The organism is Brachybacterium sp. SW0106-09 (assembly GCF_001293905.1).
Taxonomy (GTDB): Bacteria; Actinomycetota; Actinomycetes; order Actinomycetales; family Dermabacteraceae; genus Brachybacterium; species Brachybacterium conglomeratum.
Genome location: NZ_BCAK01000013.1, coordinates 1 through 92467, shown reverse-complemented (window position 1 = coordinate 92467; position 92467 = coordinate 1). Strand labels below are relative to the sequence as shown.

Below are 92467 nucleotides of genomic sequence, written 5' to 3'. Positions count from 1 at the left end.
GGCGCAGGCCCGGCCTACGGCGCAGGCCCGGCCTACGGCGCGGCTCCGGTCCAGGGCGCTTCGTCGGCCGAGGCGACCGAGCAGCTCCCGGCCACCGCCTCCCCGTTCGATCACGCCGTCCACGGGCCCGCCGCTGCCGGCTCCGGCGCCCCCGCGCCGGTCGCCACCGGGGCCGCCGGGACGGCCGCGCCCCGCCTCGGGCCGGGCTGGGGCGGGACCAGCGCCCTCGTGCTCGCCGGGATGCTGCTCTCCAGCGGGCTCACCCTCGGCGGCGTCGTCGCCTACGACCAGCTGCAGGGGGACGAGCCGGTCGCCGCGGCGCAGGGCTCGCAGACCTCCGAAGCGCGACCTGCCGCGACGACCACCGCGGAGGACCCGGACTGGCCCGCGATCTCCGAGCAGGTCTCCCCGAGCGCCGTCTCGATCCTCTCCTCCACCGTCTCCGGCACCAGCCAGGGGACCGGCGTGGTCCTCGACGAGGACGGCACGATCCTCACCAACGACCACGTCGCCGGCGACGCCGAGTCCCTGCAGGTCACCACCAGCGACGGACGCAGCTTCGCCGCGAGCGTCGTGGGCACCGACCCCTCGACCGACCTCGCCGTGATCCGCCTGGAGGACCCGCCCGAGGACCTGCAGCCCGCGACCTTCGCGGACTCCTCCACCGTGGCCGTGGGCCAGCCCGTGATGGCGCTGGGCACCCCCCTCGGCCTCGAGAACACGGTCACCACCGGCATCGTCTCGGCGCTGGACCGGCCGGTCAGCGCCACCGGCGAGGAGACCGACGGCTCCGACACCACGTTCACCTCCGCGATCCAGACCGACGCCGCGATCAACCCCGGCAACTCCGGCGGACCGCTCGTGGACGCCGCCGGGCAGGTGATCGGCATCAACACCGCGATCGCCTCGATCCCCAACGAGTCCGGGCAGGCCGGCAGCATCGGGCTCGGCTTCGCGATCCCCGCGAACACGGCGATGCTGGTCGCCGAGCAGCTCCAGGACGGCGGCACCGTCCAGCACGCCTTCGTCGGCGTGACCACCACCGACGGCACGGCCGACGACGGCAGCGCCGGCTACCGCGGCGCGGAGGTCGTCGCCGTGGAGCCGGGCAGCCCCGCGGCGGAGGCGGGACTGGCAGAGGGGGACCTCATCACCGGGATCGACGACACCCCCGTCGGCGGGGCGGGCGCCCTGACCGGCATCGTGCGCGGCCTCGAGGTCGGCTCCACCCACACGCTCGAGCTGGTGCGCGACGGGAAGGTGCAGACGCTCGAGATCACCCTCGCGGCCCGGGAGGGCTGAGCAGGGGAGACCTCGTGCCCGTCCGGCCGTCGCTCGGGCGGCGACGTGGCGGGCGGCGCAGTACGACGCAGGGCCTCGTCCCGTGCCCTCGGGCGCCGCGCCCCGGACCTCAGGCCTCGGCGTCGCCGCGCAGGGACCGCAGCATCGGACGGCACTTCGCGAGCGCCTCGGCATGCTCGGAGACCGGGTCGGAGGCCGCGACCAGCCCGCCCCCGGCCTGCAGCACCGCGGAGCGCTCCCCGGTCAGGTGCGCCATCCGCAGCGCGATCGCCCACTGGCCGTCGCCGCTCGCGTCCATCCAGCCCACCGGGGCGGCGTAGCCGCCGCGGTCGTGCGGCTCGAGGCGGGCGATGATCTCGTCGGCCCGCTCGCGCGGGGTGCCGGAGACCGCCGCCGAGGGGTGCAGGCGCGCGGCGACGTCCAGGCTCGTCACCCCCTCGTGCAGGCGGGCCGAGACGTCCGAGGCGAGGTGCTCGAGCCCCGGCAGGCGCAGCACGAACGGCTCCGCGGAGACCTCGATCTCCGCGGCGAGGTCCTCGAGCCGCTCGACCACGGAGTCCACCGCGTAGGCGTGCTCGGAGCGCTCCTTGCGATCGGCGCGGAACGCCCGACGGTCCGCCTCGTCGAGCTCGCCGTCGTCGGCCGCCGGCCGGGACCCTGCCAGCACGCGCGAGAAGACCCGCCCGTCCTCCGTCTGGGCGAGCATCTCCGGGCTCGCGCCGATCACGTCCTCGAGGTGGTACACCCAGGTGCTCGGGTAGGCGCGGGCGAGCCGCGTGAGCAGCAGGGCGGGGGAGAGCGGCTCCGGGGTGCGCACCGAGGTGCGCTCGGAGAGCACGACCTTCTCGGCGGCGCCGGAGCGGATCTCGCCCACGGCCTGCTGGACCAGCGCCTGGTACTCGTCGGGCGTGTGGTCCGCCTCGAGCTCGAGCGGCGAGGCCGCGGGCACGTCGACGGGGGAGGAGGGGAACAGGTCGCGCCACGAGGCCGGCAGCTCCGGCTCCTCGTCGATCCCGACGACCGTGAGGAAGGCCTCCCCGTCGTGGACGCCGAGCAGCGCGCGCGGCACCAGCAGCGTCGAGGGGCGCTCCGAGGTGCCCGCGTAGGAGAAGGAGCCCAGCGCGATCAGGCCGCTGGTGCGCACCCGCACCTCGTCGTCGACCCGGGCGCGGGAGGCGAGCTCGCGGAAGGCGGCGCTCGCGGCCGCGAAGCGGTCCGGGCCGGTGGTGCGCACCGACCAGGCCCGGCCCACGGCCACCAGACCCTGGCCGTGCCGCAGCCAGGCGCCGGAGACCCCCGCGGGGACATGGCCCAGCAGGTCCATCGGCTCCTCGATCCGCACGGTGCGCACGAGCGGCGTCGCGGAGGCGGGTGCGGAGAGGTCGGGACGCGTGAGAGGAGCGGACATCCGTGTCATTATGCGACACCCCCGCGCCGCCGCGCCGTGACCCGCGTCCCGTCCCCGGATGCGTCCTGCGGAGGGGGCGAGGTGCGACCATGGTCCGGCGAGAGACCGCGGGCCCGGCACCGACCGGGCGCCTTCCCCCACCTCCCGAGGAGCATCGCGTGAGCACAGACGGCGACAGCATCACGACGCCCCTGGTGCGCGGGCTCCTCGCGGCGCTGTCCGTGCTCGGGATCGGCCTGGCCGTGGTGGTCGTGCCGGCGCTGGCGGCTCAGGTCGCCGGCACCGCCTCGAGCGCCACCGCGCTGGACGCCGTGCTGATCGCGCTGAACGTCCTGGTGCTCGGGCACGGCGGCGGGGTCGTGCTGAGCACCGGCGTGATCGGCGGGGCGGTGACGCTCACCCCCGTCGGCCTGCAGATCCTGCTCGTGCTCCTGGCCGCGCTGTCGCTGCGCCGGGTCGGCCACCGCCTCGAGCTCGTGCGCGGCGACGGCGTGCTGCGCGTCGGGGCGCTGCGGGATGCGGGCGTCTCCCTCGCCGCCTTCGGCGGGACCTACGCGATCGGCCTCGCCGTGCTCGCCGCGATCGGCCGCAGCGCCGATGCCGCGCCGATGGTGACCTCCGCCGTCGTCTCCGGGGCGCTGGTCGCCGTCAGCGGCGGACTGATCGGCCTGCTGTGGTCGCTGCGGCGCGAGCCCATCACCGCGGTGCCGGGCGTGCGGGTGCTCGAGCTGCTGCCCGCCCCCTACGGCGCGGTCGCCCGCTCCGCCCTGCTGGCGGTGCTGGGTCTGTTCGGCGCCGGGATGCTGCTGGTGCTGGTCCTGATGCTCACGCACGTGCCGGCCCAGTCCGCGCTCTTCGACCAGCTCGCCCCCGGGATCGTCGGCGGCCTGGTGCTCACCCTCGTCCAGCTCGCCCTACTGCCGCTGCTGGCGGTGTGGGCGCTGGTGGTGCTGCTGGGCGGCACGGTCGTGGTGGGCACCTCCACCGGGATCTCCCTCGCCGAGGTCCAGACCGGCGTGCTGCCGGCCCTCCCGATCCTCGGCGCGCTGCCCGAGCCGGGCGACCTGCCGGGAGCGACCTGGGCGCTGATGCTGGTGCCCGCGCTCGCCGTCGGCCTCGGCGCCGTCTCCCTGGTGCGGGACGTGGCCGAGCTCGAGCGGCGCGAGCAGATCACGGCCTGGATCGCCTACCCGGTCGTGGTGGTCGTCGCGGTGCTGCTGCTCGCCGGGCTCACCACCGGCGGGATCGGCGACGGCCGCCTGGTGCACCTCGGCCCCGCCATGGGCACCCTCGTGCTGCCGCTGCTCGGCGTGGTCGTGCTCGCGACCGGGCTCGTGCTCGCCGTCCTCGCCACGGACCTCGTGCCGTGGACGCGGCGCACCATCGCGTCCCTGCGCGAGCGCGTGGACGCCGCCGAGTCCGAGGAGCGCGGCGAGGACGCCGGCCGGCGGGGGAGCACTGGCACGCGGGGGAGCTTCGGCTGGCGTTGGAGGACCGAGGGGACGGACTCCGACGGGACGGACGCCGACGGGCAGGACGCCGACGGCGCGACGGACGACGATGCGGACACGGCCGACGACGCCCGGGACGAGGACGCCCGGAGCGCGGACGCCAAGGACGATGCCGCTGCCGACGATGCCGACGAGGGCCCGACCGAGCCGCCCGCGGACGAGGATCCGCTCAGCCCCCGAGCAGGCCGCTGAGCCAGTCGACCATCGACCCCTGCGCCTCGGAGTCGCAGGTGGTGCGCGACTGCTCCGTGATCGCCGAGGAGCGGCACTCCTCGAGCTCGGCGAGCGGGCCGTAGAACAGGGTGCTCAGCAGCGCCCCGGAGATGATCATCAGCGTCGCCGGGACGCCGAGCAGACCCCCGATCACCACCATCGACCAGCGCCGGTCCTTCACCGACTGGACGATCACCGGTACCAGCAGCACGAGCGCGACCAGCCCGGTCACCCCCGCCAGCAGCGAGAGCGGCAGCGGCAGCATCATCAGCAGCCACGAGGCGAGCAGCGCGATCGCGAGCGCGCCCACCCGGCGGCGATGGCGCCTCTCCGGAGCGACGTCGGAGCGCGGGGACGAGTCGGAATCGCTGTTCACCCCACCCATTGTGCCGTGCCCGCGGCTGACGTCGTCGACCGGCCGGCGGGGCGGCGTCCCGCCCCGCCGCCGCGGCGGGCCCCTGGCCCCACCGCCGCCGCGGGCCCCCACCCCCGGCCCCGCCGCCTCGGCGGGCCCCCGGCTGCGCCGCGCACTACCCTGGGACGGTGACCCGCACCCCTGTCGTCGTCCTGATCTCCGGCACTGGCTCGAACCTCGCCGCCCTCCTCGCCGCCGCGGCGGAGGAGCAGTGCCCCTACGAGGTGGTCGCCGTCCTCGCCGACCGCGAGGCCTCCGGCCTCGAGCACGCCCGCGCCGCCGGCATCCCCACCGAGGTGGTGGCCCTGCGCGACCACCCCGACCGCGCCGCCTGGGACCGCGCCCTCACCGCCGCCGTCGCCGCCCACGATCCGCAGCTCGTGGTGCTCGCCGGATTCATGAAGCTCGTCGGCCCCCCGCTGCTCGAGTCCTTCGGCGGCCGGATCATCAACACCCACCCCGCTCTGCTGCCCGCCTTCCCCGGCGCCCACGGCGTGCGCGACGCCCTCGCCCACGGCGTGAAGGTCACCGGCTGCAGCGTGATCGAGGTCGACGCGGGCGTGGACACCGGGCGGATCCTCGCCCAGCGCGCCGTGGACGTGCTCGAGGAGGACACCGAGGAGGCCCTCCACGAACGGATCAAGGCCGTCGAGCAGCCGCTGCTGGTCGAGGTCGTGCGCGGACTCGCCGGCGCCCGCTGAGTCCCGCGGCCCGTCCCGCCGTCCATCGGGGCCGGTGGCGCCGCCCCGTCGCGGCCCCCGGGACCCGCGACGGGGTCTCAGCGCCGCTCGCCGGGGTCGGAGACGTCCGCGCCGCCCGCTAGGCTGGGCCCCACACGACTGGCGCAGGTGGGGGACCACCGGGGAGTGTTGTGACGTCGGGGGCATCGACCGCCTGGGTGCCCTCCGCAAGCAGATCCGAACAGGAGCACGCCACGTGAGCACCGCAGAACGCCGCCCGATCCGCCGAGCCCTCCTCTCCGTCTTCGACAAGACCGGCATCGTCGACCTCGCCCGCACCCTCGCCGAGCAGGGCGCGGAGATCGTCTCGACCGGCTCCACCGCCTCCACGATCCGCGACGCCGGCATCGCCGTGACCGAGGTGGAGTCCGTCACCGGCTTCCCCGAGATGCTCGACGGCCGCGTCAAGACCCTCCACCCGCGCGTGCACGGCGGGATCCTCGCCGACCAGCGACTGGAGTCCCACCGCGACCAGCTCGCCGAGCACGACATCGCCCCCTTCGACCTCGTGGTCGTGAACCTCTACCCCTTCGCCGAGACCGTCGCCGCCGGCGGCAGCTTCGCGGAGATCATCGAGAAGATCGACGTGGGCGGCCCGACCATGGTGCGCGGCGCCGCGAAGAACTTCGCCTCCGTCGCCGTGGTGGTGGACCCCGAGGGCTACCCGATCGCGGCCGAGGCCGCGGCGGAGGGCGGCTTCACCCTCGCCGAGCGCCAGGAGCTCGCCACCATCGCCTTCACCCGCACCGCCGAGTACGACGAGGCGATCAGCGACTGGATGCTCGGCCAGCTCGCCGAGGACGACGCGGACGCCGAGGCCGAGGTCGAGGCCGACGAGGAGGAGATCCCCTCGATCCTCGACCTCTCCGACGCCGACGCGGCCGAGCTCGGCATCACCGCGACCCTCCGCTACGGCGAGAACCCCCACCAGAGGGCCCGGCTCGCCGTCACCGACGAGACCGTCCCGGGCATCGCGGGCGCCGAGCAGCTCGGCGGCAAGGCCATGAGCTACAACAACTACGTCGACGCCGACGCCGCGGTGCGCGCCGCCCACGACCACGCCCGCCCCGCCGTCGCCGTGGTCAAGCACAACAACCCCTGCGGCGTCGCCGTGGTCGACGAGGGCCAGGACATCGCCCTCGCCCACGCTCGCGCCCACGGCACCGACCCCGTCTCCGCGTACGGAGGCGTGATCGCGGCGAACCGCACGGTCACCCTCGCCATGGCCCAGCAGGTCAAGCCGATCTTCACCGAGGTGATCCTCGCCCCCGGCTATGAGGACGAGGCCCTCGAGCTGCTGCGCACCAAGAAGAACCTCCGCATCCTGAAGCTCGAGGGGGAGTACTCCCGCGGCGTCGAGATGCGCGAGATCTGGGGCGGCATGCTGATCCAGGACGCGGACCGCATCGACGCAGGCGGCGACGCCCCCGCCGGCTGGACGCTCGCCGCGGGCGAGGCGGCCGACGAGGCGACCCTCGCCGACCTCGAGTTCGCCTGGCGCTCGGTGCGCGCCGTGAAGTCCAACGCGATCCTGCTGGCCGCGGATGGCGCCGCCGTCGGCATCGGGATGGGCCAGGTCAACCGCCTGGACTCCTGCCGCCTGGCCGTCTCCCGCGCCAACACCCTCGGCGAGCACGCCGAGGGAGAGGCCGCGCCGGAGCGGGCCCGCGGCGCGGTCGCCGCGTCGGACGCCTTCTTCCCCTTCGCCGACGGGGTGCAGATCCTGCTGGACGCCGGGGTGCGGGCGATCGTCCAGCCCGGCGGCTCGATCCGCGACGACGAGGTGATCGAGGCGTGCCGTGCCGCGGGCGTCACGCTCTACCTCACCGGCACCCGCCACTTCGCCCACTGACCGTCCGGCACCGCCCGTCCGCGCCGCCCGGCCCGGACGGGCGGCGCCGCCCCGCCCTGCCCGCGTCGGCCTGCGCCGATCCCGGGCAGGGATCCCCGATGGCGGAGGACCTCTGTTCACCTCCGGTCCATCCGTGACCTCTAAGCTTGGGCGCATCCACCAGCGAGCGCCGAAGGAGTGACCGTGAAGATCCCCGACAACCAGAGCCTGCGCGAGTACATCGAGCACCTGCGCGAGGAGGGGTACTCGGTCCAGGACGGCCACACCCCGGACCCGGACCTGATCGACCCTCAGGGGAACCCGGTCTACACCTGGCAGGAGGGGTACCCGTACGAGACCCGGATGGACCGGGAGGAGTACGAGCTGCAGAAGTACCAGCTCCAGGTCGAGCTGCTGAAGTTCCAGTACTGGCTCGAGGACAACGACCAGAAGGCCGTCATCATCTTCGAGGGGCGCGACGCGGCCGGCAAGGGCGGCACGATCAAGCGCTTCACCGAGCACCTCAACCCCCGCACCGCCCGCGTCGTCGCGCTGAACAAGCCCAGCGACCGCGAGCGCGGCCAGTGGTACTTCCAGCGCTACGTCCAGCACCTGCCCACCGAGGGCGAGATGGTGCTCTTCGACCGCTCCTGGTACAACCGCGCCGGCGTCGAGCGGGTGATGGGCTTCGCGACCCCCGAGCAGTACGAGACCTTCATGAACCAGGTCCCCTACTTCGAGCGGATGCTGGTGGACTCCGGCATTCACCTCACCAAGTTCTGGTTCTCCGTCTCGCAGAAGGAGCAGCGCACCCGCTTCGCGATCCGGCAGCTGGACCCGGTGCGGCGCTGGAAGCTCTCCCCGATGGACCTCGAGTCGCTGGACCGCTGGGAGGCGTACACCGAGGCCAAGGAGGAGATGTTCCGCCGCACGGACAAGAAGTACGCGCCGTGGACGATCATCCGCTCCAATGACAAGAAGCGCGCCCGCCTGAACGCGATGCGCTACTTCCTCTCCCAGTTCGAGTACGAGGACAAGGACCACGAGATCGTGGGGAGCCCGGACCCGAAGCTGGTCATGCGCGGCAAGATGGAGGAGGCCGACGAGTGAGCCGCTGACGGCGCCGCTCGCGCGACGGGCCGGTCACCCCTGGGGGTGACCGGCCCGTCGGCCGTCCGATGCGGCTCAGAAGTCCAGGCGCTCCGTGGGCGGCAGCGCCATCTCGCCCGAGTCGGGCTGCTCCGGCGCGGCGACCGGCTCCGGCTCCTCGTCCAGCGCCGGGATGGTGCCGGTGGCCGTCGCTCGGCGCGGCGAGGTCATCGAGGCGGGGGAGAGCAGCCCGGCCAGACGGGCCTCGTCCAGCAGGCCGCGCTCGAGCACCAGGTCCCGGACCGGACGGCCCGTCGCCAGCGCCTCCTCCGCGACCTCCGTCGCGGCCGCGTACCCGATCACCGGCACCAGCGCCGTGACCACCCCGATCGAGCGGTGCAGATAGTCCGCCAGCACCTCCTCGTTCAGGGTGATCCCGGCGACGCAGCGGTCGGCGAGAGTGTTCATCGCGCGGGTCATGATCTGCGTGGACTCGAGGATGTTGAAGGCGATCACCGGCTCGAACACGTTCAGCTGCAGCTGACCGCCCTCGGCCGCGAAGGTCACCGAGAGATCGTTGCCGATCACCTCGTAGGCGACCTGGTTGACGACCTCCGGGATCACGGGGTTCACCTTGCCGGGCATGATCGAGCTGCCCGGCTGCACGGCCGGCAGGTTGATCTCGTGCAGGCCGGCCCGCGGCCCGGAGCTCAGCAGGCGCAGGTCGTTGCAGATCTTCGAGATCTTCACCGCGATGCGCTTGAGGATCCCGGAGAAGGTCACGAAGGCGCCGGTGTCGCTGGTGGCCTCGACCAGGTCGGCGGAGACCACGAAGGGCACCCCGGTCAGCTCCGCGAGCTCGGCCGTGGCCATCGCCGCATAGCGCGGATCGGACGTGATGCCGGTGCCGATCGCCGTCGCGCCGAGGTTGATCTCCTGGAACAGCGTCGCGGTGCGGGTGAGGCGCTGGACGTCCTCCTCGATCGTGGTGGCCCAGGCGTGGAACTCCTGGCCCACCGTCATCGGGACCGCGTCCTGCAGCTGGGTGCGCCCCATCTTCAGGACCGAGGAGAACTCCTCGCCCTTCGCGCGCAGGGTGGAGATCAGGTGGTCCATCGCCTCGGCCAGCGCCGGGAAGGACAGCATGATCGTCAGCCGGATCGCGGTGGGGTAGACGTCGTTGGTGGACTGGCCGAGGTTGACGTGGTTGTTGGGGTGCAGCCGGTCGTACTGCCCCTTCTCGTGCCCGAGGATCTCCAGCGCGCGGTTGGCGATCACCTCGTTGGCGTTCATGTTCGTGCTCGTGCCGGCCCCGCCCTGGATCATGTCCACGATGAAGTGCTCGTGGAGGGCGCCGCCGATGATCTCCTCGCAGGCGCGGTCGATCGCCGCGAAGCGCTCGTCGTCGAGCGCCCCCAGGCGATGGTTGGCGCGGGCGGCGGCACGCTTGACCTGGGTGAGGGCCTCGATCATCCGGGGGAAGTGCTGCAGCTGCACCCCCGTGATGTGGAAGTTCTCGTTCGCCCGCAGGGTCTGGACGCCGTAGTAGGCATCGGCGGGGACGTCGCGGTCTCCGAGCAGATCGTGCTCACGGCGGGTGCCGGTCGACGTCGCACCGGGGCTGGTCATCGTGGGATCCTCCAGATGTCGCTGTGGCCGACGGCTCTGCCGGCCCCTGCCAGGGTAGCGGGGCGTGGCCCGTACGATGGCCGGGTGCGCGCGCCCCGATCCCCCCACACGCTCCGCGCCGCCTTGCGGCGGCAGGCGGTGCTCACTCTCGCCCTGCCCGCGCTCGCGCTGATCGTCCTGGTCGGGGCGACGCTGTCGGCGCCGCTGGCCGGCGTGCTCCTGGCGGCCCTGCTGCTGGTCCTCGCGCTGATGCGGGCCCTGCTGCCGGTGCGGGCGGTCGGCGCGCTCGCCGTCCGCTCCCGCGGCCTCGACGTCGCGGTGCTGCTCGCCCTCGCGCTCGGCATCGCGGTGCTGAGCACCTCGCCGAACCTCTGACCCGAAGCGCTCCGGGAGGGCCCGTCGGGGTGTGAGCTTCGTCGGCCCGCCGGCGGGAGCGGGGCCCGCCCGCGGTGTGGGACGATCTGTGCGTGCCCACCGACTCCGCCCGGCTCCATGCCGTGTTCGACCTCGCGATGAGGATCGGGGAGGGCCTGCTCACCAACGGTGCCGCCGCCTCGGAGGTCACCGCGACGGTGCTGCGGGTGACCAGCTCGTCCGGCCTGCGCAACGTCTCCGTGCAGGTCACCTTCAACGAGGTCACGATCTCCTATCTCGCCGACGAGTCCGCGACCCCGTTCACGAGGGTCCGCTCGGCAGGGGAGCAGACCCAGGACTTCGCGCGCCTGGCCGCCTTCGAGGACATCTCCCACCAGTACCTCTCCGGGGAGCTGCCGCTGGACGAGGCCCGGCACCGGGCCGCCGCGGTCCCGCAGCGCCAGCCGCTGTACCGGCTGGTGCTCGTGGTCGCGGGCTTCGCGGTGATGGGCGGCGCGGCCGCGCTCAGCTTCGGCGCCGGCAGCCTCGTCGTGGTCGCCGCGACCCTCGCCGCCGGGCTGCTGATCGCGGCGGCGGAGCTGCTGGCCCGGTGGAGCATCCCGCCGTTCTACAGCCAGGCGCTCGGCGGGCTCGTCGCCGTCGCCGCGGCGATCGGGGTCAGCGCGATCGACCCCACCGAGAACTCCTCGATCGTCGTGGTCTCGTGCCTGATCGTGCAGCTCGCGGGGCTCTCCTCGATCAGCGCCGTGCAGGACGCGGTGACGGGCTGGTACATCACCGCCGCGGGACGCATGCTCGAGACGCTCATGCTCACCGTCGGCATCGTGGTGGGCGTGCGCGCCGGGCTGCTCGCGGCCGACGCGATCGGCGCGGACATCTCCGTGACCGCGTCGATGCCGCTGTCGATCACGACGGCGCTGGTGGTGCTGATCTCGGGGCTCGGCATGGGGCTCGGCTACGGTGTCGGCACCCAGACCCCGCCCCGGCTGCTGCTGATGGCCGCGCTGGTCGCCGCCGGCTCGGGCCTCGTCTCGCACCTGATCACCGGGACGCTGAACGACCGCACCGTCGCCGTCGGCGTCGCCGCCTTCCTCACCGGCCTGGTCGCGACCGCGCTCGCCGACCGGGTGCGTGCCCCCTCCCTCGCCTTCGTCATGGCCGGGGTGATCCCGCTGGTGCCCGGCAGCCGGATCTACCGCGGCCTGCTCGGGCTGCAGGACGACCTCTCGGTGGGCATCTCCGAGCTGCTCGAGGCGGCGCAGGTCGCGATCGCGATCGCCGCGGGCGTCGTGCTCGGCCAGCTCATCTCCTCGCGGATCATGCCCTACTTCCGCCGCAGCGGCATCGCCTACACCCCGGCGATCTCGTCGCCCTTCACCACCATGCGCCGTCGCCGTCTCTCGCTTGGCACGCGGTCGATGCGGCGTCGTCGCGGCACTCCGGTGATCGAGCCGTCTACGATGACCGGAGAGATGACGGCGCTGTCACCGGCTCTGTTCGAGGACGCGGACCTGCTCGACGACCTCGAGCCCCCCGCGGATCTCGTGGACCGCGACCGCGGGGAGCGCCGCGACGAGGACGAGGAGGTCCCATGACCGAGAACGCACTGCTGGCCGTCGCCGGCTACTCCACCAGCGGCACCGGCCGCGGCCGCGGCATCGAGCTGCTGGCCCTGCGGTCCGACGGGCAGGGCCTCGCCGTCGAGCGTCGTGCCGCCGTCGACCTGCCCGACCCCTCCTTCGTGCTGTGGAGCGAGGACGGCACCCTGCTGCACGCGGTGCTCGAGACCGAGCCGACGCGGGTGGTCACCGTGCGCGTGGGCGAGGACGGGGCGCGGGCGGAGGTCGTCGCGGACCTCGCGCTGGACGGGGCGGGCGGCTGCCACCTCGCCCACGGCAGCGACGGCCGCTCCCTCGTGATCGCCCAGTACGGCTCCGGCTCCGTGGCGACGGTGGGCCTGGACGAGGAGGGCCTGCCCACCGCGCAGATCGACGTCGACGACCACCACGAGCTGACCGACGGCATCGCGGAGACGGCGCCGCACCCGCACCAGGTCGTGGCGCTGCCCGGCACCGAGGCCCTCGCCGTCCCCGACCTCGGCCTGGACCGCGTGCTGCTGTACCGCCAGGGCGCCGGCGGCATGATCGACATCGCCGGCGAGATCTCGCTGAGCCGGGGGAACGGGCCGCGCCACCTCGTGGCCGACCACGAGTCCGAGCAGATCCACATCGCCTGCGAGCGCTCCGGCATGGTCGCCACCGCCGTGCGCGCCCACGAGACCTCGCCCCGCTCCGTCCCCGCCGTCATGCCGCAGGCGCCGCGCCGCTGGGCCGTGCGCTCGATGATGCCGGCCAGCGGCAGTGAGTCCGCCGCCGCGCTCTCCCACATCGAGCTCGTCGCCGACGAGTCCGCGCTTCTGGTCGCCAACCGCGGCCCCGACACCCTCTCCCTGCTCTCCCTCGACGCGATGCGGCCGCAGCGCGTGGCCGAGGTCGAGGTGGGCGCGCACCCGCGTCACTTCACCCAGTGGGGCGACCTGGTGCTGGTCGCCGCGCAGGAGGGCGACCGGATCGACGTGCTGCGCCGTCGCGGCGAGGAGCTCTCGCGGGTCGGGGAGCCGATCCCCGCCCCGTCGGTCGCGTGCCTCGCGGTGCGTCCGGTGGCCTGAGGACCGCGTCCCGGGAGCGGTCTCCCCGGACGCGGGTGAGCGGCTCCGCAGCGGACCTGTTGCCGACGGTGGCCGCGAGACGGATAGACTCACCGGCGCCCTACCGGTCGGCCGGTGGGTTCCGTCGTGCCCTCGCCCCGTCCTGGAAGGACCCTTCCCGATGACCGCTGCCGCTGACTCCCGCACCGCTCCCGCTCGGCAGGGAGCGGTGCTCTCGGCCGCACCGGAGCGCTCCGCGGCCGCCGATCGCGCCGCCGAGAGGTTCGAGCGGTCCTTCGGCTACGCGCCCGACGGGGTCTGGTCCGCGCCGGGCCGCGTCAACATCATCGGCGAGCACGTCGACTACCAGGACGGCCTCTGCCTGCCGATGGCGATCTCGCACCGCTGCTTCGCCGCCGCCGCCCGCACCCCCACCTCGCGGGTGCGTCTGCGCTCCGCCCAGGACGACCTCGAGCTCGACCTCGACGCGGCCGAGCTCGAGCCCGGCGCGGTCGAGGGCTGGCCCGCCTATGTCGCCGGCGTGCTCTGGGCGCTGCGCCCCTTCATCTCCGGCGCCGTCACCCAGGGCATGGACATCCTCATCGACGGGCAGGTCCCGCTCGGGGCGGGCCTGTCCAGCTCGGCCGCGCTCGAGTGCGCCGCCGCCGAGGCGATCGAGGCGCTGCTGACCCTGGGCACCACGCCGCTGGATCGGGTGCGCGCCGCGATCACCGCCGAGACCGACTTCGCCGGCGCCTCCACGGGCGGGCTCGACCAGTCCGCCTCGGTCCTCTCCCGTGAGGGCCACGCCCTGTTCCTGGACTGCCGGGACTTCTCCACCCGCGCGGTGCCCTGGGACCTCGCCTCACAGGGCCTCGCCCTGCTCATCACCGACACCCGCGCCGAGCACTCCCACGTCGACGGGGAGTACACGGCGCGCCGTGCGGACAGCGAGCGCGCCGCTGAGGCGCTCGGCGTGCCGACCCTGCGCGATGCGGATCAGGCCCGGCTCGAGGAGCTCCTGGCGAGCATCGACGACGAGGTCGTGCGCCGCCGCGCCCGCCACGTGATCACAGAGATCCAGCGCGTGCAGGAGTTCGATGCGCTGCTCGCCGCCGGGACGGTGCGCGCGCACGTCGCGGAGCTCGGCGCGCTGCTGAACGCCTCCCACGACTCGCTGCGCGAGGACTACGAGGTGACCGTCCCGCAGCTCGACCTCGCCGTGGACACCGCCCGCACGGCCGGCGCGCACGGTGCCCGCATGACCGGCGGCGGATTCGGCGGCTCGACCATCGCGCTGGTCGAGGCGGAGCAGGCGCAGCAGGTCGCCGAGGCGATCGCCGCCGCCTTCGAGGCCGCCGGCTTCACCGCGCCGGAGTTCTTCCTGGCCCTGCCTTCGGAGGGCGCCGGACAGGACCGCTGAGCCGCGACGCCGGAAGCACCGCCTGACGACGTCCCGCCGTCGTCGGTGCTTCCCCGCCGCCCGTGCGGCACCGTCGTCAGCGCGTCGCGTCCCCGGGCGCGGGCGCCGCGAGCCAGTCCCGCACCCCCGCGAGGAGCCGGGAGCGGACCGGCTCGGGAGCGGCCGAGAGACGGACCGAGGAGGCGGCGAGGTCGGCGAGCTCGGCGTCGTCCAGCCCGATCCGCCGCGCGGTCTCGTACTGGTCCAGCAGCCGGGAGCCGAACAGCAGCGGGTCGTCCGCGCCGAGCGCGATCTGCGCCCCGGCCTCCATCAGACGGCGCAGCGGCACGTCCTCGGCGTGCTCGAGCACGCCGAGGGAGGCGTTCGAGGCCGGGCAGAGCTCGAACCCGATCCCGGCCCCCACCACGTGCTCCAGCAGCTGCGGGTCCTCGGCGGCGCGCACCCCGTGACCCAGACGGTCCGGTCGCAGGTGCTCGACGACCTCCCGCACGTGCGAGGGCCCCAGCAGCTCCCCGCCGTGCGGCACCGACAGCAGCCCGGCCTCCCGCGCGATGCGGAAGGCGGGGGCGAAGTCCTCGGTGTCACCGCGTCGCTCGTCGTTGGAGAGCCCGAAGCCGATCACCCGACCGGCGCTGCGCGCCGCGAGCCGGGCCAGGGCGCGGGCGTCCAGCGGATGCCGGGTGCGGGAGGCGGCCACCACGATCCCGACGCTGACCCCGGTCTCCGCCTCGGAGCGCTCGGCCTGGTCCAGCACGATCTCGACCGCGGGGGTGATCCCGCCGACGAAGGGCGCATAGCTGGTCGGGTCCACCTGCAGCTCGAGCCGGCCCGAGCCCTCGGCGGCGTCGTCCTCCACCGCCTCGTGGAGCAGGCGCCGCATCGCCGAGGCCGAGTCGACGACCGCGCGGGCGGTGTCGTACTGGCGCTGGAAGCGGAACCATCCGCGCCGGTCGGGCTCGACCTGCAGGGCCACGTCGTCGGTGAGCGAGCGGGGCAGTCGCATGCCCCGCTCCGCGGCCAGCTCCCACAGCGTCGTCGGACGCATCGAGCCCGTGAAGTGCAGGTGCAGATGCGCCTTGGGCAGGGTCCGCAGGTCGCGGCCCGATCCGGCGGGGGAGGGGCTCATCCCGCCAGGAGCGCGGCCACCCGGTCGATGCCCTCGACGATGTCCTCGTCCCCGAGGGCGTAGGAGAAGCGCAGGTGGCCGGGGGCGCCGAAGGCCTCGCCCGGCACGGCGGCGACCTCCGCCTCCTCGAGGATCACGGTCGCGAGCTCGGTCGAGCTGGTCACCTTCCGGCCGCGGATCTCCCGGCCCAGCAGCGCCGACACGTCGGGGAAGACGTAGAACGCGCCGGTGGGCGTCGGCACGGTGAAGCCGTCGATCGCGGAGAGCTTCTCGACGATCAGCTGCCGACGCCGGTCGAAGGCGAGGCGCATCTCCTCGACGGGCTCCGTCGGCCCCGTCAGCGCCGCGAGCGCCGCCCGCTGGGCGATGTTGTTGACGTGGGAGGTGAGATGGGACTGCAGGTTCGAGGCCGCCTTGATGACGTCGAGGGGCCCCACCATCCAGCCCACCCGCCAGCCGGTCATCGCGAAGGACTTCGCCACGCCGCCGAGCAGGATCGTGGTGTCGGCGAGCTCGGGGACGGCCTTCAGCACCGAGGTGAAGGGCATGTCGCCGTAGGTGAGGGACTGGTAGATCTCGTCGGTGATCACCCACAGCCCGTGCTCGAGCGCCCAGCGGCCGATCTCCTCGACCTGCTCGGGGGAGAGCACCGCGCCGGTCGGGTTCGAGGGGGAGCACAGCACCAGGGCGCGGGTGCGGTCGGTGAGGGCGGCTTCGAGCTGCGCGACGGTGGGGACGTAGCCCTGGTCGGCGCCGGCGAGGACGGGGACCTCGGCCGCGCCCGACTGGCGGATCGCCTCGGGGTAGGTGGTCCAGTACGGGGCGGGCAGCAGCACCTCATCGCCCGGGTCCAGCACGGTCGCGAAGGCCTGGAACACGGCCTGCTTGCCTCCGTTGGTCACCAGCACCTGGGCCGGGTCGATCTCGAGCGCCGTCGTGGCCGAGACCGATGCGGCGAGGGCCTCGCGCAGCTCGGGCAGCCCCGCGGTCGCGGAGTAACGGTGGTTGCGCGGATCGCGCGCGGCCTCCACGGCGGCGTCGACGATGTGCGCGGGGGTCGGGAAGTCGGGCTCTCCGGCGCCGAAGCCGATGACGGGCCGACCGGCGGCCTTGAGCGCCTTGGCGGTCGCGTCGACCGCGAGGGTCGCGGAGGGCTCGATCGCGCCGATGCGCTGCGAGATGCGGGAACGGGAGGCGGGAGTGCGTGCGTCGTCGGTGGTCACCCGACTATCGTGGCAGAGCCCGCCCCGCGCCGCCAGGATGGACGCCCCTCGGGAACGGGGCGCGCCGGGACTCCCTGGGGCGCCGGAATGTGACGTGATGCGGGCCGATTCGCACGAGCCCCCATCGGCTTGTATGCTGGTCGCTGGTCAGAATCGCTCAGGCCACTCGGGGCACGTCCCGGGACCGGGCGAGGCGACCGCACGGGGCTCGTCCCCGTGAAGGGCAGTGGCGCAATTGGTAGCGCAGCGGTCTCCAAAACCGCAGGTTGCAGGTTCGAGCCCTGTCTGCCCTGCCGGTCCGGCCGGGGTCACCCGGCCGGATGCGGATGACCTCGACGAGATCGGATAGCTCCCTGTGAACTCCAGCCAGAACGCCCCGTCGGCACCGCGCACCGGTGACGCCCAGGGCTCCGGGTCGAAGAACCCGTTCCTGGCCATCGGGCTGTTCATCCGTCAGGTGATCGCCGAGCTGCGCAAGGTGGTCGTCCCCAGCAGGCGCGAGCTGATCCTGTACTCGATCACGGTGCTGCTTTTCGTCGCCTTCATGATCCTGCTGATCTTCGGGCTCGACGCCGCCTTCAGCTGGATCTCGCGGATCGCCTTCACGGTCCCCGACGTGTGAGCGGGCGCCTGATCCGCACCTCGCACAGCCCTGTGACCGACCAGTCCACCGCAGCCAGGAAGGCAGGTTCCCGCCGATGAGCGAGACGACCTCTACCCCCGACGAGTCCTTCGACGACGTCGACGACACCCTCTCCTTCTCCGCCTCGGCCCCGACCGGCCAGGCCGCGGGCGAGGACGTCGCCGCCGAGGAGACCGCGGCCGAGGACGCCGAGCTCGACGCGGAGCTCCCCGACGACGACGCACCGGCCGACGACGAGAGCGCCGAGGCGCCCGTCGAGACCGACGAATCCGACGAGCCGGCTGACGCCGACGAGGCCCCGGTCGCTGAGGAGGCCGACGACGCCCCCGCGGCCGAGGAGCCCGAGGAGGACCCGGTCCAGCAGCTGCGCATGCACCTGCGCTCCGCGCTCGGCGAGTGGTACGTCATCCACTCCTACTCCGGGCACGAGAACCGCGTGAAGACCCAGCTCGCCACGCGCACCGAGACCATGGACATGGAGGAGTTCATCTTCGAGGTCCAGGTCCCGATGGAGGACGCGACCGAGGTCAAGAACGGCCAGAAGAAGATCGTCCGCCGCGTGCGCATCCCCGGCTACGTGCTGGTGCGCATGGACCTGACCACCGAGTCCTGGCGCGTCGTGCGCGACACCCCCGGCGTGACCGGCTTCGTCGGCAACGCGACCGAGCCCACCCCGCTCACCTTCGACGAGATCTTCTCGATGCTCGCGCCGTCCGTCGGCCTGCCCGAGAAGAAGCGCTCCTCCGGCTCGTCCGGCTCCTCCTCGAAGCCCGCGGCCGCGCAGAAGGTCCCCGACTTCCAGGTCGGCGAGTCCGTCACCGTCATGGACGGCCCCTTCGAGACCATGCCGGCCACGATCTCCGAGATCCACGCCGAGGCCCAGAAGCTCCAGGTGCTCGTGTCGATCTTCGGCCGCGAGACCCCGGTCGAGCTCGGCTTCGACCAGGTCGCCAAGATCTGAGCAGCCCGGTCCGCCTCGTGCGGACCCTCGGGCGCGCGGCCCCTCGCCCGCGTCCGCCCCGAATCCCCGCGGCGCGCCCGGCTCCGGCCGGACGGGCTCCCCGGTGGGGGAGTACGACCGAGATCACGCCTGATCGAGGTCGACGCCGCCGCGACGTGCAGGTAACGTCGCATCCCGGATCCGAGCCCCTCGGGGCGCGGCTCCTGCAGTGGGAGGAGCGCGTGATGAGCTCCGCCCGGACCACACCACAGTAAGGAAGAGCAATGGCTCCCAAGAAGAAGATCGCGAGCATCATCAAGCTCCAGATCCAGGCCGGCCAGGCCACCCCTGCGCCGCCCGTGGGTCCCGCGCTCGGCGCTGCCGGCGTGAACATGATGGAGTTCGTGAAGGCCTACAACGATCGCACCGCCGATCAGCGTGGCAACATCATCCCCGTCGAGATCACGGTCTACGAGGACCGCTCGTTCACCTTCATCACGAAGACCCCGCCGGCGGCGGAGCTCATCAAGAAGGCCGCCGGCCTCCAGAAGGGCTCGGCCGTCCCGCACACCGACAAGGTCGGCAAGATCACCCAGGCTCAGGTCCGCGAGATCGCGGAGACCAAGATGCCTGATCTGAACGCGAACGACATCGAGGCCGCGGCGAAGATCGTCGAGGGCACCGCTCGTTCCATGGGCATCACGGTGGAGGGCTGAGAACGATGGCATTCCGTAGCAAGGCTTACAAGAACGGCGCCGCTCTGATCGAAGAGGGCCGCGCGTACTCCCCGCTGGACGCCCTGCGCCTCGCGCAGAAGTCCAGCCCGGCGAAGTTCGACGCCTCCGTCGAGGTCGCGATGCGTCTCGGCGTCGACCCCCGCAAGGCGGACCAGATGGTGCGCGGCACCGTCAACCTGCCCAACGGCACCGGCAAGACCGCCCGCGTCATCGTCTTCGCGTCCGGCGCGCAGGCCGAGGCCGCTCTCGCGGCGGGCGCCGACGAGGTCGGCGACGACGACCTGATCGAGAAGGTCGCCGGCGGCTGGACCGACTTCGACGCGGCCGTCGCCACCCCGAACCTGATGGGCAAGGTCGGCAAGCTGGGCCGCGTGCTCGGCCCCCGCGGCCTCATGCCGAACCCCAAGACCGGCACCGTGACCATGGACGTCACCAAGGCCGTGGGCGACATCAAGGGCGGCAAGATCGAGTTCCGCACCGACCGTGCGGCGAACCTGCACTACATCGTCGGCAAGGTCTCCTTCACCGACAAGCAGCTCGTCGAGAACTACGTCGCGGCGCTGGACGAGATCCTCCGTCTCAAGCCGTCCGCGTCCAAGGGGCGCTACATCACGAAGATCACCGTGTCCACCACCATGGGCCCCGGCATCCCGGTCGACGTGAACCGTACCCGCAACCTCCTCGAGGACACCGACGAGGCCTGAGCCTCCTCGACTCCTCGAATCTCGGCGCCCCGCCCACCGCTCAGGTGGGCGGGGCGCCGTACTGTGCGGGGCGCATCGCCACTGGCAGGGAGTTGTTCGACGCCCGGTACCGCTTTGCTGGTACGTCCCGTCGAACTAATGCGCGGGGCCGCCCCGGTTGTCGGGTTGTTCGACGTCCGGTACCGCTTCACCGGTACCTCCCGTCGATCAAGTCAGTCACTGGCCGCGTCGCGGGGTGCATCGCCGCCGGCAAGGGAGTTGTTCGACGTCCGGTACCGCTCTGCTGGTACTTCCCGTCGAACAGGTGCGCCGAGCGCTGCGCGGTACGGAGATCCGGTGCCGGTGGGGGAGGGGGCGCAGAGGGCTGAGCGTCGGCTGATCGCCGTCCCGCGGTGGGCAGGACCCCGGCCTCCCGCCGCCGGGCGCCTCGAGCGGCCCATCTCGCGGCGCACGCCGCCCACCACCCGGCGCCCGCCGCCCACCACCCGGCGCACGCCGCCCACCACCCGGCGCACGCCGCCCACCGCCCGCCGCCCGCCGCCCACCTCCCACCGCCCACCTCCCGCCGCTCGTCGTCGGACTGTGACGGAGACCGCCGCCCGTACCGTGGCGCGCGCCCCCGTCCCTGCACTACTCTGGACCTACCGAAGACCGCCGGTCGTCGCCCTCCACCCGGAGAGCGACCGAAGAAGTCCCCACGGGACGGCCTGCGCAGGTGAACGAACGCGACCCGCACGGTCGCGCCCTCTGAGGAGCAGCTGCTCCCGGGGAGCCGGATCGTGCGTGCTGGCCTCGACACCTGCGTGTCGAGGCCTTTTCCTGTTCAAGGGCCCTTCACCCGGTGGCGAGAGACCTCTGGAAGGAGGGCCATGGCGAATCCCGAGAAGGTGGACGCCGTCGCGGAGATCGCGGACATGTTCCGCGAGTCCGACGCCGCCGTCATCACCGAGTATCGCGGGCTCAGCGTGGGGGAGCTCAAGGAGCTCCGTCGTGCGCTGGGTTCCGAGACGACCTACGCCGTGGTGAAGAACACGCTCACGGAGATCGCCGCCCGCGAGGCCGGCATCGACGTGTTCGACGGCACGCTCAGCGGGCCGACCGCGATCGCCTTCATCAAGGGCGAGCCGGTGGAGCCTGCGAAGGCTCTGCGTGACTTCGCCAAGACCCACGACAAGCTCGTGGTCAAGTCCGGCTACTTCGAGGGCAAGCTGCTCTCGCAGGAGGACGTCCAGAAGCTCGCGGACCTCGAGTCCCGCGAGGTCCTGCTGGCCAAGGCCGCCGGCGCCATGAAGGCGTCGATGTCCAAGGCCGCCGCAGTGTTCGCTGCACCGCTGTCCAAGACGGCGCGCACCGTGGACGCGCTGCGGGCCAAGCAGGAAGCCGCCTGAGCCTCCCGGCTCACCGGCTTCCGCACCACAGCCACAGCGCTGTCCCCCGGCTGCCCCGTCGGAGCATCCGGATCGCAAGACCCGGCGCGTGAGCGCCGCTCAACACCGCAGGGACGCAGGTCCCGCCTACAGGAAGGAACGCCCTCATGGCGAAGCTCAGCAACGACGAGCTCATCGAAGCTTTCAAGGAGATGTCCCTCATCGAGCTCTCCGAGTTCGTGAAGCAGTTCGAGGACGTCTTCGACGTCACCGCCGCCGCCCCCGTGGCCGTCGCCGGTGCCGCTCCCGCCGCCGGTGGTGGCGAGGCCGCCGCCGAGGAGGAGAAGACCGAGTTCGACGTCATCCTCGAGTCGGCCGGCTCCGCGAAGATCGCCGTCATCAAGGAGGTGCGCGGCCTGACCTCCCTCGGTCTGAAGGAGGCCAAGGCGCTCGTCGACGAGGCCCCCAAGCCCGTCCTCGAGGGTGTCAAGCAGGAGGACGCCGAGGCCGCCAAGGCGAAGCTCGAGGAGGCCGGCGCGACCGTCACCGTCAAGTGATCTCCGGCGCACGCCCCGGCGTGCGCCTCATCTGACGGCAGTCGCACTGCCCCTGGAAGGGCCGTTCCGCATCGCGCGGGGCGGCCCTTCCGCATGTCCGCAGCGGGGGAGCGGCGCGCACGGGCACGATCCAGGCCCGCGCCCGGCCGGCTCTCGGGCCCCAGGCATCGGGGCGCAGCGCCGGCACGATCTCTGCGCGAGGCTCCGAGGAATCGCCTCTGACATGGCCCGACACCCCGTCACAGGCCCCGCCTGCTTGACTGCGGGACGATTTCCGTCCACACTTTTTCCCGTACGGGGCTGATCCTGCCGCATGCGCCCGGTGTGATGACACCGCCGGGCCGGTCGAGACAGACGGGCAGGACGCGCCGACGAGAACCCCGCGCCAGGCATATAGCGGCCGACGCGGATGGAGGAGCCCTTTCGGGGGCCTTGTCTCCATCCGCGATTTTGTGTATGCTCAGTCCTTGCGCTGCGCGTCTCCCGTGGGTTCCGTCGCCTGACCTCGACATCGTCTGCTCCATCGCCCGACGGGTGTTCGCCGCGCCTGGGATTCCGTCATCGGCCTGTGGAAGGACCCCCCTTTGGCTGCCTCGAGCACCGATCGCACCACCGACATCGCACTTCGCACCGCCTCCCCTCGCGTCACCTTCGCGAAGCTCGGCGACCCTCTCGAGGTCCCGGATCTGCTGAGTCTGCAGACCACCTCGTTCGACTGGTTGCTGGGCAACGAGCGCTGGCAGGAGCGTGCGGCCGAGGCCGCCGCTGCCGGCCGTGAGGACGTGCCGCAGACCTCCGGTCTCGCGGACATCCTCGAGGAGATCTCCCCGATCGAGGACTTCGCCGGCAACATGTCGCTGTCGTTCCGCGACCACACCTTCGACGACCCGAAGTACACGGTCGAGGAGTGCAAGGAGAAGGACCTCACCTACGCGGCTCCGCTGTACGTCATCGCGGAGTTCATGAACAACGAGACCGGTGAGATCAAGACCCAGACGGTCTTCATGGGCGAGTTCCCGCTCATGACCGACAAGGGCACCTTCATCATCAACGGCACCGAGCGCGTCGTCGTCTCGCAGCTCGTCCGCTCCCCGGGCGTGTACTTCGAGGAGTCGATCGACAAGACCTCGGACAAGCACATCTTCTCCGCCAAGGTCATCCCCTCGCGCGGTGCCTGGCTCGAGTTCGAGGTCGACAAGCGCGACCAGGTCGGCGTGCGCATCGACCGCAAGCGCAAGCAGTCCGTCACGACCCTGCTGCAGGCCCTCGGCATGTCCCACAGCGACATCCTCGAGGAGTTCGGCGAGTTCGAGTCGATGCGCTCCACCCTCGAGAAGGACCGCATCGCCTCCCAGGACGAGGCCCTCATCGACATCTACCGCAAGCAGCGCCCGGGCGAGCCGCCCACGCGCGATGCGGGCGAGGCGATGCTGAACAACCTCTACTTCAACGCCAAGCGCTACGACCTCGCGAAGGTCGGCCGCTACAAGATCGACAAGAAGCTCGGCCTCGAGGGCAGCCTCTCCGAGTCGACCCTGCGCCTGCAGGACATCGTCGCGACCATCAAGTACATCGTGGCCCTGCACGACGGCGTCTCCGAGTACACGAGCGTCGACGACCGTCCGGTGCGCGTCGAGACCGACGACATCGACCACTTCGGCAACCGTCGCATCCGCGCCGTCGGCGAGCTGATCCAGAACCAGGTCCGCACGGGCCTGTCCCGCATGGAGCGCGTCGTCCGCGAGCGCATGACCACGCAGGACGTCGAGGCGATCACCCCGCTGACGCTGATCAACATCCGTCCGGTCACCGCGGCGATCAAGGAGTTCTTCGGAACCTCCCAGCTCTCGCAGTTCATGGACCAGAACAACCCGCTCTCGGGCCTGACCCACAAGCGTCGCCTCTCGGCGCTGGGCCCCGGCGGCCTCTCCCGCGACCGCGCGGGCATGGAGGTCCGTGACGTCCACCCGAGCCACTACGGCCGCATGTGCCCGATCGAGACCCCCGAGGGTCCGAACATCGGCCTGATCGGTTCGCTGGCGACCTTCGCCCGCATCAACCCCTTCGGCTTCGTGGAGACCCCGTACCGCAAGGTCGTCGACTCCGTCGTGACCGACGAGATCGTCTACCTCACCGCGGATGACGAGGATCGCCACATCATCGCCCAGGCGAACGCGAAGATCGACGAGGACGGCCACTTCCTCGCCGACGAGGTGCTCGTGCGCCTCCCCGGCGGCGAGCCCGACCTCGTGCCGATCTCGGACGTGGACTACATGGACGTCTCCGCACGTCAGATGGTCTCCGTCGCGACCGCGATGATCCCCTTCCTCGAGCACGACGACGCCAACCGTGCGCTCATGGGCTCGAACATGCAGCGCCAGGCCGTGCCGCTGCTCCGCTCCGAGATGCCGCTGGTCGGCACGGGCATGGAGCGTCGCGCCGCGGTCGACGCGGGTGACGTGGTCGTCGCGCAGAAGGGAGGCGTCATCGAGGAGCTCTCGGCGGACCTCATCATGGTGATGGCCGACGACGGCACCCGTCAGACCTACCCGATCGGGAAGTTCCAGCGCTCCAACGCCGGCAACTCCTACAACCAGCGCGTCCTCTTCGACGAGGGCGACCGCGTCGAGGCCGGCTCCATCCTGGCCGACGGCCCCTCGACCGACCAGGGCGAGCTCGCCATCGGCAAGAACCTGCTGGTCGCCTTCATGTCCTGGGAGGGCCACAACTACGAGGACGGCATCATCCTGTCCTCGCGCATGGTCCAGGACGACGTCCTCACCTCGATCCACATCGAGGAGCACGAGGTCGACGCCCGCGACACCAAGCTCGGCAAGGAGGAGATCACCCGGGACATCCCGAACGTCGGCGACGACGTGCTGGCCGATCTCGACGAGCGCGGCATCATCCGCATCGGCGCCGAGGTCGAGCCGGGCGACATCCTGGTCGGCAAGGTGACCCCGAAGGGCGAGACCGAGCTGACCCCGGAGGAGCGCCTGCTGCGCGCGATCTTCGGCGAGAAGGCCCGCGAGGTGCGCGACACCTCGCTGCGCGTCCCGCACGGCGAGTCCGGCACCGTCATCGGCGTGCGCGTCTTCACCGACGACGAGGACGGGGACATCCTCCCCACCGGCGTCAACGAGATGGTCCGCGTCTACGTGGCCCAGAAGCGCAAGATCACCGACGGCGACAAGCTCGCCGGCCGCCACGGCAACAAGGGCGTCATCGCGAAGATCCTGCCGGTCGAGGACATGCCGTTCCTGGAGGACGGCACCCCGATCGACATCATCCTCAACCCGATGGGCGTGCCCGGCCGAATGAACATCGGCCAGGTCATGGAGACCCACCTCGGCTGGGTCGCGAAGTCCGGCTGGGAGCTCGATCCCGAGGACCCGACCGCCGCGGACCTGCCCGAGGCCGCGCTGCACGGCGAGCCCGGCACCCCGGTCGCGGTCCCGGTCTTCGACGGCCTCACCGCCGACGAGGTCACCGGCCTGATCGCCAACCACCTGCCCAACCGCGACGGCGAGCGGATGGTCAAGGAGAACGGCAAGGCGCGCCTGTTCGACGGCCGCTCCGGCGAGCCGTTCCCGGACCCGATCTCCGTGGGCTACATGTACATGCTGAAGCTCCACCACCTGGTGGACGACAAGCTGCACGCCCGCTCGACCGGTCCGTACTCGATGATCACGCAGCAGCCGCTGGGCGGTAAGGCCCAGTTCGGCGGCCAGCGCTTCGGCGAGATGGAGGTGTGGGCCCTGGAGGCCTACGGCGCCGCCTACGCCCTGCAGGAGCTGCTGACCATCAAGTCCGACGACATCTCAGGCCGCGTGAAGGTGTACGAGGCGATCGTCAAGGGCGAGAACATCCCCGAGCCCGGGATCCCGGAGTCCTTCCGCGTGCTGCTCAAGGAGATGCAGTCGCTGTGCCTGAACGTGGAGGTGCTGTCCAGCGACGGCACCGCCCAGGAGGTCCAGGAGAGCGACGAGGAGGTCTTCCGCGCCGCGGAGGAGCTCGGCATCGACCTGTCCCGCCGGCCCCACGAGGGCGTCGGCTCCATCGAAGAGGTCTGACGGACGGGGGACCGGGAGGTCCCGTCGGCCGCCCCGCGCCGCCGACGGGCCTCCCGGCCCCGCCCTCGACCCCCGTTCCCTCAGACACCACGACTTCCGATCGAGAGAAGGACACCTGTGCTCGACGTCAACACCTTCGATGAGCTGCGCATCGGCCTCGCGACCGCCGATGACATCCGCGGCTGGTCCCACGGCGAGGTCAAGAAGCCCGAGACCATCAACTACCGCACCCTGAAGCCCGAGATGGACGGCCTGTTCTGTGAGCGCATCTTCGGTCCCACCCGGGACTGGGAGTGCTACTGCGGCAAGTACAAGCGCGTCCGCTTCAAGGGCATCGTCTGCGAGCGCTGCGGCGTGGAGGTCACCAAGTCCTCCGTGCGCCGTGAGCGCATGGGCCACGTGGAGCTCGCGGCCCCCGTCACCCACATCTGGTACTTCAAGGGCGTGCCGAGCCGTCTCGGCTACCTGCTGGACCTGGCCCCGAAGGATCTCGAGAAGATCATCTACTTCGCGGCGTACATGGTCACCGACGTGGACGAGCAGGCCCGCCACGACGACATGCCCGATCTGCAGGCCCGCTTCGACCTCGAGGTCAAGGAGCTCGAGAACGAGCGCGACGCCGCGATCAACCAGCGCGCCGTCACCGCGGAGAAGGACCTCGCCCAGCTCGAGGAGGAGGGTGCCAAGGCCGACGCGAAGCGCAAGGTCCGCGACTCCTCCGAGCGCGAGCAGGCCCAGATCCGCAAGAAGTACGACGCGGAGGTCGACCGCATCTCCCGCGTCTGGGAGCGCTTCAAGACCCTCAAGGTCGCCGACCTCGAGGGCGACGAGCAGCTCTATCGCGCGATGAAGCTGCGCTACGGCACCTACTTCGAGGGCGGCATGGGCGCCGAGGCGATCCAGCGTCGTCTCGCCGACTTCGACCTCGAGGCCGAGGCGGAGACGCTGCGCGAGATCATCGCCACCGGCAAGGGGCAGAAGAAGGCCCGTGCGCTCAAGCGCCTCAAGGTCGTCTCCGCCTTCCTCACCACCACCAACTCGCCCGTCGGCATGGTGCTGGACGCGGTCCCGGTCATCCCGCCGGACCTGCGCCCGATGGTGCAGCTGGACGGCGGCCGCTTCGCGACCTCCGACCTCAACGACCTGTACCGTCGCGTGATCAACCGCAACAACCGCCTCAAGCGGCTGCTGGATCTCGGCGCCCCCGAGATCATCGTGAACAACGAGAAGCGCATGCTGCAGGAGTCGGTCGACTCGCTGTTCGACAACGGCCGTCGTGGTCGCCCGGTCACGGGCCCCGGCAACCGTCCGCTGAAGTCGCTCTCCGACATGCTCAAGGGCAAGCAGGGCCGCTTCCGTCAGAACCTGCTGGGCAAGCGCGTGGACTACTCCGCTCGCTCCGTGATCGTCAACGGTCCGCAGCTGAAGCTGCACCAGTGCGGTCTGCCCAAGGGCATGGCGCTGGAGCTGTTCAAGCCCTTCGTGATGAAGCGCCTGGTCGAGCTCAGCCACGCCCAGAACGTCAAGGCCGCCAAGCGCATGGTCGAGCGCGCCCGCCCCGAGGTCTGGGACGTGCTCGAGGAGGTCATCACCGAGCACCCGGTGCTGCTCAACCGTGCGCCGACCCTGCACCGCCTGGGCATCCAGGCCTTCGAGCCGCAGCTCGTCGAGGGCAAGGCGATCCACCTGCACCCGCTGGTGTGCGCCGCCTTCAACGCGGACTTCGACGGCGACCAGATGGCCGTGCACCTCCCGCTGTCGGCGGAGGCGCAGGCCGAGGCCCGCATCCTGATGCTGTCCTCGAACAACATCCTCAAGCCGTCCGACGGCCGTCCGGTCACCATGCCCGCGCAGGACATGATCATCGGTCTGTACCACATCACCACGGTGCGCGAGGACGTCGAGGGCGCGGGCCGCTCCTTCTCCTCCGTGGCCGAGGCGATCATGGCCTTCGACCGCGGTGAGCTGCACCTGAACGCGCCCGTCTCCCTCCGCTTCGAGGACACCGTCCCGCCGAGCGACTGGGAGGCCCCCGAGGGCTGGACCGAGGGCGACCCGATCACCCTCACCACCACCCTCGGCGCGGTGTACTTCAACGAGACGCTGCCGGAGGACTTCCCCTTCGTGCAGGGCCAGGTCGGCAAGAAGCGCCTGGGCGGGATCGTCAACGCCCTCGCCGAGCGCTATGACAAGGGCCAGGTCGCCGCGTCCCTCGACGCGCTGAAGGCCTACGGCTTCTCGTGGTCCACCCGCTCGGGCGCGTCCTTCGCGCTGTCCGACGTGGTGACACCGCCCGGCAAGGCGGAGATCATTGCGAAGCACGAGGCGAAGGCCGCCCAGGTCCAGGAGAACCGCGACCTCGGCCTCATCTCCGAGTCCGAGCGCAACGCGGAGCTCATCGACATCTGGACCGAGGCGACCAACGAGGTCGACCAGGCGATGCGGGCGAACTTCGAGTCGACCAACACCATCTACCGCATGGTGGACTCCGGCGCCCGAGGCAACTGGATGCAGATCCGCCAGATCGCCGGCATGCGCGGCCTGGTCACCAACCCGAAGGGCGAGATCATCCCGCGCCCGATCCTCTCCAACTACAAGGAGGGGCTCTCGGTCCTGGAGTACTTCGTCGCCTCGCACGGCTCCCGCAAGGGCCTGGCGGACACGGCGCTGAAGACCGCCCAGTCGGGCTACCTGACCCGTCGCCTGGTCGACGTCTCCCAGGACGTCATCGTCCGCGAGGACGACTGCGGCACCACCAAGGGCCTCGTGCTCCCGATCGCGGTCGAGGAGGCCGGCGCGCTGCGCACGCACGAGCACGCGGAGTCCACGGTCTACGGCCGTGTCCTCGCCACCGCTGCGATCGGCGCCGACGGCACCGAGGCGGCGCCGGCGGGCACCGAGCTCGGCGACGTGGTCATCGAGCAGCTCGTCGAGGCGGGCGTGCGCGAGGTGAAGATCCGCTCCGTGCTGACCTGCGACTCGGCGGTGGGCACCTGCGCCCAGTGCTACGGCAAGTCGCTCGCGACCGGTCAGCTGGTCGACATCGGCGAGGCCGTCGGCATTGTCGCGGCCCAGTCCATCGGCGAGCCCGGCACGCAGCTGACCATGCGTACCTTCCACTCCGGTGGTGTGGCCAGCGCCGACGGCGACATCACGCACGGTCTGCCGCGTGTGCAGGAGCTGTTCGAGGCCCGCACGCCGGCCGGCTTCGCGCCGATCTCCGAGTTCTCCGGTCGCGCCGCGATCGAGGAGAACGACAAGCAGCGCCGGATCACGGTCACGCCGGACGACGGCTCCGACGAGGTCACCTACACCGTCTCCAAGCGCGTCACCCTGCTGATCGCCGACGGCGACCACATCGAGGTCGGCCAGCAGCTCACCCAGGGCTCCGTCGATCCCAAGCAGGTGCTGCGCATCCTCGGCCCCCGCAAGGTGCAGCAGCACCTCGTGGACGAGGTCCAGAAGGTGTACATCTCCCAGGGCGTGGACATCCACGCCAAGCACATCGAGGTCATCGTGCGCCAGATGCTCCGTCGCGTGACGGTCATCGAGTCCGGCGACACCGATCTGCTGCCGGGCGACTTCGCCGAGCGCGTCACCTTCGAGCGGGAGAACCGTCGGGTCCTCTCCGAGGGCGGTCAGCCGGCCTCGGGCCGTCCGGAGCTGATGGGCATCACCAAGGCGTCGCTCGCGACCGAGTCGTGGCTCTCGGCGGCCTCCTTCCAGGAGACCACCCGGGTGCTCACCGAGGCCGCCCTGAACCGCAAGAGCGATCAGCTCATGGGGCTCAAGGAGAACGTCATCATCGGCAAGCTCATCCCGGCGGGCACCGGCCTGTCGCGGTTCCGCCGCATCGCGGTCGAGCCCACCGACGAGGCGAAGGCGCAGATGTACCAGGTGCCGGGCTACGACGAGCTGGACTTCTCCGGCTTCGGCCAGACCGGCGCGGTCAACCTCGACGACATCGACTACGCCGATCCCTTCCGCACCGACTTCCGGTGAGCGGAGCAGCGGTGAGCGGGTGCTGAGCGCCCTCTGACCGAGAACGCCGCGGGGCGGTCCCACCACACGGTGGGGCCGCCCCGCGGCGTTCCTGCGTCCTGCAGGCGTCCTGTGGAGGAAACGCCCTCCGAGGGCCCGTCGGGAGGGCGGGGGAGTGGCCTGCGTCGCGCCGAAGACGCTTCTGACCGGGCCCTGCGTGATCTGTCGGACGCGGAGGTTCACGAGAGGGTAAAGGCCTCGTGGGCCCCAGCCCAAAGTCCGGTTTCACCCCTTACGTCAGGTGGAGAAGAACGGAAGAGTGGCACCCGGCAGTTCCCACGCGACCTTTCCTGCAGCACCTCCCCGCGCCCGCGGGGGTGCGCGCGTGCCGGAGCTGCAGATCCCGCCCCGCGGGATCCGACGCTCAGGGAACGACACGTGAAGGCCGCGGACGCGGCAGGGAAAAGGTGGAACAGTGAAGAAGACTCCGTGGATCGTCGGCGCGGCGACCGTGTGCGTGGTGGCCGTCGGCGGCGGCGGCACCGCCTTCGCGATGTCGAACGAGGCCCAGATCACCGCCTACGGCGAGGAGACCGCGGTCCGCATCTTCTCCCAGCCCACCGTCGGCGACCTGCTCGCCGCCCAGGGCATCGAGGTCAAGGACACCGACCTCGTGACCCCGGGCCTCGAGGAGCTCGTCACCGACGGCATGGACATCCAGGTCGTCCAGCGCACCCCCGTCACCGTCTCCATCGACGGCGAGGAGCAGGAGCTGCTGACCACCGGTGACACCGTCGCCGACGCGCTCGCGGAGACCGAGTACAAGGCCGAGGGCGCCGCGATCAGCCCCGCCCCCGAGACCTCCCTCGAGGACGCGGGCGGCGAGGTCTCCGTGGTCACCCGCAAGACCGTCACCTTCGTCGGCCAGTACGGCCAGGACACCTTCGAGGTCACCGCCCTCACCGTGGGCGAAGCGATGAAGAAGGTCCTCGGCGACGTCGAGGACACCGACACCTCCGACGTCCCGCTCGACACCGTCCTCGAGGACGGCGCGACCCACGAGATCCACCGCGTCCGCGAGAAGGAGCGCAAGGAGACCGAGGAGATCCCCTTCGAGACGAAGACCGTCGAGGACGACTCCCTCGTCGAGGGCACCACGAAGACCACCACCGAGGGCAAGGCCGGCTCGACCGAGAAGGTCTACACCGACACTGTCGTGGACGGCGAGGTCACCGAGTCCGAGCTCGTCTCGGAGAAGGTCGTCGCCGAGCCCGTCACCGAGGTCGTCGCCAAGGGCACCAAGCCCGCCCCCGAGCCCGAGCCCGAGGCCGAGGTCGAGGTCGAGGAGGAGCAGGCCGCTCCCGCCGCCCAGGAGGCTCCGAAGACCGAGAAGCGCGAGTCCGACACCAAGTCGAACCGCAGCTCCGAGCGCGAGTCCACCGAGTCCACCGAGGAGAAGTCCTCGGAGTCCGGCAACACCGGCGCCTCCGCCCCCGCCGCCGCTTCCGGCGGCGTGTGGGACCGCCTCGCCCAGTGCGAGTCCGGCGGCAACTGGTCGATCAACACCGGCAACGGCTTCTCCGGCGGCCTGCAGTTCACCAAGTCGACCTGGCTCGCCTTCGGCGGCGGCAAGTACGCCCCGGTCGCCCACCAGGCCACCCGCGAGCAGCAGATCGACATCGCGAAGAAGGTCCAGGCCGGCCAGGGTTGGGGCGCCTGGCCCGCATGCACCTCGAAGCTCGGCATCCGCTGATCGACGTACTGCGAGGAACGAGCGGTAGGAGATCAGCGCGAGAGCGCCGCTGATCCCCACCCCTCTCACGCCACGAGCGCGCCGCATCTGCGGCGCGCTCGTCGCGTTCCGGTCCCGTACCCTGCCGCTTCACGTCGATGCAAGTTCCCGGCCACATGCCGTCATGTGATCTGCGTCGGATGGGACGCGAAGCTTTGACCGCATCGTGCGCGTCTCAGTAGAATCGAGTCCGCGTCCGGAGTGCCCTCTGGTCGTGACCGGGACAGAACCGCCGCTCCTCGGAGCAGGCGGGAGGCGTCCCCCGCGAGGAGCGGATCCTCGCGGCGTGCCCGAAAGCGGGAAGTCGGCCTGGCCCGGCCGCTGCCCGTGGGCACCGATCACGGTCCTCCAGGACGCCCGGCAGGTGCCATCACCTGACGGGCGGGTCGAACCGCCGAGCTCCGGGCCAAGGGAGCGGCGGATCGGGTCGCCGGCCGTGCGAACGGTCGAAGAAGTCGATCCAGCGGGACGAACAGTCCCGATGGCCGAACAGGAAGAGAAGCTGTGCCCACTATTCAGCAGTTGGTGCGCAAGGGGCGGGACGCCCGGTCGTCCGCCTCGAAGACGCCCGCGCTCAAGGGTTCGCCCCAGCGCCGCGGTGTCTGCACGCGCGTCTACACCCAGACCCCCAAGAAGCCGAACTCCGCGCTGCGCAAGATCGCGCGTGTGAAGCTGTCGACCGGCGTCGAGGTCACCGCCTACATCCCCGGTGAGGGTCACAACCTGCAGGAGCACTCGATCGTGCTCGTCCGCGGCGGCCGTGTGAAGGACCTGCCCGGTGTCCGCTACAAGATCGTGCGAGGCGCCCTGGACACCCAGGCCGTCAAGGGCCGCCAGCAGGCGCGCTCCCGCTACGGCGCGAAGAAGGAGAAGAAGTAATGCCTCGTAAGGGCCCCGCTCCCAAGCGCCAGCTCGTCGTCGACCCGGTCTACGGCTCGCCGATTGTCACCCAGCTCATCAACAAGATCCTCCTGGACGGCAAGAAGACCGTCGCCGAGGGGATCGTCTACGGTGCGCTCGAGGGCGCCCGTGAGAAGAACGGCCAGGATCCGGTCGTGACCCTGAAGAAGGCGCTGGACAACATCCGTCCGTCGCTCGAGGTCCGCTCCCGCCGTGTCGGCGGTGCGACCTACCAGGTCCCGATCGAGGTCAAGCCCGGACGCTCGACCACGCTGGCGCTGCGCTGGCTGGTCAGCTACTCCCGCGCCCGTCGCGAGAACACCATGACCGAGCGTCTGATGAACGAGATCCTCGACGCCTCCAACGGCCTCGGTGCCGCTGTGAAGCGCCGCGAGGACACTCACAAGATGGCCGAGTCGAACCGCGCCTTCGCTCACTACCGCTGGTGAGAGCACGGTGGGGTCCGCCCTCGCGGGTGGGCCCCACCGATCGCCGTCCGGCGGCTCCTGCAGCACCCGTTCTCCAGAAAGGCACAAGCCCGTGGCACTCGAAGTGCTCAGCGACCTGAACAAGGTCCGCAACATCGGCATCATGGCTCACATCGATGCCGGCAAGACCACCACGACCGAGCGCATCCTCTTCTACACCGGCGTGAACTACAAGATGGGCGAGACCCACGACGGCGCCGGCACGATGGACTGGATGGAGCAGGAGAAGGAGCGCGGCATCACGATCACGTCGGCCGCGACGACCTGCTACTGGCACGACAACCAGATCAACATCATCGACACCCCCGGGCACGTCGACTTCACGGTCGAGGTGGAGCGCTCGCTCCGCGTGCTCGACGGCGCCGTCGCAGTGTTCGACGGCAAGGAGGGCGTGGAGCCCCAGTCGGAGACCGTCTGGCGCCAGGCCGACAAGTACGACGTCCCGCGCATCTGCTTCGTCAACAAGATGGACAAGCTGGGTGCCGACTTCTTCTTCACCGTGAAGACGATCATCGAGCGCCTCGGTGCGAAGCCGCTGGTGATGCAGGTCCCGATCGGTGCGGAGAACGACTTCACCGGTGTGGTGGACCTCGTCGAGATGAAGGCCTACGACTGGCCCGAGACGCTCGAGGAGGACATGGCCGCGATCAACTCGAAGAAGGGTGATCCCTCGCTCGGCCAGTGGCAGCGCGAGATTCCGATCCCGGAGGACCTCCGCGAGACGGTCGAGGAGTACCGCAGCAAGCTCGTCGAGGACGTGGCCGAGAGCTCCGAGGAGCTCATGGACAAGTACCTCGAGGAGGGCGACCTCAGCGTCGATGAGCTCAAGGCCGGCATCCGCCACCTGACCGTCAACTCCGAGGCCTACCCCGTCTTCTGCGGCACCGCCTTCAAGAACAAGGGCGTCCAGCCCATGCTCAACGGTGTCATCGACTACCTGCCCTCGCCGCTCGACGTGCCCGACATGGTTGGCCACAAGCCGGGCGACGAGTCCGTCGAGCTGACCCGCGCCGCGGACTGGGACGCGCCCTTCTCGGCGCTCGCGTTCAAGGTCGCCGCGCACCCGTTCTTCGGATCGCTGACCTACGTCCGCGTCTACTCGGGCCAGGTCAAGCAGGGCGAGCAGATCCTCAACGCCACCACCGGCAAGAAGGAGCGCGTCGGCAAGCTCTTCCAGATGCACTCCAACAAGGAGAACCCCGTGGACGAGGCCTTCGCCGGCCACATCTACGCGTTCATCGGCCTGAAGGACACCACCACGGGTGACACCCTGACCGATCCGGCGAACCCGATCCAGCTGGAGTCCATGAGCTTCCCGGAGCCCGTGATCTCGGTGGCCATCGAGCCGAAGACCAAGAGCGACCAGGAGAAGCTCGGCGTCGCCATCCAGAAGCTCGCCAAGGAGGACCCGACCTTCCAGGTGGAGCTCGACGAGGAGACCGGCCAGACGGTCATCCGCGGCATGGGCGAGCTGCACCTCGACGTCCTAGTGGACCGCATGCGCCGCGAGTTCAACGTCGAGGCGAACATCGGCAAGCCGCAGGTCGCCTACCGCGAGACGATCAAGCGCGTCGTGGAGAAGTACGACTTCACCCACAAGAAGCAGACCGGCGGCTCCGGCCAGTTCGCGAAGGTGCAGATCACCTTCGGTCCGCTGACCGACGCCGAGGACGGCGTGTTCTACGAGTTCGAGAACAAGGTCACCGGCGGCCGCATCCCGCGCGAGTACATCCCGAGCGTGGACGCGGGCATCCAGGACGCCCTGCAGTCGGGCATCCTCGCCGGCTACCCGGTCGTGAACGTGAAGGCCTCCCTGATCGACGGCGCGTACCACGACGTCGACTCCTCGGAGATGGCCTTCAAGATCGCCGGCTCCATGGCCGCCAAGGAGGCCCTGCGCAAGGCGCAGCCGGTCATCCTCGAGCCGCTCATGGACGTCGAGGTCCGTACTCCGGAGGAGTACATGGGAGATGTCATCGGCGACCTGAACTCGCGTCGCGGGCAGGTGCAGTCGATGGAGGACGCGAGCGGGGTCAAGATCGTCCGTGCTCTCGTCCCGCTGTCGGAGATGTTCGGCTACGTCGGCGACCTGCGGTCCAAGACCCAGGGTCGTGCGATGTACACGATGCAGTTCCACAGCTACGCGGAGGTCCCGTCCAGCATCGCGGACGAGATCGTCGCGAAGACCCGGGGCGAGTGAGAGGTCGGGGGAGCAGGTAGGCTCCTTCTCCTGTTCCCCCGCTTCCCTCGGACTCCCTCCTCTCGGGGAGGGGCTCCGATCCCGATCCAGAAGTACCACGAGAAAGTCCTAGGAGGACACCACAATGGCCAAGGCCAAGTTCGAGCGGACCAAGCCGCACGTCAACATCGGCACCATCGGTCACGTCGACCACGGCAAGACCACGCTGAGCGCCGCGATCTCGAAGGTCCTGTACGACAAGTTCCCCGAGGTCAACGAGAAGCGTGACTTCGACACGATCGACAACGCGCCCGAGGAGAAGCAGCGCGGCATCACGATCAACGTCTCGCACATCGAGTACGAGACCGGCAAGCGCCACTACGCGCACGTCGACGCGCCCGGCCACGCCGACTACGTGAAGAACATGATCACCGGTGCGGCGCAGATGGACGGCGCCATCCTCGTGGTCGCCGCCACCGACGGCCCCATGGCCCAGACCCGTGAGCACGTGCTGCTCGCGAAGCAGGTCGGCGTCCCCTACCTGCTCGCCGCCCTCAACAAGTCCGACATGGTCGAGGACGAGGAGATCCTCGAGCTCGTCGAGATGGAGGTCCGCGAGATGCTGGGCTCCCAGGGCTTCGACGAGGACGCGCCGGTCATCCAGGTCTCCGCGCTGAAGGCGCTCGAGGGCGATCCCAAGTGGGTCAAGTCCGTCGAGGACCTCATGGAGGCCGTGGACGAGAAGATCCCGGACCCGGTCCGTGACCTCGACCAGCCCTTCCTCATGCCGATCGAGGACGTCTTCACGATCCAGGGTCGTGGCACCGTCGTCACCGGCAAGGTCGACCGCGGCAAGCTCGCGATCAACTCCGAGATCGAGATCCTCGGCATCCGTGCGCCCCAGAAGACCACGGTCACCGGCATCGAGATGTTCCACAAGCAGATGGACGAGGCGTGGGCCGGCGAGAACTGCGGCCTGCTGCTCCGCGGCACCAAGCGTGAGGACGTCGAGCGCGGCCAGGTCGTGGCCAAGCCCGGCACCATCACCCCGCACACCGAGTTCGAGGCGCAGGTCTACATCCTGTCCAAGGACGAGGGCGGCCGTCACAACCCGTTCTACTCGAACTACCGTCCGCAGTTCTACTTCCGGACCACCGACGTCACCGGCGTCATCACGCTGCCCGAGGGCACCGAGATGGTCATGCCCGGCGACAACACCGAGATGTCGGTGGAGCTGATCCAGCCCATCGCCATGGAGGAGGGCCTCGGCTTCGCCATCCGTGAGGGTGGCCGCACCGTGGGCTCCGGCCGCGTCACCAAGATCAACAAGTGATCTGAGCGGGGGAGACCCCGCCGACGTGGCTCGCCCCCTCGGGGGCACTGCGCAGAGAAGGCCCCGCACCGGTTCGCCGGTGCGGGGCCTTCTCGCATCTCCGGACGGTATTCGGGGCGGGGACGACCAGGTGGTCGTCCCTCGGCTGGCCGACAGCGCAGCAGTCCCTGGACGATGCTCCGTCGAGGCGGGACGGAGGTCGTCGCGGGCCGAGGTCCGCGCCGGAGCGCGCGGAGCCTCGGGCAGGGCGAGGGCCGGGCTGGACGGTGGCGAGCCGGGGCGACGGTGCGCCTCTCCGGCGTCGCCGGAATGGACATGCAGGATCCCGTGGTCCGGAGACGGAGGCTCGTGGGCCGGAGACAGGGCACAGGAGAGCCCCCGGCCGACGGATCGTCGACCGGGGGCTCTGGAGATGCGGTGCGTCGGGAGGCTCAGCGCTCCGGCGTCGTGCCGTCCTGCGGCGCGGCGCCGTCCTGCTGTGCAGCGCCATCCTGCGGCGCAGTGCCGGGGTTCTGGTGGTCCCCGGTCGCCGTCCCGTCCTGCACGCTGCCCGCCTGGGCGTCCTCGCGCTGCGGGGTGCCGGCCGGCTGCCCGAAGCTCGGGCGGTGCGGGCGCGACGGTGCACCGGCCTGGTCCGTGCTGCTCCCGGGCGCGGGGGCGGCGCCGAACCCCTGCTGCTGTTCCGCGCCGTGCTGCGGGCCGACGCCCTGCTGCCCGGCCTGACCCTGCGCAGGGAACCCGCTCTGCTGCGGGCCGGGTGCGCCGTATCCGGGACCGCCCTGCCCGGCGGGACCGCCGTACTGCCCTCCGCCCTGCGTGGTGGCGGGAGCGCCGTACTGCCCGCCGCCCTGCGTCGGGGCAGGGCTGCCGAAGCGTCCGCTCGCCTGGGGGGAGGTCTGCGGCGCGGCTGCGGGGGAGGGGGCCACGGCCGGCCCGGCACCGGACTCCGCGAGGATGCGCCGTGCCTGGTCCGCGTGCTTGTGCTCGACCAGGAGCTCGTACTGCATGGGGATCGTCGAGGTCATCGAGGTGAAGTCCCGCTTCCCTCCGGTCATCGCATAGCCGATGACGGACCACACGGTGAAGAACACGATGCCCATCAGCATGCTCGACAGGACGATCATCAGATCGCCGGGCGTGATCAGCATGAACAGCAGCCCCAGGAACAGGCCCATCCACAGCCCGGACAGGATGCCCTGCCCGATGACCTTCGGCCAGGAGCGTCGGCCGGTGACCCGCTCCATGAGCTTCAGATCCGTGCCGACGATCAGCGTGGACTGCACAGGGAACTCGTGGTCGGCGAGGGTGTCGACCACCGACTGCACCTCCTGGTAGGTGCTGTACACGCCGAGGGACCGCGGGTACTCGAGGTCGTAGAGGCGCGCGGTCAGCGGGGACGACGCCGAGGGGCTCTGACGGGCGTAGGGACTCTGACTCATGGGGTCACGGTAGCCCCCCGGATCCGGATCCGCCTGAGCGCTCCCGGGGCGATCCCTGAACACGGCGGGGTCCTCGTGGCCGTGTCGGGCGGACGGCGCCCCCGGCCCCTCGCACCGGGCGCCGCCGCGTGCCGACGCGGAGGTTCTGACCGGGTATATGAAAACGTGACGCGCCCGGGACGGATTCGGTCGGGCTCTGGACATACTGCGGCGTAGCATGTGGGCCACGACACCCTCGGGTGCGCGCTCGGCATGGCGAACCCGCCCCTTTCAACGACGAAAGAGATCCCATGGACACTCCCAGTGACAGCACGAACCTGCCGCTGACCCCCCTCGACCGTCTCGCGGCATCCCGCCGGCGCTTCCTCGCGCTGGCCGGTGCGGGCGTCGGCGCCGGGGCGCTCGCGGCCTGCGCCACCGGTGGCGGCAGCGGTGACGACGACAGCGGCTCCGACGGCGGCGGCGTCGCCGAGGGCGGCGGCGAGGTCAGCGACGAGAACCCCTTCGGCGTCGACCCCTCCCAGCCCGTCGAGGTCGTCATCTTCAACGGCGGCTATGGCGACCAGTACGCGATCGACGCGGGCAAGGCCATGTCCGAGCTGCACGACGGCATCGAGGTCGACGTCAGCTCGACCGTCGACATCCAGCCCGAGCTGCAGCCCCGCTTCGTCGCCGGCGAGCCGCCGGACGTCTTCGACAACTCCGGCGCGCAGGCGATGAACTCCGCGGCCCTCATCTCCGAGGGGCAGCTTGCCACGCTCGACGAGCTCATCAAGGCGCCCTCCATCGACGGCGGCACGATCGAGGAGTCCCTCCTTCCCGGCGCTCTCGAGCCCGGCACCTACTCCGGCAAGCTCTACTCCCTGAACTACGTGTACACGGTGTTCGCGCTGTGGTACTCCGCCAAGCAGTTCGAGGAGAAGGGCTGGAGCGCCCCGGTCACCTGGGACGACGTCATGACCATCGGCGAGAATGCCGCGGGGGAGGGGCTCTCGCTCTTCGCCTTCGGCGGTCAGAACGCCGCGGACTACTACCACACCATGGCGATCGCGATGGCGGTGAAGCAGGGCGGCAAGGAGGTCGCCACGGCGCTCGACTCCCTCGATGCGGGAGCCTACGAGCAGGACGCCGTGGTGCAGGCGATCGACGCCATCGGCGAGGCGGTCGCGGCGGACTTCTTCCTGCCCGGCGGCGCCGGCATCAAGCACACCGAGGCCCAGGCGCAGTGGGTCACCGGGAAGGCCGTCATGTACCCCTCCGGCTCGTGGATCGAGAACGAGCAGAAGGGCGTCACCCCCGACGACTTCGCGATGACCGGCTGCCCCGAGCCGCTGCTGAGCACGGACGGCGCGATGCCGGCCGAGGCCATCCACGGCACCGCGGGCGAGCCCTTCCAGGTCCCGGCACAGGCGAAGAACGGCGCAGGCGGCCTCGAGTTCCTGCGCGTGATGCTCTCCAAGGAGCAGGCGCAGAACTTCGCGAAGGTCACCTCCTCCACCACGATCGTGAAGGACTCCGTGCCCGAGGACGCCTTCGGCTCCACGGCGCTGGCCTCCGCGAACGAGATGATCCAGGCCGCGGGCGAGAACGTCTTCACCTGGAACTTCACGGACTGGTACGGCCTCGGGCCGGACTTCAAGCCGATCTGGAACGAGTTCCTCAGCGGCGGGATCAAGGCCGACGAGGTGCGCGAGCGCTCCCAGGCCGTCCTCGACCGCGTGCGGGAGGACGACAGCATCGAGAAGTTCGACGTCGAGGGATGAGCCTCCCGACCACGACCCTCGCCGGGCCGTCGGACGCGCCGCACGCACCCCGCGTGCGGCGCGGCCGGCGCCCCGCGCCGTCGCGCCTGCTGTTCTTCGCCGTCTTCCTCGGCCTCCCGCTGCTGGTCTACATCGTCTTCGTCGTCTCGCCCTTCCTGCAGGCGTTCTACTACTCCCTCACCGACTGGAAGGGGGTCAGCGGGAACGCCGACTTCATCGGCCTGGACAACTACGTCCGGATCTTCACCGACCCGGTCTACCTCAAGGCGCTGCGCAACAACCTGCTGCTGATGATCATCCTGCCCACGGTGACCATCACCCTCGCCTTCGTCCTGGCCGTCATGGTCACGATCGGCGGGGACACCAAGGGCGAGATCCACGGCATCCGCGGCTCGAACATCTACCGCGTGGTGAGCTTCTTCCCCTACGTGCTGCCGGCCGTCGTCATCGGCATCCTCTTCGCCTTCATCTACTCCCCCAACGGCGGCCTGCTCAACGGCCTGCTGAACCTCCCGCTGCGGCTGCTGAACGCCCTCGGCGCGGACGTTCGGCTGGTCGGCACCGCCTGGCTCGGCGATCCCCGCTTCGCCCTCGGCGCGATCATCCTGGCCGTGGTGTGGTCGCTCGTCGGCTTCTACATGGTCCTGTTCGTCGCCGCGATCAAGGCGATCCCCTCGGAGATCATCGAGGCCGCCCGGCTCGACGGCTGCGGCCGGGTCAGGCTCGCCGCGCAGGTCGTGCTCCCGCAGATCCGGGAGAACGTCTCCACAGCGGTGGTCTACATGGGGATCATGGCGCTGGACATGTTCGTCTACGTCTCGGTGATGACCCCGTCGGGAGGCACCGCCCGCAGCACCGAGGTGGTCTCCCGCTATCTCTACGAGACCGCCTTCGCGCGCTCGCAGTTCGGCCTCGCCTCGGCGATGGGCGTGGTGCTGGCGCTGGTGACGATGCTGATGGCCGTCTTCGTGCTGTTCGGCAGCCGGTCGAAGGAGGATGCATGACCCAGGCCCCGCCCCTCGCCGCCGCCACCTCCGCAGGGGAGGGTGGCACGCGCCGGACCGAGCCTCGTCGGCCGCGCCGCAGCCGCGGCGACCGCGCCTTCGCCGGCGTCGCCCACATCATCCTGATCGTGTGGACCCTCGCGGTGGTGCTGCCGCTGCTGTGGACCGTCTACAGCTCGTTCAAGACGTCCCGCGAGATCCTCACCTCGCCGTTCTCGATGCCGAGCGAGTGGAACCTCGACAACTTCATCACCGCCTGGACCGAGGCCGGGATCGGCCGCTACTTCGTGAACACGCTCATCGTCGTCGGCGGTGCACTGTTCCTGGTGATGCTGCTGGGCGCGATGTGCGCGTACGTCCTGGCGCGCTTCGAGTTCCCGGGCCGTCGGATCATCTACTACGGGATGATCGCGGGGCTCACCTTCCCGATCTTCCTCGCCGTCGTCCCGCTGTTCTTCGTGCTGATGAACATGGGCCTGCGCGGGACGTACATCGGGCTGATCCTCGCCTACGTCGGCTTCGCGCTGCCGTTCACGGTGTTCTTCCTCTACGCCTTCTTCCGGCAGCTGCCGGAGGAGATCGCCGAGGCCGCCGCGATCGACGGCGCCGGAGACTTCCGCACCTTCTTCCAGATCATGGTGCCGCTGGCCACACCCGGCCTGATGAGCGTCACGATCTTCAACTTCCTGGGCCTGTGGAACCAGTACCTCCTGCCGGTGGTGCTGAACACCGACGAGGACAAGTACGTCCTCGCCCAGGGCCTGAAGAGCCTCCAGGCGCAGCAGGGCTACGAATCGGACTGGGGCGCGATGTTCGCCTCGGTCACGATCACGATCCTGCCGGTGCTGATCGTCTACGTGATCTTCCAGCGCCAGCTCCAGGGCGGGCTCGGCCCCAGCACGGACAAGTAGCAGCACCCCGCTCGCCCCGGCCCGCTGCGTCCGGGAGCGAGAGGAGAGGGAGGGCCGGGACACCGGCGGCGCGGATGCCGTACCGTGGCCCCGGCCCTCCATCGCGCCGGGACCGGCATCGTGGCCGGAGCACGATCCCCGCAGCCGCCGCAGCCCACGATCCCCGCAGCCGCAGCCGCAGCCGCAGCCGCAGCCGCAGCCGCAGCCGAAGGGCGCGGCCGCCAGCGCCCCGTTGTGACGGGGTGCACGACACTCTCCCTTGTGGGGTCGTGCGCCCGTCTGGCAGACTGTTCGAGTTGTCTGCGCGGGCCGACATGCCCGGTTCCGTTCCCCGAGGTCCACCTCGGCGAATGATCACCGGATGAGGTCCGTCCCGAGGATGCGAACCGCACCATCGTGCGGAGTGCGCATCAGAGGTAGGGATCCGACGCAGAAGCAGCCGATCCTCGGCGGTCGCGTGCTGGGATTTTACGCTCCGCACAGGCCGACACGCCCGTCCTCGGGTACCGGGGAGAGGCCGCATCCATGCCAGACGAAGAAGAGAGACAGGACGCCATGGCGGGACAGAAGATCCGCATCCGGCTCAAGTCGTACGACCACGAGGTGATCGACAGCTCGGCGCGCAAGATCGTCGACACGGTGACCTCCGCGGGCGCGACTGTGGTGGGCCCGGTGCCGCTGCCGACCGAGAAGAACGTGTTCGTCGTGATCCGGTCGCCCCACAAGTACAAGGACTCCCGTGAGCACTTCGAGATGCGCACGCACAAGCGACTGATCGACATCGTCGATCCCACGCCCAAGGCCGTGGACTCGCTCATGCGCCTCGACCTGCCGGCGGACGTCAACATCGAGATCAAGCTCTGAGGGTGGTGGAGATGAGCAACGAACTGACCGGCCAGAAGGCCACCCCCGTCGCGGGCGTGCTCGGCACCAAGCTCGGCATGACCCAGGTTTGGGACGAGAACGGAAAGCTCGTGCCCGTGACCGTCGTGCAGACCGGCGCGAACGTCGTCACCCAGGTCCGCTCCGTCGAGACCGACGGCTACGACGCGGTCCAGATCGCCTTCGGGCAGATCGACCCCCGCAAGGTGTCGAAGCCGCTGAAGGGCCACTTCGAGAAGGCCGGCGTGACCCCGCGCCGCCACCTCGTCGAGCTGCGCACCTCCGACGCCGCCGACTACTCCCTCGGCCAGGAGATCGACGCGTCGGTCTTCACCGCGGGCCAGAAGGTCGACGTCGTGGGCACCTCCAAGGGCAAGGGCACCGCGGGTGTCATGAAGCGTCACGGCTTCGCGGGCGTCAGCGCCACGCACGGCCAGCACCGCAACCACCGCAAGCCCGGCTCCATCGGCGGCGCCTCCACCCCCGGTCGCGTGTTCAAGGGCCAGCGCATGGCTGGCCGCATGGGCGGCGACCGCACCAGTGTCCAGAACCTGACCGTTCACGCGGTCGACGTCGAGAAGGGCCTCGTGCTCGTCAAGGGTGCCGTCCCCGGCCCCAAGGGCGGCCTCGTGCTGGTCCGCTCGGCTGTCAAGACTCCCGCGAAGGAGGCCTGAGCCCGATGGCAGCGAATCTGACCGTCGACGTGCTCGACCCGGCCGGCAAGAAGTCCGGCACCGTCGAGCTGCCTGCGTCGATCTTCGACGTCCAGACCAACGTGGCCCTGATCCACCAGGTCGTCGTCGCCCAGCAGGCGGCGGCCCGACAGGGCACCCACAAGGCCAAGACCCGCGCCGAGGTGCGCGGCGGCGGCAAGAAGCCCTGGAAGCAGAAGGGCACCGGCCGTGCCCGCCAGGGCTCGCTCCGCGCCCCGCAGTTCACCGGCGGCGGCACCGTCCACGGGCCCGTCCCGCGCGACTACAGCCAGCGCACCCCGAAGAAGATGAAGGCCGCCGCCCTGCGCGGTGCCCTCTCGGACCGGGCCCGCAACGGCCGCGTGCACGTCGTCTCCTCGCTTCTCGCGGGCGAGACTGCCTCCACCAAGGCTGCGAAGGTCACCCTGTCGCACGTCTCCGACCGTCGCCACCTGCTGGTGGTCGTGCGTCGTGACGACGACCTGGGCGCCCTGAGCACCCGCAACCTGCCCGCCGCTCACGTCCTGTACGCGGACCAGGTGAACACCTACGACGTCATGCTCTCCGACGACGTGGTCTTCACCTCCGGTGCGTTCGAGGACTTCGTGGCCCAGGCCTCCCTGACCCTGCCCACCTCGACCTTCGCCGCGGCGAAGACCGGCTCGTCGGCCCCCGCCGCCGCTGCCGCGCCCGCCGCCTCCGAGGACGCTCCGTTCGGCGAGGGCTCCGCGGCCCCGCTGGCCGACGGCTCCGCTCCCGAGGGCTTCGACATCAAGGGCAACCAGGGCTCGATGAAGTTCCACACCCCGGACTCCCCGTGGTACGGCCGCACCAAGGCCGAGGTCTGGTTCGCGACTCCGGAGGCCGCCAAGGCCGCCGGGTTCGTGAACGCGGTCAAGGAGTCCGCCTCGTCCGATGAGGAGGCCGCCAAGTGAGCGCGCAGAACAAGGATCCCCGCGACGTCCTGCTGTCCCCGGTCGTCTCCGAGAAGAGCTACGGGCTGATGGACGAGGGCAAGTACACCTTCGTGGTGGCTGCCGACGCCAACAAGACCGAGATCAAGATCGCCGTCGAGAAGATCTTCGACGTCAAGGTCTCCTCGGTGAACACGATCAACCGTCAGGGCAAGGCGCGTCGCACGCGCTTCGGGATGGGCAAGCGCAAGGACACCAAGCGCGCCATCGTGACCCTGACCGACGGAGCCATCGACATCTTCGGAGGGTCGGTCGCCTGAGGCGGCCGATCTCCGAGGAGCAGAGAGTCTGAGGGAAACCCACATGGCAATTCGTAAGAGCAAGCCGACCACTCCCGGTCGTCGCGGCTCGAGTGGCGCCGACTTCGTCGAGGTCACCCGGTCCACGCCGGAGAAGTCCCTGGTGCGCCCGCTGTCCAAGTCCGGCGGCCGCAACAGCAACGGTCGTATCACCTCCCGTCACCGGGGCGGCGGCCACAAGCGGGCCTACCGCGTGATCGACTTCCGCCGTCACGACAAGGACGGCGTCAAGGCCAAGGTCGCTCACATCGAGTACGACCCCAACCGCACCGCGCGCATCGCGCTGCTGCACTACCTGGACGGCGAGAAGCGCTACATCCTCGCGCCGGCCAAGCTGCGTCAGGGCGACTGGATCGAGAACGGCGTCGGCGCCGACATCAAGCCCGGCAACAACCTGCCGCTCAAGAACATCCCGCTCGGCACCGTGGTGCACGCGATCGAGCTCCGCCCCGGCGGCGGCGCGAAGATCGCCCGCTCCGCCGGCGCCTCCGTGCAGCTCGTCGCCAAGGAGGGCCCGTACGCCCAGCTGCGTATGCCCTCCGGCGAGATCCGGAACGTCGACGCCCGCTGCCGCGCCACCATCGGCGAGGTCGGCAACGCCGAGCAGTCCAACATCAACTGGGGCAAGGCCGGCCGCATGCGGTGGAAGGGCAAGCGCCCCCACGTCCGCGGCGTGGTCATGAACCCCGTCGATCACCCCCATGGTGGTGGCGAGGGCCGCACCTCGGGTGGTCGTCATCCGGTGTCGCCCTGGGGTCAGCCCGAGGGCCGTACCCGAAAGCCGGGCAAGGAGAGCGACAAGCTCATCGTGCGCCGTCGTCGGACCGGCAAGAAGCGCTGATAGGGAGAACCGCACATGCCTCGCAGTATTTCCAAGGGCCCGTTCGTGGACGACCACCTTCAGAAGAAGGTGGACGCCCAGAACGAGAAGGGCACCAAGAACCTCATCAAGACCTGGTCGCGTCGTTCGGTGATCACCCCGGACTTCCTCGGCCACACCTTCGCAGTGCACGACGGTCGCAAGCACGTCTCGGTGTTCGTCACCGAGTCGATGGTCGGCCACAAGCTCGGCGAGTTCGCCCCCACGCGGACTTTCAAGGGCCACGAGAAGGACGACAAGAAGGGCCGTCGTCGCTGACGTGATGTCAGCAGCGACTGCACTTCTCGAACTCGAGAGAAAGCAGGAAGCAATGGAAGCCAAGGCGCAGGTGCGGTACCTCCGCATGTCGCCCATGAAGGCTCGCCGCGTTGTGGACCTGATTCGTGGCAAGAGCACGGCCGAGGCCCTGGACACCCTGCGGTTCGCACCGCAGGCGGCCAGCGAGCCCGTCCTCAAGCTCGTGGAGTCCGCGATCGCCAACGCGCGGGTGAAGGCAGACCAGGCGGGGGAGCGCTTCGACGAGCGCGAGCTCGTCGTGTCCGCCGCATTCGTCGACGAGGGTCCGACCATGAAGCGGTTCCAGCCGCGTGCTCAGGGTCGTGCCTTCCAGATCAAGAAGCGCACCAGCCACGTCACCGTGGTGGTCGCTCCCGTGAACAAGTAAGGAGTCCCGAATGGGCCAGAAGGTCAATCCGAACGGGTTCCGCCTCGGGATCACCACGGAGCACAGCAGCCGGTGGTTCGCCGACTCCTCGAAGGAGGGGCAGCGGTACCGCGACTACGTGAAGGAAGACGTCGCGATCCGCAAGCTCATGTCCGAGGGGCTCGAGCGCGCCGGCATCTCCAAGGTCGAGATCGAGCGCACCCGCGATCGTGTCCGCGTCGATCTCCACACCGCCCGCCCGGGCATCGTCATCGGGCGTCGCGGCGCGGAGGCCGAGCGTCTGCGCGGTGAGCTGGAGAAGCTCACCGGTAAGCAGATCCAGCTGAACATCCTCGAGGTCAAGAACCCCGAGGCCGATGCGCAGCTGGTCGCCCAGGGCATCGCCGAGCAGCTCGCCGCCCGCGTCTCCTTCCGTCGTGCGATGCGCAAGGGCATGCAGTCCGCGCAGCGCGCCGGCGCGAAGGGCATCCGAGTGGCCGTCTCCGGCCGCCTCGGCGGCGCCGAGATGAGCCGCAACGAGTTCTACCGCGAGGGGCGCGTGCCGCTGCACACCCTCCGCGCGAACATCGACTACGGCTTCTACGAGGCCCGCACCGCCTTCGGCCGCATCGGCGTGAAGGTCTGGATCTACAAGGGCGACGTCACCGCCAAGGAGCTCGCGGCCCAGCAGGCCGCCTCGCAGGGTCCCCGCTCCGGCGGACGCGGCCCGCGTGCCGAGCGCCCGCGCGGCCGTCGCAACGAGCGCAACGCCGCTGCCCGTCGTGAGAACAACGAGTCTGCCCCGCAGACCGCTGCTCCCGCCGAGCAGGCCGCGGCTCCCGCGCAGCAGCCCGGAACGGAGGCCTGAGCGACATGCTGATCCCTCGCAGGACCAAGCACCGCAAGCAGCACCACCCGACCCGCAGCGGCATGGCCAAGGGCGGCACCGAGCTGGCGTTCGGCGACTACGGCATCCAGGCGCTCGCGCCGGCGTACGTCACCAACCGTCAGATCGAGGCGGCTCGTATCGCCATGACCCGCTACATGAAGCGTGGCGGCAAGGTGTTCATCAACATCTACCCCGATCGTCCGCTCACCAAGAAGCCTGCCGAGGTCCGCATGGGCTCCGGCAAGGGTTCGGTCGAGTGGTGGATCGCCAACATCAAGCCGGGACGCGTCATGTTCGAGGTCGCCGGCGTCGAGGAGGAGGTGGCTCGCGAGGCTCTGCGCCTGGCGATGCACAAGCTCCCCATGAAGTGCCGCATCCTGAGCCGAGAGAGTGGTGACATCTGATGGCAGCGACCAAGCTCACCGCCGATGAACTCGACAAGCTGGACGACTCCAAGCTGGCCGAGGAACTGGCGAAGGCGAAGGACGAGCTGTTCAAGCTCCGTTTCCAGAACGCCACCGGTCAGCTCGAGAGCTCCGGCCGTCTGCGGTCCGTCAAGAAGGACATCGCACGGATCTACACGATCCTGCGCGAGCGAGAGCTGGGCATCCGTCAGGCGCCCGGCGCCGCCGAGTGACCCTGGAGCGAGGAACTGAGATGACTGAGAACAACCAGGCCGAGACCCCGGCCGTCGAGGATCTCGCGAAGGAGGGTGCGCAGGCGTCGTCCGCCGAGCGTCCCTACCGCAAGACCCTGCGCGGCTACGTGGTCTCCGACAAGATGGACAAGACGATCGTGGTCGAGGTCGAGGAGCGTGTGAAGCACGCCCGCTACGGCAAGGTCACGACCAAGACGAGCAAGTTCAAGGCCCACGACGAGGAGAACACCGCCGGCATCGGCGACCGCGTCCTCGTCATGGAGACCCGTCCGCTCTCCGCGTCCAAGCGGTGGCGGCTGCTCGAGATCCTCGAGCGCGCCAAGTGATCCGCCGGCGGTCCGCGTGACCGTCCGGCAGCACTGAGAAGGGCCGGTCCTCCCCACGGGGAGGGCCGGCCCTCCTGCGCTCCCCGGAGGTCAGCCCGGAGCGCCGACGAGGTGCACCAGCAGCGCGCCGGCGAGAGCGTCCTCGGCCCTCGGTGCGGCGACCTCGCGCAGCTCCCCGTCCCCGTCGCGCAGCTCCACGACGAACCCGCCGTCCTCCCTCCGCCGCAGCGCGGAGAAGGCGGCGCCGAGCGCCTCGCGCAGCTGGTCCTCCCGCGGCAGCCACACCGCCTCGTCCTGCTCCACGGAGTCCAGCGCCCACTCGGTGGTGCCGTTGAAGCGCAGGACGCGGGTGCCGGTGCGCCCTCGGCCCACCTCCACCACCATCGAGGAGAGCATGAACGCCTCCTCGCGCAGCAGCGCGTTGTCGATCGCGAAGAGGTCCCCGTCGGTCGGCTCCCAGGGCAGCCCCGCGTCCCGGAGCCGCCTTGCCACATCGATGTCGATCATGGGGAGAAAACTACGCCCCTGCCGGGTGCCGGGGCCATGCTCCACGTCCGGGGACCGGATCACCGAACGGTGTGAGGACGACCGCGAGTGCGCGGCAGCGACGATGACGGGTGGGACTGCTGAGGACGAGCCGGGTGAAGGTTCGACGTGGCGCGAGCCGCGCCGCTGCGCGCGCGCGTGAAAGATCGTCGTGCCCGCGGACGAGGACGGTGCGCTCGTGTCCGACGTCGAGCCGATCCCGTTCGAGCAGCTCCCGCCAGCGGAAGCCCGACGGTCGGAGATCTCCGACCCGGCCATGCTGAGGCAGGAGGAGCTCGCCGAGCCGCTCGAGGCCGCGGAGGAGGGCGACTCCCCGGACGCAGGAGAGCAAGCACACACGAGGGAGCCCGCCCCGCAGGGGTGACAGTTCCGGGGGCGGGGCGTAGTCTTGAACGGTTGCCGGAGGACTGCGCCCCGCCCCCGTGGTGGTGGTGCCTGATTCCGCGACAGGATCCGGGACACCCGATCCGTCCTCGCCGGAGACCTCGCACGAGAGGCGAACGCCCCGCGTTCACCACGCCAGTGCCTGAGTCCGGCAGAGGGTTTTTTGGTGCCCGGGGCCCGTCGGCGGCGACGTCCCGGGCGCTGCGGCGCCCAAGGCGGTGTCGCGCATGGTCCACATTCCGTTCCGCCAGGCTCGGCCGGCCCGCTCCCGCGGGTCGGAAGAGAACCGGTGAGACGATAGGAGAACGAGTGATTCAGCAGGAGTCGCGACTGAAGGTCGCCGACAACACGGGTGCCAAGGAGATTCTCTGCATCCGTGTTCTCGGTGGCTCCGGTCGCCGTTACGCCAGCATCGGCGACACCATCGTGGCGACCGTCAAGGACGCCATCCCCGGTGGCAACGTCAAGAAGGGCGACGTCGTCAAGGCGGTCGTCGTCCGCACGTCCAAGGAGGTCCGTCGCATCGACGGCTCCTACATCCGCTTCGACGAGAACGCGGCGGTCATCCTCAAGACCGACGGCGAGCCGCGCGGTACCCGCATCTTCGGCCCCGTCGGCCGCGAGCTGCGCGACAAGCGCTTCATGAAGATCGTCTCGCTGGCACCGGAGGTGCTGTGACATGGCAAAGATGAAGATCAAGAAGGGCGATCTCGTCCAGGTCATCACGGGTCGCACGAGCGACGCCGACAAGGCCGCCGCACGTGGCCTCGAGGCCGGCGACAAGGGCAAGCAGGGTCGCGTCCTGAAGGTGTTCCCCGATACCCAGCGCGTGCTGGTCGAGGGCATCAACCGCCGCACCCACCACGTCAAGCCGAACCAGGCCGGCGGCGCGGGCGGCATCGAGCAGCGCGAGGCCCCCATCCACGTCTCCAACGTGGCCCTGGTCGACCCGGAGGACAACAAGCCGACCAAGATCGGCTACCGCGTCGAGACCGTCGAGCTCGAGAACGGCCGCACCAAGCAGGTGCGCGTCCGCTTCGCCAAGCGCTCCGGGAAGGACATCTGATGAGCGAGACCGCCACCCAGGCGCCCACCCCGCGTCTGAAGACGAAGTACAACGACACCATCAAGTCGCAGCTGACCGAGCAGTTCGGCTACGAGAACGTCATGCTGGTGCCCGGCCTGACCAAGATCGTCGTGAACATGGGCGTCGGCGACGCCGCACGCGACTCGAAGGTCATCGACGGCGCCATCAAGGACCTCGCCGCCATCACCGGCCAGAAGCCCCAGGTCACCAAGGCTCGCAAGTCCATCGCGCAGTTCAAGCTGCGTGAGGGCATGCCGATCGGTGCGCACGTCACGCTGCGCAACGCTCGCATGTGGGAGTTCCTGGACCGTCTGCTCTCGACCGCGCTCCCGCGAATCCGCGACTTCCGCGGCCTCTCGCCGAAGCACTTCGACGGCAACGGCAACTACACCTTCGGTCTCACGGAGCAGGTCATGTTCCACGAGATCGACCAGGACAAGATCGACCGCGTCCGCGGCATGGACATCACGGTCGTCACCACCGCGAAGACCGACGACGAGGGGCGCGCGCTGCTCAAGCTGCTCGGCTTCCCCTTCAAGGAGGAGAACTGATATGGCGAAGACAGCCCTGATCAAGAAGTCGGAGCGCAAGCCGAAGTTCGCGGTGCGCGCCTACACCCGGTGCCAGCGCTGCGGTCGGCCCCACTCGGTCTACCGCAAGTTCGGCCTCTGCCGCGTGTGCCTGCGCGAGATGGCTCACCGCGGCGAGCTCCCCGGCGTCACCAAGAGCAGCTGGTAAGGACTACCGCCACAGGTCCCACGGCCCCGTCACGGGGCGTAGGGGAAACCAGGTGAGGAAGAAGCAACAGACATGACCATGACCGACCCGATCGCGGACATGCTCACGCGGATCCGGAACGCCTCCGGGGCGTACCACGAGACCGCGTCCATGCCGTATTCGAAGCTCAAGGCCCGCATCGCGGACATCCTGAAGGCAGAGGGCTACATCCTCGGCTGGCGTGAGGAGGAGGCCGAGGTGGGCAAGTCGCTCGTCCTCGAGCTCAAGTACTCCGACAGCCGCGAGCGCGCCATCTCCGGGATCCGCCGCATCTCGAAGCCGGGCCTGCGCGTGTACGCGAAGTCCACCAACCTGCCCAAGGTCCTCGGCGGACTGGGCGTGGCGATCCTGTCCACGTCCTCCGGCCTCCTGACCGACAAGCAGGCTGCCAAGAAGGGTGTGGGTGGGGAAGTCCTCGCCTACATCTGGTGAGCGGGAGAGGAGACCACTAGCTATGTCCCGCATCGGACGCCTGCCGGTCGCAGTGCCGGCCTCTGTCCAGAACGTCACCATCGAGGACCGCACCGTCACGGTGACCGGCCCCAAGGGCGAGTTCACCCACGAGGTGCCCGCGCCCCTGACCGTCGCGCGCGACGACGAGGGCAACATCGTCGTCTCGCGTCCCGATGACGAGCAGGAGAACCGTGCGCTGCACGGTCTGACCCGCACGCTCATCAACAACATCGTCCTCGGCGTCACCGAGGGCTTCACGAAGAAGCTGGAGATCGTCGGCACGGGCTACCGCGTCGTCGCGAAGGGTACGGACCTCGAGTTCGCCCTCGGCTTCTCCCACCCCGTCGTGGTGAAGGCGCCCGAGGGCATCACCTTCGCCGTCGAGTCGCCGACCAAGTTCTCGGTCAGCGGCATCTCGAAGCAGCAGGTCGGGCACGTGGCCGCGAAGATCCGCGGGATCCGTCCGCCGGAGCCCTACAAGGGCAAGGGTGTGCGGTACGCCGACGAGGTCGTGCTCCGCAAGGCCGGAAAGGCTGGTAAGTGACCATGGGTTACGCACTCAAGCACACCAAGGGCAACCGCGGCAGCAAGCTGCGCTCGCGCGGTCGTCGCCACCTCCGCGTCCGTCGTCGCGTCATCGGCACCGCCCAGCGTCCGCGCCTGGTGGTCACCCGTTCGTCGCGTCACGTCTTCGTGCAGGTCGTCGACGACTCCCTCGGCAAGACCATCGCGTCGGCCTCCACCATGGAGGCGGACCTCCGCGGCGCCGAGGCGACGAAGTCGGACAAGGCCCGCACCGTCGGCGCCCTGGTCGCCGAGCGCGCCAAGGCCGCCGGCATCGACGCGGTCGTCTTCGACCGCGGTGGCAACAAGTACCACGGCCGCGTGGCCGCCGTCGCCGACGGCGCCCGCGAGGCCGGCCTGGCGCTGTGACCGCCGCCCGGACACAGGACGAGAAGAGGATCTGAATATGGCTGCACAGCAGCGTAGCAACGGTCCCGCGGCCTCCGGCCGACGGGACGACAACACCAGCAACAGCAACAACGATCGGGGCGGCCGCCAGGGCGGCGACCGCGGCGGTCGTCAGGGTGGTCGCGGTCGCGGTCAGGACGCCGAGAAGTCGGCGTTCCTCGAGCGCGTCGTGAGCATCAACCGCGTCTCCAAGGTCGTCAAGGGCGGCCGTCGCTTCGCCTTCACCGCCCTCGTGGTGGTCGGTGACGGCGACGGCACCGTCGGCGTCGGCTACGGCAAGGCCAAGGAGGTGCCGGCGGCGATCTCCAAGGGCGTCGAGGAGGCGAAGAAGAACTTCTTCCGCGTCCCGCGCGTCCAGGGCACCGTCGTGCACCCGGTCCAGGGCGAGGATGCGGCGGGCGTCGTCCTGCTGCGCCCGGCCGCCCCCGGCACCGGCGTGATCGCCGGCGGTCCGGTCCGCGCCGTGCTCGAGTGCGCCGGAGTGCACGACGTGCTCTCCAAGTCGCTCGGCTCGACCAATGCGATCAACATCGTGCGGGCCACCGTCGACGCCCTCAAGCAGCTCGAGGAGCCGGAGGCCGTGGCCGCGCGTCGCGGTCTCGCGGTCGAGGACGTCGCCCCGGCGGCGCTCCTGCGGGCCCAGGCCGAGGGCCGCGCCGCGGCCCGCGCCGAGAAGGTGGGTGCGTGATGCAGATCAAGGTCACCCAGACCCGTTCCGAGATCGGCGGCACCCAGAGCCAGCGAGCCACCCTGCGCGGCCTCGGCCTCAAGCGCATCGGTGACACGGTGGTGAAGGAAGACCGCCCCGAGATCCGCGGCATGATCCGCACCGTCACCCACCTGGTGACGTTCGAAGAGGTGGAGTGAATCTCATGAGCATCGAGGACCAGAACGCAGCAACCCCTTTGAAGCTCCACGACCTGCGCCCCGCGCCCGGTTCCAAGACCGCGCGCACCCGCGTCGGCCGTGGTGAGGCTTCGAAGGGCAAGACGGCCGGTCGAGGCACCAAGGGCACCAAGGCCCGCTACCAGGTGCCCGTCGGCTTCGAGGGCGGGCAGATGCCCCTGCACATGCGGCTGCCGAAGCTTCGCGGCTTCACCAACCCCTTCCGCGTCGAGTACCAGGTCGTGAACCTGTCGACCCTGCAGGAGCTGTTCCCCGAGGGCGGCACCGTCACGGTCGAGGACCTCGTCGCCAAGGGCGCTGTCCGCAAGAACCAGCCCGTGAAGGTGCTGGGCCAGGGCGAGGTGAGCGTCAAGCTCGACATCACCGCTCAGAAGTTCTCCGCCTCGGCGGAGCAGAAGATCGCGGCGGCCGGCGGGTCCGTCACCACCGCGTGACATCTTTTTGACGGGCACCGCGGCACAGACTTAGTCTGAGCCGCGGTGCCCTGTCGTCATTCCAGGGCCGGTCCGAACGCCCGCGCCCACCGGGCGCGGCCGCAGGACGGCCGACCACCGCCTCGGCCCCGTCCCAGGACCTCCAGGAGGGAATCAGGTGAACTCGTTCGTGCGCGCGCTGCGCACTCCCGAGCTGAGGGCGAAGATCCTCTTCACGCTCGGTCTGATCGCCGTCTACCGACTCGGCGTCTTCATCCCCACCCCGGGATTCGACGCCACCAACGTCATGATGTGCGCGGACCAGGCCGCCTCGGGTCAGGGCGCCAACGTGCTGGGCATGGTCAACATGTTCTCCGGCGGCGCGCTGCTGCAGCTGTCCATCTTCTCCCTCGGCGTGATGCCGTACATCACCGCCTCGATCATCGTGCAGCTCCTGCGCGTGGTGATCCCGCGGTTCGAGGCCCTCCACAAGGAGGGCGCCTCCGGCACCGCCAAGCTCACCCAGTACACCCGCTATCTCACGATCGGTCTGGGCGTCCTCCAGGCCACCACGATCATCACGCTGGTGCGCTCGGGCAACTTCTTCGTCGGCTGCACCCTCGAGCTCGTGCCCGACCAGTCGATCCCGACCCTGCTGCTCATGGTGATGACCATGACCGTCGGCACGGTCCTGATCATGTTCATGGGCGAGATGATCACCGAGCGCGGCGTCGGCAACGGCATGTCGCTGATGATCTTCTCCTCGATCGCGGCGAGCTTCCCCGCCTCCTTCGGCCAGGTCTGGCAGCTCAAGGGCTGGATCACCTTCTCCCTGGTGATTCTCGTGGGCCTGCTGATCATGGTCGGCATGGTGTTCGTCGAGCAGTCCCAGCGCCGCATCCCCGTGCAGTACGCCAAGCGCATGGTGGGCCGACGCATGTACGGCGGCACCTCGACCTACATCCCGATCAAGGTCAACCAGGCCGGCGTCATCCCCGTCATCTTCGCCTCCTCGATCCTCGCGCTGCCGCAGATGGCCGCCTCCTTCGGCGACCCGTCCGCCGGATGGGTGCAGTGGATCAACACGCACCTCGTCCTCGGCGCCTCCTTCTCGTGGATCTACGCCGTGGTCTACGTGGCCCTGATCGTCTTCTTCGCCTTCTTCTACGTCTCGATCACCTTCAACGCGGAGGAGATCGCCGACAACATGAAGAAGTACGGCGGCTTCGTCCCCAACGTGCGCGCGGGCAAGCCCACCGAGCGCTACCTGAGCTACGTCATCAACCGCATCCAGAGCGGCGGCGCCGTCTATCTCGCGGTGATCTGCCTGATCCCGCTGGTCGCGCTGTTCTACCTCGGCACCTCGCAGGACTTCCCGCTGGGCGGCGTCTCCCTCCTGATCGTGATCGGCGTGGGACTGGACACCGTCAAGCAGATCGACGCGAAGCTCCAGCAGCACCACTACGAAGGGATTCTCCGGTGACCACCCCCACCGCCTCGAACGGCTCGACCGCCCCCGCCCGCCGCCTGCTGATCGTCGGCCCGCCCGGAGCGGGCAAGGGCACCCAGGCCGTGCGGGTCGCGGAGGAGCTCTCGATCCCCGCGATCTCCACCGGCGACATCTTCCGCGCCAACGTCTCGGGGCAGACCGAGCTCGGCGTCCTCGCGAAGTCCTACATGGACAAGGGCGAGTACGTCCCGGACTCCGTCACCAACGACATGGTCCGCTCGCGCCTGGCCGAGGCCGACGCCCAGGACGGCTTCCTGCTGGACGGCTACCCCCGCACCCTCGACCAGGTCGAGGCGCTCGACGGCATGCTCGCCGAGCTCGGCACCCCGCTGGACCTCGTGCTGCTGCTCGTGGTCGAGCAGGAGGAGGTCGTGCAGCGCCTGGTGGCACGGGGCGCCGAGCAGGGCCGCAGCGACGACACCGAGGAGACGATCCGTCGCCGCCTCGAGGTCTACGCCGAGCAGACCGCCCCGCTGATCGACGTCTACGATCAGCGCGGCCTGGTGCGCCGCGTGGACGGCATGGCCTCGATCGACGAGGTCACCGCCGCGCTGCGCGAGGCCCTCGGCGCCCGATGAGCCTCCTGCCCGAGCGGGTGGAGTGGAAGACGCCCGAGCAGATCGCGGTGATGCGGCGCAGCGGCCACCTGCTGCACCGCGTCCACGACATGCTCGAGTCCGAGATCCGTCCCGGCATCACCACGGACGAGCTCGACTCCCTCGCCCACGCGATGATCCGCGACGCGGGGGCGACGCCGAACTTCCTGGGCTACCAGGGCTATCCGGCCACGCTCTGCATCAGCGTCAACGACGTCGTGGTCCACGGCATCCCCGACGCCCGCCCTCTCGAGGAGGGGGACGTGGTCTCGATCGACGGGGGCCTGATCGTGGACGGCTGGCACTCGGACGCGGCCCGCACCCACATCGTGGGCCGGCCCCGCTCGGTCGGCGACGAGGACCTGGTGCGGATCACCGAGGAGGCCCTCTGGGCCGGGATCGCGGCGCTCGCCACCGCCGAGCGCGTCGGCGACGTCGGGGCCGCGATCGAGGACTACGTCGAGCAGGCGGCGGGGGAGTCACTCTCCCACCTCGAGGGCTTCGGCGGCCACGGCATCGGCACCGCGATGCACCAGGCGCCCGACGTCATGAACTACCGGGTCCGCCCGCGCGGGCCGAAGGTGCGCCCGGGCCTGTGCGTCGCGATCGAGCCGATGCTGATCCAGGGCCAGGGGAACTGGGAGCTCGAGGACGACGAGTGGACCGTCCGCGCCACCTGCGGCGGCCGCGCCGCCCACGCCGAGCACTCCGTCGCCGTGACCGAGCAGGGGCTGCTGGTGCTGACCGCCGGCGACGGGGGAGCTGCCGAGCTCGCCCGGCGCGGGGTCGTCGCCGCGCCCGATCCGCTCGCGGCCTGAGCCGGCAGGCTCCGTCCGCCCGGCGCGGGGCCGCCCCGTCGACGGGCGGGGCGGGGGAGCGGGGCGGACGTGATGGGCATCATCGCGTCGGCCCTCGCCGAATCCGGACCTCGCGTGTAGGCTGGTCCATCGGGTGTGCTCCGATCGCGCGTGCGAACGTGTGCTCGTGCAGTCCCGTCGTGCCGTCCGTCCGGCAGGTCCTCGAGGCCGCAGGGCGAGGCCGACGCGCTGCCTCGGCGCCACCCTCGTCGATCACCGTACCGTCACCCGACGGTCGGTGTGCAGGGCCTGGGAAACCAGGAACCAAGTACGCGGAACTCGGCCCCGGCTTCGCCGGAGGCGGGAGATTGGGGAGGCATGGCGAAGAAGGACGGAGTGATCGAGGTCGAGGGCAGGGTCACGGAGGCGCTCGCGAACGCGCGCTTCCGCGTCGAGCTCGACAACGGGCACATGGTGCTCGCGCACATCTCCGGAAAGATGCGCCAGCACTACATCCGCATCCTTCCCGAGGACCGTGTGGTCGTCGAGCTGAGCCCCTATGACCTCGACCGGGGCCGCATCGTCTACCGCTACAAGTGATCGTCCCGGGAGAAGGAAAGCTATGAAGGTCAAGCCGAGCGTCAAGCCGATCTGTGACAACTGCAAGGTGATCCGTCGCCACTCGCGCGTCATGGTCATCTGCTCGAACCCCCGTCACAAGCAGCGCCAGGGCTGAGCGGAGCGATCCGCCCGTCCCGGCCCCTGCCGTGACAGCCGCCGCCAGGCGGCACGCCCCGCAGCGCGGGGCACCCGCCCGCATCGCGGGCACCACACAAATGAAGAGACGACACCACCGGCATCGGCCGGTCACCCGCAGGACGGAGGCTGCGGCGTCGGGGAGACAGTCCCGGCGAGGTGTCGGCTCAGGCCTCCGAGACAGTAGGAGAATCTGCACATGGCACGTCTGGTGGGAGTGGACCTTCCGCGCGAGAAGCGCCTCGAGGTCGCCCTGACGTACATCTTCGGCATGGGACGCACGCGCGCCCAGGAGACCCTCGCCGCGACCGGCGTCTCCGGCGACAAGCGGGTCCGTGAGGTGAGCGACGAGGAGCTCGTCCAGCTCCGCGATCACATCGAGGCGAACTACATGGTCGAGGGCGACCTCCGCCGCGAGGTGGCCGCCGACATCCGCCGCAAGGTCGAGATCGGCAGCTACCAGGGGCTGCGCCACCGCCGCGGCCTGCCCGTCCACGGTCAGCGCACGAAGACCAACGCCCGCACCCGCAAGGGTCCGAAGCGCACGGTCGCCGGCAAGAAGAAGGCTCGCTGATCCGCGGCATCCGCTGATCGGCCGCCCGGCTCCGTCCCCGGAGCCCGCAGTCACTTCGCGCCGCTGAGGGAACCGGCGCACCCCCACACCACCAGAGGAGTTCTGCCGCATGGCAACCAAGACCCGTCAGGCCGCTGCGCGCAAGCCGCGCCGCAAGGACAAGAAGAACATCGTCAACGGCCAGGCTCACATCAAGAGCACGTTCAACAACACCATCGTGTCCATCACGGACCCGACCGGCGCCGTCATCTCCTGGGCCTCCGCCGGCCAGGTGGGCTTCAAGGGCTCGCGCAAGTCCACCCCGTACGCCGCGCAGATGGCCGCCGAGGCCGCCGCGCGCCAGGCGCAGGAGCACGGCCTGAAGAAGGTCGACGTCTTCGTGAAGGGCCCGGGCTCGGGCCGCGAGACCGCGATCCGCTCGCTCACCGCGACCGGCCTCGAGGTGGGCTCGATCCAGGACGTCACCCCGCAGCCGCACAACGGCACCCGTCCGGCCAAGCGCCGCCGCGTCTGATCCCGTCGGCCGTGACGACGGGACGCCCCGCTCGTCACGGTCGACCGTGTCGGGCGGGGTCTCCCGCGCCCGGCGTCCCCGGACCCCTCGCGGGTCACCCCCCGTCTTCCAGGCCCACCGCCCCCTTCTGAGCGTCATATGGCGGACGCTCGCCGAAAGGATCCACAGTGCTCATTGCACAGCGCCCCACGCTGACCGAAGAGGTCGTGTCGGACAACCGCTCCCGGTTCGTCATCGAGCCGCTCGAGCCGGGCTTCGGCTACACCCTCGGCAACTCCCTGCGCCGCACCCTGCTGTCCTCCATCCCCGGCGCCGCGGTCACCTCGATCCGCATCGACGGCGTGCTGCACGAGTTCAGCACCGTCCCCGGCGTCAAGGAGGACATCACCGAGGTCATCCTCAACATCAAGAACCTCGTCGTCTCCTCGGAGAACGACGAGCCGGTCGTGATGTACCTGCGCCGCGAGGAGGCCGGCCGCGTCACCGCCGCCGACATCACCCCGCCGGCCGGCGTGGAGATCCACAACCCCGACCTGCACATCGCGACCCTCAACGAGAAGGGCCGCCTGGAGGTCGAGCTGATCGTCGAGCGCGGCCGCGGCTACGTCTCCGCCGCGCAGAACAAGGGCGTCGACGGCGAGATCGGCCGGGTCCCGGTCGACTCGATCTACTCGCCCGTGCTGAAGGTGACCTACAAGGTCGAGGCGACCCGTGTCGAGCAGCGCACCGACTTCGACAAGCTGATCGTCGACGTCGAGACCAAGCCGGCCATCAGCCCCCGCGACGCGGTGGCCTCGGCGGGCAAGACCCTGGTCGAGCTGTTCGGCCTGGCCCACGAGCTGAACCAGGAGGCGGAGGGCATCGAGATCGGCCCCTCGCCCACCGACCAGGCGCTGGCCGCTGATCTGGCCCTGCCGATCAACGACCTGAACCTCACGGTCCGCTCGTACAACTGCCTGATGCGCGAGGGCGTCCACACCGTCGGCGAGCTGACCGCCCGCTCCGAGGCGGACCTGCTCGACATCCGCAACTTCGGACAGAAGTCCATCGACGAGGTCAAGGCGAAGCTCGCCGATCTCGGGCTGTCGCTGAAGGACTCCCCGGCCGGGTTCGACCCCGCCGCCCTGGACTCCTACTCCGACGACTTCGGCGACCAGTACTGACCTTCACTTCCACCAAGGAGAACGACCATGCCTGCACCCACCAAGGGCGCGCGCCTCGGCGGATCCCCCGCGCACGAGCGGATGATCATCGCGGGCCTCGCCACCGAGCTGTTCCGCCACGGCCGGATCACCACCACCGAGACCAAGGCCAAGCGCCTGCGCCCCCATGCGGAGCGTCTGATCACCCAGGCGAAGAAGGGCGATCTCGCCTCCCGTCGCCGCGTGATGCAGACCGTCCGTGACAAGGGCGTCGTCTACCAGCTCTTCGAGGAGATCGCACCGACCTTCTTCGAGCGTCCCGGCGGCTACACCCGCATCACCAAGATCGGCCCCCGCAAGGGCGACAACGCCCCGATGGCCGTCATCGAGCTGGTCACGGAGGAGTACTCCGCGAAGCAGTCCGTGGTGAAGGAGGCCGAGGGCGCCGCGAAGAACGCGTCCAAGGCCGAGGAGACCCCGGTCGCCGAGACCGAGGCCCCCGCCGCCGCGGAGTCGACCGAGGAGTCCGAGGAGACGAAGGAGGCCTGATCCGGGCCGCCTGATCCTCGCGGCTCGCAACGCCGCTCGCGCCAGCGCGCACACCGCCGAGGGCGGGCCGACGGGGGAGATCCCGACGGCCCGCCCTCGTCATGCATCCGGGGCCGACAGGGCCCCGGATGCTCCGAGCGGGGGCCGTCGGATCCGACTGCCGGCGACCCCTCGCAAGGCCGCCGAGGACGGGACGATGAACACTCGTTCTTTGTGCGATCGTGACCGGCTCGTCGTGATGCGTTCGTGGCCGTGGACTACGGTGGTCGGTGCCCGGCTGCGCACCCGTCGACCGCTCCACGCCTCGGCGACGCGCCTCGGGATCCCCCGTCCCCTCTCCTCTGGAGCCTTCGTGATGTCCCACCGGACCCTTCCCCCCGAGTCCGACGCCCGCCCCCTCTCCCTCAGCCGCCGCACGCTGATGGCGGCGACCGCCGCCGCGGTGCCCGCCGGCGCCGTCGCGCTCGGCGCAGCTCCCGCTCTGGCCGACCCGACCGTCACCGACGGCGAGACCCGCGTGGTCGACGTGCCGCTGGCCGACGCCCCGCTGGTCGAGGCCGACGGCGTCCAGGTGCGCGACCTGCCCGAGCAGCCCGGCACGATGGTGGGCGTGACCTGGCCGAGCGAGTCCGATGCGCCCGAGGTGCAGGTCCGCGGCAAGGACCAGGACGGGCAGTGGACGCCCTGGGAGCCGCTCGAGACCGCCGAGGACCCGGAGACGGGCGAGGACGCCCCCGGCACCGAGTGCGCCTGGGTGGGTGTGGTCGGCGCGCTCCAGGTGCGGGCCGAGCTCGACGGGGCCGACGTCACCGAGCAGCTCACCGCCCACGTCATCACCACCTCGCCGACCGCCGAGGACGCGGTCGTCGCCCAGAGGGCAGGCGCCCCGCAGCCGATGTCGACCGCCGCCCAGCAGGACATGGCCGCGACCGCCGCCGCGACGACGATGGCGAACCCCGCCACCCCGGTCCTCGGGCCGGGCGCGCCCTCCTACACCTCCCGCGCCGGCTGGGGCGCGAACGAGGGCCTCGTGCGCGGCACGAGCGGCTCCGACCAGCTCAAGGCCGTGGTCATCCACCACACCGCCGGCACCAACAGCTACTCCTCCTCGCAGTCCGCGGAGCTGGTGCGAGGAATCCTGACCTACCACACGCAGACCCTGGGCTGGGCCGACATCGGCTACAACGTGCTGGTGTCCAAGTACGGGCAGATCTTCGAGGGCCGCAGCGGCGGCCTGCATCGCAACATCACCGGCGCCCACGCCTACGGCTTCAACACCGGCTCCTTCGGCATCTCCGTGATGGGCAACTACCAGAGCACCGCCGCGCCGTCCGCCGCCCGCGCGGCCGTCGCACGCCTGGTGGGCTGGAAGCTGCTGAGCACCTTCCAGATCAAGGTCGCCTCCACCTCCTCCTGGACCCCGGGCTCCGGCACCCGCTTCCCCGCGGGGAAGACGATCGCGCTGCCGAAGATGTTCGGCCACCGGGACGTGAACTACACCGACTGCCCCGGCAACGCGCTGTACAACCAGTTCGGGAGCCTGCGCACCGAGGCGCAGCGCGCGATCGACGGCGGCTGGAAGGAGCACCTCTGGGCCTTCCAGGGCGTCGGCGGCTCCTCGAAGCTCGGCTACGTGGTGAAGTCCGCGCACCAGACGGGCAAGTACACCGCGACCGTGCTCACCAAGGGGCTGATCCTGCAGGAGAGCGGCGGCAATGCCTCCGGCCACGCGACCCCCTTCGCGAAGCAGTGGGCCGCCTCGTGGGGACGTCCGGCGAAGGCCGACTCCCAGGACGGCGACCGCCGCATCCAGGCCTTCCAGAACGGCGTGGCCGCGAACGAGGGCGGGAGGGTCCGCTTCGTGACCCCGTACTTCCGCGACGTCTCCCCGTCGCGGGTGTTCTTCCTCGAGATCACCGACCTCGCGGCGCGCGGGATCACCAAGGGCTGGGGAACCCCGACGAACGCGGAGTTCCGGCCGAACGAGGACAACCTGCGCGATGCGATGATCGCCTTCATCTACCGTGCGAAGGGCAGCCCCGCCTACACTGCGCCGAAGACCTCCCCGTTCACGGACGTGAGCCCCTCCAAGCCCTTCTACAAGGAGATCTGCTGGGCGTACGACGAGGGGATCTCTCGCGGCTGGGGCACCGGGTCGAACCGCACGTTCCGCCCGTACGAGGAGGTCAAGCGCGACGCCGTCGCGGCCTTCCTCTACCGCGCCGCCGGGGTGAACCACACGAGCACCAACAGCGGCTTCTCCGACGTCCCCGCCTCGCACGTCTTCGCCAAGGAGATCACCTGGCTGTCGAAGGCGGGCATCGCCCGCGGCTGGGACGACGGCACCTTCCGCCCGAACGCCTTCATCAAGCGCGATCAGATGGCCACGTTCATGATGCGGTGGCTGAAGCACACCGGAAGGGCCTGAGGTGCGGCTCTTCCGTCGACGCTCCTCGGGGTCGTCCTTCTCGCCGGCGGAGTCCGCGACGCTGCGTCCGAGCTTCTCCGGCCCTGTCGAGGCGCCGTTCTACCTCGTCTCGATGGCGGGCTATCCGAACTTCGGCGACGAGCTGATCGCACGGCGCTGGATCGAGCACCTCGCGATCCACCGGCCGGACGAGGAGGTGTGGCTGGACTGCCGCTTCCCCGGCACGGCCAGCGCGCTGTTCGGGGGCCTCCACCCGCGCCTGCGCGTGACCGATGCCGTCTTCCGGGCGGTGGAGGACTCGCTGCGGGGCTCGCGCCGCCCGGTCGAGGACATCGTCGCCCACCTCGGCACCCCGCTCTACGACGCGCCGCTGCTCGCGCTGCGCGAGGCCCGCTCGCTGCACCTGCTCGGCGGCGGCTTCGTCAACGCCGTCTGGCCCGAGAACGCGCACCTGGTGCGGGCGATGCGGGCGGCGGCGGAGATCAGCGGCGCCCCGCTGCTCGCGACCGGTCAGGGGCTCGCCCCCTTCGGCGAGGAGCAGCTGGCGGGCTTCGACCATGTCGGCGTGCGGGACGCCGCCAGCGCCGAGAAGCTCGGCATCTCCAGCGGCGTCGACGACGCGTATCTCGTCGAGCAGGCACCCGAGCGGGTCGACGACCAGGAGCCGGAGCTCGTGCTCTGCGTGCAGTCCGACGCGCTGGACGAGGGCTCCTTCGAGCAGCTCGTCGTCCATGTGCGCGAGACCGTCGCCTCCCTCGGCATCCCGCGCGAGCGCACCCGCTACGTCGAGGCGCTGCCCGGCGGGGACCACGCCGGCTTCGAGCGCCTGAAGGATCTCGTGGCGGAGGACGGCTTCGTCCCCTTCACGAGCTTCTGGCGCGGCCAGCTCGCACCGGCGGCGCGCCAGGTGTGGATCACCACGCGCTTCCACCACCACCTCGTGGCCTCGCTGCACGGGGCGCGAGGGATGGCGCTCAGCGCCCGCAGCGGCTACTACGACGTGAAGCACGGCTCCCTCGTGGAGCTCGGCAGCGGCTGGCGGGTCTCGGACGGCACGGGAGAGGTCCCGACCCTCGCCGATCTCGAGCGCCCCGGCTCCTTCGAGGACGCGATCACGCGCAAGCGCCGCGAGGCCGAACTGCTGTACGGTACCGCCTGAGCCGTCGAAGCCGGCGGCATCGCCGATCGCCGGAGCGGACGTGCGAGCACAGGAGCGCCCCGGGACCCGTCGAGGGTCCCGGGGCGCTCCTGTCGTGTCCGGACCTCAGACGAAGTGGCGCGGCAGCGTGCCCTCGCGCAGTTCCCGCAGCTCGCCGAGCGCGAAGGTGCCCACGCCCTCGATCTCGAGGTCGGTGCCGCCGGTCGCGCCGAGCGCGAGCACCGGCACGCCGTGCTCGGCGGCGAGGGCGAGGAAGCGCTCCTCGGCCTCGGCCGGGACCGCGACCAGGGCGCGGGCCTGCGACTCGGAGAACAGGGCGGTGGGGAGGTCCACGCCGTCCCGCTCGAGGAGCCCGGCGAGGTCCACGCGGGCGCCCGTGCCGAAGCGGGTCGTCGACTCGACGAGCGCCTGGACGAGACCGCCCTCGGAGAGGTCGTGCGCGGAGGCGGCGAGCCCCTGCTCGGAGGAGGCGACGAGCACGCGGGCGAGCGCGCGCTCGGCCTCGAGGTCGACCTGCGGGGGCAGGCCGCCGAGGTGCTGGTGGACCACGTCGGACCAGGCCGAGCCCGAGAGCTCCTCGCGGGTCGTGCCCAGCAGCAGCACGCGCCGGCCCTCGCCCTGCCAGCCGGAGGGGACGCGGCGCGCGACGTCCTCGAACACGCCGAGCACGCCGACGACGGGCGTCGGATGGATCGCGGAGTCGATCAGGCCCGGCTCGCCGGTGGAGTTGTACAGCGAGACGTTGCCGCCGGTGACGGGCACCTCGAGCGCCTCGCACGCCTCGGCGAGCCCGCCGATCGCCTCGACCAGCTGCCACATGGGGCCCGGGTCCTCGGGCGAGCCGAAGTTCAGGCAGTCCGTGATCGCCAGCGGCGTCGCCCCGGCGGTCGCGACGTTGCGGTACGCCTCGGCCAGCGCCAGCTGCGCGCCGGTGCGGGGGTCGAGCTTGGTGTAGCGGCCGTTCGCGTCGGTCGCGAGCGCGATGCCGCGTCCGGTCTCCTCGTCGATGCGCAGCACGCCGGCGTCATCGGGCATGGCCAGCGCCGTGTTCCCGCCGACGTAGCGGTCGTACTGGTCGGTGACCCAGCCCGTGGAGGCGAGGTTCGGGGAGGCGATCAGCGTGCGGATCTGCGCGAGGATCTCCTCCGCGCCCTCGGGGCGGGGGAGGGCCTCGGCGCGGTCGGCCTGGAGGGCGTCCTGCCAGTCGGGGCGGGCGTAGGGCCGGTCGTAGACGGGGGAGTCGATCGCGACGGTCGCCGGGTCCACGTCCACGATCCGCTCGCCGTGGTGGTCGATGGTGAGGCGGCCGTCGCCGGTGACCTCGCCGATCACGGCGACCTCGACGTCCCACCTCGCGGCGATCGCCTGGAACTCCTCGAGCTTCTCCGGCGGGACCACCGCCATCATGCGCTCCTGCGACTCGCTCATGAGGATCTCCCCGGCGGTGAGGGTCGGGTCGCGCAGCAGCACCTCCTCGAGGTGGATGTGCATGCCGGAGCCGCCGTTGGCGGCGAGCTCGGAGGTCGCGCAGGAGATGCCCGCGGCGCCGAGGTCCTGGATGGCCGCGACGGTGCCGGCCGCGTACAGCTCGAGGCAGCACTCGATGAGGACCTTCTCCATGAAGGGGTCGCCCACCTGGACGCTCGGGCGCTTCAGCGGCCCGTCCTCCTCGAAGGTCTCCGAGGCGAGGATGGAGGCGCCGCCGATGCCGTCCCCGCCGGTGCGGGCGCCGAAGAGGACCACCTTGTTGCCCGCGCCGGTCGCGGCGCCGGAGCGGATGTCCTCGTGGCGCATCATGCCCACCGCGAGCGCGTTGACCAGCGGGTTGGTCTGGTAGGAGGCGTCGAAGACGGTCTCGCCGCCGATGTTCGGCAGGCCGAGCGAGTTGCCGTAGCCGCCCACGCCGGCGACCACGCCGTGGACCACGCGGGCGGTGTCGGGGTGGTCGATCGCGCCGAAGCGCAGCTGGTCCATGACCGCGACGGGCCGGGCGCCCATCGAGATGATGTCGCGCACGATGCCGCCCACGCCGGTCGCGGCGCCCTGGTACGGCTCGACGTAGGAGGGGTGGTTGTGGGACTCGACCTTGAAGGTCACGGCCCAGCCGTCGCCGATGTCGACGACGCCGGCGTCCTCGCCCATGCCCACCAGCAGCTTCTCGCGCATCGCGTCGGTGGTGTGCTTCCCGAAGGTGCGCAGGTGCTTCTTCGAGGACTTGTAGGAGCAGTGCTCGGACCACATGACCGAGTACATGGCGAGCTCGGCGTTGGTGGGGCGGCGACCCAGGATCTCGCGGATGCTCGCGTACTCGTCGTCCTTCAGCCCGAGCTCCGCATAGGGCTGCACCTGGTCCGGCGTCGCGGAGGCGTTCTCGACGGTGTCGGACTCCGCGGCGTGGCCGTGGGGGGAGGTGGGAGTGGTCTCAGCGGTCATCGCGGGGTCGGGTCCGTTCGTCACGAGGGCTGGGGGAGCGGCGGGCCTCGCGGCCCGGCGCAGGGTTCCCCCAGTCTACGAGCGACGCGGCCGACGGGGGCGCTCGGGGCGAGCGCTGAGACCGGGAGTGAGACCGGAACGGCATCCGGCGGGGCGGCGCGCACAAGGAGAGCGGCCGACGGGGACCTCGTCCCGTCGGCCGCTCTCCCGGTCCGTGCTGCTCAGGCGCTCGGTGCTCAGACCGTCAGCGCTCTGGCCGTCAGCCCTCGGGGCGTCAGCGCGAGGAGCCCTTCTTCCCCTGCGTGCGGCGCGCCCGCTTCTCCGCATCGCGCAGCGCCTTCTCGCTCACGGGCGCGTCCTGGCTCGCCCGCTGCGCGCGGAAGTACGCGGCGGCCTCGTCCTGGCGCTCCTGCTCCCCGCCGAGCGCGATCGGCGCGCGCACGTGGCCGGGGCGGATGTCGAAGGCCGCGACGAGGTCGAGCACGTGCGGGCGCAGGCGCCACAGCAGCCGGCGCAGGTCCCCCTCGATCTGACGGCCGCGCTGGGTGGAGATCATGCCCGAGAGCAGGAACCAGGCGAGGTCGTCGTTGATCGCGGTGAGGCCGAACAGGTCCCGCACGTCGGTGAGCACGGCGCGGGTGCCCTCATCCTCCATCGCCTCGATCCCGGCGGTGAAGGCGCGCCAGCGCACGAGGTCCGCATGGGCGCGGGCCGCGTCGAGCATCTCGACCTGGTGCTTGTTGACCTCGGCGGCGGCGTCGGCCGGGCTCATTCTCGCGGTGCTGCGCAGGGCGAGGGCGACCTCCTCGACCTTGACCCTGGCGCGGTCGGCGAGCATCTCCTCCTGGAACTCGGCGCTGCGCATCGAGTCGAAGGCGCGCCGCGCGTTGCCGCGGTCGCTCACGCTCTGGCCGAGGCGGGCCCAGGGGGTGTGCCGCTTCGCGAGCACCTCGGCGCGCTGGGCGATGAACCGGCCGATGCCGGCGCGGTCCACGTTCTTCAGCTCGGAGGTGTAGTCCGACAGCAGCCGCTTGGCGACCAGCTGCAGCAGGATCGTGTTGTCGCCCTCGAAGGTCGCGTACACGTCGAGGTCCTGGTGGAGCCCGACGAGCTGGTTCTCGGCCATGAAGCCGGAGCCGCCGCAGGCCTCGCGGCACTCCTGGATGGTGTCCAGGGCGAGCCAGGTTGAGGTCGGCTTGAGCGTCGCGGCCAAGGTCTCGAGGTCCTCGCGGCCCTCGGGGGTGTCGCCGCGGCCGGAGAACACATCGTCGAAAGCCTGCAGCAGCTGCTCGTGCGCGAAGGCGCCCGCGTAGGTCGCGGCGAGCTTCGGCAGCAGGCGGTGCAGATGCGCCTGGTAGTCCATCAGCACGGTCTCGCGCGTCGGGTCGGCGGCGGTGAACTGGCGGCGCTGGGTGGCGTAGGTGATCGCGATGTGCAGCGCGAGCTGCGAGGCGCGGATCGCGGAGCCGTCGAGCGAGACGCGGCCCTGCACGAGCGTGCCGATCATCGTGAAGAAGCGCCGCCCGGGGGAGTCGATGGGGGAGGAGTAGGTGCCGTCGGCGGCGACGTCCCCGTAGCGGTTCAGCAGGTTGCGGCGCGGGACGCGCACGTGGTCGAAGGCGAGGCGACCGTTGTCGATGCCGTTCAGGCCGCCCTTCTCGCCGTCGTCCTCGCTCTGCACGCCGGGCAGGAGGTTCCCCTGCGCATCGCGCACCGGCACGTAGAAGCAGTGCACGCCGTGGTCGACGCCGTTCGTGATCAGGCGCGCGAAGACCGTGGCGGCCCTCGCGTGGATCGCGGCGTTGCCGAGGTAGTCCTTCCACGCGGCGCGGAAGGGGGTGTTGATGACCCACTCGCCGTCCTCGCCGCCCTCGGGGTCGAAGGTCGCCGTGGTCGCGAGGGACTGCACGTCGGAGCCGTGCCCGATCTCGGTCATCGCGAAAGCGCCGGGGGTCTCGAGGGTCATGGCGCCCGGCACCCAGGCCTTCTGCTGCTCCTCGTCGCCCAGCTGCACGATCGCGGAGGTGAACAGCCCCCACTGCACGCCGGCCTTGATCTGGAGGGACGGGTCGGCGACGACCAGCTCCTCGAAGGCGGCGACGTTGGCGCCGTTGTCGTTCGGGCCGCCGAGGTGCTCGGGGAGCATCGGCAGCGAGACCTCCTCCTCGGCGAGGGTCCGGAGCTGGCCGAAGACCCGCTCCCGGTGCTCGGCGACGCTCGCGTCCATCGGGCGGTGCATCTCGGGGCGGGCCGCCCGCTCGCGGGCGTCGCGCCGAGCGTCGGCCCAGCTGCCCAGCAGCGCCTCGGAGACCATCTCGACGTCGAGGCGGGGGCTGCCGTCGGCGGGGACCGGGATCGGGCCGGTCGGCGTGGGGCTCGCGGCGGCGTCGGTGCCTCTCGCGGCGGTGGGCGCGGGGGCGGATGCGGTGGTGGAGGTCTCGGCGGTCATGCGTGCAGTCCCTTCATGAGCCAGGTGACCAGGCGGGTCACGAGCTGATCGGAGGTGAGGGTGGTCGAGGCGCCGTCGGGGGCCTCGAGATCGTTCATCCAGGTGTCCACGGCCCGTTCGACGAAGCCCACCGCGCCGGTCGCCCAGATCTGCGGCGAGGGGGTCCCGGCGGGGAGGAAGGTCGTGATGATGCGGGTCACGGAGTCGAGGAAGTGGTTCAGCCCGTCGCTGGGGCGGGTGACGAAGCGGTACACGCCGGGGGAGCGCTGCGCGGTCCCGACGTAGGCGCGGATCATCGCGTGGATGCGCTCCTCGGGCGCGGGCTCGCGGCCCATCCGCTCCTCGAGCACGCGCATCTCCGCGAGCAGCTTGTCGTGCATCGCCTGGAGGATGCTGCGGCCCAGGTCACGCTGGAGGTGGGACTTGTCCTCGAAGTACCGGTAGACGATGGACTTCGAGGTGCCCGAGGCCGCGGCGATGTCCTCCATCGTCACGTCGGGGCCGCGCTCGTGGATCAGGTGCCGGGCCACGTCCAGCAGCTCAGCACGTCGCTGCTCTCGGTGCTGGGCCCAGCGGGCCGAGCGCCCGTCCACGGGGGCTTGCGTCGTCGCATTCACAGAACCTAGGGTATCAAGTACCGACGGTTCTATGTAAAGTCCTTCCCGACGATCCGTCCCCGTGACCACGAAGAGGTGCCCCACAGTGACCCCCACCGACTCCCCGCGCGAAGCGCTGATCCTCGGCGGCAACCGGATCCCGTTCGCCCGCTCCGGCGGGCCCTACGCCGGGATCTCCAACCAGGACCTGCTCACCGCCGCGCTCGAGGGCCTCGTCGCCCGTTACTCGCTCCAGGGCGAGAAGCTCGGCGAGGTCGCCGGCGGCGCCGTGCTGAAGCTCGCCGGCGACCTCAACCTCACCCGCGAGAGCGCGCTGGGCACGCCGCTGGACCCCCGCACCCCCGCCGTCGACATGTCCAAGGCCTGCGCGACCAGCCTCGAGACCGTCCTGCACGTCTCCAACCGGATCCGCCTGGGCCAGATCGACTCCGCGATCGCGTGCGGCGTCGACTCCGCCTCCGACTCGCCGATCGAGGTCACCCCGCGCCTGCGCCGCATCCTCCACCGCGCCTTCGCGGCGAGAACCGCGATGCAGCGCGTCAAGGCGCTCTCCGCGATCCGCCCCGCGGACCTCGCCCCGGTCCCGCCCCGCAACGGCGAGCCCCGCACGGGCCTGTCCATGGGCGAGCACCAGGCGCTGACCACCGCGCAGTGGGGCATCACCCGCGAGGCCCAGGACGAGCTCGCGCTCGCCTCCCACAAGAACCTCGCCGCCGCCTACGACGCCGGCTTCCTCGACGACCTCGTCACCGGCTACCGCGGCCTCGCCCGCGACCAGAACCTGCGCCCCGACTCGACCCTGGAGAAGCTCGGTACCCTCAAGCCCGTCTTCGGCGTGAGGTCCCCGCAGGTCGCGGAGCCGACGATGACCGCCGGCAACTCCACCCCGCTCTCCGACGGCGCCTCCTCCGTGCTGCTGGGCAGCGCCGAGTGGGCCGCCGAGCGCGGCCTCACCCCGCTCGCCCGGGTGGTCGACGCGCGCAGCGCCGCCGTCGACTTCGCCCACGGCGACGAGGGCCTGCTCATGGCCCCCGCCTACGCGGTCCCCGAGCTGCTGGACGCGAACGGCCTGGCCCTGCAGGACCTCGACTTCTACGAGATCCACGAGGCCTTCGCCTCCACCGTGCTGACCACGCTCAAGGCCTGGGAGTCCGAGGAGTTCTGCCGCGAACGCCTGGGCCGCTCCGCGCCGCTCGGCGCGATCGACCGCTCGCGGCTGAACATCACCGGCTCCTCCCTCGCCGCCGGGCACCCCTTCGCCGCGACCGGCGGCCGCCTCGTCGCGACGCTCGCCAAGCTCCTGCACGAGCGCGCGAAGGAGACCGGCCGGGTCCAGCGCGGCCTGATCTCGGTCTGCGCCGCCGCCGGCCAGGGCGCGGTCATGCTGCTCGAGTCCGTCACCGACTGACACCCCGACCCTTCACGGAGGTCCCCATGGCCGACGCCTACACCCGCTTCATCCGCTCCGCCCCCGGCGGCATGCTCGCCAAGCAGCTGGGCCTGCCCCGCCCCTCCCGGCTCCTGCGCCGCGAGGACCGCCCGGCGCCCGTGCTCGGCCCCGTCGTCGTGCTCGGCACCTCCGCCGGCGCGGACGCGGTCGCCCACCGACTCCTCGAGGGCGGCGCCGACGTGCGCCGCCGTGTCGAGGACCTGCGCTCGATCGGCTCGGTGATCGTCGTGGCCGACGAGCTCGCCGCCCCCGCGGAGCTCGGGCCGCTGCTGCTCCCGCTCGCCGGGGCGATGCGCTCCCTCGCACCGGGCGCGCGCCTGGTGACGATCTCCCGACCCGCGACGGGCGAGGAGCCCGCACGCGACGCCGCCCGCGGCGGTATCGAGGGGTTCCTGCGCTCGGTCGCGCACGAGATGCGCGGCGGCGCGACCGCCAACGGCATCCTGCTGGCCGACGGGGTCGGGGCCAACGCCCCCGGCGCCGTCGGCGCGCTGCGCTTCTTCCTCTCCGCCCGCAGCGCCTTCATCACCGGCCAGCTGCTGACCGTCTCCACCGAGGCGGGCAGCACGACCGAGAACGCCTCGCTCCCGCTCGCCGGGCGCACGGCGCTGGTCACCGGGGCTGCGCGCGGCATCGGCGCGGCCATCGCCCGCACCCTCGCGGCCGACGGAGCACGGCTCGTGGTGCTCGACGTCCCCGGCGCGGGTACCGAGCTCGCACGCCTGGCCAATGAGCTGCGCGCGATCCCGCTCCAGCTCGACGTCACCTCCGCCGACGCCGGGCGCCGCGTGGTCGAGTTCCTGCACGAGAAGGGGCTGACCCTCGACGTGCTGGTGCTCAACGCCGGCATCACCCGGGACAAGCTGTTCGCCAACATGACCCCGGACCGCTGGGACCCGGTGCTCGCCGTGAACATCACAAGCCAGATCGCGCTCACCGAGGCGCTGCTCGAGGCCCAGGGCGAGGGAGGCGGCGTGCTCGGCGCGCAGCCGCGCATCGTCTCGCTCGCCTCCACCAGCGGCATCGCCGGCAACCGCGGCCAGACCAACTACGCCGCGTCCAAGGCGGGTGTGATGGCCTTCGTCGACGCGCTCTCGGGACGTCTCGCCCCGCTCGGCGGCACCGCGAACGCGGTCGCGCCCGGCTTCATCGAGACCGAGATGACCGCGAAGATGCCGCCGCTGACCCGCGAGGTCGCCCGGCGTGTGAACTCGCTGCAGCAGGGCGGCCTGCCCGTAGACGTCGCCGAGGCGATCGCCTTCCTCGCGAGCGACGAGGCGGGCGGCGTGCAGGGCGAGACCCTGCGCGTGTGCGGCCAGAACATGGTGGGCAAGTGAGCGCGGGGCAGGGCGCCGCGGCGCGTACCGTGAACGCGCCGGAGCAGGTCAAGGAACTCTCCGACGTCCCCTCGTTCCCCGCGATCTACGCCGCCGCGCTCGACCCGCGCTCCCGCCTCGGCGGGAAGCGCGGGAAGGGCGGAAAGGGCGGTGGCGCGGAGACGCTGCCGAGCATCGCCTACCGGGTGAGGAAGGTGCGGATCGACGCCGAGCGCGCCCGCGACTTCGACCACCTGATGGGCGGTCCCGCGACGGACCTGGTCCACCCCGGCGTGCTGCACGTGCTCGCCTTCCCCGTCTCGCTCGCGCTCATGGCCCGGCGCGACTTCCCCTTCCCGCTGCTGGGCCTCGTGCACCTGCGCAACCAGGTGCTCCAGCACCGGCCCGTGAAGGTGGGCGATCTCGTGGACGTCGAGTGCCGGGTGCGGGACCTGCGCCCGCACCGCAAGGGCCGCACCTTCGAGGCGGTCTCGACGATCCTCGGCGAGGACGGCGAGATCATCGCCACCGACGTCTCCACCTATCTCGTCAAGGGCGGGAAGCCGGCCGCGGCGGAGCCCTCGGGCACGGCGCCGTCCAGCGCCGCGTCTTCCAGCGCCGCGTCTTCCAGTACCCCGTCCTCCGGTGCCGTGCCCTCGGGTGCCGCGTCGTCGGCCGCGAGCGCCGGGGCGACGGGTGCGGACGCCGCGACGTCGGTCGGCGGGCGGTCGAGGCGCGACTTCGAACCGCCGCAGCCGACGGGCCGCTGGGTGCTCGGTGCGGACACCGGACGGCGCTACGGCGCGGTCTCCGGCGACGTGAACCCGATCCACCTCTCCGCCGTCACCGCGAAGGCCTTCGGCTTCCCCTCGGCGATCGCGCACGGGATGTACACCGCTTCGCGCGCCTTCACCGAGGCGAGGGTGGACCTGTCGAAGCCGCTGCGCTGGGACGTCACGTTCGACGCCCCGGTCACGCTGCCCGGCTCCGTGCTCGTAGCCTTCGAGGACGATCCGTCGGTCGGGACCGCACGGTGCGTGGGCTGGAAGCCCGCCCGCGGGGAGAAGGGGCCGCGGCGCTGCTTCGAGGTCGAGGTGACGACGCTCGGGCGGTAGACGGGGCGGGGTCGGGGCGGTCTCGACGGTGTCCGCGCCGCTCATCGCGCGAGCGGTGGGCAGGGCGGGGGCGAGCCCCTGGGGGACCGGTGACCTCGGCCTCGGGGTCTGCAGCGGCGGTGGTCGACGGGATGCCCCCGTCGATCACCGCCGCTCGCGCTGTCGGTGTTCCTGCTGATTCTTCGAGCGGTGATCGGTCGAGAGCGCGAACAGGAGTCAGGCGACGTTCGAAACGATGTGGGGTCGGCGACGCCCGTTCCCTCCGGCCGATCGCGGCGACCGGACCCATGGCTGTGAGGTGCGTGAGCGTCACGTCTCCTCCACACAGGATGGTTTTCCACAATTCCGGACTACTGATCAGTAGTGATGACGCAGCTCTTCCGTTCATCGAACAGACCTGCGAAAATACAGGCATGTCATTCGATTCGTACGGTGGGGCCGTGGAGCCTCCGGAGTCCGACGGGGAGTCCCGTCGGCCCGGTGGCGCGCCGAGCCTCGCCGCGGGGGTCGAGGAGCTCGTCGTCGACGGCATCGACGTCATCCAGGCCAAGGCGGCGCTCGCACGGCTCGGGGAGCGAGGATCGGCCGATCTCGAGGCGCTCGACGCGCAGCGGACGATCGCCCTGCTGACGGAGCTGCGGAAGCTCTCCGGCGCGGTGGCGGCGATCGAGGCGCGTGCCCTCGTCAGTCTCGAGGCGGCGGTCGCGGACGACAGCCTCGAGCGCGGGGAGACGCCCCGGCAGGCGCAGAGGGTCGCGCGTGCGGAGGCTGCAGCCGCGCTGAAGAAGTCCACGTCGGCCGCGGGGCAGAGCATGTCCTCGTGCAGGCGGCTGGTCCGTTCGATGCCGCGCGTGCTAGGGGCTCTCGCCCAGGGGCGGGCGATGCCCGCCGCAGGTCACCAGGTGGGGCGGGCGATGGGGCCGGCGACGCCTGAACAGCGGGAGCAGGTGGACCGGATCCTCGGCGCGCATCTCGCGGACCTCGAGGACTGCGGACCGGGGGAATGGGGCGACGAGGCCGCGCGGATCCTCCACGCGCTGGACCCCGAGGTTGCGGCCGCGCGTCACCGCGTGGCGCGACGGGAGCGCAGCGTCACCGTGCGCCGCGGACGGCACGGCATGGCGACCCTGACCGCGCATCTGCCCGGCCTCGACGCCGCGCGGATCCGCAAGACGCTGTCGGTGGCCGCCGAGCGGTCGCGGGCCGACGGCGACCGGCGCGGTCACCAGCAGATCATGGCCGATCTCCTCGCCGACACGGTCCTCGGCCGCGGCGAGGGAGGCGAGCTCCCTGTGGTCGACATCGGCGTGATCATCACCGACCGCTCCCTGCTCGCGCCCGGCCATGCCGACGCCGCGACCGTGGAGGGCCTCGGCGCGGTCCCGTACGAGCACATCCGCGAGGAGATGCTGCGCGCGCTCGAGCACCCGGATCCCGAGGTCGTCCTCGCGCTGCGGAAGCTCCTCCAGGACGCGGAGGACGGGCAGCTCGTCGCAGTGGAGTCCCGATCACGGGCGTTCCCGGCCGGCCTCGGCCGCCTCCTCCGCTACGCGCACCAGACCTGCCGGGCTCCGCACTGCGATGCGAGCATTCGGCAGATCGACCACATCGTCCCCTGGTCGCAGGGCGGGCCGACGAGCCTCGACAACGGCAACGGGCTCTGCGCCGCCGACAACCAGAAGGAGGCGGCGTGCGCGACAGCTCGGGTGATCACCGACGAGGACGGCACACGACGCACGGTCGAATGGACGACCCGCTATGGACAGACCGCAAGGCGGCGCGGCGTGAACTTCGACCCCGTCGGCACGGCGCTGCGGAAAGCGGGAAAGGCACCGGCTGTCCCGGACGTCGGCGAGGGAGGCCCCGCGGAGCCCGACCATGACGTGCTCACCCCGGTGCACCGGCTCTTCGCGCTGCCGGAGCTCCGTGCAGTGGAGGAGGACGGCGAGGTGCAGGCTGCCGAGGTGCACCCCGAGGACGTGCGGCCTCTCGGCGAAGGGTCCGCTCCCGACGCAGAGCCCGCGACGTCGCGACCAGGGGGCACAGTGCGGCCGCATCCTCCCGCAGGGAGAAGAGCGGCCCGGGTGGACTACCTCGTGGTCCTGCCGCCCACTGGTTCACGCGCACGGCCACCCGAGCAGGACGCGGCCTGAGGCCGAGCCGTCGGCACCCTCAGCCCAGACCGGCCTCGAGCGTTCCCAGCAGGTGCTCGACGAACTCGGCGGGCCGGACCTCGTCGAGCAGCTCCACCGTCGGCCCTCGACCCCACCGCCCCAGCTCGTCACCGACGGTCTGGCCACGGGTCAGCGTCCCCGCCAGCTCGACGTCCACGGGGAGCGGCCGGGTGCTCGCGAACTCCCCGGTCAGGGCGTGCGCGGTGACCAGCGGATCGTGTACGTGCGCGGTCCAGCCGAAGCCGTCGGCCTGGTGGAACTCGAAGTAGAAGCGCACCGCTTCGGCGAGGATCCGCGCGACCGGATGCGCTGAGCGCGCGGCGAGGGCCTCGAGCCGCTCGAGCTCCGCACCGGTGAAGACGATCTGCTCGGTCGCCTGCAGCGCGCCCAGCACCGGCAGCTGCGGCGCCGAGGCGAAGGCGGCGACCACACGCTGCGCCGCCTCCGGGTCCACCGCGATGTTCCACTCGCTGGTCGCACCGGTGTTGCCGCGATGGTTGATCGCACCGCCCATCACGTGCAGCCGGCGCAGCAGCCGCGGCAGCTCCGGCTCGATCTCCAGCGCCAGAGCGAGATTCGTGTGCGGTCCGAGCACCAGGCCGACGAGCTCCCCGGGCCGCTCCCGCGCCAGGTCCACCCACAGCTGCGCCCCCGAGCGGGGATCCTCCGCGCGGGTGGCCTCGGGCAGCACGGCGTGGCCGAGCCCGCCCGCTCCGTGGGTGTCCTCGGCGAACATCGGCGGCTCGACCAGCGGACGGTCCGCGCCGAGGGCGACCGGCGCGTCCACGCCCAGCAGCTCCGAGAGCGCGAGGTTGTTGCGGTGCACGGTCGCGGCCGGGACGTTCCCGCCGGTCGAGACGATCCCGGCGACCTCCGCGTCGTCCCGGCAGGCGAGATAGGTCAGGGCGATCGCGTCGTCGATGCCGGTGTCGCAGTCGACCAGGAGGGGGAGTGCCATGGGGTCAGCCTACGGAGGCGCGGATGCTCGTGGTCCGGCCGCCGACTGTGGCGAGACGGCCGGCGCCTCCCGCCAGCGCGGGCTCGGACCGGTGACGCTCGTATCGTGCGACAAGCGGAGAGCGGCGGGCTCTCGAGGCGCTGGAATACGTCAGCCCATCGGCCCGAACAGGACGAACGCGAGGACGGCGATGAGGAGCGCGCCCGGGATCAGCATGCTCCCCGCCAGCAGTCGGGGCCGGCCCTCGGCGGAGTTCGCCCCGGCACGCAGGCCCTGGCCGATGAACCAGGCCGCGAGGACGAGGTCGATCAGCGCCACGAGCAGGAGGACGACGAAGGGGGCGGTGTCCATGCGCCCATCCCACCATGCTCCCCGGCGCGACAGAGGCCGCTTCCGGAATCCCTTCCCTCGGGCCGCAGGAGAGCGGAGGATCTCTTCATGGCGCATCCGCAGATGTTCGACGACGACGATCCGTGGCTCGAGCGCGTCCGGGAGATCGCGCTCGCCCTGCCCGGGGCGAAGGAGAAGATCAGCCATGGCCGGCCCGCCTTCCACACCGTGAAGGTGCACTGCTACTACGGCGGATCCCTCAAGGTCGACGGGGAGTGGGTTCCTCATGAGCAGTCCGTGATGCTGCACCTCCCGCCCCGGGAACGGGCCGCGCTCGCCGAGGAGCCCCGCAGCTACGTGCCCGCCTATCTCGGCCCGTCGGGCTGGCTCGGCATCGACCTGGACGAGGCGACCGACCTCGTCGAGCTTGCCGAGCTGATCGAGGAGTCCTACCGCACCGTCGCCCCGGCGCGGCTGATCGCCGAGCTGGAGGCGCGGGAGGGCTGAGCTGGAGGCAGGGCCCGCGGCCGACTCAGCTCGGCGGCGTCGGCAGCTCCTGGAACGCCTCGAGCAGCGGCATGAGGTGCTCGCCGATCTCGACCTGCGCGAGCAGCAGCCCGATCGTCCCGTCGGCGTCGACGAAGAAGTCCGTGCCGCACCCGCCGGACCAGCCCCAGCGGCCGCGATGCTCCCCTCCGGTGACGACGCTGACCCCGAAGCCCCAGCCCGTCCCGTCCCAGAAGCCGGGATAGAACGAGTCGGGCCGCTTGACCTCGGCGGGCACCTGGTCGGTCGTCATCATCGCGAGGTGCTCCGGGGAGAGCAGCTCCCCGTCCCGCAGCGCGCGCAGGAATCGCAGGTAGTCCGCCGCGGTCGAGACGAGCTCGCCGTGGGAGACGTCCCCGCCCGGCGGGCCGACGAGCGGGCCGCCGCCCGCAGCCTCGACCTCTACGAGCTCGCCGTCCTCGACGGTGAAGGAGGGCGGCAGACGATGGTGCTGCGCCGCGGGGACGAAGGAGCCGGTGTCGACCATCCCGAGCGGCTCCAGCAGGTCCGCGCGCAGGTGCGCGTCCAGCGGCGATCCGGTCACCCGGGACAGCAGGATCCCGAGCACGGAGAAGGAGTGGTGGTAGCGCCACACTCGACCGGGCTCGCCCGCCAGCGGCAGCGCGCCGAGCGCCGCGAGCCATTCGTCGGCCGCGAGGGACCACGGCGCCGAGCCCGCCTCGAGGCCGGCCTGCGCCATCGTCCGCTGCAGCGGACCCTCCGCGGTCGCGATCCCGAGCCCGGAGGTGCAGGTCAGCAGGTGGCGGAGCGTGATCTCGGTGGGGGAGGGGACGGCCCGGTCGATGTCGGCGTCAGGGCGGGGGAGCACGCGCGGGGCGGCGAGCTCGGGGAGCCAGGGAGCGACCGGTGAGTCGAGCGCGAGCACGCCCCGTTCGACCAGGCGCAGCGCTGCGACGGCCTGGATCGCCTTGGTCATCGACTGGATGCGCACGATCGCATCGAGCGGGAAAGCAGGAGAGGTCGCCGCTCCCGGCGCGACCCGGCCGCGGGCGACGGGCTCCGGATCATGGCCGTGGGCGATGATCCCGCCGGGCACGGTGCCGGCATCGATCGCGGACTCGAGCAGGCGGACGGCGGGCGGGGTCGACGTCGACATGGGGCCAGAGTAGACGCGCGCCTAGACTCGGACCATGACCACCTTCGAGGACTTCGTGCTGCTGGAGCCGCGTGAGGTCCCGCTCGGCGGACCGCGCGGCATGACCGTGCACCGCACGCTGCCCGCCCGGCGCACCTCCCTCATCGGCGCCTGGTGCTTCGTGGACCACTTCGGTCCCGACGACGTCTCCGCGACCGACGGGATGCGCGTGGCCCGCCACCCGCACACCGGGCTCGCGACCGTGTCCTGGCTGTTCGACGGGGCGATCACGCACCGCGACTCGATCGGCAGCCACGCCCTGGTGCGGCCCGGCGACGTGGACCTCATGGTCGCCGGCTCCGGCATCACCCACTCGGAGTTCTCCGCGAACGACACCACCGTGCTGCACGGCGTCCAGCTCTGGTTCGCCCTGCCGGACCGGACCCGCTTCCGCGAGCAGGAGTTCCTCGTCCACACCCCGACGGAGGTCGCGACCGGCACCGCCCGCGCCCGTTGGGGCCTCGGGACGCTGCACGGCGTCGACGGCGACGGGGACCTGCTCGAGGACGCGAGCCCCGTCGTCACCGACACCGACCTCGGCATGGCCCAGCTCGAGCTGCGCGCCGGGAGCACGCTGCGGCTCGACCTCGACCCGGGACACGAGCACGGCGTGCTCGTGGACCGCGGCACCGCGCGGCTCACGACGGCCCGCGGGACGGGACCTGCGACGGGCGGGACGGGCGACGAGCCGTCGGCCCGGTCGCTGCGCGCCGATGTCGCGCCGCGCGAGCTGATGGTCCTGCCCGACGACGTCGACCACCTCGAGATCGAGGTGACCGGCGACGAGGACCTCCGCCTGATGCTGCTGTCCGGGGAGCCCCTGGGCGAGGACATCATCATGTGGTGGAACTTCGTGGGCCGCTCCCACGAGGAGATCGAGGCGTTCCGCGCCCGCTACCAGGCCGAGATCGGCGTCGAGCTCGCGCTCGAGGACGCGCCGATCGCGCCGATCGTCCGCGAGCGCGGGGGACTCGCCGAGGACGACGAGCAGTTCGGCCCCTTCGCCCCACACACCCCCGCCGCGCTGCCCGCCCCGAGGCTGCCGGGCGGGCGCCTGCGCTCGCGGGGACGGCGGGGCATGCCCGCCTGAGACCGACGCGCGGGCCGCGCCCACGCCTCCGACGAATGCCGCACGCCCCCGCCGTGCACCCGACGTCCCTGCCCTCCATCCCACTGCACGAGAGACCTCATGACCAGCACCGCTGCCCAGCCCGAGCCGACCGACGAGCTCCCCGCCCCTGACCAGACCGAGCGGGTGATCCTGCGCGCCGCCCAGGAGCACGGCGAGATCGGCTGCCCCTGCGACATGCTCGTGATCGGGGATACCACCGGTGTGCTGACCGCCGATGCGCTCGAGCTCGTCGCCGACCACCCCGGCGCGCGGGTCCTGTCCTGGACCAGCTCCCGCGCGGAGACCGACGCGCTCGCCGCGCTGCTGCCCGGTCCGCTAGAGGCCGGGCGCCTCGTGCTGCTGACGGGCGCGGAGCCCGCCCCGCTCGAGGATTTCGCGGCCGGGGCCGAGGCGCATCTCGCGCTGGCCCGTCTGCCGAAGTCCCTCGCCGCGCTCGAGGACCTCGCCCGACGCCTCGCGGTCGTCGCGGAGCGCAGCGGGCGGGATGACCTCACCCTCGTCGCCGGCGGCCGCGTCAAGCACATGACCCATTCCCAGAACGACACCCTCGCCGCCGTGTTCTCCGAGGTGCGCGGCTCGCGCGGACTGGGCAAGTCCCGCGCCCTCGTCGCCTCCGGGCCGCGCGCCGACGTCGACGCCGCGCAGCCCGCGACCGGTGAGGCGCGCGTCGCGGTGCGCGGGCAGGAGCAGGCGCTCGCGCTGCGCGGCCTCGGCGGCGTGTTCGGCGGGGCCCGGGCCGACGCCGGCTCCCTCCTGCTGCTCGAGGCGCTCGATCGAGCGGTCGTCGGCGGGGAGCTCGGGACGGGCGACGAGCGGTCCGCCGCCGCCGCGGAGGACGGAGCCGGGGAGAACGCGATGGCCCGCGCGGACGGGGACGCCGGCGACCTGCCCCTCGCGGTGGACCTCGGCTGCGGCAACGGCCTGCTCACCGCGTATCTCGCCGCCGCGCTGCCGGGGATGCGGGTGCTCGGCAGCGACGACGACGCCGATGCGGTCGCCTCGACCCGCGCGACCCTCGCCGCCTCCGGGCTGGACCGCGAAGGGGTGGAGGTGACCTGGGATGTCTCACTCTCCCGGTGCGAGGAGGCCGCCGCCGACCTGGTGCTGCTGAACCCGCCCTTCCACGACGGCACCGTGGTCGACGCGACGCTCGTCCAGGGCCTCCTCGACGCCGCGGCCCGCGTGCTGCGTCCCGGCGGGCAGCTGTGGTTCGTGCACAACTCCCATCTGCGCTACCGGCCGGAGGTCGAGGCTCGCTTCGGTGCCGTCCGCCAGCGCGCCCGCGACCGCCGCTTCACGGTGCTGAGCGCGGTCAGGGCCTGACGGCGCCGACGGCTCCCCGGGGAGGACGGCCCTCCCCGGGGAGGACGGCCAGGGACGACGAGAAGGGCGGGACCATGAGGTCCCGCCCTTCCGGTGTCGTGCGTCGGCCCGAGGCCGATGCCGTGATGTCGCCGCTCAGGCCACCATGCTGCGCAGCACCGAGCTGAACATGGTCAGTCCGTCGGTGCCGGTGCGGGTGCCCGCGCCGGGCTCGTCGGGCCCGAAGCCGGGCTCGACCGCGTGCTCCGGGTGCGGCATGAGGCCCACGACGTTGCCCGCGGCGTTGGTGACGCCCGCGATGTCGTGGCGCGAGCCGTTGGGGTTCTGCTCGAAGCCGGCCGGGCCGTGAGTGGCGCCGGCGGCGTAGCGGAAGACCACACGGCCCTCGTCCTCGAGCTGGGCCAGGGTGCGCTCGTCGGCCACGTACTGGCCGTCCTGGTTCTTCAGCGGGACCCGGATGACCTGGCCGGCCTCGTAGCCGGAGGTCCAGGCGGTGCGGTTGTTCTCCACGGCCAGCGGCTGGTCGCGGCAGATGAACGCACGGTGCGCGTTTTTGATCATCGCGCCGGGCAGCAGATGCGTCTCGCAGAGGATCTGGAAGCCGTTGCAGATGCCGAGGACGGGCATGCCGCCGTTCGCGGCGTCGACCACCTTGTCCATCACGGGGGCGAAGCGGCTGATCGCCCCGGCCCGCAGGTAGTCGCCGTAGGAGAAGCCGCCGGGCAGCACGACCGCGTCGACCTCGTGCAGCGAATCGTCGCCGTGCCACAGCGCGACCGGCTCGGCGCCGCCGAGCCGCACGGCGCGCAGCGCGTCGCGGTCGTCGAGCGTGCCGGGGAAGGTCACCACACCGATGCGCATCAGGCCGCGCCCTTCGCGGAGGGGTCCTCCACGTCGATCGAGACGACGTCCTCGATCACCGGGTTCGACAGCAGGGTCTCGGCGGCCTCGCGCAGGGAGGCGAGCACCTCGTCGGTGACCTCGCCCTCGACCTCGAGCTCGAACCGCTTGCCCTGGCGCACCGAGGCGATGCCCTCGAAGCCCAGGCGGGGCAGCGCGGCGGCGACCGCCTTGCCCTGCGGGTCGAGGATCTCCGGCTTCGGCATGACGTGGACCACGACACGTGGCATGGGGGCACTCCTGAGGGGACGTGTGGCGCGCGCGGCGGCGTGCCGGGGGCTGGTGCTCGGGCGCGGCCCGAGGGCCCCATCGTACCGAGGAACGCGGCCGTGCCGACGGGGCGCCCACGGCGGTGTCCTCCCGACCGGACGCCCCCGCGGCCCTGGCACGTCCCGGCCGACGGGGACTAGGTTCGAGGCACGCGACCTCGACCCCCGGGAGGACCCGATGAAGATCCGCCACCTCGTCCATTCCTGCCTGCTCGTGGAGACCGCCGGGCGACGCCTGCTCGTGGATCCGGGCGGCTTCAGCGCCGATGCGGTGCGGGGCCTGGGCGCCGAGGAGCTCTCGAGCCTCGACGCCGTGGTGATCACCCATCAGCACCCCGACCACGTCGACCCCGCGCTGCTGGGCGAGGTGCTCGCCGCCGCGTCCGACGCCGAGGTGATCGCCGAGCCGGAGACCGCCCGGGTGCTCACCGCCGCCGATGCCTCCGACGGCGGCGACGAGGGGAGCGGCGGGCCCCTCGTCGCGCAGGAGCGGGTGATCCCGCTCGCGGCGGGGGAGGCGCACCGCTTCACGCCCGTCGGCGACCACCCGTCGCTGCGGCTCGAGGCCGTCGGCGGACGCCACGCCATCATCCACCCCGACATCCCGCGGATCGGGAACTGCGGGATCGTCCTGTCCGCCGGGGACGGGCCGCGGCTCGGCATCACCGGGGACTCCCTCGAGCCGGTCCCCGAGTTCCACGGCATCGACGTCCTCGCCTTCGCCGTCACCGCGCCCTGGTCGAAGATGTCCGAGACCATCGAGTTCCTCCGCGCCGTCGGCCCGCGGCTCGCCCTGCCCGTCCACGACGCGGTCGCGAGCGACCTCGGACGACCGATCTACCTGCGCCAGGCCACGAACCTCGCCCCCGAGGGCACCGAGGTGCGGGACTGGCCGGAGGACGGCGTCGTCGAGGTCGCCGGGAGCTGACGGCGCCATGTCGCACCGGGCCGAGAGCGAGCGCCGCCTCGAGGAGGCGCTCGCGGCGACCGACCGGCAACGGTTCCTCCCCGAGGAGCTGCGGCGGCTCGCCGGCGAGGACCGGCCCCTGCCGATCGGTCACGGCCAGACGAACTCCCAGCCCACGACGGTGCGGAACATGCTCGCCCTGCTCGACGTGCGACCGGGGCAGCGAGTGCTCGACCTCGGCGCGGGATCGGGATGGACGACGGCGCTGCTCGCCCGGCTGTGCGGACCGGAGGGGAGGGTGATCGGCGTCGAGCGGCGCGCCGAGCTGATCAGCCCGGCCCGGGCCGCGCTCGCCGGGACAGCGGACGCGGGGACGGCGAGTGCCGAGATCCGACTCGCGCACCCCGGCGTGCTCGGCGCGCCGGAGGGCGCGCCGTACGACCGGATCCTCGTCTCCGCGCAGGCCGACGCCGTGCCGCGGAGCCTGATCGCGCAGCTCGCGGACGGCGGCGTGATGGTGATCCCCGTGCGCGAGCGGATGCTGCGCCTGGAGCGCCGCGGCGAGGAGGTCGCCGCGAGCGAGCACGGCGCCTACGTCTTCGTCCCCCTCGTCGAGGACCCGCCGACGACCCGCTGAACGCAGCGCCGGACACGAGGAGCGTGCGCCGGACCGGACCGGTATGGTGCGGGGCGTGCACGGGAGTCCGGTAGGCCGGGCTGAGAGGGAGTACTCGAACTCCGACCGTAGAACCTGATCCGGATCATGCCGGCGCAGGGAGCTCCGCCGAGCGATCGTCGCCGCGCGCCCGTGCCCGTACGAAAGGCATGGACCGTGACCTCATCGCCCACCGCCCCCACCGCGCCCGCCCCCTCCGGCGGCCCGGCCGCGACCCCGCTCGGCTTCGGGGTCGGCGCCCGCGTCACCGCCGCCGTGATGAGCGAGGACTACGCCCGGATCCTCGAAGGCGTCCTCTCCCGGCTGGACCTCACCGGCCTCGTGCACGAGACCGGGGACGTCTCGACCTATCTCGGCGGCCACGAGGCCCACCTCCAGCGCGTCCTGATCGACCTGGCCGAGGCGCTCGCCCGCACCGGCCACCACGCGACCCTCTCCGTGCTCCTCTCGCGCGGCTGCCCCGGCGAGGTGGAATGCGAGCTGCCCGGCGGCGCGGGCCCCCGCGCGACCGAGGTGCCGCAGCCGCGGAGCACCGGACGCTTCGCGAGCGCCGAGTGGGCGCTGTACCCGCTGGCCGACGAGGTCGCCGTCGACGGCACCGCCCCCGACCACATGCGCGACATCCACGCCGCGATCGACCATACGAAGGAGCTCGGCACCTTCTGCGGCTCCGAGCACTTCGTCACCCGGCTCGAGGGCGACGCCGGCGACGTGATCGCCACCGCGCTCGCCGGCTGGCTGCTCGTCGGCCGCGGCGTCCAGCACGTCACCAGCCACCTGACGCTCTCGCTGAACAGCCCCTCGCACGAGGTGCGGGAGCTCGCGGCGGGCGCCGACGCACCGGGCGCCGACGCACCGGCCGCCGGCGACGAGGGCCGGGAGGAGGCGCGATGACCGAGGAGCACGGCACCGCCGCGCCCGCGAACGACTCCGCAGCGCCCGCCGCGGCGCCTGCCGACGCCGGCGCGACCGCCCCTGCCGGCACGTCCCGTCGCCACACCCCGCTGAGCCTGCGCGAGCTCGTGCTCGTGGTGGTGCTCGGCGTCGTGTTCGGCTTCCTGTACTGGGTGTTCGTGCAAGCCTGGAACGGCCTGGCGATCGCGATGGGCCCGGCCGGGGACCTCGCCCAGCACCTCGTGTTCGGCTCCTGGCTGCTGGTGGCGCCGGTCGCGATCGCGATCCTGCGCCGACCGGGTGTGGGGATCCTCGCCGAGATGCTCGCCGCGGTCATCGAGGTGGTCTTCCTCGGCAGCCCCGTCGGCCCCCTGCTGCTGCTCTCCGCGGCGCTGCAGGGGATCGGCTCCGAGCTGCCCTTCGCCCTGACCCGCTACCGCCGCTTCGGCTGGGGCGTGTTCGCCGCCTCCGGTGCGCTCGGCGCGGGGCTGGTGTTCTTCTGGACCGCGTACCGGATGGGCTGGTACGGCCAGGACCTGCTCGCGCTCCGGCTCGGCGTGCAGGTGCTGTCCGGGATCGTGCTCGGCGGTCTGCTGGCCCGGGTGATCGTCCGCGCGCTCGAGCGCACCGGCGTGCTCGCCGACTTCGCGATCGGTGCCGCGGGCGCGGCACGGATCCCCGAGCGCCGTGTCCGCTGAGGCGCACGCCGCGGGAGCGGCCCCAGGCCGGGTGCAGGGCCCCGAGCATCGGCAGGCCCCGGAGCAGGAGCCGGGCCCTGTGCGGGCACCGGCTCCCGCCGGCGAGCCCCGGGTGCTGGTGGCCGAGGGGCTCGAGGCGGTGCTGCCCTCGGGGGCCGGCGTCGGACCCTGGAGCGGCGAGATCCGTGCGGGCGAGCAGGTGCTGCTGCTGGGACCGTCCGGCTCGGGCAAGTCGACCCTGCTGCGGGTGCTCGCCGGGGCGATCCCGTCCCATCAGCGCGGTCGGGTCACCGGAAGGGTGCGTCTGTTTCACGGCACGGCCGGGGACCCGGCCGACGGCATGGCCGGAGGACCGCACGACGGCACGGCCGGCGGTGCGGCCGATGGCTTCGACGAGGGCCCGGGCGCGATCGACCCGGTGGCGGGCGGGGTCCTCGCGACCGCGCCCGTGCTCGGCCATCTCGGCCAGGACCCGGTCGACGGGGTCTGCCTCCCCCTGATCGCCGACGACGTCGCGCTCCCGCTCGAGAGCGCCTGCACGCCTCCGGAGCGGATCGGGCCGCGGGTCCACGAGGTGCTCAGCGCGATGGGCGTGGGCGAGCTCGCGCACCGCTCCGCCGCGACGCTCTCCGGCGGACAGCTGCAGCGGGCCTCGCTCGCCGCCGCGATCGCCGCGCGGCCCCGGCTGCTCTTGCTCGACGAGCCCACCGCCATGCTGGACGCCGAGGGCGTGGCCGCGGTGCGGAGCGCCGTCGACGCCGCGACGGATCAGACCGGCTGCGCGCTGCTGCTGGTCGAGCACCGCCTGGACGACTGGGCGGGGGAGCGGGGCCTGGACGGGCTCCCCGCACGGACCGTGGCGCTGGACCGCTCCGGCCGGGTGCTCGCCGACGGGCCGACGCGCGAGGTGCTCACCGCCCACGGACCCGCCCTGCGGGAGCAGGGGTGCTGGCTGCCGCGCGAGATCGAGGAGCGGATCGGCGCCCCCGAGCCCATCGGGACCGTCTCCGTGCCCCTGACGGCCGCGACACCTCGCTCGGAGGTGCTGCTGCATCTCCGTGACGCGACGCTCGGCCCGCCCGATGCGTCCGGTCGGGGCGATGATGCCGTGCTCACCGGCGCGGACCTCGAGATCCGCGCCGGGCGTCTGCTCGCGGTCGTCGGCCGCAACGGCGCCGGGAAGTCCACGCTGCTCGGGGCCCTCTCCCGGCTGGACCCGCTGCGCGCCGGGACTCTCGAGGGCGCGGCGGCGGGCCTCGTGCTCCAGCGGCCCGAGTCCCAGTTCGTCGCCGACACGGTCGAGGACGAGCTCGCCGCGAGCGGCGCCCCGCAGGACGTGCGGCGCGCGATGCTCGAGCGCCTCGACCTCGCCGACCACGCGGCGCAGAGCCCCTACCGCCTCTCCGGCGGGCAGCAGCGCCGCCTCTCCCTCGGCGCGATGCTGCTCGCCGACCGGCCCGTGCTGCTGGCCGACGAGCCCGGCTACGGCCTGGACCGCTCCGCGCAGGAGGCCGTCCTCTCCCTCCTGCGGGAGGCGGCCGACGCGGGACGCGGCGTGGTCATGACCACCCACGACCTGCGCAGCCTCGAGGCCGCGGACGACGTCGTGGTGATCGCCGACGGACGGCTCGTCGGCCCCCTCGCCCCGAGCGACCTGCTGGCCGATGACGCGCTGCTGCGCCGGGCCGGGCTGCGGGTCGCGGACCGGCTGGGCCCGCACCCCCGCGAGGGCACCGAGGCCGAGCGGGCGGGCTCGTCGGCCCCTGTGCGCGCCGACGGCTCGCTCTCGCCGGGGGCGGGATCCCCGCTCTCCGAGCAGCAGAGCTCCGCGCCCGCCGACGACCCGGCGCCGCGGACGGCGCTCGACCCGCTCGCCCGGCCCCGGACGGCGCTCGACCCGCCCGCCCGGCCGCGGGCCCCGCTCGCACGGCGCGATCCGACCGTGCTGCTCGGCCTGCTCACAGCGCTCAGCATCGTCTGCATCACGCTGACCGATCCGGCGCCGCTGCTGGTGCTCTACGCGCTGCTCGCCGCGGGGACGATGCTCGGGCTCCGCCTCGGGCCGCTCGCGCTGGCCCGCGCGCAGGCCCCCTTCGTGCTGTTCGCGGCCGGGGTGCTCATGGTCAACGTGCTCAGCCGACCCGGCCACGAGCCCTGGCCCGACCTGCCCGTGCGCGTGACCAGCGAGGGGATCGTGCTCGGCGCCGCGCTCGCGCTGAGGGCGCTGGTGATCGGGCTCGGGGCGGTCGCCGTCGTGCGCGCGAGCGATCCCGGCCGCACCATGACCAGCCTGCGCACCCATGCCCGCCTCCCGGCCCGCATCGCGCTCGCGCTCCTTGCCGGCCAGCGTCTCCTCGAGGACCTGCCGCGGCGCTGGGCGACGATCACCCGCGCCCACCGGCTGCGCCGACCCCCGTCGGCCGACGGGACCCCCGGCCGGCTCGGGCCGCGGGCGATGGCGCGATGCGCCTTCGCGCTGCTGGTCGACGCGATCCGCTCCTCGACGAGGATCGCCTTCGCGCTCGAGAGCCGGGGACTGGGCACGGGGGAGCGCACGCAGTGGCGCACCGCCGCGCTCACCCGGGCCGACGGCGCGCTGGTGGTCGGGGTCGTGCTCGCGGTCGCCGCGGTGCTTGCCCTCGCCGGCTGAGCGAGGAGCCGGGTGGACGCCCCTGACAGTCTCGTCGAGGCCCGCGCCTCAGCGGCGCAGCGCGGCGGGGCCCCGCGCAGCAGCGTCCACGTGGAGGCGACGCCCGCCCCGCCGGTCGCCGGGCGCCTCAGAAGCTCGTGCCGGTCAGGCGCTCGTAGGCCTCGACGTAGCGGGCACGGGTCTGGGCGACCACCTCGGCGGGCAGCTCGGGCGGCGGTGTGTTCGAGCCCTTCGACCAGCCGGAGGCGGGGGAGGTGAGCCAGTCGCGCACGAACTGCTTGTCCAGGCTCGGCTGGACGCGGCCCTCCTGGTAGGTGTCCGCGGACCAGAAGCGGGAGGAGTCGGGGGTGAGCACCTCGTCGCCGAGCACCAGCGTGCCGTCGATGCGGGAGCGGCCGAACTCGAGCTTCGTGTCCGCCAGCACGATCCCGCGCTCCCCGGCGAGGGTGCGCGCGCGCTCGTAGACCGCGAGGGTCATCCGCTCGAGCTGCTCGGTCAGCTCCGTCCCGAGCAGGTCCCGGGCCTGGGCGACGGTGATGTTCTCGTCGTGCGCCCCGGCCTCCGCCTTCGTCGACGGGGTGAACAGCGCCGGGTCCAGGCGCGAGGCCTCCACGAGACCGGACGGCAGCACGTGCCCGCCCACCGAGCCGCCGGCCCGGTAGTCGGCCAGGCCCGAGCCCGTCAGGTAGCCGCGGGCGATGCACTCCAGCGGCACCATGTCCAGGCCGCGGCAGCGCAGCGCCCGCCCGGCCACCTGCTCCGGCACGTCGGAGGCGGAGAGCACGTGGTGGGGGACGAGGTCCGCGAGCTGCTCGAACCAGAACAGGCTGATCCCGGTGAGCAGGCGGCCCTTGTCCGGGATCCCCGGCTGGAGGGAGTGGTCGTAGGCGCTGATGCGGTCGGTCGCCAGGACCAGCACCTCCTCGGCGGTCGCGGGATCCGCGCCGGCGGGGACGTACAGCTCGCGCACCTTGCCGGAGACGACGTGGTCCCAGCCCGGCAGGTCCGGGGCCTCGATCAGCGGCGCGTCGGAGGAGGAGACGGCGCTCATGCGCTCACGCTCCCCTCGGCGGCGGCGAGGGCGATGTCGCCCCGGTGGTGGGAGCCCTCGAGCTCGATCGCGCGAGCGCCGGCGAGGGCGAGCTCACGGGCGGCCGTGAGGTCCGCGCCGGCGCCGACCACCGTCAGGACCCGGCCGCCGGCGCTGACCAGCACCCCGTCGGCGTCCAGCGCCGTGCCCGCGTGGATCACGTGCGCGCCGAGGCGCTCGGCCTCCTCGATCCCGGTGATCGGATCGCCGATCTGCGCGGAGACGGGATAGCCGGCCGAGGCCACCACCACCGTCACCGCGGCGCCCTCGACCCACTCGGGGGCGTCGACGGCGGAGAGGTCGCCGCGGGCGGCGGCCAGCAGCAGCGGCGCGAAGGGGGAGGCGAGGCGCTCGAGGACCACCTGGGTCTCGGGATCGCCGAAGCGGGCGTTGAACTCCACCACGCGCAGGCCGCGGGAGGTGAGGGCGAGGCCGCAGTACAGGATCCCGGAGAAGGGGATGCCGCGGGCGGCGAGCTCGTCGATCGTGGGCTGGGCGACGGCGGTCACGACCTCCCGGGCCAGGCCCTCGGGGGCCCAGGGAAGCGGTGAGTAGGCGCCCATGCCGCCGGTGTTGGGGCCCTCGTCGCCGTCGAGCGCGCGCTTGAAGTCCTGTGCGGGGGCCAGCGGCAGGACCCGCGTGCCGTCGCTCACGCAGAACAGCGACACCTCGGGGCCGTCGAGGTACTCCTCGAGCACGACCTGGCCGCCCGAGGCGAGCACGGCCTCGGCATGCGCCACGGCGACGTCCCGGGCGGGGGTGACCACGACGCCCTTGCCGGCGGCGAGACCGTCGGCCTTGACCACGAAGGGCACATCGCCCAGCGGGTTCACGCGATCCAGGCCCGCGTCGAGCTGCTCGGGCGCGGTGACCGTGACGGAGGCGGCGGTCGGCACGCCCGCGGCGGCCATGATCTCCTTCGCCCAGGACTTGGAGCCCTCGAGGTTCGCGGCCTCGGCGGAGGGGCCGAACACGGTGTGCCCGGCCTCGCGCAGACGGTCCGCGGCGCCCGCGACGAGCGGTGCCTCCGGGCCGATCACCACCAGGTCGGGCCGCAGCTCGTCGGCCAGGAGCACCTGGCCGGCGAGGTCCGCGACGGCGACGTCGTGGCAGGTCGCGAGCTGCGCGATCCCGGGATTGCCGGGGGCGGCGTGCAGCTCGGGGGCGGGGCGGTCGGCGGCGAGGCGACGGATGATCGCATGCTCGCGGCCTCCGGAGCCGATGACGAGGATCTTCACGCGGGCCAGCGTAACCAGCACCGTGCCGATCCCGATCAGGTGCCCGCACTGCGGAGGATCGGGGCCGCCGTTACGATCGAGCGCATGCCCGCAGAGATCCCGGATCCCGCCCCCGCCACCGCACGGCTGCGCCTGGACCTCTCCTACGACGGCACCGACTTCCACGGCTGGGCCGCCCAGCCCGGGCAGCGCACCGTCCAGGGCGAGCTCGAGGCCGCCCTCTCCCGCATCGCGCGCGTGCCCGCGAGGGTCACCGTCGCCGGCCGCACCGACGCCGGCGTCCACGCCCGCGGCCAGGTCTGCCATCTCGACCTGCCCCGCGACGTGCTCGCCACGATCCCCGGCCGCTCCGACCGCAGCCCCGCCGAGGCGCTCGTCACACGCCTGGCCGGGGTGCTGCCGGACGACGTCGTCGTCCACGTCGCCCGCGAGGTCACCTCCGAGTTCGACGCCCGCTTCGGGGCGCTGTGGCGCCGCTACCGCTACCGGATCTCCGACGGCCCCGCCGCCCACGACCCGCTGCGACGGGACGTGCTGCGCCACCGTCGACCGCTGGACGTGCAGGCGATGGCGCGGGCGAGCGAGCCGCTGCTGGGCGAGCACGACTTCCTCTCCTACTGCCGCCCGCGCGAGGGCGCGACCACGGTGCGCGAGCTACGGGAGCTGCGCTGGGAGCGGCCCGGAGAGGGGCGGGCCGACGAGGGCCTGATCGTCGCGACCGTCGTCGCCGACGCCTTCTGCCACCACATGGTCCGCTCCCTCGTCGGCGCGCTGCTCGGGGTGGGGGAGGGGCGGCGCCCCGAGAGCTGGCCCGCCGAGGTCCTGGCCGCCCGCACCCGCGAGTCCTCGACCCGGGACGGGGCCGGCGCCGCCCCGCTCTGCCCGCCGCAGGGCCTGACCCTCGACCACGTCGCCTATCCGCCCGACGAGGAGCTCGCCGCCTGGGCCGCCCGCACGCGCACCCTCCGCGCGCCGCTGCCGGTCGAGGACGTCGCCGTCGCGGAGTGAGCGCTCGGGCGTGAGCGGCCGCGAGCGAGCACCCTCCGGCGGGCGCGAGCGGGCCGCCGCGAGACCGGTCGGAGATCACACTCCCCGGCCCCGTCCTGCGTTGACGCTCCCTCCGCGCGGCCCGTAGGATGAGCGGTCGTTGTGCCTCGATGTGTGCCCGACTCCGCTGCCGTTCTCTCACGGTGCGGCGCGATCGGGATCTCACCCACATCCAGGCCCGCCGTCGCATGGTCAGCGGAGCGGGCCGGGTACAGCCACAGGGGCCATGCTTTTACCCGAAGGAAGCGTGCCCACGGTCCATTCGAACCGTGCCCGGACGGCGTCCTGCCGACCTGGCACCACCACGAGAGAAGAAGGCACGAGTGCGTACGTTCACCCCGAAGCCCGGCGATGTCGAGCGTTCCTGGTACGTCATCGACGCAACGGATGTCGTCCTCGGCCGGCTCGCTTCCCAGGCTGCCCAGCTCCTGCGGGGGAAGCACAAGCCGGTCTTCGCACCCCATGTGGATGCGGGCGACTTCGTCATCATCATCAACGCCGACAAGGTCGCGCTGACCGGCAACAAGCGTGAGGCGAAGCTCGCCTACCGCCATTCCGGCTACCCGGGCGGCCTCCGCGGCGTCCCCTACTCCGAGCTCCTCGAGAAGAATCCCGAGAAGGCAGTGGAGAAGGCCATCCGCGGCATGCTCCCCAAGAACAAGCTCGCTGATCAGCAGATCAAGAAGCTCAAGATCTACTCGGGTTCCGAGCATCCCCACAGCGCTCAGCAGCCCGTCCCCTTCACCATCGACCAGGTGGCGCAGTAAGCGGGGGCTCCCGCCACTCCGCCCTGCCACACGGAAGAACCAAGGAGAACCGTGACTGAGACCACCCCCGAGTCCCTCGAGGCCGTGACCGACGAGTCGGCCCCCTCGAGCTTCACCACCGAGTCGGCCGGCGAGGCCGCCGTCGGCACCGGCCAGTCGGCCACCGCCCCCGGCTACGGCACCGGCCGTCGCAAGCGTGCGATCGCCCGTGTCCGCCTGGTCCCCGGCTCCGGCCAGTGGACCATCAACGGCCGCTCGCTCGAGAACTACTTCCCGAACAAGCTGCACCAGCAGGAGGTCAACGACCCGTTCACGGTCCTCGAGCTCCAGGGCCGCTTCGACGTGATCGTGCGCCTCAACGGCGGCGGCCCGTCCGGCCAGGCCGGGGCCGTGCGCCTCGGCGTTGCCCGCGCGCTGAACCAGATCGACGAGGAGCACAACCGCCCGACCCTCAAGAAGGCTGGCTTCCTCCGTCGCGACGCGCGCATCATCGAGCGCAAGAAGGCAGGCCTCAAGAAGGCCCGCAAGGCGCCGCAGTACTCCAAGCGCTGATCGGCGCGGAGCAGCGCTCCGCCCCACCTGCGCAGTACGCACGATGCCCTCGACCTCCGGGTCGGGGGCATCGTCGCGTTCGGGGCGGTTCGCGGGCGAGGCATCGCGGCGTGCCGGGGGCGAGGTCGGTGGTGGAGTCGGCTGTCGGGGCGGGGGTGGTCAGGTGGTGGCGTATGGCGTACCGCTACGCCGATATGGCGGTGTCAAGCGGTCAGTGCACTGTCAGCCAGG

Annotated in this window: 90 protein-coding genes, 1 tRNA gene and 2 riboswitches; of the genes, 74 read left to right on the top strand and 17 right to left on the bottom strand. The window is 71.7% G+C overall.

The window, feature by feature from the left end:
* On the top strand, positions 1-1302 hold a 1302-nt coding region (locus tag Y09_RS07450), incomplete at its 5' end, for a S1C family serine protease (protein WP_053917159.1).
* Between the two features lie 109 nt (positions 1303-1411).
* Here Y09_RS07450 and Y09_RS07445 read toward each other — a convergent pair.
* Positions 1412-2710, bottom strand: coding sequence for an isochorismate synthase MenF (locus Y09_RS07445; RefSeq protein WP_053917158.1), 1299 nt, complete (start codon positions 2708-2710; stop codon positions 1412-1414).
* Between the two features lie 158 nt (positions 2711-2868).
* Here Y09_RS07445 and Y09_RS07440 point away from each other — a divergent pair, with 158 nt between their 5' ends.
* Complete coding sequence (locus Y09_RS07440) at positions 2869-4413, top strand: DUF6350 family protein (protein WP_053917157.1); 1545 nt, start codon at positions 2869-2871, stop codon at positions 4411-4413.
* On the opposite strand, the gene Y09_RS07435 is transcribed toward Y09_RS07440, so the two are convergent.
* Positions 4391-4819: a hypothetical protein gene (locus Y09_RS07435; protein WP_053917156.1), complete on the bottom strand. Its 429-nt coding sequence runs from the start codon at positions 4817-4819 to the stop codon at positions 4391-4393. The two genes, Y09_RS07440 and Y09_RS07435, sit on opposite strands and share 23 nt — an antisense overlap.
* A 158-nt stretch (positions 4820-4977) precedes the next feature.
* Here Y09_RS07435 and purN point away from each other — a divergent pair, with 158 nt between their 5' ends.
* From purN to ppk2, 3 genes are all read left to right on the top strand, one after another.
* On the top strand, positions 4978-5550 hold the full coding sequence (gene purN / locus Y09_RS07430) for a phosphoribosylglycinamide formyltransferase (protein ID WP_053917155.1): 573 nt from the start codon (positions 4978-4980) through the stop codon (positions 5548-5550).
* A 124-nt stretch (positions 5551-5674) separates the two neighbouring features.
* A riboswitch (ZMP/ZTP riboswitch) is annotated at positions 5675-5756 on the top strand.
* 29 nt (positions 5757-5785) lie between these two features.
* Positions 5786-7441, top strand: coding sequence for a bifunctional phosphoribosylaminoimidazolecarboxamide formyltransferase/IMP cyclohydrolase (purH, locus tag Y09_RS07425; protein ID WP_053917154.1), 1656 nt, complete (start codon positions 5786-5788; stop codon positions 7439-7441).
* A gap of 183 nt (positions 7442-7624) precedes the next feature.
* Positions 7625-8530, top strand: a complete 906-nt coding sequence (gene ppk2 / locus Y09_RS07420; protein ID WP_053917153.1) for a polyphosphate kinase 2 — start codon at positions 7625-7627, stop codon at positions 8528-8530.
* 75 nt (positions 8531-8605) lie between these two features.
* On the opposite strand, the gene aspA is transcribed toward ppk2, so the two are convergent.
* Positions 8606-10138, bottom strand: coding sequence for an aspartate ammonia-lyase (gene aspA / locus Y09_RS07415; RefSeq protein WP_053917152.1), 1533 nt, complete (start codon positions 10136-10138; stop codon positions 8606-8608).
* An 84-nt stretch (positions 10139-10222) separates the two neighbouring features.
* On the opposite strand from aspA, the gene Y09_RS07410 reads away from it, so the two are divergent.
* From Y09_RS07410 to galK, 4 genes are all read left to right on the top strand, one after another.
* Positions 10223-10513: a DUF3017 domain-containing protein gene (locus tag Y09_RS07410; protein ID WP_053917151.1), complete on the top strand. Its 291-nt coding sequence runs from the start codon at positions 10223-10225 to the stop codon at positions 10511-10513.
* Positions 10514-10605: 92 nt separating this feature from the next.
* Positions 10606-12108, top strand: a complete 1503-nt coding sequence (locus Y09_RS07405) for a threonine/serine exporter ThrE family protein (RefSeq protein WP_053917150.1) — start codon at positions 10606-10608, stop codon at positions 12106-12108.
* Positions 12105-13181, top strand: coding sequence for a beta-propeller fold lactonase family protein (locus Y09_RS07400; RefSeq protein ID WP_053917149.1), 1077 nt, complete (start codon positions 12105-12107; stop codon positions 13179-13181). Before Y09_RS07405 ends, Y09_RS07400 begins: the two co-directional genes overlap by 4 nt.
* 160 nt (positions 13182-13341) lie before the next feature.
* A complete protein-coding gene (gene galK / locus Y09_RS07395) occupies positions 13342-14583 on the top strand; it encodes a galactokinase (RefSeq protein ID WP_053917148.1) in 1242 nt (413 codons plus the stop codon).
* A 76-nt stretch (positions 14584-14659) separates the two neighbouring features.
* On the opposite strand, the gene Y09_RS07390 is transcribed toward galK, so the two are convergent.
* Both Y09_RS07390 and Y09_RS07385 read right to left on the bottom strand, forming a co-directional pair.
* Positions 14660-15709, bottom strand: a complete 1050-nt coding sequence (locus tag Y09_RS07390) for an adenosine deaminase (protein ID WP_053917147.1) — start codon at positions 15707-15709, stop codon at positions 14660-14662.
* Entirely contained in the window at positions 15706-16932 is a 1227-nt protein-coding gene (locus Y09_RS07385; RefSeq protein ID WP_053917146.1) for a pyridoxal phosphate-dependent aminotransferase, read from the bottom strand. The genes Y09_RS07390 and Y09_RS07385 overlap by 4 nt, the downstream gene beginning before the upstream one ends.
* A 220-nt stretch (positions 16933-17152) precedes the next feature.
* Here Y09_RS07385 and Y09_RS07380 point away from each other — a divergent pair.
* From Y09_RS07380 to tuf, 14 genes are all read left to right on the top strand, one after another.
* Positions 17153-17225, top strand: a tRNA-Trp gene (locus Y09_RS07380).
* A gap of 62 nt (positions 17226-17287) precedes the next feature.
* Entirely contained in the window at positions 17288-17554 is a 267-nt protein-coding gene (gene secE / locus Y09_RS07375) for a preprotein translocase subunit SecE (protein WP_053917145.1), read from the top strand.
* A gap of 76 nt (positions 17555-17630) precedes the next feature.
* On the top strand, positions 17631-18536 hold the full coding sequence (gene nusG / locus Y09_RS07370; RefSeq protein ID WP_053917144.1) for a transcription termination/antitermination protein NusG: 906 nt from the start codon (positions 17631-17633) through the stop codon (positions 18534-18536).
* Between the two features lie 263 nt (positions 18537-18799).
* On the top strand, positions 18800-19231 hold the full coding sequence (rplK, locus tag Y09_RS07365; RefSeq protein ID WP_010550349.1) for a 50S ribosomal protein L11: 432 nt from the start codon (positions 18800-18802) through the stop codon (positions 19229-19231).
* A gap of 5 nt (positions 19232-19236) precedes the next feature.
* The gene (gene rplA / locus Y09_RS07360; protein WP_010550348.1) at positions 19237-19956 is read left to right on the top strand and encodes a 50S ribosomal protein L1; all 720 of its coding nucleotides are present in this window, start codon (positions 19237-19239) and stop codon (positions 19954-19956) included.
* A gap of 869 nt (positions 19957-20825) precedes the next feature.
* The gene (gene rplJ / locus Y09_RS07355; protein WP_010550347.1) at positions 20826-21344 is read left to right on the top strand and encodes a 50S ribosomal protein L10; all 519 of its coding nucleotides are present in this window, start codon (positions 20826-20828) and stop codon (positions 21342-21344) included.
* A 146-nt stretch (positions 21345-21490) separates the two neighbouring features.
* Entirely contained in the window at positions 21491-21880 is a 390-nt protein-coding gene (gene rplL, locus Y09_RS07350) for a 50S ribosomal protein L7/L12 (protein WP_010550346.1), read from the top strand.
* A 584-nt stretch (positions 21881-22464) separates the two neighbouring features.
* Positions 22465-25953 (top strand): DNA-directed RNA polymerase subunit beta, encoded by a 3489-nt coding sequence (gene rpoB, locus Y09_RS07345; RefSeq protein ID WP_053917143.1) that lies wholly within the window; start codon positions 22465-22467, stop codon positions 25951-25953.
* 117 nt (positions 25954-26070) lie between these two features.
* The gene (locus tag Y09_RS07340; RefSeq protein WP_053917142.1) at positions 26071-29955 is read left to right on the top strand and encodes a DNA-directed RNA polymerase subunit beta'; all 3885 of its coding nucleotides are present in this window, start codon (positions 26071-26073) and stop codon (positions 29953-29955) included.
* A gap of 454 nt (positions 29956-30409) precedes the next feature.
* Complete coding sequence (locus Y09_RS18170; protein ID WP_053917141.1) at positions 30410-31687, top strand: resuscitation-promoting factor; 1278 nt, start codon at positions 30410-30412, stop codon at positions 31685-31687.
* Positions 31688-32230: 543 nt separating this feature from the next.
* Positions 32231-32605, top strand: a complete 375-nt coding sequence (gene rpsL, locus Y09_RS07330; RefSeq protein WP_053917140.1) for a 30S ribosomal protein S12 — start codon at positions 32231-32233, stop codon at positions 32603-32605.
* Positions 32605-33075 carry a 30S ribosomal protein S7 gene (gene rpsG, locus Y09_RS07325; protein ID WP_010550341.1) on the top strand — a complete coding sequence of 157 codons (471 nt, stop codon included), beginning with the start codon at positions 32605-32607 and terminating at the stop codon, positions 33073-33075. Before rpsL ends, rpsG begins: the two co-directional genes overlap by 1 nt.
* A gap of 91 nt (positions 33076-33166) precedes the next feature.
* Positions 33167-35314, top strand: coding sequence for an elongation factor G (gene fusA / locus Y09_RS07320; RefSeq protein WP_053917139.1), 2148 nt, complete (start codon positions 33167-33169; stop codon positions 35312-35314).
* 124 nt (positions 35315-35438) lie between these two features.
* The gene (gene tuf, locus Y09_RS07315; protein ID WP_053917138.1) at positions 35439-36626 is read left to right on the top strand and encodes an elongation factor Tu; all 1188 of its coding nucleotides are present in this window, start codon (positions 35439-35441) and stop codon (positions 36624-36626) included.
* Between the two features lie 431 nt (positions 36627-37057).
* Here tuf and Y09_RS07310 read toward each other — a convergent pair whose 3' ends face one another.
* A complete protein-coding gene (locus Y09_RS07310; RefSeq protein ID WP_053917137.1) occupies positions 37058-38065 on the bottom strand; it encodes a general stress protein in 1008 nt (335 codons plus the stop codon).
* A gap of 290 nt (positions 38066-38355) precedes the next feature.
* Between Y09_RS07310 and ngcE the strand changes: the two genes are divergently transcribed.
* The 14 genes from ngcE (at position 38356) to rpsQ (ending at position 47986) form a co-directional block, all read left to right on the top strand.
* Positions 38356-39828 carry an N-acetylglucosamine/diacetylchitobiose ABC transporter substrate-binding protein gene (gene ngcE / locus Y09_RS07305; protein WP_053917136.1) on the top strand — a complete coding sequence of 491 codons (1473 nt, stop codon included), beginning with the start codon at positions 38356-38358 and terminating at the stop codon, positions 39826-39828.
* Positions 39825-40832: a carbohydrate ABC transporter permease gene (locus Y09_RS07300; RefSeq protein ID WP_053917135.1), complete on the top strand. Its 1008-nt coding sequence runs from the start codon at positions 39825-39827 to the stop codon at positions 40830-40832. Before ngcE ends, Y09_RS07300 begins: the two co-directional genes overlap by 4 nt.
* A complete protein-coding gene (locus Y09_RS07295) occupies positions 40829-41743 on the top strand; it encodes a carbohydrate ABC transporter permease (RefSeq protein ID WP_053917134.1) in 915 nt (304 codons plus the stop codon). Before Y09_RS07300 ends, Y09_RS07295 begins: the two co-directional genes overlap by 4 nt.
* Before the next feature lie 555 nt (positions 41744-42298).
* Positions 42299-42607: a 30S ribosomal protein S10 gene (gene rpsJ / locus Y09_RS07290; protein ID WP_010550334.1), complete on the top strand. Its 309-nt coding sequence runs from the start codon at positions 42299-42301 to the stop codon at positions 42605-42607.
* 11 nt (positions 42608-42618) lie between these two features.
* Positions 42619-43299 carry a 50S ribosomal protein L3 gene (gene rplC, locus Y09_RS07285; RefSeq protein WP_010550333.1) on the top strand — a complete coding sequence of 227 codons (681 nt, stop codon included), beginning with the start codon at positions 42619-42621 and terminating at the stop codon, positions 43297-43299.
* A 5-nt stretch (positions 43300-43304) separates the two neighbouring features.
* Positions 43305-44252, top strand: a complete 948-nt coding sequence (rplD, locus tag Y09_RS07280) for a 50S ribosomal protein L4 (RefSeq protein WP_053917133.1) — start codon at positions 43305-43307, stop codon at positions 44250-44252.
* Positions 44249-44551, top strand: a complete 303-nt coding sequence (rplW, locus tag Y09_RS07275) for a 50S ribosomal protein L23 (RefSeq protein ID WP_053917132.1) — start codon at positions 44249-44251, stop codon at positions 44549-44551. Before rplD ends, rplW begins: the two co-directional genes overlap by 4 nt.
* Before the next feature lie 43 nt (positions 44552-44594).
* Positions 44595-45431 (top strand): 50S ribosomal protein L2, encoded by an 837-nt coding sequence (gene rplB / locus Y09_RS07270; protein WP_010550330.1) that lies wholly within the window; start codon positions 44595-44597, stop codon positions 45429-45431.
* A gap of 15 nt (positions 45432-45446) precedes the next feature.
* Positions 45447-45728 (top strand): 30S ribosomal protein S19, encoded by a 282-nt coding sequence (gene rpsS / locus Y09_RS07265; RefSeq protein ID WP_010550329.1) that lies wholly within the window; start codon positions 45447-45449, stop codon positions 45726-45728.
* Between the two features lie 52 nt (positions 45729-45780).
* Positions 45781-46134 carry a 50S ribosomal protein L22 gene (gene rplV / locus Y09_RS07260; protein ID WP_010550328.1) on the top strand — a complete coding sequence of 118 codons (354 nt, stop codon included), beginning with the start codon at positions 45781-45783 and terminating at the stop codon, positions 46132-46134.
* A 10-nt stretch (positions 46135-46144) separates the two neighbouring features.
* Positions 46145-46981: a 30S ribosomal protein S3 gene (gene rpsC, locus Y09_RS07255; RefSeq protein WP_053917131.1), complete on the top strand. Its 837-nt coding sequence runs from the start codon at positions 46145-46147 to the stop codon at positions 46979-46981.
* Between the two features lie 5 nt (positions 46982-46986).
* Positions 46987-47406 (top strand): 50S ribosomal protein L16, encoded by a 420-nt coding sequence (rplP, locus tag Y09_RS07250; RefSeq protein WP_053917130.1) that lies wholly within the window; start codon positions 46987-46989, stop codon positions 47404-47406.
* Complete coding sequence (gene rpmC, locus Y09_RS07245; protein ID WP_010550325.1) at positions 47406-47639, top strand: 50S ribosomal protein L29; 234 nt, start codon at positions 47406-47408, stop codon at positions 47637-47639. Before rplP ends, rpmC begins: the two co-directional genes overlap by 1 nt.
* A gap of 20 nt (positions 47640-47659) precedes the next feature.
* The gene (gene rpsQ, locus Y09_RS07240) at positions 47660-47986 is read left to right on the top strand and encodes a 30S ribosomal protein S17 (protein ID WP_082358685.1); all 327 of its coding nucleotides are present in this window, start codon (positions 47660-47662) and stop codon (positions 47984-47986) included.
* A 90-nt stretch (positions 47987-48076) separates the two neighbouring features.
* Here the strand turns inward: rpsQ and Y09_RS07235 are convergent, their stop codons facing one another.
* Positions 48077-48493: a hypothetical protein gene (locus tag Y09_RS07235; protein WP_053917129.1), complete on the bottom strand. Its 417-nt coding sequence runs from the start codon at positions 48491-48493 to the stop codon at positions 48077-48079.
* Positions 48494-48710: 217 nt separating this feature from the next.
* Between Y09_RS07235 and Y09_RS07230 the strand changes: the two genes are divergently transcribed.
* The 22 genes from Y09_RS07230 to Y09_RS07125 all read left to right on the top strand — a co-directional run bounded on the left by Y09_RS07230 (position 48711) and on the right by Y09_RS07125 (position 63549).
* Positions 48711-48896, top strand: a complete 186-nt coding sequence (locus tag Y09_RS07230; protein WP_159419644.1) for a hypothetical protein — start codon at positions 48711-48713, stop codon at positions 48894-48896.
* Positions 48897-49225: 329 nt separating this feature from the next.
* Entirely contained in the window at positions 49226-49594 is a 369-nt protein-coding gene (gene rplN, locus Y09_RS07225) for a 50S ribosomal protein L14 (RefSeq protein WP_010550321.1), read from the top strand.
* Position 49595: 1 nt separating this feature from the next.
* Complete coding sequence (gene rplX, locus Y09_RS07220) at positions 49596-49982, top strand: 50S ribosomal protein L24 (protein ID WP_053917127.1); 387 nt, start codon at positions 49596-49598, stop codon at positions 49980-49982.
* The gene (rplE, locus tag Y09_RS07215; RefSeq protein WP_053917126.1) at positions 49982-50554 is read left to right on the top strand and encodes a 50S ribosomal protein L5; all 573 of its coding nucleotides are present in this window, start codon (positions 49982-49984) and stop codon (positions 50552-50554) included. Before rplX ends, rplE begins: the two co-directional genes overlap by 1 nt.
* Position 50555: 1 nt before the next feature.
* A complete protein-coding gene (locus Y09_RS07210; RefSeq protein ID WP_010550318.1) occupies positions 50556-50741 on the top strand; it encodes a type Z 30S ribosomal protein S14 in 186 nt (61 codons plus the stop codon).
* Between the two features lie 72 nt (positions 50742-50813).
* Positions 50814-51212 carry a 30S ribosomal protein S8 gene (rpsH, locus tag Y09_RS07205; RefSeq protein ID WP_010550317.1) on the top strand — a complete coding sequence of 133 codons (399 nt, stop codon included), beginning with the start codon at positions 50814-50816 and terminating at the stop codon, positions 51210-51212.
* A 22-nt stretch (positions 51213-51234) separates the two neighbouring features.
* Positions 51235-51777 (top strand): 50S ribosomal protein L6, encoded by a 543-nt coding sequence (gene rplF / locus Y09_RS07200; protein ID WP_010550316.1) that lies wholly within the window; start codon positions 51235-51237, stop codon positions 51775-51777.
* 2 nt (positions 51778-51779) lie between these two features.
* Positions 51780-52166 carry a 50S ribosomal protein L18 gene (gene rplR, locus Y09_RS07195; RefSeq protein ID WP_010550315.1) on the top strand — a complete coding sequence of 129 codons (387 nt, stop codon included), beginning with the start codon at positions 51780-51782 and terminating at the stop codon, positions 52164-52166.
* 37 nt (positions 52167-52203) lie between these two features.
* Positions 52204-52893, top strand: coding sequence for a 30S ribosomal protein S5 (gene rpsE, locus Y09_RS07190; protein ID WP_010550314.1), 690 nt, complete (start codon positions 52204-52206; stop codon positions 52891-52893).
* Positions 52890-53072: a 50S ribosomal protein L30 gene (gene rpmD, locus Y09_RS07185; RefSeq protein ID WP_053917125.1), complete on the top strand. Its 183-nt coding sequence runs from the start codon at positions 52890-52892 to the stop codon at positions 53070-53072. Before rpsE ends, rpmD begins: the two co-directional genes overlap by 4 nt.
* Before the next feature lie 5 nt (positions 53073-53077).
* Positions 53078-53545 carry a 50S ribosomal protein L15 gene (rplO, locus tag Y09_RS07180; RefSeq protein WP_010550312.1) on the top strand — a complete coding sequence of 156 codons (468 nt, stop codon included), beginning with the start codon at positions 53078-53080 and terminating at the stop codon, positions 53543-53545.
* 157 nt (positions 53546-53702) lie between these two features.
* Positions 53703-55007: a preprotein translocase subunit SecY gene (gene secY, locus Y09_RS07175; protein WP_053917124.1), complete on the top strand. Its 1305-nt coding sequence runs from the start codon at positions 53703-53705 to the stop codon at positions 55005-55007.
* A complete protein-coding gene (locus Y09_RS07170) occupies positions 55004-55612 on the top strand; it encodes an adenylate kinase (RefSeq protein WP_148639571.1) in 609 nt (202 codons plus the stop codon). The genes secY and Y09_RS07170 overlap by 4 nt, the downstream gene beginning before the upstream one ends.
* A complete protein-coding gene (map, locus tag Y09_RS07165; RefSeq protein WP_053917123.1) occupies positions 55609-56448 on the top strand; it encodes a type I methionyl aminopeptidase in 840 nt (279 codons plus the stop codon). Before Y09_RS07170 ends, map begins: the two co-directional genes overlap by 4 nt.
* A gap of 357 nt (positions 56449-56805) precedes the next feature.
* On the top strand, positions 56806-57027 hold the full coding sequence (gene infA / locus Y09_RS07160) for a translation initiation factor IF-1 (RefSeq protein ID WP_053917122.1): 222 nt from the start codon (positions 56806-56808) through the stop codon (positions 57025-57027).
* A 22-nt stretch (positions 57028-57049) separates the two neighbouring features.
* Positions 57050-57163 (top strand): 50S ribosomal protein L36, encoded by a 114-nt coding sequence (gene rpmJ / locus Y09_RS07155; RefSeq protein WP_010532506.1) that lies wholly within the window; start codon positions 57050-57052, stop codon positions 57161-57163.
* Positions 57164-57382: 219 nt separating this feature from the next.
* Positions 57383-57757 carry a 30S ribosomal protein S13 gene (gene rpsM, locus Y09_RS07150; protein WP_010550307.1) on the top strand — a complete coding sequence of 125 codons (375 nt, stop codon included), beginning with the start codon at positions 57383-57385 and terminating at the stop codon, positions 57755-57757.
* Between the two features lie 109 nt (positions 57758-57866).
* Positions 57867-58271, top strand: a complete 405-nt coding sequence (rpsK, locus tag Y09_RS07145) for a 30S ribosomal protein S11 (RefSeq protein ID WP_010550306.1) — start codon at positions 57867-57869, stop codon at positions 58269-58271.
* A gap of 167 nt (positions 58272-58438) precedes the next feature.
* Positions 58439-59434 (top strand): DNA-directed RNA polymerase subunit alpha, encoded by a 996-nt coding sequence (locus tag Y09_RS07140; protein ID WP_053917121.1) that lies wholly within the window; start codon positions 58439-58441, stop codon positions 59432-59434.
* Positions 59435-59461: 27 nt separating this feature from the next.
* Positions 59462-59962: a 50S ribosomal protein L17 gene (rplQ, locus tag Y09_RS07135; protein ID WP_053917120.1), complete on the top strand. Its 501-nt coding sequence runs from the start codon at positions 59462-59464 to the stop codon at positions 59960-59962.
* Between the two features lie 355 nt (positions 59963-60317).
* Positions 60318-62390 (top strand): S-layer homology domain-containing protein, encoded by a 2073-nt coding sequence (locus tag Y09_RS07130; protein WP_148639570.1) that lies wholly within the window; start codon positions 60318-60320, stop codon positions 62388-62390.
* A 1-nt stretch (position 62391) separates the two neighbouring features.
* Positions 62392-63549: a polysaccharide pyruvyl transferase family protein gene (locus Y09_RS07125; RefSeq protein ID WP_053917118.1), complete on the top strand. Its 1158-nt coding sequence runs from the start codon at positions 62392-62394 to the stop codon at positions 63547-63549.
* Positions 63550-63654: 105 nt separating this feature from the next.
* Here Y09_RS07125 and purL read toward each other — a convergent pair whose 3' ends face one another.
* The 3 genes from purL to Y09_RS07110 all read right to left on the bottom strand — a co-directional run bounded on the left by purL (position 63655) and on the right by Y09_RS07110 (position 69048).
* Positions 63655-65982, bottom strand: a complete 2328-nt coding sequence (purL, locus tag Y09_RS07120) for a phosphoribosylformylglycinamidine synthase subunit PurL (RefSeq protein WP_053917117.1) — start codon at positions 65980-65982, stop codon at positions 63655-63657.
* A 274-nt stretch (positions 65983-66256) separates the two neighbouring features.
* Entirely contained in the window at positions 66257-68431 is a 2175-nt protein-coding gene (locus tag Y09_RS07115; protein ID WP_053917116.1) for an acyl-CoA dehydrogenase, read from the bottom strand.
* Positions 68428-69048 carry a TetR/AcrR family transcriptional regulator gene (locus Y09_RS07110; protein ID WP_053917115.1) on the bottom strand — a complete coding sequence of 207 codons (621 nt, stop codon included), beginning with the start codon at positions 69046-69048 and terminating at the stop codon, positions 68428-68430. The genes Y09_RS07115 and Y09_RS07110 overlap by 4 nt, the downstream gene beginning before the upstream one ends.
* A gap of 85 nt (positions 69049-69133) precedes the next feature.
* Here Y09_RS07110 and Y09_RS07105 point away from each other — a divergent pair, with 85 nt between their 5' ends.
* The 4 genes from Y09_RS07105 to Y09_RS07090 all read left to right on the top strand — a co-directional run bounded on the left by Y09_RS07105 (position 69134) and on the right by Y09_RS07090 (position 75082).
* Complete coding sequence (locus Y09_RS07105) at positions 69134-70456, top strand: acetyl-CoA C-acetyltransferase (protein WP_053917114.1); 1323 nt, start codon at positions 69134-69136, stop codon at positions 70454-70456.
* Positions 70457-70482: 26 nt separating this feature from the next.
* Positions 70483-71835: a 3-oxoacyl-ACP reductase gene (locus Y09_RS07100; RefSeq protein ID WP_053917113.1), complete on the top strand. Its 1353-nt coding sequence runs from the start codon at positions 70483-70485 to the stop codon at positions 71833-71835.
* Complete coding sequence (locus tag Y09_RS07095; protein ID WP_053917112.1) at positions 71832-72929, top strand: MaoC/PaaZ C-terminal domain-containing protein; 1098 nt, start codon at positions 71832-71834, stop codon at positions 72927-72929. The genes Y09_RS07100 and Y09_RS07095 overlap by 4 nt, the downstream gene beginning before the upstream one ends.
* Before the next feature lie 413 nt (positions 72930-73342).
* A complete protein-coding gene (locus tag Y09_RS07090; protein ID WP_234695659.1) occupies positions 73343-75082 on the top strand; it encodes an HNH endonuclease signature motif containing protein in 1740 nt (579 codons plus the stop codon).
* A gap of 19 nt (positions 75083-75101) precedes the next feature.
* Here the strand turns inward: Y09_RS07090 and Y09_RS07085 are convergent, their stop codons facing one another.
* Positions 75102-76061, bottom strand: a complete 960-nt coding sequence (locus Y09_RS07085; RefSeq protein WP_053917110.1) for a nucleoside hydrolase — start codon at positions 76059-76061, stop codon at positions 75102-75104.
* Between the two features lie 150 nt (positions 76062-76211).
* Positions 76212-76412: a hypothetical protein gene (locus Y09_RS07080; RefSeq protein ID WP_053917109.1), complete on the bottom strand. Its 201-nt coding sequence runs from the start codon at positions 76410-76412 to the stop codon at positions 76212-76214.
* An 87-nt stretch (positions 76413-76499) separates the two neighbouring features.
* On the opposite strand from Y09_RS07080, the gene Y09_RS07075 reads away from it, so the two are divergent.
* Positions 76500-76898, top strand: coding sequence for an MmcQ/YjbR family DNA-binding protein (locus tag Y09_RS07075; protein ID WP_010550292.1), 399 nt, complete (start codon positions 76500-76502; stop codon positions 76896-76898).
* Between the two features lie 25 nt (positions 76899-76923).
* Here Y09_RS07075 and Y09_RS07070 read toward each other — a convergent pair whose 3' ends face one another.
* Complete coding sequence (locus Y09_RS07070; RefSeq protein ID WP_053917108.1) at positions 76924-78054, bottom strand: serine hydrolase; 1131 nt, start codon at positions 78052-78054, stop codon at positions 76924-76926.
* 34 nt (positions 78055-78088) lie between these two features.
* On the opposite strand from Y09_RS07070, the gene Y09_RS07065 reads away from it, so the two are divergent.
* The gene (locus Y09_RS07065) at positions 78089-79183 is read left to right on the top strand and encodes a pirin family protein (protein WP_053917107.1); all 1095 of its coding nucleotides are present in this window, start codon (positions 78089-78091) and stop codon (positions 79181-79183) included.
* A 99-nt stretch (positions 79184-79282) separates the two neighbouring features.
* Positions 79283-80548, top strand: a complete 1266-nt coding sequence (locus tag Y09_RS07060) for a class I SAM-dependent methyltransferase (protein WP_053917106.1) — start codon at positions 79283-79285, stop codon at positions 80546-80548.
* Positions 80549-80683: 135 nt separating this feature from the next.
* Here Y09_RS07060 and purQ read toward each other — a convergent pair whose 3' ends face one another.
* Positions 80684-81409 (bottom strand): phosphoribosylformylglycinamidine synthase subunit PurQ, encoded by a 726-nt coding sequence (gene purQ, locus Y09_RS07055; RefSeq protein WP_010550288.1) that lies wholly within the window; start codon positions 81407-81409, stop codon positions 80684-80686.
* The gene (gene purS / locus Y09_RS07050; protein ID WP_053917105.1) at positions 81409-81678 is read right to left on the bottom strand and encodes a phosphoribosylformylglycinamidine synthase subunit PurS; all 270 of its coding nucleotides are present in this window, start codon (positions 81676-81678) and stop codon (positions 81409-81411) included. The genes purQ and purS overlap by 1 nt, the downstream gene beginning before the upstream one ends.
* A gap of 217 nt (positions 81679-81895) precedes the next feature.
* On the opposite strand from purS, the gene Y09_RS07045 reads away from it, so the two are divergent.
* The 5 genes from Y09_RS07045 to Y09_RS07025 all read left to right on the top strand — a co-directional run bounded on the left by Y09_RS07045 (position 81896) and on the right by Y09_RS07025 (position 87542).
* Entirely contained in the window at positions 81896-82645 is a 750-nt protein-coding gene (locus tag Y09_RS07045) for an MBL fold metallo-hydrolase (RefSeq protein ID WP_053917104.1), read from the top strand.
* A gap of 7 nt (positions 82646-82652) precedes the next feature.
* Complete coding sequence (locus Y09_RS07040) at positions 82653-83261, top strand: protein-L-isoaspartate O-methyltransferase (protein ID WP_053917103.1); 609 nt, start codon at positions 82653-82655, stop codon at positions 83259-83261.
* A gap of 49 nt (positions 83262-83310) precedes the next feature.
* A riboswitch (TPP riboswitch) is annotated at positions 83311-83419 on the top strand.
* 37 nt (positions 83420-83456) lie between these two features.
* A complete protein-coding gene (locus Y09_RS07035; protein WP_053917102.1) occupies positions 83457-84194 on the top strand; it encodes a YkoF family thiamine/hydroxymethylpyrimidine-binding protein in 738 nt (245 codons plus the stop codon).
* Entirely contained in the window at positions 84191-84892 is a 702-nt protein-coding gene (locus Y09_RS07030) for an ECF transporter S component (protein ID WP_053917101.1), read from the top strand. Before Y09_RS07035 ends, Y09_RS07030 begins: the two co-directional genes overlap by 4 nt.
* Before the next feature lie 79 nt (positions 84893-84971).
* Positions 84972-87542 (top strand): ATP-binding cassette domain-containing protein, encoded by a 2571-nt coding sequence (locus Y09_RS07025; protein WP_234695658.1) that lies wholly within the window; start codon positions 84972-84974, stop codon positions 87540-87542.
* Between the two features lie 127 nt (positions 87543-87669).
* On the opposite strand, the gene Y09_RS07020 is transcribed toward Y09_RS07025, so the two are convergent.
* Positions 87670-88593: a phosphoribosylaminoimidazolesuccinocarboxamide synthase gene (locus Y09_RS07020; RefSeq protein WP_053917099.1), complete on the bottom strand. Its 924-nt coding sequence runs from the start codon at positions 88591-88593 to the stop codon at positions 87670-87672.
* Positions 88590-89870 (bottom strand): phosphoribosylamine--glycine ligase, encoded by a 1281-nt coding sequence (gene purD / locus Y09_RS07015; RefSeq protein WP_053917098.1) that lies wholly within the window; start codon positions 89868-89870, stop codon positions 88590-88592. Before purD ends, Y09_RS07020 begins: the two co-directional genes overlap by 4 nt.
* A gap of 84 nt (positions 89871-89954) precedes the next feature.
* On the opposite strand from purD, the gene truA reads away from it, so the two are divergent.
* The 3 genes from truA to rpsI all read left to right on the top strand — a co-directional run bounded on the left by truA (position 89955) and on the right by rpsI (position 92236).
* A complete protein-coding gene (gene truA, locus Y09_RS07010; RefSeq protein ID WP_010550279.1) occupies positions 89955-90878 on the top strand; it encodes a tRNA pseudouridine(38-40) synthase TruA in 924 nt (307 codons plus the stop codon).
* A 362-nt stretch (positions 90879-91240) separates the two neighbouring features.
* The gene (gene rplM / locus Y09_RS07005; RefSeq protein WP_010550278.1) at positions 91241-91684 is read left to right on the top strand and encodes a 50S ribosomal protein L13; all 444 of its coding nucleotides are present in this window, start codon (positions 91241-91243) and stop codon (positions 91682-91684) included.
* Between the two features lie 51 nt (positions 91685-91735).
* Complete coding sequence (gene rpsI / locus Y09_RS07000) at positions 91736-92236, top strand: 30S ribosomal protein S9 (protein ID WP_053917097.1); 501 nt, start codon at positions 91736-91738, stop codon at positions 92234-92236.
* The last annotated feature ends 231 nt before the right edge of the window (positions 92237-92467 follow it).

Excerpts from the sequence above, each read along its gene's own strand:
- Y09_RS07445 (WP_053917158.1), bottom strand. The coding sequence starts at position 2,710 with ATGTCCGCTCCTCTCACGCGTCCCGACCTCTCCGCACCCGCCTCCGCG.
- Y09_RS07435 (WP_053917156.1), bottom strand. The coding sequence starts at position 4,819 with ATGGGTGGGGTGAACAGCGATTCCGACTCGTCCCCGCGCTCCGACGTC.
- aspA (WP_053917152.1), bottom strand. The coding sequence starts at position 10,138 with ATGACCAGCCCCGGTGCGACGTCGACCGGCACCCGCCGTGAGCACGAT.
- Y09_RS07400 (WP_053917149.1), top strand. The coding sequence starts at position 12,105 with ATGACCGAGAACGCACTGCTGGCCGTCGCCGGCTACTCCACCAGCGGC.
- galK (WP_053917148.1), top strand. The coding sequence starts at position 13,342 with ATGACCGCTGCCGCTGACTCCCGCACCGCTCCCGCTCGGCAGGGAGCG.
- Y09_RS07390 (WP_053917147.1), bottom strand. The coding sequence starts at position 15,709 with ATGAGCCCCTCCCCCGCCGGATCGGGCCGCGACCTGCGGACCCTGCCC.
- nusG (WP_053917144.1), top strand. The coding sequence starts at position 17,631 with ATGAGCGAGACGACCTCTACCCCCGACGAGTCCTTCGACGACGTCGAC.
- rplK (WP_010550349.1), top strand. The coding sequence starts at position 18,800 with ATGGCTCCCAAGAAGAAGATCGCGAGCATCATCAAGCTCCAGATCCAG.
- rplA (WP_010550348.1), top strand. The coding sequence starts at position 19,237 with ATGGCATTCCGTAGCAAGGCTTACAAGAACGGCGCCGCTCTGATCGAA.
- rplJ (WP_010550347.1), top strand. The coding sequence starts at position 20,826 with ATGGCGAATCCCGAGAAGGTGGACGCCGTCGCGGAGATCGCGGACATG.
- rplL (WP_010550346.1), top strand. The coding sequence starts at position 21,491 with ATGGCGAAGCTCAGCAACGACGAGCTCATCGAAGCTTTCAAGGAGATG.
- rpsG (WP_010550341.1), top strand. The coding sequence starts at position 32,605 with ATGCCTCGTAAGGGCCCCGCTCCCAAGCGCCAGCTCGTCGTCGACCCG.
- tuf (WP_053917138.1), top strand. The coding sequence starts at position 35,439 with ATGGCCAAGGCCAAGTTCGAGCGGACCAAGCCGCACGTCAACATCGGC.
- Y09_RS07310 (WP_053917137.1), bottom strand. The coding sequence starts at position 38,065 with ATGAGTCAGAGTCCCTACGCCCGTCAGAGCCCCTCGGCGTCGTCCCCG.
- ngcE (WP_053917136.1), top strand. The coding sequence starts at position 38,356 with ATGGACACTCCCAGTGACAGCACGAACCTGCCGCTGACCCCCCTCGAC.
- Y09_RS07300 (WP_053917135.1), top strand. The coding sequence starts at position 39,825 with ATGAGCCTCCCGACCACGACCCTCGCCGGGCCGTCGGACGCGCCGCAC.
- Y09_RS07295 (WP_053917134.1), top strand. The coding sequence starts at position 40,829 with ATGACCCAGGCCCCGCCCCTCGCCGCCGCCACCTCCGCAGGGGAGGGT.
- rpsJ (WP_010550334.1), top strand. The coding sequence starts at position 42,299 with ATGGCGGGACAGAAGATCCGCATCCGGCTCAAGTCGTACGACCACGAG.
- rplC (WP_010550333.1), top strand. The coding sequence starts at position 42,619 with ATGAGCAACGAACTGACCGGCCAGAAGGCCACCCCCGTCGCGGGCGTG.
- rplD (WP_053917133.1), top strand. The coding sequence starts at position 43,305 with ATGGCAGCGAATCTGACCGTCGACGTGCTCGACCCGGCCGGCAAGAAG.
- rplB (WP_010550330.1), top strand. The coding sequence starts at position 44,595 with ATGGCAATTCGTAAGAGCAAGCCGACCACTCCCGGTCGTCGCGGCTCG.
- rpsS (WP_010550329.1), top strand. The coding sequence starts at position 45,447 with ATGCCTCGCAGTATTTCCAAGGGCCCGTTCGTGGACGACCACCTTCAG.
- rplV (WP_010550328.1), top strand. The coding sequence starts at position 45,781 with ATGGAAGCCAAGGCGCAGGTGCGGTACCTCCGCATGTCGCCCATGAAG.
- rpsC (WP_053917131.1), top strand. The coding sequence starts at position 46,145 with ATGGGCCAGAAGGTCAATCCGAACGGGTTCCGCCTCGGGATCACCACG.
- rplP (WP_053917130.1), top strand. The coding sequence starts at position 46,987 with ATGCTGATCCCTCGCAGGACCAAGCACCGCAAGCAGCACCACCCGACC.
- rpmC (WP_010550325.1), top strand. The coding sequence starts at position 47,406 with ATGGCAGCGACCAAGCTCACCGCCGATGAACTCGACAAGCTGGACGAC.
- rpsQ (WP_082358685.1), top strand. The coding sequence starts at position 47,660 with ATGACTGAGAACAACCAGGCCGAGACCCCGGCCGTCGAGGATCTCGCG.
- Y09_RS07235 (WP_053917129.1), bottom strand. The coding sequence starts at position 48,493 with ATGATCGACATCGATGTGGCAAGGCGGCTCCGGGACGCGGGGCTGCCC.
- rplX (WP_053917127.1), top strand. The coding sequence starts at position 49,596 with ATGGCAAAGATGAAGATCAAGAAGGGCGATCTCGTCCAGGTCATCACG.
- rplE (WP_053917126.1), top strand. The coding sequence starts at position 49,982 with ATGAGCGAGACCGCCACCCAGGCGCCCACCCCGCGTCTGAAGACGAAG.
- Y09_RS07210 (WP_010550318.1), top strand. The coding sequence starts at position 50,556 with ATGGCGAAGACAGCCCTGATCAAGAAGTCGGAGCGCAAGCCGAAGTTC.
- rpsH (WP_010550317.1), top strand. The coding sequence starts at position 50,814 with ATGACCATGACCGACCCGATCGCGGACATGCTCACGCGGATCCGGAAC.
- rplF (WP_010550316.1), top strand. The coding sequence starts at position 51,235 with ATGTCCCGCATCGGACGCCTGCCGGTCGCAGTGCCGGCCTCTGTCCAG.
- rplR (WP_010550315.1), top strand. The coding sequence starts at position 51,780 with ATGGGTTACGCACTCAAGCACACCAAGGGCAACCGCGGCAGCAAGCTG.
- rpsE (WP_010550314.1), top strand. The coding sequence starts at position 52,204 with ATGGCTGCACAGCAGCGTAGCAACGGTCCCGCGGCCTCCGGCCGACGG.
- rplO (WP_010550312.1), top strand. The coding sequence starts at position 53,078 with ATGAGCATCGAGGACCAGAACGCAGCAACCCCTTTGAAGCTCCACGAC.
- map (WP_053917123.1), top strand. The coding sequence starts at position 55,609 with ATGAGCCTCCTGCCCGAGCGGGTGGAGTGGAAGACGCCCGAGCAGATC.
- infA (WP_053917122.1), top strand. The coding sequence starts at position 56,806 with ATGGCGAAGAAGGACGGAGTGATCGAGGTCGAGGGCAGGGTCACGGAG.
- rpmJ (WP_010532506.1), top strand. The coding sequence starts at position 57,050 with ATGAAGGTCAAGCCGAGCGTCAAGCCGATCTGTGACAACTGCAAGGTG.
- rpsM (WP_010550307.1), top strand. The coding sequence starts at position 57,383 with ATGGCACGTCTGGTGGGAGTGGACCTTCCGCGCGAGAAGCGCCTCGAG.
- rpsK (WP_010550306.1), top strand. The coding sequence starts at position 57,867 with ATGGCAACCAAGACCCGTCAGGCCGCTGCGCGCAAGCCGCGCCGCAAG.
- rplQ (WP_053917120.1), top strand. The coding sequence starts at position 59,462 with ATGCCTGCACCCACCAAGGGCGCGCGCCTCGGCGGATCCCCCGCGCAC.
- Y09_RS07130 (WP_148639570.1), top strand. The coding sequence starts at position 60,318 with ATGTCCCACCGGACCCTTCCCCCCGAGTCCGACGCCCGCCCCCTCTCC.
- purL (WP_053917117.1), bottom strand. The coding sequence starts at position 65,982 with ATGACCGCTGAGACCACTCCCACCTCCCCCCACGGCCACGCCGCGGAG.
- Y09_RS07115 (WP_053917116.1), bottom strand. The coding sequence starts at position 68,431 with ATGACCGCCGAGACCTCCACCACCGCATCCGCCCCCGCGCCCACCGCC.
- Y09_RS07100 (WP_053917113.1), top strand. The coding sequence starts at position 70,483 with ATGGCCGACGCCTACACCCGCTTCATCCGCTCCGCCCCCGGCGGCATG.
- Y09_RS07090 (WP_234695659.1), top strand. The coding sequence starts at position 73,343 with ATGTCATTCGATTCGTACGGTGGGGCCGTGGAGCCTCCGGAGTCCGAC.
- Y09_RS07085 (WP_053917110.1), bottom strand. The coding sequence starts at position 76,061 with ATGGCACTCCCCCTCCTGGTCGACTGCGACACCGGCATCGACGACGCG.
- Y09_RS07080 (WP_053917109.1), bottom strand. The coding sequence starts at position 76,412 with ATGGACACCGCCCCCTTCGTCGTCCTCCTGCTCGTGGCGCTGATCGAC.
- Y09_RS07075 (WP_010550292.1), top strand. The coding sequence starts at position 76,500 with ATGGCGCATCCGCAGATGTTCGACGACGACGATCCGTGGCTCGAGCGC.
- Y09_RS07070 (WP_053917108.1), bottom strand. The coding sequence starts at position 78,054 with ATGTCGACGTCGACCCCGCCCGCCGTCCGCCTGCTCGAGTCCGCGATC.
- Y09_RS07065 (WP_053917107.1), top strand. The coding sequence starts at position 78,089 with ATGACCACCTTCGAGGACTTCGTGCTGCTGGAGCCGCGTGAGGTCCCG.
- Y09_RS07060 (WP_053917106.1), top strand. The coding sequence starts at position 79,283 with ATGACCAGCACCGCTGCCCAGCCCGAGCCGACCGACGAGCTCCCCGCC.
- purQ (WP_010550288.1), bottom strand. The coding sequence starts at position 81,409 with ATGCGCATCGGTGTGGTGACCTTCCCCGGCACGCTCGACGACCGCGAC.
- purS (WP_053917105.1), bottom strand. The coding sequence starts at position 81,678 with ATGCCACGTGTCGTGGTCCACGTCATGCCGAAGCCGGAGATCCTCGAC.
- Y09_RS07045 (WP_053917104.1), top strand. The coding sequence starts at position 81,896 with ATGAAGATCCGCCACCTCGTCCATTCCTGCCTGCTCGTGGAGACCGCC.
- Y09_RS07040 (WP_053917103.1), top strand. The coding sequence starts at position 82,653 with ATGTCGCACCGGGCCGAGAGCGAGCGCCGCCTCGAGGAGGCGCTCGCG.
- Y09_RS07030 (WP_053917101.1), top strand. The coding sequence starts at position 84,191 with ATGACCGAGGAGCACGGCACCGCCGCGCCCGCGAACGACTCCGCAGCG.
- Y09_RS07020 (WP_053917099.1), bottom strand. The coding sequence starts at position 88,593 with ATGAGCGCCGTCTCCTCCTCCGACGCGCCGCTGATCGAGGCCCCGGAC.
- truA (WP_010550279.1), top strand. The coding sequence starts at position 89,955 with ATGCCCGCAGAGATCCCGGATCCCGCCCCCGCCACCGCACGGCTGCGC.